Origin of the sequence: Micromonospora sp. NPDC051543 (assembly GCF_044454415.1) — a bacterium.
In the GTDB taxonomy this organism is placed as follows: Bacteria; Actinomycetota; Actinomycetes; order Mycobacteriales; family Micromonosporaceae; genus Micromonospora.
In genome coordinates, this window is sequence record NZ_JBITDT010000001.1 from 1 (window position 1) to 111774 (window position 111774).

Annotated in this window: 113 protein-coding genes, 1 tRNA gene, 1 pseudogene and 1 riboswitch (1 of these 116 only partly in view); of the genes and pseudogenes, 83 read left to right on the forward strand and 32 right to left on the reverse strand. The window is 72.5% G+C overall.

What is annotated here, in order from left to right; all coding sequences use genetic code 11:
* Positions 1-1156: 1156 nt before the first annotated feature.
* Complete coding sequence (locus tag ACIA3K_RS00005; RefSeq protein ID WP_396797950.1) at positions 1157-2425, forward strand: Ig-like domain-containing protein; 1269 nt, start codon at positions 1157-1159, stop codon at positions 2423-2425.
* Between the two features lie 120 nt (positions 2426-2545).
* On the opposite strand, the gene ACIA3K_RS00010 is transcribed toward ACIA3K_RS00005, so the two are convergent.
* Entirely contained in the window at positions 2546-2905 is a 360-nt protein-coding gene (locus tag ACIA3K_RS00010; RefSeq protein WP_396797951.1) for a hypothetical protein, read from the reverse strand.
* Positions 2906-3080: 175 nt separating this feature from the next.
* Between ACIA3K_RS00010 and ACIA3K_RS00015 the strand changes: the two genes are divergently transcribed.
* On the forward strand, positions 3081-3503 hold the full coding sequence (locus ACIA3K_RS00015) for an STAS domain-containing protein (RefSeq protein ID WP_396797953.1): 423 nt from the start codon (positions 3081-3083) through the stop codon (positions 3501-3503).
* Positions 3504-3736: 233 nt separating this feature from the next.
* On the opposite strand, the gene ACIA3K_RS00020 is transcribed toward ACIA3K_RS00015, so the two are convergent.
* Both ACIA3K_RS00020 and ACIA3K_RS00025 read right to left on the reverse strand, forming a co-directional pair.
* Positions 3737-4129 carry an FKBP-type peptidyl-prolyl cis-trans isomerase gene (locus ACIA3K_RS00020; protein ID WP_357118979.1) on the reverse strand — a complete coding sequence of 131 codons (393 nt, stop codon included), beginning with the start codon at positions 4127-4129 and terminating at the stop codon, positions 3737-3739.
* A 195-nt stretch (positions 4130-4324) separates the two neighbouring features.
* Positions 4325-4882 carry a hypothetical protein gene (locus ACIA3K_RS00025; RefSeq protein WP_396797955.1) on the reverse strand — a complete coding sequence of 186 codons (558 nt, stop codon included), beginning with the start codon at positions 4880-4882 and terminating at the stop codon, positions 4325-4327.
* Between the two features lie 236 nt (positions 4883-5118).
* Here ACIA3K_RS00025 and ACIA3K_RS00030 point away from each other — a divergent pair, with 236 nt between their 5' ends.
* Positions 5119-6072 (forward strand): TerC/Alx family metal homeostasis membrane protein, encoded by a 954-nt coding sequence (locus ACIA3K_RS00030; protein ID WP_396797957.1) that lies wholly within the window; start codon positions 5119-5121, stop codon positions 6070-6072.
* Between the two features lie 18 nt (positions 6073-6090).
* Here the strand turns inward: ACIA3K_RS00030 and ACIA3K_RS00035 are convergent, their stop codons facing one another.
* A complete protein-coding gene (locus tag ACIA3K_RS00035) occupies positions 6091-6651 on the reverse strand; it encodes a hypothetical protein (RefSeq protein ID WP_396797959.1) in 561 nt (186 codons plus the stop codon).
* Positions 6648-7718 carry an Asp23/Gls24 family envelope stress response protein gene (locus tag ACIA3K_RS00040; protein WP_396797961.1) on the reverse strand — a complete coding sequence of 357 codons (1071 nt, stop codon included), beginning with the start codon at positions 7716-7718 and terminating at the stop codon, positions 6648-6650. The genes ACIA3K_RS00035 and ACIA3K_RS00040 overlap by 4 nt, the downstream gene beginning before the upstream one ends.
* Before the next feature lie 261 nt (positions 7719-7979).
* On the opposite strand from ACIA3K_RS00040, the gene ACIA3K_RS00045 reads away from it, so the two are divergent.
* The 4 genes from ACIA3K_RS00045 to ACIA3K_RS00060 all read left to right on the forward strand — a co-directional run bounded on the left by ACIA3K_RS00045 (position 7980) and on the right by ACIA3K_RS00060 (position 11174).
* Positions 7980-8234: a hypothetical protein gene (locus tag ACIA3K_RS00045; protein WP_396797963.1), complete on the forward strand. Its 255-nt coding sequence runs from the start codon at positions 7980-7982 to the stop codon at positions 8232-8234.
* Positions 8213-8611 carry a hypothetical protein gene (locus ACIA3K_RS00050; protein ID WP_396797965.1) on the forward strand — a complete coding sequence of 133 codons (399 nt, stop codon included), beginning with the start codon at positions 8213-8215 and terminating at the stop codon, positions 8609-8611. The genes ACIA3K_RS00045 and ACIA3K_RS00050 overlap by 22 nt, the downstream gene beginning before the upstream one ends.
* Positions 8612-8716: 105 nt before the next feature.
* A complete protein-coding gene (locus ACIA3K_RS00055) occupies positions 8717-9583 on the forward strand; it encodes a hypothetical protein (RefSeq protein ID WP_396797967.1) in 867 nt (288 codons plus the stop codon).
* A gap of 292 nt (positions 9584-9875) precedes the next feature.
* On the forward strand, positions 9876-11174 hold the full coding sequence (locus tag ACIA3K_RS00060) for a hypothetical protein (RefSeq protein WP_396797969.1): 1299 nt from the start codon (positions 9876-9878) through the stop codon (positions 11172-11174).
* 110 nt (positions 11175-11284) lie between these two features.
* On the opposite strand, the gene ACIA3K_RS00065 is transcribed toward ACIA3K_RS00060, so the two are convergent.
* Together ACIA3K_RS00065 and ACIA3K_RS00070 are read right to left on the reverse strand one after the other, a co-directional pair.
* Entirely contained in the window at positions 11285-11632 is a 348-nt protein-coding gene (locus ACIA3K_RS00065) for an Lsr2 family protein (protein ID WP_396797971.1), read from the reverse strand.
* Positions 11633-11787: 155 nt separating this feature from the next.
* Positions 11788-12396 (reverse strand): response regulator, encoded by a 609-nt coding sequence (locus ACIA3K_RS00070; protein WP_396797972.1) that lies wholly within the window; start codon positions 12394-12396, stop codon positions 11788-11790.
* A gap of 98 nt (positions 12397-12494) precedes the next feature.
* Between ACIA3K_RS00070 and ACIA3K_RS00075 the strand changes: the two genes are divergently transcribed.
* From ACIA3K_RS00075 to ACIA3K_RS00095, 5 genes are all read left to right on the forward strand, one after another.
* Positions 12495-13226 (forward strand): sensor histidine kinase, encoded by a 732-nt coding sequence (locus ACIA3K_RS00075; RefSeq protein ID WP_396797973.1) that lies wholly within the window; start codon positions 12495-12497, stop codon positions 13224-13226.
* An 85-nt stretch (positions 13227-13311) separates the two neighbouring features.
* Positions 13312-14181, forward strand: a complete 870-nt coding sequence (locus tag ACIA3K_RS00080; protein ID WP_396797974.1) for a manganese catalase family protein — start codon at positions 13312-13314, stop codon at positions 14179-14181.
* A gap of 84 nt (positions 14182-14265) precedes the next feature.
* The gene (locus ACIA3K_RS00085; protein ID WP_396797976.1) at positions 14266-14547 is read left to right on the forward strand and encodes a hypothetical protein; all 282 of its coding nucleotides are present in this window, start codon (positions 14266-14268) and stop codon (positions 14545-14547) included.
* A 38-nt stretch (positions 14548-14585) separates the two neighbouring features.
* A complete protein-coding gene (gene lon, locus ACIA3K_RS00090; RefSeq protein ID WP_396797977.1) occupies positions 14586-16916 on the forward strand; it encodes an endopeptidase La in 2331 nt (776 codons plus the stop codon).
* Between the two features lie 132 nt (positions 16917-17048).
* Entirely contained in the window at positions 17049-17453 is a 405-nt protein-coding gene (locus ACIA3K_RS00095) for a DoxX family protein (protein WP_396797979.1), read from the forward strand.
* Positions 17454-17501: 48 nt separating this feature from the next.
* Here ACIA3K_RS00095 and ACIA3K_RS00100 read toward each other — a convergent pair whose 3' ends face one another.
* On the reverse strand, positions 17502-19223 hold the full coding sequence (locus ACIA3K_RS00100; protein ID WP_396797981.1) for a DEAD/DEAH box helicase: 1722 nt from the start codon (positions 19221-19223) through the stop codon (positions 17502-17504).
* A 71-nt stretch (positions 19224-19294) separates the two neighbouring features.
* Positions 19295-20194: a hypothetical protein gene (locus tag ACIA3K_RS00105; RefSeq protein WP_396797982.1), complete on the reverse strand. Its 900-nt coding sequence runs from the start codon at positions 20192-20194 to the stop codon at positions 19295-19297.
* A 132-nt stretch (positions 20195-20326) separates the two neighbouring features.
* Between ACIA3K_RS00105 and ACIA3K_RS00110 the strand changes: the two genes are divergently transcribed.
* From ACIA3K_RS00110 to ACIA3K_RS00155, 10 genes are all read left to right on the forward strand, one after another.
* Entirely contained in the window at positions 20327-21481 is a 1155-nt protein-coding gene (locus ACIA3K_RS00110; protein WP_396797984.1) for a histidine kinase, read from the forward strand.
* Positions 21478-22083, forward strand: coding sequence for a DNA-binding response regulator (locus ACIA3K_RS00115; protein ID WP_396797986.1), 606 nt, complete (start codon positions 21478-21480; stop codon positions 22081-22083). The genes ACIA3K_RS00110 and ACIA3K_RS00115 overlap by 4 nt, the downstream gene beginning before the upstream one ends.
* A gap of 76 nt (positions 22084-22159) precedes the next feature.
* Positions 22160-22669 (forward strand): 2'-5' RNA ligase family protein, encoded by a 510-nt coding sequence (locus tag ACIA3K_RS00120; protein ID WP_396797988.1) that lies wholly within the window; start codon positions 22160-22162, stop codon positions 22667-22669.
* A gap of 130 nt (positions 22670-22799) precedes the next feature.
* On the forward strand, positions 22800-23543 hold the full coding sequence (locus ACIA3K_RS00125; RefSeq protein ID WP_396797989.1) for an ArsR/SmtB family transcription factor: 744 nt from the start codon (positions 22800-22802) through the stop codon (positions 23541-23543).
* A gap of 106 nt (positions 23544-23649) precedes the next feature.
* Positions 23650-24675 (forward strand): cytochrome P450, encoded by a 1026-nt coding sequence (locus ACIA3K_RS00130; protein WP_396797990.1) that lies wholly within the window; start codon positions 23650-23652, stop codon positions 24673-24675.
* The gene (locus ACIA3K_RS00135; RefSeq protein ID WP_396797992.1) at positions 24672-25469 is read left to right on the forward strand and encodes an isocitrate lyase/phosphoenolpyruvate mutase family protein; all 798 of its coding nucleotides are present in this window, start codon (positions 24672-24674) and stop codon (positions 25467-25469) included. Before ACIA3K_RS00130 ends, ACIA3K_RS00135 begins: the two co-directional genes overlap by 4 nt.
* Before the next feature lie 139 nt (positions 25470-25608).
* Positions 25609-26568, forward strand: a complete 960-nt coding sequence (locus tag ACIA3K_RS00140) for a DUF5715 family protein (protein ID WP_396797994.1) — start codon at positions 25609-25611, stop codon at positions 26566-26568.
* A gap of 4 nt (positions 26569-26572) precedes the next feature.
* The gene (locus tag ACIA3K_RS00145) at positions 26573-28174 is read left to right on the forward strand and encodes an asparagine synthetase B family protein (protein WP_396797996.1); all 1602 of its coding nucleotides are present in this window, start codon (positions 26573-26575) and stop codon (positions 28172-28174) included.
* A gap of 54 nt (positions 28175-28228) precedes the next feature.
* Positions 28229-29056, forward strand: a complete 828-nt coding sequence (locus ACIA3K_RS00150; protein WP_396797997.1) for a MerR family transcriptional regulator — start codon at positions 28229-28231, stop codon at positions 29054-29056.
* Positions 29057-29145: 89 nt separating this feature from the next.
* Positions 29146-29622: a DUF1203 domain-containing protein gene (locus tag ACIA3K_RS00155; RefSeq protein ID WP_396797999.1), complete on the forward strand. Its 477-nt coding sequence runs from the start codon at positions 29146-29148 to the stop codon at positions 29620-29622.
* Positions 29623-29628: 6 nt separating this feature from the next.
* Here the strand turns inward: ACIA3K_RS00155 and ACIA3K_RS00160 are convergent, their stop codons facing one another.
* Together ACIA3K_RS00160 and ACIA3K_RS00165 are read right to left on the reverse strand one after the other, a co-directional pair.
* Positions 29629-30855, reverse strand: coding sequence for an SLC13 family permease (locus ACIA3K_RS00160; RefSeq protein ID WP_396798000.1), 1227 nt, complete (start codon positions 30853-30855; stop codon positions 29629-29631).
* A 125-nt stretch (positions 30856-30980) separates the two neighbouring features.
* Positions 30981-32429, reverse strand: coding sequence for an LVIVD repeat-containing protein (locus ACIA3K_RS00165; RefSeq protein WP_396798002.1), 1449 nt, complete (start codon positions 32427-32429; stop codon positions 30981-30983).
* A gap of 140 nt (positions 32430-32569) precedes the next feature.
* Here ACIA3K_RS00165 and ACIA3K_RS00170 point away from each other — a divergent pair, with 140 nt between their 5' ends.
* From ACIA3K_RS00170 to ACIA3K_RS00185, 4 genes are all read left to right on the forward strand, one after another.
* Positions 32570-33271, forward strand: coding sequence for a DUF305 domain-containing protein (locus tag ACIA3K_RS00170; RefSeq protein ID WP_396798004.1), 702 nt, complete (start codon positions 32570-32572; stop codon positions 33269-33271).
* Between the two features lie 22 nt (positions 33272-33293).
* Positions 33294-34499 carry a sensor histidine kinase gene (locus ACIA3K_RS00175; protein ID WP_396798006.1) on the forward strand — a complete coding sequence of 402 codons (1206 nt, stop codon included), beginning with the start codon at positions 33294-33296 and terminating at the stop codon, positions 34497-34499.
* Positions 34496-35161 carry a response regulator transcription factor gene (locus ACIA3K_RS00180; protein WP_357397441.1) on the forward strand — a complete coding sequence of 222 codons (666 nt, stop codon included), beginning with the start codon at positions 34496-34498 and terminating at the stop codon, positions 35159-35161. Before ACIA3K_RS00175 ends, ACIA3K_RS00180 begins: the two co-directional genes overlap by 4 nt.
* Positions 35162-35308: 147 nt before the next feature.
* The gene (locus tag ACIA3K_RS00185) at positions 35309-37792 is read left to right on the forward strand and encodes an ABC transporter permease (protein ID WP_396798007.1); all 2484 of its coding nucleotides are present in this window, start codon (positions 35309-35311) and stop codon (positions 37790-37792) included.
* Positions 37793-37894: 102 nt separating this feature from the next.
* On the opposite strand, the gene ACIA3K_RS00190 is transcribed toward ACIA3K_RS00185, so the two are convergent.
* Both ACIA3K_RS00190 and ACIA3K_RS00195 read right to left on the reverse strand, forming a co-directional pair.
* Complete coding sequence (locus tag ACIA3K_RS00190; RefSeq protein WP_396798009.1) at positions 37895-39157, reverse strand: nucleotide sugar dehydrogenase; 1263 nt, start codon at positions 39155-39157, stop codon at positions 37895-37897.
* A 101-nt stretch (positions 39158-39258) separates the two neighbouring features.
* Positions 39259-40629 (reverse strand): serine/threonine-protein kinase, encoded by a 1371-nt coding sequence (locus ACIA3K_RS00195; RefSeq protein WP_396798010.1) that lies wholly within the window; start codon positions 40627-40629, stop codon positions 39259-39261.
* A 516-nt stretch (positions 40630-41145) separates the two neighbouring features.
* Between ACIA3K_RS00195 and ACIA3K_RS00200 the strand changes: the two genes are divergently transcribed.
* The 10 genes from ACIA3K_RS00200 (at position 41146) to ACIA3K_RS00245 (ending at position 49135) form a co-directional block, all read left to right on the forward strand.
* The gene (locus ACIA3K_RS00200) at positions 41146-41856 is read left to right on the forward strand and encodes an RNA polymerase sigma factor (RefSeq protein WP_396798011.1); all 711 of its coding nucleotides are present in this window, start codon (positions 41146-41148) and stop codon (positions 41854-41856) included.
* Positions 41857-41872: 16 nt separating this feature from the next.
* Positions 41873-42700, forward strand: coding sequence for a hypothetical protein (locus ACIA3K_RS00205; protein WP_396798012.1), 828 nt, complete (start codon positions 41873-41875; stop codon positions 42698-42700).
* Positions 42701-42882: 182 nt separating this feature from the next.
* Complete coding sequence (egtA, locus tag ACIA3K_RS00210) at positions 42883-44118, forward strand: ergothioneine biosynthesis glutamate--cysteine ligase EgtA (protein WP_396798014.1); 1236 nt, start codon at positions 42883-42885, stop codon at positions 44116-44118.
* A 156-nt stretch (positions 44119-44274) separates the two neighbouring features.
* The gene (gene egtB / locus ACIA3K_RS00215) at positions 44275-45612 is read left to right on the forward strand and encodes an ergothioneine biosynthesis protein EgtB (protein WP_396798015.1); all 1338 of its coding nucleotides are present in this window, start codon (positions 44275-44277) and stop codon (positions 45610-45612) included.
* Positions 45613-45640: 28 nt separating this feature from the next.
* On the forward strand, positions 45641-46387 hold the full coding sequence (gene egtC, locus ACIA3K_RS00220) for an ergothioneine biosynthesis protein EgtC (RefSeq protein ID WP_396798016.1): 747 nt from the start codon (positions 45641-45643) through the stop codon (positions 46385-46387).
* A 55-nt stretch (positions 46388-46442) separates the two neighbouring features.
* Complete coding sequence (egtD, locus tag ACIA3K_RS00225) at positions 46443-47408, forward strand: L-histidine N(alpha)-methyltransferase (protein WP_396798018.1); 966 nt, start codon at positions 46443-46445, stop codon at positions 47406-47408.
* Between the two features lie 215 nt (positions 47409-47623).
* Complete coding sequence (locus tag ACIA3K_RS00230) at positions 47624-48211, forward strand: TMEM165/GDT1 family protein (RefSeq protein ID WP_396798019.1); 588 nt, start codon at positions 47624-47626, stop codon at positions 48209-48211.
* Between the two features lie 39 nt (positions 48212-48250).
* A complete protein-coding gene (locus ACIA3K_RS00235; RefSeq protein ID WP_396798020.1) occupies positions 48251-48613 on the forward strand; it encodes a DUF1622 domain-containing protein in 363 nt (120 codons plus the stop codon).
* Positions 48610-48933 carry a hypothetical protein gene (locus ACIA3K_RS00240; RefSeq protein ID WP_396798021.1) on the forward strand — a complete coding sequence of 108 codons (324 nt, stop codon included), beginning with the start codon at positions 48610-48612 and terminating at the stop codon, positions 48931-48933. The genes ACIA3K_RS00235 and ACIA3K_RS00240 overlap by 4 nt, the downstream gene beginning before the upstream one ends.
* 4 nt (positions 48934-48937) lie before the next feature.
* The gene (locus tag ACIA3K_RS00245) at positions 48938-49135 is read left to right on the forward strand and encodes a hypothetical protein (protein ID WP_396798023.1); all 198 of its coding nucleotides are present in this window, start codon (positions 48938-48940) and stop codon (positions 49133-49135) included.
* A gap of 21 nt (positions 49136-49156) precedes the next feature.
* Here ACIA3K_RS00245 and nhaA read toward each other — a convergent pair whose 3' ends face one another.
* Complete coding sequence (gene nhaA / locus ACIA3K_RS00250; protein WP_396798024.1) at positions 49157-50506, reverse strand: Na+/H+ antiporter NhaA; 1350 nt, start codon at positions 50504-50506, stop codon at positions 49157-49159.
* 353 nt (positions 50507-50859) lie between these two features.
* Here nhaA and ACIA3K_RS00255 point away from each other — a divergent pair, with 353 nt between their 5' ends.
* Entirely contained in the window at positions 50860-52320 is a 1461-nt protein-coding gene (locus ACIA3K_RS00255; RefSeq protein ID WP_396798025.1) for a polysaccharide biosynthesis tyrosine autokinase, read from the forward strand.
* On the opposite strand, the gene ACIA3K_RS00260 is transcribed toward ACIA3K_RS00255, so the two are convergent.
* On the reverse strand, positions 52301-52855 hold the full coding sequence (locus ACIA3K_RS00260) for a low molecular weight phosphatase family protein (RefSeq protein ID WP_396798027.1): 555 nt from the start codon (positions 52853-52855) through the stop codon (positions 52301-52303). The two genes, ACIA3K_RS00255 and ACIA3K_RS00260, sit on opposite strands and share 20 nt — an antisense overlap.
* A gap of 165 nt (positions 52856-53020) precedes the next feature.
* Between ACIA3K_RS00260 and ACIA3K_RS00265 the strand changes: the two genes are divergently transcribed.
* The 4 genes from ACIA3K_RS00265 (at position 53021) to ACIA3K_RS00280 (ending at position 58308) form a co-directional block, all read left to right on the forward strand.
* Positions 53021-54268: a glycosyltransferase family 4 protein gene (locus ACIA3K_RS00265; protein WP_396798028.1), complete on the forward strand. Its 1248-nt coding sequence runs from the start codon at positions 53021-53023 to the stop codon at positions 54266-54268.
* Between the two features lie 97 nt (positions 54269-54365).
* Positions 54366-56150, forward strand: a complete 1785-nt coding sequence (locus ACIA3K_RS00270; protein WP_396798029.1) for a DUF4012 domain-containing protein — start codon at positions 54366-54368, stop codon at positions 56148-56150.
* Between the two features lie 13 nt (positions 56151-56163).
* Positions 56164-56793 (forward strand): hypothetical protein, encoded by a 630-nt coding sequence (locus ACIA3K_RS00275; RefSeq protein ID WP_396798031.1) that lies wholly within the window; start codon positions 56164-56166, stop codon positions 56791-56793.
* A gap of 948 nt (positions 56794-57741) precedes the next feature.
* Positions 57742-58308 (forward strand): hypothetical protein, encoded by a 567-nt coding sequence (locus tag ACIA3K_RS00280; RefSeq protein WP_396798033.1) that lies wholly within the window; start codon positions 57742-57744, stop codon positions 58306-58308.
* A 51-nt stretch (positions 58309-58359) separates the two neighbouring features.
* Here the strand turns inward: ACIA3K_RS00280 and ACIA3K_RS00285 are convergent, their stop codons facing one another.
* Both ACIA3K_RS00285 and ACIA3K_RS00290 read right to left on the reverse strand, forming a co-directional pair.
* On the reverse strand, positions 58360-59793 hold the full coding sequence (locus tag ACIA3K_RS00285; RefSeq protein ID WP_396798034.1) for an MFS transporter: 1434 nt from the start codon (positions 59791-59793) through the stop codon (positions 58360-58362).
* A gap of 72 nt (positions 59794-59865) precedes the next feature.
* Entirely contained in the window at positions 59866-60102 is a 237-nt protein-coding gene (locus ACIA3K_RS00290; protein ID WP_396798035.1) for a hypothetical protein, read from the reverse strand.
* Between the two features lie 121 nt (positions 60103-60223).
* Between ACIA3K_RS00290 and ACIA3K_RS00295 the strand changes: the two genes are divergently transcribed.
* Both ACIA3K_RS00295 and ACIA3K_RS00300 read left to right on the forward strand, forming a co-directional pair.
* Positions 60224-61360: a geranylgeranyl reductase family protein gene (locus ACIA3K_RS00295; RefSeq protein ID WP_396798036.1), complete on the forward strand. Its 1137-nt coding sequence runs from the start codon at positions 60224-60226 to the stop codon at positions 61358-61360.
* 256 nt (positions 61361-61616) lie between these two features.
* Positions 61617-61790 (forward strand): hypothetical protein, encoded by a 174-nt coding sequence (locus ACIA3K_RS00300; protein ID WP_396798038.1) that lies wholly within the window; start codon positions 61617-61619, stop codon positions 61788-61790.
* Positions 61791-61845: 55 nt separating this feature from the next.
* On the opposite strand, the gene ACIA3K_RS00305 is transcribed toward ACIA3K_RS00300, so the two are convergent.
* Complete coding sequence (locus tag ACIA3K_RS00305) at positions 61846-63636, reverse strand: bifunctional metallophosphatase/5'-nucleotidase (RefSeq protein WP_396798039.1); 1791 nt, start codon at positions 63634-63636, stop codon at positions 61846-61848.
* Positions 63637-63782: 146 nt separating this feature from the next.
* Between ACIA3K_RS00305 and ACIA3K_RS00310 the strand changes: the two genes are divergently transcribed.
* Positions 63783-64685: an SDR family oxidoreductase gene (locus ACIA3K_RS00310; RefSeq protein ID WP_396798040.1), complete on the forward strand. Its 903-nt coding sequence runs from the start codon at positions 63783-63785 to the stop codon at positions 64683-64685.
* 16 nt (positions 64686-64701) lie between these two features.
* Here the strand turns inward: ACIA3K_RS00310 and ACIA3K_RS00315 are convergent, their stop codons facing one another.
* The gene (locus tag ACIA3K_RS00315; RefSeq protein ID WP_396798042.1) at positions 64702-65361 is read right to left on the reverse strand and encodes a nucleotidyl transferase AbiEii/AbiGii toxin family protein; all 660 of its coding nucleotides are present in this window, start codon (positions 65359-65361) and stop codon (positions 64702-64704) included.
* Positions 65358-65699 carry a hypothetical protein gene (locus tag ACIA3K_RS00320; RefSeq protein ID WP_396798044.1) on the reverse strand — a complete coding sequence of 114 codons (342 nt, stop codon included), beginning with the start codon at positions 65697-65699 and terminating at the stop codon, positions 65358-65360. The genes ACIA3K_RS00315 and ACIA3K_RS00320 overlap by 4 nt, the downstream gene beginning before the upstream one ends.
* Before the next feature lie 134 nt (positions 65700-65833).
* Between ACIA3K_RS00320 and ACIA3K_RS00325 the strand changes: the two genes are divergently transcribed.
* The 11 genes from ACIA3K_RS00325 to ACIA3K_RS00375 all read left to right on the forward strand — a co-directional run bounded on the left by ACIA3K_RS00325 (position 65834) and on the right by ACIA3K_RS00375 (position 78243).
* A complete protein-coding gene (locus ACIA3K_RS00325; protein WP_396798046.1) occupies positions 65834-66826 on the forward strand; it encodes an RNA polymerase subunit sigma-70 in 993 nt (330 codons plus the stop codon).
* Entirely contained in the window at positions 66823-67254 is a 432-nt protein-coding gene (locus ACIA3K_RS00330; protein WP_396798047.1) for a DUF6069 family protein, read from the forward strand. The genes ACIA3K_RS00325 and ACIA3K_RS00330 overlap by 4 nt, the downstream gene beginning before the upstream one ends.
* 61 nt (positions 67255-67315) lie before the next feature.
* Positions 67316-70588, forward strand: coding sequence for a formate dehydrogenase (gene fdh / locus ACIA3K_RS00335; RefSeq protein WP_396798049.1), 3273 nt, complete (start codon positions 67316-67318; stop codon positions 70586-70588).
* Entirely contained in the window at positions 70581-71540 is a 960-nt protein-coding gene (locus ACIA3K_RS00340; RefSeq protein ID WP_396798777.1) for a 4Fe-4S dicluster domain-containing protein, read from the forward strand. The genes fdh and ACIA3K_RS00340 overlap by 8 nt, the downstream gene beginning before the upstream one ends.
* A gap of 185 nt (positions 71541-71725) precedes the next feature.
* On the forward strand, positions 71726-72727 hold the full coding sequence (gene nrfD, locus ACIA3K_RS00345) for an NrfD/PsrC family molybdoenzyme membrane anchor subunit (protein WP_396798778.1): 1002 nt from the start codon (positions 71726-71728) through the stop codon (positions 72725-72727).
* Between the two features lie 34 nt (positions 72728-72761).
* Positions 72762-72857 (forward strand) — tRNA-Sec (locus tag ACIA3K_RS00350).
* Between the two features lie 20 nt (positions 72858-72877).
* Positions 72878-74182 carry an L-seryl-tRNA(Sec) selenium transferase gene (gene selA, locus ACIA3K_RS00355; protein WP_396798051.1) on the forward strand — a complete coding sequence of 435 codons (1305 nt, stop codon included), beginning with the start codon at positions 72878-72880 and terminating at the stop codon, positions 74180-74182.
* 2 nt (positions 74183-74184) lie between these two features.
* Positions 74185-75939 carry a selenocysteine-specific translation elongation factor gene (gene selB / locus ACIA3K_RS00360; protein ID WP_396798052.1) on the forward strand — a complete coding sequence of 585 codons (1755 nt, stop codon included), beginning with the start codon at positions 74185-74187 and terminating at the stop codon, positions 75937-75939.
* A 492-nt stretch (positions 75940-76431) separates the two neighbouring features.
* Positions 76432-76629 carry a hypothetical protein gene (locus ACIA3K_RS00365; RefSeq protein WP_145781709.1) on the forward strand — a complete coding sequence of 66 codons (198 nt, stop codon included), beginning with the start codon at positions 76432-76434 and terminating at the stop codon, positions 76627-76629.
* Positions 76630-76707: 78 nt separating this feature from the next.
* Positions 76708-77985, forward strand: coding sequence for a hemolysin family protein (locus tag ACIA3K_RS00370; protein WP_396798053.1), 1278 nt, complete (start codon positions 76708-76710; stop codon positions 77983-77985).
* A 72-nt stretch (positions 77986-78057) separates the two neighbouring features.
* Positions 78058-78243, forward strand: a complete 186-nt coding sequence (locus ACIA3K_RS00375) for a hypothetical protein (RefSeq protein WP_355244916.1) — start codon at positions 78058-78060, stop codon at positions 78241-78243.
* Positions 78244-78248: 5 nt separating this feature from the next.
* Here ACIA3K_RS00375 and ACIA3K_RS00380 read toward each other — a convergent pair whose 3' ends face one another.
* On the reverse strand, positions 78249-78899 hold the full coding sequence (locus ACIA3K_RS00380) for a hypothetical protein (protein WP_357118794.1): 651 nt from the start codon (positions 78897-78899) through the stop codon (positions 78249-78251).
* A gap of 132 nt (positions 78900-79031) precedes the next feature.
* Between ACIA3K_RS00380 and ACIA3K_RS00385 the strand changes: the two genes are divergently transcribed.
* On the forward strand, positions 79032-79238 hold the full coding sequence (locus ACIA3K_RS00385; protein WP_355051033.1) for a hypothetical protein: 207 nt from the start codon (positions 79032-79034) through the stop codon (positions 79236-79238).
* On the opposite strand, the gene ACIA3K_RS00390 is transcribed toward ACIA3K_RS00385, so the two are convergent.
* From ACIA3K_RS00390 to ACIA3K_RS00400, 3 genes are all read right to left on the reverse strand, one after another.
* Entirely contained in the window at positions 79235-79711 is a 477-nt protein-coding gene (locus ACIA3K_RS00390; RefSeq protein WP_396798055.1) for a hypothetical protein, read from the reverse strand. The genes ACIA3K_RS00385 and ACIA3K_RS00390 overlap by 4 nt on opposite strands.
* The gene (locus ACIA3K_RS00395) at positions 79708-79920 is read right to left on the reverse strand and encodes a phosphatidylethanolamine-binding protein (RefSeq protein WP_088948250.1); all 213 of its coding nucleotides are present in this window, start codon (positions 79918-79920) and stop codon (positions 79708-79710) included. Before ACIA3K_RS00395 ends, ACIA3K_RS00390 begins: the two co-directional genes overlap by 4 nt.
* 73 nt (positions 79921-79993) lie before the next feature.
* Positions 79994-80875, reverse strand: a complete 882-nt coding sequence (locus ACIA3K_RS00400; protein ID WP_396798057.1) for a universal stress protein — start codon at positions 80873-80875, stop codon at positions 79994-79996.
* A 112-nt stretch (positions 80876-80987) separates the two neighbouring features.
* On the opposite strand from ACIA3K_RS00400, the gene ACIA3K_RS00405 reads away from it, so the two are divergent.
* The 15 genes and pseudogenes from ACIA3K_RS00405 to ACIA3K_RS00475 all read left to right on the forward strand — a co-directional run bounded on the left by ACIA3K_RS00405 (position 80988) and on the right by ACIA3K_RS00475 (position 92618).
* A complete protein-coding gene (locus tag ACIA3K_RS00405) occupies positions 80988-81734 on the forward strand; it encodes an SAM-dependent methyltransferase (RefSeq protein WP_396798058.1) in 747 nt (248 codons plus the stop codon).
* A gap of 75 nt (positions 81735-81809) precedes the next feature.
* Positions 81810-82988 carry a PP2C family protein-serine/threonine phosphatase gene (locus tag ACIA3K_RS00410; protein WP_396798060.1) on the forward strand — a complete coding sequence of 393 codons (1179 nt, stop codon included), beginning with the start codon at positions 81810-81812 and terminating at the stop codon, positions 82986-82988.
* Between the two features lie 56 nt (positions 82989-83044).
* Entirely contained in the window at positions 83045-83512 is a 468-nt protein-coding gene (locus ACIA3K_RS00415) for a MarR family winged helix-turn-helix transcriptional regulator (RefSeq protein WP_396798780.1), read from the forward strand.
* A 281-nt stretch (positions 83513-83793) separates the two neighbouring features.
* Positions 83794-84426, forward strand: coding sequence for a CDP-alcohol phosphatidyltransferase family protein (locus ACIA3K_RS00420; RefSeq protein WP_396798061.1), 633 nt, complete (start codon positions 83794-83796; stop codon positions 84424-84426).
* Entirely contained in the window at positions 84423-85358 is a 936-nt protein-coding gene (locus tag ACIA3K_RS00425; protein ID WP_396798062.1) for a DUF881 domain-containing protein, read from the forward strand. Before ACIA3K_RS00420 ends, ACIA3K_RS00425 begins: the two co-directional genes overlap by 4 nt.
* On the forward strand, positions 85355-85687 hold the full coding sequence (locus ACIA3K_RS00430) for a small basic family protein (RefSeq protein ID WP_355051040.1): 333 nt from the start codon (positions 85355-85357) through the stop codon (positions 85685-85687). Before ACIA3K_RS00425 ends, ACIA3K_RS00430 begins: the two co-directional genes overlap by 4 nt.
* An 11-nt stretch (positions 85688-85698) precedes the next feature.
* Positions 85699-86713, forward strand: a pseudogene (locus tag ACIA3K_RS00435) (DUF881 domain-containing protein).
* Between the two features lie 58 nt (positions 86714-86771).
* Positions 86772-87152, forward strand: coding sequence for a glycine cleavage system protein GcvH (gene gcvH / locus ACIA3K_RS00440; RefSeq protein WP_355051255.1), 381 nt, complete (start codon positions 86772-86774; stop codon positions 87150-87152).
* A 217-nt stretch (positions 87153-87369) separates the two neighbouring features.
* Entirely contained in the window at positions 87370-87822 is a 453-nt protein-coding gene (locus ACIA3K_RS00445; RefSeq protein ID WP_007071101.1) for an FHA domain-containing protein, read from the forward strand.
* A gap of 50 nt (positions 87823-87872) precedes the next feature.
* Positions 87873-88574 (forward strand): MerR family transcriptional regulator, encoded by a 702-nt coding sequence (locus tag ACIA3K_RS00450; RefSeq protein WP_355051256.1) that lies wholly within the window; start codon positions 87873-87875, stop codon positions 88572-88574.
* A 181-nt stretch (positions 88575-88755) separates the two neighbouring features.
* Positions 88756-89220 carry a bifunctional nuclease family protein gene (locus tag ACIA3K_RS00455; RefSeq protein WP_007460347.1) on the forward strand — a complete coding sequence of 155 codons (465 nt, stop codon included), beginning with the start codon at positions 88756-88758 and terminating at the stop codon, positions 89218-89220.
* Between the two features lie 192 nt (positions 89221-89412).
* Entirely contained in the window at positions 89413-89994 is a 582-nt protein-coding gene (locus tag ACIA3K_RS00460; protein ID WP_396798065.1) for a MerR family transcriptional regulator, read from the forward strand.
* A 364-nt stretch (positions 89995-90358) separates the two neighbouring features.
* Positions 90359-90757 (forward strand): group 1 truncated hemoglobin, encoded by a 399-nt coding sequence (locus tag ACIA3K_RS00465; protein ID WP_355051043.1) that lies wholly within the window; start codon positions 90359-90361, stop codon positions 90755-90757.
* A 2-nt stretch (positions 90758-90759) separates the two neighbouring features.
* Positions 90760-91926: a globin domain-containing protein gene (locus ACIA3K_RS00470; RefSeq protein ID WP_396798069.1), complete on the forward strand. Its 1167-nt coding sequence runs from the start codon at positions 90760-90762 to the stop codon at positions 91924-91926.
* Positions 91923-92618 carry a DivIVA domain-containing protein gene (locus tag ACIA3K_RS00475; RefSeq protein ID WP_396798071.1) on the forward strand — a complete coding sequence of 232 codons (696 nt, stop codon included), beginning with the start codon at positions 91923-91925 and terminating at the stop codon, positions 92616-92618. Before ACIA3K_RS00470 ends, ACIA3K_RS00475 begins: the two co-directional genes overlap by 4 nt.
* A 50-nt stretch (positions 92619-92668) precedes the next feature.
* Here ACIA3K_RS00475 and ACIA3K_RS00480 read toward each other — a convergent pair whose 3' ends face one another.
* Positions 92669-93325 (reverse strand): NAD(P)H-binding protein, encoded by a 657-nt coding sequence (locus ACIA3K_RS00480; protein ID WP_396798073.1) that lies wholly within the window; start codon positions 93323-93325, stop codon positions 92669-92671.
* 102 nt (positions 93326-93427) lie between these two features.
* Between ACIA3K_RS00480 and ACIA3K_RS00485 the strand changes: the two genes are divergently transcribed.
* From ACIA3K_RS00485 to gcvP, 3 genes are all read left to right on the forward strand, one after another.
* Positions 93428-94483, forward strand: coding sequence for a MerR family transcriptional regulator (locus ACIA3K_RS00485; protein WP_396798075.1), 1056 nt, complete (start codon positions 93428-93430; stop codon positions 94481-94483).
* Between the two features lie 44 nt (positions 94484-94527).
* Entirely contained in the window at positions 94528-95373 is an 846-nt protein-coding gene (locus tag ACIA3K_RS00490) for an NAD-dependent protein deacetylase (RefSeq protein ID WP_396798077.1), read from the forward strand.
* Between the two features lie 63 nt (positions 95374-95436).
* A riboswitch (glycine riboswitch) is annotated at positions 95437-95533 on the forward strand.
* Positions 95534-95607: 74 nt separating this feature from the next.
* Positions 95608-98430 (forward strand): aminomethyl-transferring glycine dehydrogenase, encoded by a 2823-nt coding sequence (gcvP, locus tag ACIA3K_RS00495; RefSeq protein WP_396798079.1) that lies wholly within the window; start codon positions 95608-95610, stop codon positions 98428-98430.
* Between the two features lie 92 nt (positions 98431-98522).
* On the opposite strand, the gene ACIA3K_RS00500 is transcribed toward gcvP, so the two are convergent.
* Positions 98523-98723, reverse strand: a complete 201-nt coding sequence (locus ACIA3K_RS00500) for a DUF5999 family protein (RefSeq protein ID WP_234586185.1) — start codon at positions 98721-98723, stop codon at positions 98523-98525.
* A gap of 123 nt (positions 98724-98846) precedes the next feature.
* Here ACIA3K_RS00500 and ACIA3K_RS00505 point away from each other — a divergent pair, with 123 nt between their 5' ends.
* Positions 98847-100034, forward strand: coding sequence for a chorismate-binding protein (locus tag ACIA3K_RS00505; RefSeq protein ID WP_396798081.1), 1188 nt, complete (start codon positions 98847-98849; stop codon positions 100032-100034).
* Between the two features lie 28 nt (positions 100035-100062).
* Positions 100063-100572, forward strand: coding sequence for a peptide deformylase (def, locus tag ACIA3K_RS00510; protein ID WP_396798083.1), 510 nt, complete (start codon positions 100063-100065; stop codon positions 100570-100572).
* A 10-nt stretch (positions 100573-100582) separates the two neighbouring features.
* Here the strand turns inward: def and ACIA3K_RS00515 are convergent, their stop codons facing one another.
* Complete coding sequence (locus tag ACIA3K_RS00515) at positions 100583-101356, reverse strand: anion permease (RefSeq protein ID WP_396798085.1); 774 nt, start codon at positions 101354-101356, stop codon at positions 100583-100585.
* A 183-nt stretch (positions 101357-101539) separates the two neighbouring features.
* Between ACIA3K_RS00515 and ACIA3K_RS00520 the strand changes: the two genes are divergently transcribed.
* Entirely contained in the window at positions 101540-102319 is a 780-nt protein-coding gene (locus tag ACIA3K_RS00520) for an endonuclease/exonuclease/phosphatase family protein (protein WP_355051053.1), read from the forward strand.
* 16 nt (positions 102320-102335) lie between these two features.
* Here ACIA3K_RS00520 and ACIA3K_RS00525 read toward each other — a convergent pair whose 3' ends face one another.
* Positions 102336-103346, reverse strand: a complete 1011-nt coding sequence (locus ACIA3K_RS00525) for a tyrosine-type recombinase/integrase (protein ID WP_396798086.1) — start codon at positions 103344-103346, stop codon at positions 102336-102338.
* 411 nt (positions 103347-103757) lie between these two features.
* On the opposite strand from ACIA3K_RS00525, the gene ACIA3K_RS00530 reads away from it, so the two are divergent.
* On the forward strand, positions 103758-104597 hold the full coding sequence (locus tag ACIA3K_RS00530) for a hypothetical protein (RefSeq protein ID WP_396798087.1): 840 nt from the start codon (positions 103758-103760) through the stop codon (positions 104595-104597).
* Positions 104598-104680: 83 nt separating this feature from the next.
* Here the strand turns inward: ACIA3K_RS00530 and ACIA3K_RS00535 are convergent, their stop codons facing one another.
* Both ACIA3K_RS00535 and ACIA3K_RS00540 read right to left on the reverse strand, forming a co-directional pair.
* Complete coding sequence (locus ACIA3K_RS00535) at positions 104681-105271, reverse strand: DinB family protein (RefSeq protein WP_396798088.1); 591 nt, start codon at positions 105269-105271, stop codon at positions 104681-104683.
* A 5-nt stretch (positions 105272-105276) separates the two neighbouring features.
* On the reverse strand, positions 105277-106080 hold the full coding sequence (locus ACIA3K_RS00540; RefSeq protein WP_396798089.1) for an alpha/beta fold hydrolase: 804 nt from the start codon (positions 106078-106080) through the stop codon (positions 105277-105279).
* 155 nt (positions 106081-106235) lie between these two features.
* Here ACIA3K_RS00540 and zwf point away from each other — a divergent pair, with 155 nt between their 5' ends.
* From zwf to ACIA3K_RS00555, 3 genes are all read left to right on the forward strand, one after another.
* Entirely contained in the window at positions 106236-107615 is a 1380-nt protein-coding gene (gene zwf / locus ACIA3K_RS00545; protein ID WP_396798090.1) for a glucose-6-phosphate dehydrogenase, read from the forward strand.
* A 128-nt stretch (positions 107616-107743) separates the two neighbouring features.
* Positions 107744-109153: an OFA family MFS transporter gene (locus ACIA3K_RS00550; RefSeq protein ID WP_396798091.1), complete on the forward strand. Its 1410-nt coding sequence runs from the start codon at positions 107744-107746 to the stop codon at positions 109151-109153.
* Positions 109150-109275 carry a hypothetical protein gene (locus tag ACIA3K_RS00555; RefSeq protein WP_357118713.1) on the forward strand — a complete coding sequence of 42 codons (126 nt, stop codon included), beginning with the start codon at positions 109150-109152 and terminating at the stop codon, positions 109273-109275. The genes ACIA3K_RS00550 and ACIA3K_RS00555 overlap by 4 nt, the downstream gene beginning before the upstream one ends.
* A 36-nt stretch (positions 109276-109311) precedes the next feature.
* Here ACIA3K_RS00555 and ACIA3K_RS00560 read toward each other — a convergent pair whose 3' ends face one another.
* Positions 109312-110040 carry an SDR family oxidoreductase gene (locus ACIA3K_RS00560; protein ID WP_396798093.1) on the reverse strand — a complete coding sequence of 243 codons (729 nt, stop codon included), beginning with the start codon at positions 110038-110040 and terminating at the stop codon, positions 109312-109314.
* Between the two features lie 171 nt (positions 110041-110211).
* Here ACIA3K_RS00560 and ACIA3K_RS00565 point away from each other — a divergent pair, with 171 nt between their 5' ends.
* Both ACIA3K_RS00565 and ACIA3K_RS00570 read left to right on the forward strand, forming a co-directional pair.
* Complete coding sequence (locus ACIA3K_RS00565) at positions 110212-110673, forward strand: peroxiredoxin (protein ID WP_396798094.1); 462 nt, start codon at positions 110212-110214, stop codon at positions 110671-110673.
* Between the two features lie 73 nt (positions 110674-110746).
* Positions 110747-111430: a hypothetical protein gene (locus tag ACIA3K_RS00570; RefSeq protein WP_396798095.1), complete on the forward strand. Its 684-nt coding sequence runs from the start codon at positions 110747-110749 to the stop codon at positions 111428-111430.
* Positions 111431-111464: 34 nt separating this feature from the next.
* On the opposite strand, the gene ACIA3K_RS00575 is transcribed toward ACIA3K_RS00570, so the two are convergent.
* Positions 111465-111774, reverse strand: partial view of a MarR family winged helix-turn-helix transcriptional regulator gene (locus ACIA3K_RS00575; protein WP_396798096.1) — the 3' portion only. It continues 143 nt past the right edge of the window; 310 of the gene's 453 nt are visible here — the last part of the coding sequence; its start codon lies beyond the right edge, outside the window; its stop codon occupies positions 111465-111467.

Genomic DNA, 111774 nt, shown 5'->3' on the forward strand with positions numbered 1-111774 from the left:
GCGCGCCCCGCGCGCGCCCCGCCCGCGCCCCGCCCGCCCCTGCCCGCGCCCCGCCCGCCCCCGCCCGCGCCCCGCCCGCCCCCGCCCGCGCCCCGCCCGCCCCCGCCCGCGCCCCGCCCGCCCCTGCCCGCGCCGATCTTGCACTTTCTGCGGCGACACACCGGGCATCCACCCTTATAACGGCAACCGAAAGTGCAAGATCGGCGCGGAGGTCCCGGCGTTGTGTCCACCCCGGGCCGCTGTCGCGCGCCTGTCCCTGGTTGGTCTTGTGTTGCGGCCTGCGCTTGCCTCTGGGTTGGGCGCCTGTCGCCATGTGGAGGCGGGGTGGGCTGAATGTTGGTCGGCGACGTGATCGCGCTCGATCCAGGATGTAGGGGCCTCGTTGACGTCTCGAAGCCCCTACATCCTGGATCGAGCGCGATCTTGAGCTGTTCGGGGTGGCCCGTCGTCCCTCGCGCTGGCTTTACCGCTCCTCGTGGGTTGCGGGCCTGCCAAGATCCGCGCAACATCGGGGATCTTGCTGCCTCCCGCACCCCGGAGGCAGCAACATCGGGGAAGTTGTGCGGATCTTGCCCAGCCCAGCCCAGCCCAGCCCAGCCCAGCCCAGCCCGCCCTGGCCCGGCCCGCCCTGGCCCGGCCCGACCTGGCCCGGCCCTACCTGGCCCGGCCCGCCCTGGCCCGGCCCGCCCTGGCCCGGCCCGGCCCAGCTCACCCCAGCTCACCCCAGCCCAGCCCAGCCGAGCCCGGCACACCTCACCCCAGCCCAGCCAGGCCCGGGCCGGCACGCCTCACCCCGCACAGGCCCGGCCCGGCCCAGCTCACCCCAGCCCAGCCAGGCCAGGCCTGGCCCAGCCCGGCCCGACCTGGCCCAGCCCCGCCCAGCCTGGCCGGTCCTGTGCTTGCTGCGTCAGTGGTGCACCTAGGGCGATAGGTGTGGGAGTGGCGGCGGCTAGGTCGGACGGGACGTTGTGGGTCGGCGGGCATGCGGGCGGTCGGAGACCACCCACAACCGTCAGTGGTGCGCTTTCTCGGCAAGTGGCTCAGTGGCGGAAAATGCGTCGATAAATGCGCTCGCGATTATCTCCGAATGCCCTGAATGCTCCTGTCGAGGCGGCCAGAATATGAGCGAGGGAAGCCGAAAACGGGGGGACTGAACATGACGTCTAGGCGGCGATTGACGCTGTTGGCGGTAACTGTCGCGGCCGCACCGCTCGTGTTGGGCGGGTGCACCATCGGTCGGGACCCGGCGGCCGGGCCGGCCAAGCGGCACGCCGCGCCGCCGGAACTCACCGTCACGCCGGGCGACAAGACCCGCGAGATCCCGGTCAGCGCCGAGGTCGGCACGGTGGTCAAGGGCGGACGGGTCACCGCCGTCCGACTCACCGACGACAAGGGCGCGCAGGTCAAGGCGGAGCCGCGTGAGGATGGCTCGGGTTGGGTTCCGAGCGCGCCGCTGCAACCCAAGCGCACGTACACCGCGGAGGTGACGGCCACCGGCGACTCGGGTGCGACGACCACGCGGACCACCACGTTCACCACGATGGCCACGTCCACGAAGCCGCAGGTGACCAGCACGCTCTATTTCGTCGGCAACCGGACGTACGGTACTGCCATGCCGGTAACGGTGGCGTTCGACCCGGCAATTCCGAAAGAGGCCAGGGCGGATGTGCAGCGCCGGTTGTTCGTGAAGACGAATCCGCCGCAGCCGGGCACCTGGTCGTGGCTGGACGACGGGAGTCAGGTCTATTACCGGGCACCCGATTTCTGGCGACCGGGGACGACGATCAGCGTCCGGGCCGGCCTTCAGGGCCTGCCGATCGGTAATAAGTTGATGGGGGACGCCGAGCGGACCGCGACCTCGAAGATCGGCAAGCAGGTCTCCTTGGAGATCGACAACGCCACGAAGCAGATGTCGGTGCTGCGCGACGGCAAGCTGATCCGCCGGATCCCGGTCAGCCTGGGCAAGCCGAGCACGCCGAGTTCCAGCGGCAAGATGGTGATCATGGAGAAGCACGAGCGGACGACCTTCGACACCCGGGGTGAGCCGAACGGCGGCTACGTGGTCGACGTCGACGACGCCCAGCGGCTCACCTGGGGCGGCGAGTTCATCCACTCGGCGCCCTGGTCGGAGGGCGATCAGGGCTCCACCAACGTCTCGCACGGCTGCGCGAACGTCTCCGCCACCGCCGCCGACTGGCTGATGGGGGTGACCCAGGTCGGCGACCTGGTCACCGTCAAGGGCACCGAGGTCGAGTTGCAGCCCGGCAACGGCTGGACGGCGTGGAACGTGAGCTGGGACGAGTTCGTCAAGGGCAGCGCGCTACCGGTGCCTCCGGGGCTCAAGCCCGCGCCGGTCGCCCCGGCGCACCCGGGCGCGGTCGCCGGTGGGTCGCCCGCACCGGCGCCCTCGGTCAGCGGCCGCTGACACCCGCCCTCCGGGCCGGTCCACCCACGCGGTGGGCCGGCCCGCTCGCTTCGCGGGGGGCGGGACTCCCGTCGTCGGGGCCGGCCGCCGCCCGGCGGCGTGGGGCGCGGGCCAGGCTCGTCACCCCAGGGGTACGCGGGCCACGCCGGATCCGGTCAGGCTGCCCAACCACAGGTGGTCGCCGTGCTGTCGTACCCCGGTGATCATTGAGTAGTGCCCGGCCGGGCCGTGCAGCGTACGACGGACCGTGCCCTCGCCGTCGACGAGCGCGACCAGCCCGTAGCGGCGGGGCTGGGGCTGCATGGCGTCGGGCAGCAGCGCGGCGAGCTGGCGCAGCCGGGGGTGCGGCAGCAGCCGTTCGGCGATGGGCACGCGGGGGCTGGGCAGGGCGATCCAGTACGTGCCGTCGCCCACGGCGCAGAGATTGTCCGGGTACGCGGGCAGGTCGGCGAGCACCCGCACCCCGCCGCCCAGTTCCAACGCCGATGTGGGTCGTACCGGATCCGGCGCGCCACCTGGCCGTTCGGCCGACCCCGAGGCCCCTGACCTCCACCCTCGGACGGATGGGGGGAGGCCTGGGGGATGACCCTGGACGTACCCGGAATCACTCCCCGGACGGGCGAAACTGTCGGTGGTGGGGGCTAGATTTCAGGGCATGGAAGAGCGCAGCGACCGGATCGACGTGCAGGTCAGCGTGGGTGACCAGGTGGTCCAGGTGCGGGTGACCGGTGAGGTCGACATCGCCACCGTGGCCGCGTTCCGGTCCGCGCTGTGGTCCGCGCCGGCGCGTCCGGTCGTCCAGCTCGATCTGTCCGGGCTCCGGTTGCTCTCCGCCGCCGGGGTGCGGGCGCTGCTGGCCGCGCATCTGCGTGTCCGGGCGCGGGGCGGCGAGCTGGTCGTGGTCGATCCGACGCCGGTGGTGGCCCGCGTGTTGCGCGCCACCGGCCTGCACCGGGTGGTGCCGATCCTCGAGCCCGCCCGGGTGGTCGAGGCCGCCCGTCGTGAGATGCCGGCCGACCTGGTCGTTCCCGTCCGCCGTCCGCCGGCCGCGCCCGGTGACCTGGTGTTGGCGGCCTGACCCTGACGTGGCGGGGGCCCGGGGGCCGCTGCGATGCCGAGGTGCGGGGCCCGCTGGCTGGACAATGCCGCGATCGAGGGCCGGGGACGCTGCGGGGCCGTCTGACTGGCCAGCCGCGGTCGAGGGCGGGGGACCCTGAGGTGCTGCGGAGCGACGCTGACCTTCTGTCGCCCGGGTCTGACGTGCGCAGGGGCCGCCCGGCGTCGAGCCGGACGACCCCCGCGACCTGTCGATCAGCGCACGCCGAGCAGGTCGACGATGAAGATCAGCGTCTCGCCCGGCTTGATGACGCCAGCGGCGCCCCGGTCGCCGTACCCTAGGTGCGGCGGGATGGTGAGACGCCGCCGGCCGCCGACGCGCATGCCGGCCACGCCCTGGTCCCAGCCGGCGATGACCTGACCGCCGCCGAGCGGGAACTCGAACGCCTCGCCCCGGTTCCACGACGAGTCGAACTCGCCGCCGGTGGAGTGCGACACGCCGACGTAGTGGACGCTCACCAACTGGCCGGGCTCGGCCTGCGGGCCGTCGCCGACGGTGATGTCCTCGATCACGAGGTCGGCCGGCGGCGCACCCTCGATCGGACCCACCTCGGGCTTGCCCGATCGGGCGCCTGCTGCCTGGTTCATGCGGGATCTCCTGCCGTGTTGCGGTGATGTGTCCGGTCACCGTCGATCCTGCCGGATCGCCGACGGCCGATGTACGCCACACCCGCGAACCGACGCTGGTGATCGACACCGGTTCGCCACGGGCCCACGCGCGTCACGGACGTGCCCGCACGTTCGCGGGCGTCACCCCGAGGGTGACGCCCGCGTCGGAGAGGCTCACCGGAGCCAGGGCGCCTGCCGGACGATCGGCAGCTTCGCCCACACCTTCCCGAGGCCCCAGGTGTCGCCGGCGTCGACCAGCGCCAGGACGGCCAGCACCGCGGCGTAGATCAGGTGGTCGTCCATGAAGAGGTTGTTCTCCGGGGGCAGGACGGCGGTCCACATCAGGACCAGCAGCAGTCCGCCGGCCACGGCCGCGACCCGCATGCCGACACCGAGCAGGAGCGCGACGCCGATCCCGGCGAGGCCGATCATGAACAGCCAGTCCGCCCAGGCGGCGCCGGCGATGTTCGTGTAGATGTCCTTGAACGGCCCGGCGACCCCGAAGGTGAGGAAACCCTTGGTGGGGCTGCCCCCGTTGATCCAGGCGTTCTTCGACCCGGTCTCGTGGCCGAGGCCGAACAGCTTGTCGAGGAATGCCCAGAGGAAGATCCAGCCGAGCGCCATCCGGGTGCCCGCCAGGACGTACCGGGCGGCCTTTGCTCGGGTGGTGTCGGTCGCCGCAGCGGGGGTCCCGGCGGTGGTCCGGTCGATCGTCGCGGTCATGGTGTCCACGTCCCTTCTCAGCCTCGCACCGCGCTTCCCGGTGGCACCTCCAGTGGACGCCCTCGGCCCCTCGGGGCGGCAGGGCCGACCGGACCGCACCGGCCCGGGACCTTGGACCCCTGACGGCTGGGCCTGGTGGCACCGCGCTGGGTGTCGACTTCGCCGGAGCGACGGCGGCGGGTGAGCCGCTCGCCTAGGCTCGGGAGCGCCGGCCGGCGGGGGCAGCGGGCGGTGCGCCGTGGTCGATGCGGGGGGCGCCGGTGGCAGAGGCGACGGTCACGGTGCCGCTGTGGGCCTGGGCGGCGGTCGGCGGTGTGCTCGCCGTGCTGCTGACGATCGACGTGGTGGCGCACCGGGACAACCACGTCATCGAGCTGCGCGAGGCGTTGCTCTGGAGCGCCATCTGGATCGGCGCGGGCCTTGTCTTCGGGTTGGTGGTCTGGTGGGCGCTCGGCGGCGACCCGGCCATCGCGTACTTCTCCGGCTATCTGCTGGAAAAAGCTCTCTCGGTGGACAACGTCTTCGTCTTCGCCCTGCTCTTCGGCTATTTCCGGGTGCCGGCGGGCTACCAGCACAAGGTGCTGTTCTGGGGTGTCGTCGGCGCGCTCGCCTTTCGCCTGGTCTTCGTCCTCGCCGGGGCCGAGCTGCTGGCCCGGCTCGCCTGGGCCGGGTTCGTGCTCGGCGCGTTCCTGATCTGGACCGGCTGGCGGCTGGCCGTACGGGGGGAACCGGACGTCGACCCGGACCGTGTCCTCGCCGTCCGGCTGTTCCGTCGGGTCGTGCCGACCGACGCCAGCTACCACGGTGACCGCTTCACCGCCCGGGTCGGCGGGCGTCGGGTGGCGACGTTGCTGCTCGTGGCGCTGGTCGCGATCGAGGCCACCGACGTGGTGTTCGCCGTCGACTCGGTGGCGGCGATCCTCGCCATCACCACCAACACGTTCCTCGTGTGGACGGCCGTCGCGTTCGCCGTCCTCGGGCTGCGCAGCCTCTACTTCTGCCTCGCGGGCCTGCTGCGGCACTTCGGTCACCTGCGGTACGGGTTGGCGCTGCTGCTGGCGTTCGCGGGGGTGAAGCTGATTCTCGCCGAGACGCCGGTGGGCAGGCTGCCGGTCTGGCTGACGCTCGCCGTGGTGCTGCTGACCCTGGCGGTCTCCATCTCGTCGAGCGTCGTGGCCGGCCGTCGGGCCGCGCGCTGACCCGTACGGACGCTCGGCTCACGGCCGGTCCGGCTCGATCCGGGCCGTCACGTCGAGGTGCGCGGGTGCGCAGCCGGCCGTCGTGGCGAAACGGCGAACGGCGGCGTGGACGTGCTCGCGGACCCGCGCGGCGGGGGCGTCACCGGTCAGGTCCACCTGGACCCACACGTCGGGTCGCGGTGGCGCGCCGGTGAGCACGACCCGGGCGCGGCGTACCCCGGCCGCCCGGACCAGGTCGCGTTCCAGGGCACGTACGAGCACCTCGGTGGCCAACCGGGTGCGACCGGGACGGTTCCCGGCGTGGCTCAGCATGCCCCGCAGGGGCCGGTCGGGTCGGCGTACCGTCCGGTGCAGCAGGCGCTGGCCGGCGACGGCGGTCAGCAGCCCGGCCACCGCGGCGGCCAGGGTGCTCCAGGGCGTCGCCAGCCGCCACGCGTGGACCAGGCCGCCGCCGAGCAGGACCGGGTCGGGGCCGCCGCCCGACAGCGCGCCGGCGCCGATCGCCAGCGCGGTCGCCCCACCGGCCACCAGCAGCAGCGCGACGACCGTCCACAGCAGGCGGTGTGCGGCGTCGGTCATGCCGGTCCCCGGGAGGGCAGCAGTCGGATCTCGACCCGGTCGACGCGTGGCCGGGCGAGCCGGCGCAGCTCCTGGCGCACGGCGAATTCGACCTCGGCGCGCGCTGCGGGGTCGCCGGTGGCGTGCAGCCGGGGTCGCCACCGGTCACCGTGGCGTCGGACGCGCGCTCTTGTCCGGCGTACGCCCGGCACGGTGTCCACCGCCTCGGTCAGTCGACGTTCCACACACCGTCGGCGCAGGTGCCAGCCGTCGCGTTCGTCGACCCGCAGGCGGACCGGCGTCCACCGGCGCAGTTGGGCGGCCAGGACGACGAGGCCCAGTAGGACGGCGGCGCCGGCCGCCACCCGGACGCCCGGATCGGCCCAGCGGGTGCTGGTCAGCGGCTCGTACCAGCCCGGGCGGACGAGCAGCGGCGTCGGAACGTCGAGCGTCACCAGCAGCGCCTGCGCGGCCAGCAGGGCGCCGCCGGCCAGCAGGGCCACACCGAGCAGGAGTGAGGCCACCCGGTTGACGGTCGCCATGGTCAGCTCTCCCCGCCTGGTCGGGGGGCGGGGAGTGGCCTCGTCCGAGCCGGGCACCACGAGATCCCGCACCGTGATCGTCACCGCGACGACCCTGTGGCCGGTGTCGGCGTACACCCGGTCGGCGACCGCGCGCCGGACCGCGTCGGCGACGACGGGCACGCTGTGTCCGTACCCGGTGATGAGGTCGAGGTCGAGGCCCACGGTCCGGTCGTCCACGCGGACGGTGATCGGGCGGACGTCGCGGATGCCCGGTACCCGGCCGGCGGCGGCGACGGCGCTCCGACCGATCTGCGCTGCCGCGCCCGTGTCGCGGCGCGGTGGTTCGACGCCCGGCGGCGCGCCGCCGGCCGGCGTGGCACGGGTGGAGGTGGGCCGCTCGGGAAGCCGGTGGTGTCGTTCCGCCCGGTCCGTGGTCGGTCGACGGCGGATGGTCGGCTCGCCGGCCGGTCGCGGGTGCCGGGGCCGGCGCGGGTGCTCTCCTTCGCGTCGGCGGGGACGCGGCCCGCTCGGGGCGAGGGCGCCGAACCGCAGCTGTCGCGACATGCTCCGACCTCCCAGCCGATCCGCCTTCGGGCGACCTCGCTGGATACACCCCGGTAGGTCGACTGGAACGCGACAGCGGTGTGATACAGGTCACAGTCGGTTGGCGGGCTGGCTGGGGCGGCGCCCCTGCCGCGCCCGTACAACGTTGTAACGCATGCCGTCGGGTGGTCCGCCGTCGCGGCGACCGAGCAGGGACCCGTCTTGACGGCCGGCGTGTACGCCCAGGCGTACGACGACCACGGCGCGACGTGACGTAGCGACATGGAGTCCGTCCGCGTGCTGACACCGGGCGAGGAGCGGCAGGCGCCGTACGTCTGCGTGGTGCGCGACCAGCTCTGGGGCATCTCCCCGGTCATCGACGCGGCGGCGCCCCGACACCTGACGCTGCTCGTCCGCAGCGGCGCGGAGGCCCGTTGCGTGCGGGGGCGCGGCATCTGGGACGGCCCGGTCGACGCCACCGCCGTGGCCGGGCTCGTCGCACGCGGCAGGAGATCGTGGCGTACGCGCAACGGTTGACCGCTGCTGGCATCACGCCCATCGTCGCGCTCGCCTGGAGCCACGGCCGCTACACCGGGCCGGGGGCGACCTGCCGGGACGAACGTGCGGTCTGCGCCAAGCCGACGCCAGACGCGGCCTACGCCGTCGACTTCTGGCAGAGCGTCGGTCGCACCCTCTCCAGCGAGACGGTGGTGTACGACCTGTTCGCCGCCCCGTACCCGGACCGGTTGACCGGGGATGCGGCGCTGGCCTGGACGTGTTGGCGCGAGGGTGACGAGGCGTGCGCGGCGCTCGGCTATCCGGCTGTCGGCATGCGGCAGTTGCTGGGCGCGGTCCGCTGGTTCGCTCCCGGTGTGCTGCTCGCAAGCGGCCTGGACGGTGCCGGCTGCCGTTAGGGCGCGGCGCGGCGCGGCGGCGGCCGGGCGGGCCGCGCCACCGGAACGGGTGATCGACCGCCTAGACTCGGCGCGGTTCGACCGACCGGCGGATGGATCAGGCAGATGACGAGCACCGACGAGCGCGGCTGGCTGCGGGCGTTGCCCGCCGATGGTGGACGCGACGCGCTGTTCAGCCGCGCCGGCCAGCGGGTGTACGGGACGCGTCGGCTCAGCGAACTGGTGCAGGGGCGTCCACCGGGTGTCACCGGCAGCCAGTGGGGCTCGGCCAGCCGGACGGCGTTCGACCTCGTTGTGTGTGGGCCCGAAACGGGACAACCGGTGGTCGCCGTGACGATCGGACCCGTCCCGCTGCCCGGGTCGGCCGAGCAGCGCGCCGAGCGGCTCGCCGACGCCGTGGGCGCGGCCGTCGGCCTGCCCGTCCTGCGCATCGGTTCGCCGACGCTGCGGGCCGCCGAGCACGGCCGGCGTCTGATCGAGTACGTGCTCGACGCGCGCGCCTACGCGGCGGGCGGCACCGGGGACGAGCCCGCCCCGGTGGGGTTCCGCGACATCCTCGGTCGGATGCCGGACGGGCGGACCGGCCCGGTGAACGACCTGGGCGCGTTGGCGCGGGCGGCGGCCGTCGAGGCGTACGTGGCCGGGCAGCTCGCCGACCCGATCGTGCGCGGGCTGCACGTGCGCTGGGCCGAGGGCCCGGCGCAGGGGTGGAGCTGGGTCCAACCGCGCCTGGACGGCTGCCTCGTCGAGCGGGTGTCGATCACCGCGCAGCGCTTCTCCTGCGGTGTCGACGAGGCCCGTCTGGCCGAGGACCTCGCGACCGTCGCAATCGGTGAGCGGCTGCGCGTCGCCCGGTCGGAGGACCCGGATCTGCTCGCGCGCGCGGACCTCACCGCCGAGATCGCCGCGCTGAGCCGCCGCCGCGACGAACTGGTGGGCGGTTTCGCCTTCGATCACCTCTGCGTGGACTGACCCGCGACTCTCCGCTGCGCAAGACCGCTCGGCCCCCGATCCGTTCGGGTGCCGAGCATTTTTCTGTGAGGTGGTTGAACCTTCCCTGTCGCCGTCCCGTACTCCTGCGCGAATGAAGAGGATCTCCCCAACCGCGTCGACCGGGCGCGGGCGACGGTGCGGAAAGGGCATCGTCGGCTGTCGACACGTTACCGGGTAGGTCGCGGTGGCCGCCACCGTGGCGTGCCATCTCACATCCGTCGGTCCGCCGAGGGCAGGAATCCACTACCGGATCGAGAAGGAGAGCAATTCGATGCGCAGGTCCACTCGGGCGCGCCGGTCACCCGGCATCGCGCGGAGCAAGCGTCTGCTGGCCGTTGTCGGCACGCTGGTGGTCTTCGGTGGAGTAGTCGCCGTGACCCAGATTTCGTCGGCCCAGGACCGGCGGACGAACAAGCCTCGGCCCGCCGCCGGGCAATGCGTGGAACCGAGCCCCGGCTCGACCGCGCCGAGCGGCACCTCGACCAGCCGTACGTGGCAGAACGGTCGGTGGGTGCGCAACCACTGGGGTGACGGTCAGGAGTCGGTCGCGGAGTGCGAGGACGGTAAGGACGGCACGGTCGGCACCGGCTCGGCCATCGCCTGTCCGGATGTCCTGTCCAAGCTGCCGCAGGTGCCGGAGCGGGCGCGCGCCGAGGTCGACCGTAACCTCGCGCAGCTGCAGACCCAGATCGCCGAGGCCGACCGCCGGCTCGCCGCCGAGGGCAACAAGGGTCAGGCGTTCATCAACAACGCGATTCTGCGGCCGTTGGCCGACAAGCGTAAGGCGGTTCTGGACCGCATCACGACCGCCATCGACCGGGTCGGGCCCCGCCCCCAGGGCCTGGCGCAACTCGCCCAGTGCCAGGTGCAGCCGACCGGTAACAACAACGGTGGCGGCAACAATGGCGGGAACACCGGCGGCGGTACCAACAACGGTGGGAACACCGGCGGTGGCAACAACGGTGGTGGCAACAACGGTGGCAACAACGGCGGTGGCAACAACGGCGGCAACGCCCCCGGCGCTGGCCTCGGTGTGCTGGCCAACAACTGCGACGAGAGCAAGTTGGAGCCGCACAACGGTTTCCAGCTCGGCAACCGTTGTGTGAGCACCGAGTTCGGTGAGGTCGGCGCCGCCGCCAACAACCCGTCGCTGCTGATCACCCAGTTCCCGCAGCAGGTCGGCCGCAACCAGCCCTTCACCCTGCGGGTCAGCACCAAGAACCTGGTCCGGGACCGGTTCCTGGCGGCCGGCCAGGGTGGCTACTACGTGGAGAGCTCGCTGCTCAACGACCAGGGCCTGGTCCGGGGTCACTTCCACACCGCCTGCCGGATGCTGGACAGCCTGACCGCGCCGCCCGAGCCGCAGGAGGTGCCGGCGTTCTTCGTCGCCACCGAGGACGGCCGAGGTGGCGCCCAGGCGGACGAGGTGACCATCCAGATCCCGGGTCTGCCGGAGTCGGGCACCGCGCAGTGCTCGGTCTGGGCCGGTGACGGCTCGCACCGGCTGCCCATGATGGAGCGGGCGAACCAGACCCCGGCGTTCGACTCGATCCGCGTCACCGTCAACTGACCGGTCGATGAGTGGCCGGCCACCCGGGTGGACAGCACCCCGGGTGGCCGGCCACGCACACAGCGACGGGGTCCCGCCGTTTTGGCGGGACCCCGTCGCTGTGCCGCGTGTCAGCGGTTCTTGTACGCCTCGACGACCTCGACCGGGATCCGGCCCCGCTCGGAAATCTTGTAGCCGTTCTTGACGGCCCATTCCCGGATCGCCCGGTTTTGTTCGCGGTCCATTCCCGCGCCGGTGGGTCGCCCCGGCCGCCGAACTGTCCGCGTGTTCTCCGCCGGGCCTCGGCCGATCCGCCGGCCCGCATTGATGTATGGGTCCAGCGCCTTACGCAGGACACCCGCATTCTCGTCCGAGACGTCGATGGTGTACGCGACACCGTCGAGACTGAACTCGACCGTCCGATCGGCCTTCCCGCCGTCGAGGTCGTCGGTCAGCACCGTGATTACTTTTCTCGCCATTGCCGATTACTCCCTGTGTGTGGCGGGATGTTTCCAAAGTCTGACCTATCACCCGGGGAATCCGCAACAATGTGCGCGCCATTCATTTCGGCGCGTCGCGATTCACTGGGGCACAAAACAGCGAACGGGCCGTAATCGCAGGTCCCGGTGCGGCGTCAATCGCTGAGCAGGCCGGCGTGGCCGGCGACCGCCGCCGCCTCCGCCCGGTTGGAGACCCGCAGCTTGCGCAGCAGAGAGGCGGTCATTCGTTTCACCGTCCGTTCCGACACGTGCAGTTCCTCGGCGATGTCGACGGTGCTGCGCCCGGTCGCGATCGCCCGCAGCAGTCGGCGCTCCTCGGCGTCGAGGTCCACGGACGCCGCCCGGGCGGGTCCGAGCAGGGCGCGCAGCAGTTCCGCCGGCAGAACGGCCCAGCCGTCGAGGATGGCCAGCAGCGGGGGTAGCAGCTCCTCCGGTTCGCTGGTCTTCGGCAGGAACCCCTCCGCGCCGGCCCGCAACGCCTCCAGTGCGGGCGCTGGGTCGGTCGAGCCGGACATGGCGACCACCCGTACGCGGGGGGTGGTCCGCCGGATGGCGGCCACCGCCCGGACGCCGCCGGGTGGTGGCATGTGTAGGTCGACCAGCGCGAGGTCGGGATGGCAACGACTGATCATGCTGGCCGCCGCGGCGGCGTCCCCGGTCGAGCCGACCACCTCGGCGCGGCCGTCGGTGGTCACCGGAAGCAGCAGCTCCAGGCCACGGACGAACAGGGGGTGATCGTCCACGACAGCGAGTCTGAGGTTGGGGGCGTCCGGCATGTCTCAACCGTTCCCCAGCGGGTACCGATCATGCGGGTATGCACCGATCGGGGGGAGTCGGATGGATGCGCGCACGCCAGGGTTGGCAGGGCCTGTTGCGAGGATTGCGACGTACCGGGTCCGGACCGGGCATCCCACCGTCCCCGGCCGTCGACGCGGACCTGCTGTTGCGGGTGTTGTGTCACGAGTTCCGTACCCCGGTCAGCGCGCTGACATCGTTGACCCGGGCGCTGGCCGATGACCACCGGCCGCTGACCGGCGCGGACCGGCGGGCGGTCATCGCGCTGGCCCGCGACCAGGCCGTCCACCTGCAGGGCCTGCTGCGCGACGCGACGGCCGGCGCCGGGGTGCTGACGCCGGTGGCCGAACCGGAGGCGACCGTGCCCCTGGCCGGCCTCCTGCGTGAGGCGGCCGCGCTCGTGCCGCCGGGCCGGCGTCGGGTCCGCGCCACCCGACGGGCGGCCTCCTGGCCGGTACCGGCCGGTCGCACCCGGCAGGTGCTGGGAAACCTGGTGGAGAACGCGCTGCGGCACGGGCCGGCCAACGGGCACGTCGGGCTCTACGCCGCGCTGCGCGGCCCGGGCCTGAGCATCGTGGTCACCAACGAGGGGCGGGTGGACGACGGGCTGCTGGTGGCGCTGCGCCGTCCGGCCCCCGTGGTCGGGATGTCCGGGCTGGGGCTGTGGATCGTACGGCACCTGGTGGCCACCGACGGGGGAGCGCTGCGGGCGCACCGGTTGCGCCCGCGTGGCGTGGCGCTGGAGGTGCTGCTGCCGGCGGTCGGTCCGCTGCGCTGACCCGCGCGGGACACGGGTTGGCCCGGCCGGGTCAGGGGGACGGGAATGGTCCTTGGCGCCAGCAACCCGGTACCGAGGAGGTCGCATGTTCAGCCATGTCAAGGACCTGCAGTTCGAGGCCAAGCCGGACGCTCCGGATGCCGCGTTCGCCCGCCGTCTGCAGGAGGTGCTGGGCGGCAAGTGGGGCGAGATGACCGTGGCCAACCAGTACCTCTTCCAGGGCTGGAACTGCCGGCTCCCCGGCAAGTACAAGGACCTGCTGCTGGACGTCGGCACCGAGGAGGTCGGACACGTCGAAATGATCGTCACGATGATCAGCCGGTTGCTGGACAACGCGCCGCTGGCGCTGTCGGAGGCCATCGCGGACAACCCCGGGGGCGGGGCGGTCTACGCCGCGTCGAACCCGGCGCACTTCATCCACGGCGGGGGCGGGGCGCTGCCCGTCGACGCCAGCGGGGTGCCCTGGAACGGCTCGTACGTCACCGCGAGCGGCAACCTCCTGGCCGATTTCCAGCTCAACGTCACCGCCGAGGCGCAGGGGCGGTTGCAGGTCGCCCGGCTGTTCAACATGACCGACGACCCCGGGGTCAAGCAGATGCTGCGCTTCCTGCTGGCCCGCGACACCATGCACCAGAACATGTGGTTGGCGGCCATCGAGCAGCTCAAGGAGGACGGCCTGGAGGACATGCCGGTGCCGGACGCCTTCCCGGACTCGGGGGAGTTCACCGACGAGTTCGGCTACACCTACCTGGGCTTCTCCTCGGGCACCGACGCCGCCCAGGGCCGTTGGGCGTCCGGGCCCGCGCCGGACGGCAAGGGCGAGTTCCGGTACGACGACAACCCGCGCGCGAACGCCCCGGAGCCGGTGCTGCCGCCCGGTGACCCGCGGTTGTACGGCACCAACCCGGGCCTGGCCGGCGGTGTCGTGAACACCGTCAAGAGCAAGCTCACCTGAGTCCGTCGCCGTCGGGTCGCGCGCCATCGCGCGGGCGACCCGACGGCCGACCGGACCGATCCGTCGACGAAGGAGGAGAACCGGATGTCTGTCGTCGCGCCCGCCCGCGAGTCCGCGGCGGTCCCGCTGTCGCGTACCCGGGTGAAGTTGGTCGTCTGCACGGTGCTGACGGCGCTCGCCGTGGGGGTCGGGCTGCCCGCCCGGATGGTCCTCGCGCTGGCGCTGACCAGCCTGGCCATCCCCGTCGCCGTGGCGCTGGCCGGAGGCGGCCGGGCGGTGCGGGAGCTGCTGCTGCCGGGTCGCCGCCGGACCCCGGACAGTGGCCTGGGTCACACACCGGAACAAGGGGAACGCTTTGTTACTTGAGTGAGACACGCTCAACTCAACGCGATAGCAGGTGTTCGATGGCAACTCTTCCGGTTCTGCCCCTGACCGACGCCGTGCTGCTGCCCGGCATGGTCATCCCGGTGACCCTCGACCCGACCACCCAGGCCGCCATCGACGCGGCGCGGGCAACCGGCGACCGCAAGCTGCTGGCCGTCCCGCGGATCGACGGCGAGTACGGCCCGATCGGCGTGGTCGCCACCATCGAAAAGGTCGGCCGGCTCCCCGACGGTGAGCCCGCCGCCGTCGTCCGTGGCCTGTCCCGCGCGCGCATCGGCTCCGGCGTGCCCGGTCCCGGCGCGGCGCTCTGGGTCGAGGCGACCGAACTCGACGAACCCGCTCCCGCCGGCCGCGCACGTGAACTCGCCCGCGAGTACCGCGCCCTGGTGACCTCCGTGCTCCAGCAGCGGGGCGCCTGGCAGGTCATCGACGCCGTGGAGCGGATGACCGACCTCTCCGAGCTGGCCGACTCGGCGGGCTACGCCCCGTGGTTGACCCTGGAGCAGAAGACCGAGCTGCTCGCCGCGCCGGACGTCACCGCCCGGCTGGAGCTGCTGGTCGGCTGGGTGAAGGACTACCTGGCCGAGCAGGAGGTCACCGAGCAGATCAACAGCGACGTCCGCGAGGGCCTGGAGAAGTCGCAGCGGGAGTTCCTGCTGCGCCAGCAGCTCGCCGCGATCCGCAAGGAGCTGGGCGAGGACGAGCCGGACGGCTCCGCCGACTACCGCTCCCGGGTGGAGAGCGCCGAACTGCCGGACAAGGTCCGCGAGGCGGCCCTGCGCGAGGTCGGCAAGCTCGAGCGGGCCAGTGACGCCTCCCCGGAGGCGGGCTGGATCCGTACCTGGCTGGACACCGTGCTCGAGATGCCGTGGAGCACGCGTACCCAGGACAACACCGACCTGGCCGCGGCCCGGGAGGTGCTCGACGCCGACCACGCCGGTCTGTCCGACGTGAAGGACCGCATCCTGGAGTACCTGGCCGTGCGCAACCGGCGTGCCGAGCGCAACCTCGGTGTGGTCGGCGGACGCGGCTCCGGCGCGGTCCTCGCCCTCGCCGGCCCTCCCGGGGTCGGCAAGACCAGCCTCGGCGAGTCCGTGGCGCGGGCCCTCGGGCGTAACTTCGTCCGGGTGTCGCTCGGCGGCGTCCGCGACGAGGCGGAGATCCGCGGTCACCGGCGCACCTACGTGGGCGCGCTGCCCGGCCGGATCGTCCGGGCCCTGCGCGAAGCCGGCTCGATGAACCCGGTCGTGCTCCTCGACGAGGTGGACAAGCTGGCCGCCGGCTACGCCGGTGACCCGGCCGCCGCCCTGCTGGAGGTGCTCGACCCGGCCCAGAACCACACCTTCCGGGACCACTACCTGGAGGTCGACCTGGACCTGTCCGACGTGCTCTTCCTCGCCACCGCCAACGTGGTGGAGTCCATCCCCGGCCCGCTGCTGGACCGGATGGAGCTGGTCATGCTGGACGGGTACACCGAGGACGAGAAGGTCTCCATCGCCCGCGACCACCTGCTGCCCCGGCAGCGGGAGCGGGCCGGGCTGACCGACGACGAGGTGACCGTCGCCGACGAGGCGCTCGCGCTGATCGCGGGGGAGTACACCCGCGAGGCCGGTGTCCGGCAGCTCGAACGGGCCCTGGCCAAGATCCTGCGCAAGGTGACGGTGACGCTGGCGACCGACCCGTCGCCGGTACGCGTCGACACCGACAACCTCAGCGGCTATCTGGGGCGGCCGAAGTTCACCCCGGAGTCGGCCGAGCGTACGGCGGTTCCCGGTGTCGCCACCGGGCTCGCGGTGACCGGCGCCGGCGGCGACGTCCTCTTCATCGAGGCGACGAGCATGGAGGGCGAGCCGGGACTGACCCTGACCGGTCAGCTCGGTGACGTGATGAAGGAGTCGGCGCAGATCGCGCTGTCGTACCTGCGCTCCAACGGGCGACGGCTCGGCATCGACCCGAACGCCCTGGCCGGGCGGCGAATCCACGTCCACTTCCCGGCGGGCGCGGTGCCCAAGGACGGCCCCAGCGCCGGCATCACCATGGTGACGGCCCTGGCGTCGCTGGTCACCGGCCGCCCGGTCCGTCCCGAGTTCGGGATGACCGGTGAGGTGACCCTCTCCGGTCGGGTGCTGCCGATCGGCGGGGTGAAGCAGAAACTGCTCGCCGCGCACCGGGCCGGCCTCACCGAGGTGATCATCCCGGCGCGCAACGAGCCGGACCTGGACGACCTGCCGGCCGAGGTGCGCGAGGCGCTGACCGTGCACACCCTGGCCGACGTGGCCGACGTGCTCGCTCTGGCGCTGCGCCCGGCCGACGTCCCGGCGCTGGACGGGCCGGCGCTCTTCACGGTCTGACGCTCCACCACGATGACCCCCGCCGTCCGTCGACGGCGGGGGTCATCGGCGTCCGCGCATCGAGGGCTAGTGTTCCGCCCGAAGCGTCGACCACCTCTCCGCCGCGAGGCGGTGCCCCCGGAGGTAACCCCCGTGAACCTGGTGCTCTGGATCATCCAGATCCTTCTCGCCGTCGTCTTCGCCGGCGCCGGCCTGGCCAAGCTGACCCAACCCAAGGACAAGCTGCGCGACCTCATGCGGTGGGTGGACCCGGTCCCGCCGTCGCAGGTCAAGGCCCTCGGCGCGGTCGAGGTGGCGGCCGCCCTCGGGCTCGTGCTGCCCGCGCTCACCGGCATCGCCACCGTGCTCACGCCGCTGGCCGCCGTCGGGCTGGTCATCGTCATGATCGGCGGCATCCTCGTGCACCTGCGCGACCGGAAGAAGCGCGACACGGCCCCCGAGCGTCGGCTGGAGATCCAGGGCGCCATCACCTGCGCGGTGCTGCTCGTCCTCGCCGCCGTGGTGGCGTGGGGACGCTTCGGCCCGTACTCCCTCTGAAAGGCCCGTCGGCGACCGCCGTACCCAGGCGGTCGCCGACGGCTCAGCTCAGCGCTCGTCGCGTCCGCGGTCGCGGCGCACGGTCGCCTTGCGGCCCTTGATCGTGCTCTGGCGCAACCCGGAGATCACCTCGTCGGCGACGCCCTGCGGCACCTCGACCAGGGAGAACCGGTCCGCGATCTCGATCGAGCCGATGTCCCGGCCACGGATGCCGGTCTCGCCGGTGATGGCGCCGACCAGGTCCTGGGGGCGTACGCCCGCCCGCCGACCCAGGCCGACGAAGACCTGGACGGTGTTGCCGCCGCCGACGCGCGGCCGGCTGGCACCGCGCCGATCGCCGCCCCGCCCGCCGAACTCCGCGCGACCCTCGCGCGGGGCGCGGACCGGAACCTGCGGAATCTCCTCCTCATCGTCGGAGCCCGGCGACGTCACCTCGTGGGCCAGCTTCACGGCGGCGAGGGCGACCTCCATCAGGTCGAACTCGTCGGTCAGCGTCTCCACGATCACCCGGTACGGGTCGAGGTCGTCCTCCAGCAGGCTCTCCCGCAGCGCCGCCTGCGTCAGCTCCAGCCGGCGGGTCCGCATGTCCGCCACGGTCGGGATCTTGTCGATGGTGATCCGCTGGCCGGTCACCCGCTCGATGGTCTTGAGCATCCGGTGCTCGCGCGGCTCGGCGAGGGTGATCGCCACGCCCTCGCGTCCGGCCCGGCCCACCCGACCGATGCGGTGCACGTACGATTCGGGAGCCGACGGCACGTCGTAGTTGACCACGTGGGTCAGCTGTTCGACGTCCAGCCCACGGGCCGCCACGTCGGTCGCCACCAGCAGATCCGCCGTGCCGGCCCGCAGCCGGCCCATCACCCGGTCCCGCTGTTCCTGGCTCATCCCGCCGTGCAGCGCCTCGGAGCGGTAACCCCGGCCGTTCATCGTCTCGGTGAGCCGGTCCACCTCCTCACGGCTGCGGCAGAACACGATCGCCGCCGTGGGCGACTCCACGTCGAGGACCCGGCCCAGCGCGGCCGGCTTGTGCGCGCGGGTCACGATGTACGCGCTCTGCCGGACCCGGGGCGCCTCGCCCGCCACCGGCTGCTCCCGGCCGATCTCGATGCGCACCGGCTCGGTCAGGTGCTGGCGCGCCATCCCGTCGATCCGCGACGGCATGGTGGCCGAGAAGAGGACCGTCTGCCGCTCGGCGGGCGCGTGCTCCAGGATCGCCTCGATGTCCTCGGCGAAGCCCATGTCGAGCATCTCGTCGGCCTCGTCCAGCACCACGGTGGCCAGGCCGCTCAGGCGCAGGGTGCCCCGGGCGATGTGGTCCAGCGCGCGCCCGGGGGTGGCCACGACCACGTCGACGCCGCTGTCCAGCGCCCGCAACTGTCGGCCGATCGGCTGCCCGCCGTAGATCGGCAGCACCCGCGCGCCCAGGTCCTTGCCGTACCGGTGGAACGCCTCGGACACCTGCACCGCCAGTTCCCGGGTCGGCACCAGCACCAGCGCCACCGGGTCCCCGCCGTCGCGGTGGGCCGGCATCCGGTGCAGCAGCGGCAGCGCGAACGCCGCCGTCTTGCCGGTGCCGGTCGCGGCCTGACCCAGCAGGTCCCGACCCTCGATCAGCGGTGGGATGGCCTCCCGCTGGATGGGGGTCGGCTCCTCGTAGCCGAGGGCGGACAACGCGCCCAGCAGTTCGTCGCGCAGCCCCAGGTCCGTGAACGCGGTCACGTCGGGCTCGCTGGCGGTCGGTGCGTCGTGCTGTGCAGGTGCGGAACTCATGTGCCAAGCCTTTCATCACCCCGTCGGGGCCGCTGCGCCGACCGGCACAACACCGCCCGGCGGCCCGTGCGTCAGGCGCCCGTGGTGAGGATTGCCAGGATCATGATGCCGGCCAGTACGACGTCCAGGACCCCGCAGAACTCCGCGTAGCCGCGCGGCACCACCCGGCCGCCGCGGTGGCGCGCCACGTCCCAGCCGGCGTGCGCCAGCCACCCCAACGCCACCAGCCACGCCGCCGTCCGTCCACCGGCCAGGATGCCGACCAGCGTCAGGGCGCCCCAGACGGCGAGACCGCCGAGTTCGGTGGCGAGCACACCCGGCCCGCGCAGCGTGCGCCGGAACAGGCCGATCAGCAGATAGCCGCCGGGCAGCACCAGCATCGTCCACGGGCTGAGCACGACCGGGTCGAGCCACATGTCCGCGGTCAGCAGCAGCGCCAGCCAGGCCGGCCAGCGACGGGCCAGAGCCACCACGGCCGGGTGTCGACGGATCACCGCCGGCGACTCGTGCCGATGCCGCACCGCCACCAGCACCATCGCCGGCACCATCAGCAGGTGCCCGCCGAGCAGCAGACCGTCGGCGTCGAGCAGGCCGGCCCGGTACGGCACGAACAGCAGCAGGAACGGGACGTACATCGCGGCGGCCATCTCGCCGACCCCACGCCAGTGGTGCGCCCGGTAGCGCATCCACACCGTCATCCCGACGGTCATGGTGGTGGCCATCACCAGCGCGGCGCCCTCCGGGCGGGCCAGTGCGCCGCTCGCGCCCAGAGCGGCGCCGGCCAGCTCGACCAGCGGCCCGAGCAGCAGCATCCCGGCGATCATCGCCAGCGCCATCTCGCCGAGATGCCACCACCACCCCCGCGTCGCGCCGGTCGCCGCCGCGACCGGGGGCGCCGGCTGGTCACTCGGCAGCGGCGCGGTCAGGGGTACGACGGGTGCGGTGTCTGCGAACATCCGTGTCTTCTGCATGCCTCGACCCTGCCGGTCGGGGACGCGTGCGGGGCAGCTGCGTCCGTCACCGGAAAACAGTGTGGGCCGCACGGTTGGACCGTGACGAATCGCAGGGGTGGACCGTGCGGGCAGCGGTCCTAGGATCGACGCGTGTTGAGTGAGGCGGGGACTCCCCGGGCGGACCGCCGACTGCGCCGGGCCCGTCAGGCGACGCTGCTGTCGCTCGTCACCGGCGTCTGGGCGAGTCTCCTGTTGCCCGCGGTCGGTCTGTTTCGTGAGCCCGAGCCGGTCCGTGCGGCGCTCGGCGCGGTCGGCGTACTCGCCTTCCTGATCGCCCAGACCGCCGTGCTGTACGCGGCCGTGACACCGTGGCTCGACCCGCGCTGGCGTCGCCGCTTTGACCTGGCTCTGGCCGGGGCGGCGGTGCTGACCGTCCCGCTGGTGGGGCCGGTGGCGGCCGGCGCCTGGCCGACGTGGGCCTGGCTCGGGGCGGCGCTGATCGGTATGGCGCCGCTGCTCGTCCGGCCCCGGGCCGCGTTGGCGGTGGCAGCCGCCGTCCTGCTGGTGTCGGTGGCCGTCGCCGAATGGACCGGCGGTTCCGTCGCGCGCCACCTGGCGGTGACCGGTGGGGTCGGGGCGGGCATCGCCGCCCTCAACGGCTTCCAGGTCTGGTTCTGGGATCTGCTGGTGGACGCACGGCAGGGCCACGCGGCGCAGGGCCGGCTGGCCGCCGCCGAGGAGCGGCTGCGCTTCGCCCGCGACGTGCACGACCTGCTGGGGCACAGCCTCACGGTGATCGCGCTGAAGGCCGAGCTCGCCGCGCGGCTCGCCCCGGTCGATCCGGAGCGGGCCGGTCGGGAGGCCGCCGAGGTGCAGCGGCTCGCCGCGTCCGCGCTCGCCGAGGTGCGCGAGAGCGTGCACGGCTACCGCGCGGTCGACCTCGGTGAGCAGGTGGCCGCCGTGGCGGAGGTGCTCCGGTCCTGCGGAGTGCGCTGCACGGTGCCGTCGTCTCCCGTGGACCTGCCGCAGCCGGCGGCGACGGAACTGGCGGCGGTGCTGCGCGAGGCGGGCACCAACGTGCTGCGACACAGCCGCGCCGACTGGTGCCGGATCCACATCGATCGGGAGGGGAACGTGGCGAGGATGACGGTCACCAACGACGGAGCCGGCGGAACCGACCCGGACGCGCACAGCCACGGCCTGCGCGGCCTGGCCGACCGGCTCGCCGCCGCCGGGGGCGAGCTGCGGGTACGCCGCCAGGACGCGGTGTTCACGCTTGAGGCCACCGTGCCGGTGCCGTCGTGATCCGCGTCCTGCTGGCCGACGACGAGGACCTCGTCCGCGTCGCGGTCGGCGCGCTGCTCGGCCTGGAGCCGGACATCGAGGTGGTGGCACACGCCGCCGACGGCCCGACGGCCGTCACCGCGACGATCGCGCACCGCCCGGACGTCGCCGTCGTGGACCTGGAGATGCCCGGCCTGGATGGCATCGCGGTCGCCGCCGAACTGACCCGAGCGCGGCCCGAGTGCGCGGTGGTGGTCCTCACCGGGCACGGCCGGCCGGGTCACCTGCGCCAGGCGCTGGCCGCCGGCGCCCGTGGCTTCCTGCCCAAGGGCTCGCCCGGCGGCGCGCTCGCCGACGTGATCCGCCGGGTGCACGCCGGCGGCCGGTACGTCGACCCGTCGCTGGCCGCCGACGCGTTGACGCTGCCGGCGTGCCCGCTGACACCCCGCGAACTGGAGACGCTGCGGCTGGCCGAATTCGGGGCGCCGGTCGCCGTGATCGCCCGCCGGGTGCACCTGTCCACCGGCACCGTGCGCAACCACCTCTCCGCGGCCGTGCAGAAGCTCGGCGCGGCCGATCGGGCCGAGGCGGTCCGCGCCGCCCGGGACAACGGTTGGCTGTGAGCCGCGCCGGGTTCGGCGGCGCGCCCGGTCGTCCATAGCGTCGGGGTGGTCGACGCGTTCGGGCTAGCGTGTCTGCGTGCGTACGGTGGAACTGGTGTGTTCGCCCGGGTTGGACGCCGCGATCCGTACGGCCTGGACGCGGTTGGCGGCCGCCGGACTGCCGAGCCTGGCCCGCAACATCCACCCCACGAACCGGCCCCACCTGACCCTGGCGGCCGTGGACGGGTTCCCGTCCGGCGTCGAGCAGCAGTTGGCCGACCTGTTCGACGCCGCGCTGCCGCTGCCGGTGACCCTCGACCGGGTCGTGGTCCTGGACGGCAGCGCCCCGCTGGTCTGGCTCGTCCGGCCCACGCCGGCGTTGACCGCGTTGCACGCCGCCGTCTGGGACGTCCTCGACCGGGCCGACGGACACCGTCCCTGGCACGCCCCGGGCGAGTGGGTGCCGCACCTCAGCCTGGCGCTGCGGTTCCGTGACGCGGACCTGCGGATGGCCCGCGCCGTGACCGGCGGTCAGCGTCCAACCGGCGCGTTCGACGCTGCGCGCAGCTACAACGGCGAGAACCGCACGGTCACCACCCTGCGCTAGCGGCCCCGTTCCGCCCCCGATCGGTGGCTGCTGAGCGGTACGACACGCCGAGGGCCGTACTGCTGAACAGCCACCGATCGCGGGCGGCCATCCCGTGTGCGGCCCGATGGTGCCTTCCTAGACTGGGTCGATGAGTATCGGCACCGACGCTCGGGGAATGGCCGAGCTGGCCGCCCTGCTGGCCGACGGCACCCGCGCGGGGATCTGCGTGGCGCTGCTCGACGGCCGCGCCTGGACGGCCGGGGAACTGGCACGGCGGGCAGGCGTCGCCCCGTCGACAGCCAGCGACCACCTCACCCGCCTGGTCCGGGGTGGGCTGCTCGTCGAGGAACGGCAGGGCCGGCACCGCTACCTGCGCCTGGCCGGCCCGTCGGTGGCCCGGCTCATCGAGGACCTCGCCGGGCACGCGCCGGCCCCGCCCGCGCCGACCACGTCACTGCGCGCGGCGAACGCCACCGCCGCCCTGGCGTACGCCCGGACCTGCTACGACCACCTCGCCGGCCGACTGGGCGTGCTGCTGTACGACGCGCTGGTGGCCGAAGGCCGCCTCGACCGGTCCAGCGGGTTGGCGCTGACGCCCGGCGGGTGGGCCTGGGCGGCCGGACTGGGCGTACCGGTGGACGTGCTGCGCGCCGCCCGCCGACCGGTGGTCCGCGACTGCCTGGACTGGACCGAACGCCGCCCGCACCTCGCCGGCGCGCTCGGCGCGGCACTTCGCCACCGCTTCACCGACCTGGGCTGGATCACTCAGGGCGCCGGCCGGGCGGTACGCCTCACCCCGGTTGGCCGCCCGGCCCTGGCCGAGAGCCTGGGCGTGCCCGTGAGCACCCTCATCCCCGGCGCGCCCCCGGTGCCCTCCAGCGGCCGAGCCTGAGCCCTCGGTCCGCCGCGCCGCGCTGCTGGCTCTTCGAGCACCAGGTGCAGCCGCCGGAAGGGACTGTTCGGCGGGGGGCGAACCGTTGGGGTCCTACGGTCGAGCGGTGATCGACACCTGGCCCGACATCGCGCCCAGTGCGGGAACGCCGGCGTGCGGCCCGCCCACCTTCGAGCCGGGCAGCGGGTGGTGCGTCACCCGGCACGCCGACGTCCGGGCGGCACTGACCGATCCGGCGTACCAGGTGCCGGCCGTCGACAGCGGTCCGCCCGGCACGCTTGCCTGGCTGCGCGCCTCGGTGAGCAGGTTCAGCCCGCCGCAGCGGCACGCCCGGCGCCGCGCGATCGGGGTACGCGCGTTGGCCGGGCTGGACCCGGACGACCTGCGCCACGAGGCGGCCCGGTTGACCGTCGCTCTCGTCGACCGGGCCGGTGACCACCTTGACGTGATGCGGGACCTGGCCCGGCCGGTGCCACTGCGGGTGCTGGCCGACCGCCTCGGTCTCGCCGATCCGGCAGCCGCCGCGACGGCGGTCGCCGTCGTCGCCACGGCGTACCACCCGGGGGTGGACCCGGCACAGACCGCGCGGGCCGACCGGGCGGTCGCGGCCCTGCTGGCGCGCTGCCCGCCGGCCCCGCTGGAGGTTCGAGCCAACCTGATCGGTCTGCTGGTCCAGTCGTGCGACGCGACTGCCGGCCTGATCGGCGTCGCCGCCCACCACCTGCTGCGTCCGGCCGTCCCGATCACGGCGGGGACCGCCGACCTGCTGGTCGAGGTGCTGCGCCTCGATCCGCCGGTCCGGGCCACCCGACGGGTCACCGTCGACGCGGTACGACTGGGCGGACGCGACCTGCCGGCCGGCAGCCCGGTGCTGCTGCGCTTCGACGCGGCCAACCGTGACCCGCTGGCGTTCGGCGAGCCGGAGTCGTTCCGGCCCGACCGGCCCGGCGGCGGTCTGCTCACCTTCGGCGCGGGAGAGCGCGGCTGCCCCGGTGACCGGCATGCCCTCGCGCTGGCCAGCGGGGTTCTCGACGTCCTGCGGGAACGCTGCCGGCGCACCCCGACTCCGCTGCGCCACGAGCCGCACCCGACCCTGCGCATTCCGACCACGGTGGAGGTGAGCGTCCGATGATCGAGCGTCGTGCCGCGTTCCATGCCCTGCACCACACCGGCCGTCCCCTGCTGTTGCCCAACGCCTGGGACCACGCCTCGGCGGCGGCGCTCGCCGCGCGTGGCCATCCGGCGGTCGGCACCACCAGCCTCGGGGTCGCCGCGACCGCGGGCCTTCCCGACGGCGCGGCGGCCACCGCCGAGGAGACCCTGGCCCTGGCCCGTCGGCTGGCCCGGTTGCCGGTGCTGCTCAGCGTCGACGTCGAGGCCGGGTTCAGCGACGACCCGGCCCAGGTCGCCGGGTACGTGGCGGAGTTGGCCGCCCTCGGTGTGGTCGGGATCAACCTGGAGGACGGGTGCTCCGACGGCACCCTTGCCGATCCCGAGTGCGTCGCGGAGAAGATCGCGGCGGTGAAGGCGGCGGTGCCGGACCTGTTCGTGAACGCGCGCACCGACGCGTGGTGGCTCAACGTGCCCGACCCGCTGCCGCAGGCCCTCGGTCGAGCCCACGCCTACCGGACGGCCGGCGCGGACGGCATCTTCGTGCCAGGCGTCGTCGACGAGGCGACGCTGCGCCTGCTCACCGAGCGGCTCGACGCGCCGGTGAACGCGCTGTACCAGCCGGGCGGGCCCGGGCTGACCGAGTTCGGCCGCGCCGGGGTGGCCCGGGTCAGCACCGGCTCCCTGCTGTTCCGGGCCGCGCTGGGTGCCGCGATCGCGGCCGCCGACGCGGTCCGTGCTGGAGGTGGCGCCGCACCGGCGGAACTGCCGTCGTACGCCGAGGTGCAGGACCTGGTACCGGCGGACGGCGACTGACGGTCCCGCCGGCCTTCGATGGTCGTCGCGTCCGTTCGGGGGTAAATCGGAGGATCGTTCGGTCTGCACCCGCTCTTGGTGATTACGGTGTTTTTCAGGGCGATCCACCCAGTGCCGTGACCGGAGAAGGGACCCCGTCATGCGAGTGCCCAGCCGAAGTCCGGGACAGCAGCCCGCGTCGCCCACCGCCCCACCCCGCCGCCGACCCTCCGGCACCGCCCGTCGCCCGTCGCCTGCCGCCACCCCCGACCTCGCCGCCTACCGGGCGGCCGTGGCCGACCTGCTCGTCGAGGTGGGGGCCCTGGCCGACGCCACCAGCACCCGGGCACGTCAGGTGCTCGTCGACGAGCGGCTCCGCGAACCGGCCCTGGCGGCCGTGCTCGACGCCACCCCGCAGGGCCTGCTCGGCGCGCGCGAGACGCTGCTGCTGGAGATGGCCCGCTACCAGCCGAACGAGCGCACCTCGGCACGCGACCTCACCGCGCTGGTCCGGATCTACCTGCTCTCCCGCATCGACGTGCTGTGGTGGCAGGACGCCCCCGTGTTCCATACCGACGACCAGGTCAACGGCAGCGCGGAACTGGTCGACCTGGAGTGGCTGCGCCGCCGGGACCTGCTGCGCTTTCGCTACCAGGAGCAACCCGCGACCGTGCTGGGCCGGGCCGCGCGCGGACTACGACGGCGGCTGCGCCCCGACGTGACCCCGCGCACCGCCGGTCTGCTGTTCCGCCGCGCCCGCCGGGAGGTGGTGGCGCTGCTCAACGAACTGGGCCGGGAGTTCGCCGCCGCCGCGCCCGCGGGCACCCCGCCGCTGTGGGTGACGAGCCTGGTCCGTAGCACCGAGCACCAGTACCGGCTGCGCCGCCTGGGTTACGCGGCGATGCTGCCCAGCGGCCACTGCCTCGGCTACTCGGTCGATGTCGAGCTGGCCTGGTTCACGCGGTTCGGCGCGCGCGACGCCCTCGCGGAGCTGCTGCTGGCCCGCCAGGAGGCCGGCGACCTGAACGTGATCGACGAGGGGCAGGCCTGGCACCTGTGCCTCGCGCCCACCGCCCGGCATCGCCTGCGCCGGGCGTACGAGGCCGAGATGGGGGTCTGAGACCGTGTGCGGCATCGCGCTCAGCCTCGGCCCCGAGGCCGACCCGGCGACGTTCCGACGGATGCTCGCCCTCCTCGCCCCGCGCGGCGAGGTCACCGAGACCCGCTGTGAGACGGGACTGCTCGCCGGCACCCGCCGGCTTCGGGTCGTCGACCGCGAACGGGCCGTGCAGCCCTGGACGTCGACCGACGAGCGGTGGCTGCTCTGCTTCAACGGCGAGATCTTCAACCACGGTGAGCTGCGCGCCCAGCTCACCCGCCTCGGGCAGGTGTTCCGCACCGACAGCGACACCGAGGTGCTGTTGGCGGCGTTCCAGCAGTGGGGCGAGTCGGCGGTGACCCGCCTGCGCGGCGAGTACGCCTTCGCGGTCGTCGAACGCGCGACTGGCCGGGCGTACCTGGCCCGCGACCCGCTCGGGGTGAAACCGCTGTACTGGTCCCGGCGGCCGGGCTGCCTGCACCTCGCCTCCGAGGTCAAGGCGCTCGTCGGGCATCACGCTCCGGTCAGCGAGGTGCCTCCCGGGCACCACGGTTGGGCGGAGCCGGACGGGTCCGTGCGACTGCGCCCGTACGTCGACCTGCTCACCATCGGCGAGGGCCTGCCGGTCATCGACGACCCGAACGAGGCCACCCTGCTCGTCCGGGCCGCCCTGACCGACGCCATCCGGATGCGGGTGGATACCGACCTGACCGTCGGCGTCGTCCTCTCCGGCGGGCTGGACAGCTCGTTGACGCTGCGGCAGGTACGCGACATCCACCCGGACTGCGTGGCGGTGACGGTCGGCGTGCCCGACAGCCCCGACGTCGCGTACGCCCGTCGGCTCGCCGCCGACCTCGACGTGCCGCACGTCGTGGTCGAGCTGCGCCCGCGTGACATCCGGCTGGCCGACGTCCGGGAGGCCATCCGGATCTGCGAGCTGACCGAGTACGGCGACATCATCAACGCCGTCGTGTCGGTGCCGATCTTCCGGCGGCTGCGCGACCTGGGCGTCAAGGTGGTGCTCACCGGCGACGGCTCCGACGAGCTGTTCGGCGGGTACCCGATGTACCGCCAGGTCGACCCGATCGCGTCCCGCCGGCTGTTCCTGCACCGGATCCGCAACCTCTGCCGTACCGAGTTGCAGCGCGTCGACCGGGCCGCCATGGCTCACGGGGTGGAGGCGCGGGTGCCGTTCCTCGACCTGAGCGTGGTGGAGCTGGCGATGCGTCTGCCCCTGAACCTGAAGGTGCGCGACGGCCAGGAGAAGTGGATCGTGCGGCGGGCGTTCGCCGACGTGCTGCCCGACTACGTCGTGCGGCGGCCGAAGCACCCCATGTCGTACTCCTCCGGTCTGCACGAGCGGGTGCGGCTCTACAAGCCGCTCTTCGCCCGGATGCACCGGTCGTTCGGCTACGACCTGCTGGAGCCGGTCCGTCGCGACTTCGACACCGTGCTCAGCGGGTGCGGCAACGACCTGGACCGGGCCATCGCCGACGGGATGAACCGGCCCGACTACACGGTCCTGGAGCACGCCCGTGACCTGGTCGGGGCGGCGAAGTGGAACGCCGCGCCGATGGTCCGCCGGCTGGTGGGACCTCGTCCGCCCCGCCGCTCACCGGTGAGCTGATCCCCGCCCGACGCTTGACTCTGACACCGTGTCAGGGACCAGCGTGAGGGGATCATGTTCACCATCGGAGACTTCGCTCGACTGGGCCGTGTGTCGGTGCGGATGCTGCGTCACTACGACAGCATCGGCCTGCTTCACCCGGCCAGCGTCGATCCGCACACCGGCTACCGCTCCTACCGGGCCGAGCAGTTGCGTCGGCTCAACCGGGTGATCGCCCTCAAGGACCTGGGGCTCACCCTGGAGCAGGTGCGGGCGATTCTGGACGAGACCGTCGACACCGCCGAGCTGCGCGGCATGCTGCGGCTGCGTCGCAGCGAGCTGGCCAGCCGGCTGGCCGCCGACACGGCTCGGCTCGCGGCGGTCGAGGCGAGGCTCCGGATGATCGAATCGGAGGGTCGGATGACCAAGCAGGACGTCGTACTCAAGCAGATCGCGCCGGTGCGCGTGGCGGAGCTGACCGCCGTCGCGCCCAGCTACGAGAGTCAGCACATCGGTCCGGTGATCCAGCCGCTCTACCCGGAGCTGTTCCGCCGGCTCGACGCCGCCGGGATCATCCCGTCCGGGCCGGCCATCGCCTGGTACGAGCCGGCCGAGGGCGAGGGCGAGGCGGTGGTGGTGCACGCCGGGGTGAGCGTCGGCGGTGATGTCACGGCCGTTCCCGACGTGACGGTGCGGGACCTGCCGGCGGTGGGGACGGCCGCGACGATCGTGCACCACGGCTCGATGGACGACGCCGACCGGAGCGTCCAGGCGCTCGCCCGGTGGATCGAGGACAACGGGTACCGCCCGGACGGGTTCGCCCGCGAGGTGTACCTGGAGTATCGCCAGGACTCCCCGGAAGGCGGCGTGACCGAGCTTCAGCTCGCCGTCGACCGCGCCTGACGGCGCTCGCCACCGCACCGGCGGCTGGTCCCGAGCGCCAGGTCCGATCACCGCCAGCACCCGTGCCGGCACCGGGGCAGGCTGGACGCATGACGACCACCGCCACGTTCCTCATCCACGCCGTGCCGCCCGCGGCGCTGGAGCTGGTCCGCCGGACCGGCCGAGACGCCGCCGGCCATCGCGTCGAAGGGCGCCTGGCCGGCGGCGGGGAGCCGCTGCGGTGTTGCCTGCGCGACGCCGAGGCGGGGGAGGCGGTGCTGCTCTTCGGCTACGCCCCGCCGATCGAGGCCGCCGCGTACCGGGAGATCGGGCCGGTCTTCGCGCACGCCGCCGCCTGCCCCGGCCCGGAGCACGGCGGCGGCCACCCGCCGGGCTGGCGGGGACGGGCCCAGGTCCTGCGGGCGTACGACCGGCAGGGACGGATCTGCGGCGGCCGGCTGCACGACGGGACGGACCCGGAGGCGGTGATCGCGGAGCTGTTCGCCGACCCGCAGGTCCACCAACTGCACAGCCGCAACGTGATCTACGGCTGCTTCATGTTCGTGGTGCAGCGGGCCGCCGGGTGACGGCCCTCAGCTCACCAGGAGCAGCGCGCCGACCGCCGCCAGCGTGCCGACGACGGCGAGCAGGGTGCTGGTCAGCACGAACCGTCGCACCGGCACCGTCACCCCGGCCGCCCGGCACCGCTCGAACCACAGCAGGGTGGCCAGCGACGCCCAGGGCGCGGCCAGCGGGCCGACGTTCGTGCCGATCAGCAGGGCCAGCAGGCGGGTGTGGTCGACGGTCGGTAGCACCGACTCACCGGCCAGGTACGCCGGCAGGTTGTTGACCGCGTTCGCCAGCAGCGCACCCGTGCCGCCGGCACGCAGCGCGCCGACCGCCCCGCCGTCGGCGCCGACCAGGCCGGCGACCAGGTCGTCGAGCCCGTGCCGGCCGAGGGTCTGCACCACCAGGAACAGGCCGACGACGAAGAGCAGCAGTCGTACGGGCACCAGGTGAACGCGCAGCGTCGCGGGGGAGCGGACCACGAAGCCGACCAGCACCAGCGCGAGGGCGACGGTGGAGGCGAGCCCGATCTCCACCCCGGCGAGGATGCCGGCGACGAAGAGCAGGCAGCCGGCGAGGGCGGTGCGGTGCAGCACCGGGTCGGCCGGCACGTGCGGGGCCGGCGGGACGAAGCGTCCGCCGTCCGGCCGTTCCCGCCGCCACCAGGCGTACCAGAGCAGCGCCATGGTGGCCGTCACGGCGGCGAGCTGCGGCAGCGCCATGCGCTCGGCGTACGCCAGGGGGCTGAGGCCGACCCGGTCGGCGGCCAGCAGGTTCGTCAGGTTCGACACTGGGAGCAGCAAGCTGGCGGTGTTCGCCAGCCAGACCGTGGTGACCGCGAGCGGTCCGGCGGGGACGCGCAGGCTGCGGGCCAGGGCGAGCAGCACCGGGGTGAGCAGCACGGCGGTGGTGTCGAGGTTGAGCACGAGGGTGGTCACCGTGGCCAGGCCGCCGCAGAGCAGGAACAGCGCCGCCCAGCGGCCCCGGGAGGCGATGGCCAGCCGACTGGCGAGCACGTCGAAGACGCCCGCGACGGCGGTCAGCTCGGCCAGCACGATGACGGTGCCGAGGAAGAGCAGCAGCGGCAGGATGCGGTGCAGGGTGCCCGTGGTCTCGGCGCGGGGGAGCAGCCCGGTCAGCGCGCAGAGCGCGCCGGCCATCGCGAGGACGACGGCCACCACGTCGAGCGGGTGGGGACGCCAGCGCGCGGTCGGCTCGGGCGGGGCCGGCGGCGCGCCGGCGGCAGACTTCACAGGTGACCACGTTGACACAGCGCCCGCTCAGGCGCTCGGCAACCCCGGCCCGGGTGACCAGGCCCACCTGACGTGGCCGGGCCCGGCCCCTCGAGGAGAGGCCGGGCCCGGTTCGCGCGTCGGTTCTACCAGCTCAGGTAGCCGGGCTGGGTCTGCACGTTCAACTCCTTGAACCGGGTCAGGTTCGCCGACCAGGTCCGCCAGTCGTTCAGCTCCAGGACGTCCAGACCCTTCTGGATGTCGTTGGAGTAGATGTTGCCGTTGTAGTAGTACGTCGACCAGGCGCCGCCGGTGATGGCCTGGGTGTCGGAGAGCGGGCCCCGCTCCCAGTAGGCGATCTCCTTGGGGTGGCGCGAGTCGGTGAAGTCCCAGACCGAGATGCCGCCCTGGTACCACGCCTGCACCATGATGTCCCGCCCGAGCACCGGGATCAGCGAGCCGTTGTGCGCCACGCAGTTCTCGGTGTCGCCGTTGGTCCGGGGGATCTTGTAGTAGCTGCGGAACTCCAGCTTCCGGGCGTTACCGCGGCCGGTGATGTCGTAGACGGCATCCGCCCCGCGGTCGGGACCGACGGTCTCGTTGCAGGTGGCCGCGCCGCCGCCGCCCAGCTCGTCGGTGAAGACGACCTTGGTGCCGGCGTTGTTGAAGGTGGCCGAGTGCCAGAACGCGAAGTTCACCGTGTCCCGGACCTGGGTGATCACCTTGGGCGCTTCGCGGTTCTTGATGTCGAGCAGGACGCCGTCACCCATGCAGGCGCCGGCGGCCAGGTCCTTCGCCGGGTACGCGGTGATGTCGTGGCATCCGGTGGTCGCCGAGCCGGTCTCGCTGCCCGGGAAACCGCCGTCCGGGAAGAGGTTCGGCGTCGAGATGACGGCCGCCTGGGTCGGCTTCTTCACCGGCACCTTGACGATGGAGATGGAGTCGTGCGGCGGCTGGCAGTCGGGGAACTCGGCCCGCGGGCTGTACGACGAGACGTACAGGTAGACGTTCTTGCGGTCCTTGCCCGGCACCAGCGTGTGGGTGTGCGACCCGCAGGCGGTCTCGACGGACTTGATGTAGCGCGGGTTGGCCTTGTCGCTGATGTCGAAGACCTTGATGCCCTCCCACGACTCCTTCACCGACGCCGGCTGCGCGACGCTCGCACACGAGTCGTCGCTGCGCGACGAGTCGGTGGAGACGAACAGCAGGTTGCCGTAGACGGAGATGTCGTTCTGCGAGCCCGGGCAGTTGACCTGCGCGGTGATCGTGGGCGCGCTGGGCCGGGAGATGTCGTAGATGACGAACCCGTTGTAGTTGCCGGCGAAGGCGTACTTGCCCTGGAACGCCATGTCGCTGTTGAGCGCGGCCGTCGTGTCGAACGGCGCCTGCTTGGGGAGGTTGGCGATCTGCCGCAGGTTGGGGCTGCTGCGGATCTCGTCGACGCCCGGGATGTCGCTGGCGGCGGCCGGTGCGGCCGGTGCTGCCTCCTGCGCGCTGCTCGGTGTCGCCAGGGCGACGCTGGTCAGCAGCAGGCCGGTCGCGGCCAGGCTGATGATGCGGAGTTGTCGGAGCCGTGCAGTGGCCAACTTGATCATTGGCGGCGCCCTTCGAAAGGGGGGATGACGTTGTCGGTACCTTACCGAGCCTCGGAGATCATCGATGTGACCCGGGTCACATCTACGTCGACTCGTCAATGGATAGGATCGCTGCGACCTCGACCTGAGGGGAGTGCGGCATGACTGTCCGACGTGGTCGGTTACTCGCCGTCGTCATAGCGGCGGCCATCGTCCTGGTGTTGGTGGTGCTGGCCGTCCGCGCCGCCGGTGATCCCGGCCGGCCGGCCGCCGCGCCCGCCTCGGCGTCAGCCGCGCCGACGACGACCGGCCCGACCGGTCCACCACCGCCGCCGGTGCTCGTGCCCGGCCGCCCCGGAGAGCCGGCCGTCGCCCGGTCCGCGCACGAGCTGCGCGACGACAGCCCACCCCGCTACAACGGCCTGGACACCGTCTACGTCCAGATGATGATCCCGCACCACGAGCAGGCGCTGGAGATGAGCACACTGGCGACGGACCACGCGGCCGATCCCCGGATCCGCGCGTACGCCGACCGGATCCGCGCCGGCCAGGGCCCCGAGATCAAGGTCCTGCGCGGCTGGCTCTCCACCCGTGGGCTGCCCGAGACGGCGCCCGGCCACGACCACGCCGGCATGCGCGGCATGCAGTCCCCCGACGCGATGCGGCGACTGGCCGCCGCCCGGGGCGTCGAGTTCGACCGGCTCTTCATCACGATGATGACCGACCACCATCAGGGCGCCGTGACCATGGCCACCGACCTGCTGTCGGTCGGGGCCGACGCGACCCTCAACGAGCTGGCCACCTCACTCGCCACCGAGCAGGCCATCGAGATCAACCGCCTGCGCGAGCTGACGCCGCCCTGACCGTCGACGACCCGTACGCTGGGTGACCGTGAGACGCACGCTGTTCGGCCGCCCCCTGCGCGGCGTCGCCTTCGACGTGGCCGTCACCGGCGTGGTGGCGTTCGTCGGTCTCGCCTCGGCGGTGTCCCAACCCGGCGGCTGGGCCGCCGCCGGCGTCGGCCTGGGCATGGCGGTGGCGCTGCTGTTGCGCCGCACCCACCCGAGCGCGGTGACCGTCGTCGTGGCGGCGCTCGCCCTGGTCCAGGTGATCGCCGGCTGGGGTCCGCTCGCCTTCGACGTCGCCGTCCTGATCGCGCTCTACAGCGTCGTGAAGTACGGCCGGCGGCTGCGCGACGGCGTGCTGGCCGGCGCGGTCGCGGCCGTGGGCGTGCTGCTCGCCGCCGCGCAGACCCCCGGCGTCATCATGTGGTGGGTGACCGCGCTGTGGTATGCGCTGGTCACCGGCGCGGTCTGGCTCGTCGCGCTGAACGTGCGGACCCGCCGCCTGTACGTGCTGAGCCTCGAGGAGCGCGCCACCACCCTCGAACGCGAGCGGGAGGCCGAGTCCCGGGCGGCGGTCGCCGAGGAGCGCACCCGCATCGCCCGCGAGCTGCACGACGTGGTGGCGCACAGCATGGCGGTGATGATCGTCCAGGCCGACGGCGCCCGCTTCATGCTCGACCGTGACCCCGAGCAGGCGCGCGCCGCCGTGAAGGTGGTCGCCGACACCGGCCGCTCCGCTCTGGAGGAGATGCGGCGGCTCGTCGGGGTCCTGCGCGACGCGGGCCCCGCCGGCGCGGACGTCGTGGCCGCCGACCCGGAGCACCGCCGGTTGGCGCTGGCCGAGCTGCCCGACCTGCTGGCCCGCTTCCGCGACGCCGGACTGCGTGTCCGGGACGCCGTCAGCGGCGAGCCACCGGCCCTGCCGCCGGGCCTGGAGCTGACCGTCTACCGCGTGGTGCAGGAGGCGCTGACCAACGCGCTCAAGCACGCCGGCGTCGGCGCCACCGCCGACCTGCGGATGACCTACTCCGCCGACGCCGTCGAGGTCCGGGTCGTCGACGACGGTCGAGGCCGCCCGGTCGTCAGTCCGGCGCCGCCCGGCGGTCACGGTCTGCTCGGTATGCGCGAGCGCGTGGCGGTGTACGACGGCAGCCTCACCGCCGGCCCCCGGCCGACCGGGGGATGGCAGGTGCGGGTACGGCTCCCACTACCGTCGGAGCCCTCAGCGGAGGTGATCGCGGCATGACGGTCCGGGTGGTGATCGTGGACGACCAGGCGCTGGTGCGCGCCGGATTCAGGATGGTGCTGGACTCGCAGCCCGACCTGACGGTGGTCGGGGAGGCCATCGACGGCGCCGACGCCCTGCGCGTGCTGGCCCGCACCGAGGCGGACGTGGTGGTGATGGACATCCGGATGCCGACCATGGACGGGGTGGAGGCCACCCGCCGGATCTGCGCCGACCGGCCGTCGGGTCCCCCCCGGGTGCTGGTGTTGACCACCTTCGACACCGAGGCCGACGCGTTCGCCGCGCTGCGGGCCGGCGCGAGCGGTTTCCTGCTCAAGAACGTCCCGCCGGAGGAGCTGCTGGATGCCATCCGCGTGGTCGCGCGGGGCGACTCGGTGGTCGCCCCGTCGATCACGCGGCGGCTGCTGGACCGCTTCGCCGGCCAGCTCGGCGTCACCCCGACCGCCGACCCCCGGCTGGCCCAGCTCACCGAGCGGGAGCGGGAGGTTCTGTTGCTGGTCGCGCAGGGACTGTCCAATGCCGAGATCGCCGCCAAGGCGCACGTCGCCGAGGCGACGGTGAAGACCCACGTCGGGCGGATCCTGGCGAAGCTGCACCTGCGCGACCGGGTGCAGGCGGTCGTGCTGGCGTACGAGAGCGGCCTGGTCACACCCGGGCGCTGACCCGCCGTACGACCGTGGTCGTACAGCCGGCGTGTCCATGCGCCACCTGCGGCGTACGCGGTTCGAGAGCCCAGGTGGAGATCGATCCGACTCGACCGGCCATAGCGTCGGAGGGGTCCGATCCGCGCCGGCACCGGGAGCCCGCACATGATCCGCCTGACCCTGCGTACGCTGCGCGCCGAGGCGCTGCGCATGCTGCTGTCCGCGCTCGCCGTCGTGCTGGGTGTCGCCTTCGTCGCCGGCACGCTGATCGTCGTGGACGGGATGCGCGCGGGCGCGTACCAGCGGGCCGGCGCCTTCGACCGGCACACCGACCTCGGCGTCTACCCCGACGGCCACCTGCCGCTTCCGGCGAGGCTCGTCGACGACGTGCGTACGGTCGACGGGGTGGCCGCCGCGGCCGGTGAGCTGCTCGGCGCCGGTGGACTCCTCGGCGCGGACGGGCGACCGGTGCTCGGCTACGCCGTGCTCGCCGCCATCCCCACCGAGACGGCCCTGCGCTCGTACGACGTGGTCTCCGGTCGCCTGCCCGACCGCGCGGGCGAGGTGGTGCTCGACGCGCCGACCGTGGCGAAGGAGGGCTTCACCCTCGGCGCTGAAGTCCTCGTCGGCGGGACCGGCGGGGCGGCCCGTCCGTACACCCTGGTCGGCACGGTCGACGTGGCGGGCAGCGTCCGCGACGTCGGCGGCCCGTTCATCGGCCTGGTCGGCGCGGACGCGCTCGCGGTCACCGGTGGGCGTGGCTACGACCGGATCGTGGTGGCGGCCCGGCCGGGAACGGCCCAGGCGGAGTTGGCCGACCGGCTGCGCGCCGCGGTCGGGAGCGCTGACGTCGACGTGAAGGGACGCCAGCAGATCCTCGACGAGGCTGTCGAGGACGCCGTCCGCAATCTGAACCAATTTCTGATGCTGCTGCTCATCTTCGTCGGGGTCGCGGTGGTGGTGGCCGGCTTCGTGATCGCCAACACCTTCGCGATCGTGCTGGCGCAGCGCACCCGCCGCACCGCGCTGCTGCGCCTGGTGGGCGCGACCCGGGGGCAGGTCTTCCGGGCGGCGCTGCTGGAGTCGGCGCTGCTCGGCCTCCTCGCCTCCGCTCTCGGCGTGGTGCTCGGGGTGGCTCTCGCCGGCGGACTCCGGCTGCTGATGTCCCGACTGGACGTGCCGCTCTCGGGCGGGTTGACCGTCGCCGGCTCGACCGTGCTGACCAGCCTGCTGCTCGGTACCGGGCTCACCGTCGCCGCCGCCCTGCTGCCGGCCTGGCGGGGTACCCGGGTCGCCCCGGTGGCGGCGCTGACCGACGCCGCCGTGCAGCCCGCCCGGGGAGCGGGTCGGGCGCGGCTGGGCCTCGGCGCGGTGGTGCTGGGCACCGGAGTCGCGGCGCTGGCCGGCGCGGCCGACGCCGGTCAGGTGCTCCTCGTGGCCGTGGGCGGTGTGCTGGCCTTCTTCGGCATCGTGCTGTTCGGCCCGGTGCTCGTCCCGGCGCTGGTCCGGCTGATCGGCTGGCCGGCCCGCCGGGTGTTCGGTATGACCGTCGGGCTGGCGGTGGCGAACGCGGTTCGTAACCCGCGTCGGATCGCCGCGACGGCGACCGCCCTGGTCATCGGGATCGGGTTGGTGTCGGCGTTCGTGGTGGGCGCGCGCAGCACCAAGGACGGCATCGAACGCAGCGTCGACGCCGAGATCGGGACGGACTTCGTGGTCAGCGGCATCGGCCAGAATCTGCCCGCCGCGCTCGCCGGTGAGCTGGCCGCCCGCCCCGAGCTGGGCGTGGTGCACGAGCAGCGCAGCGTCGTGACCGGCGACATCGAGGTCCGGGCCGCCCATCCGGCGCTGGTCGGCCGGACATTGTCCGGCGTGGTGGCCGGCGACGTCGACCGACTCGGGCCGGGGCAGGTGCTGGTGCACCAGGAGTTGGCGCGGGCGCACGGCTGGCAGGTCGGTTCCGTCGTCACGATCGAGGCGCGGGCGTTCCGGGTGGCCGCGGTGGTCGCCGACGACACGCCGGCCATGGTCTCCAGCGCCGCGCCCGAGGGACACGTCATCGAGCTCGACGACCGGGACTTCGCGGTGCTCTTTCCCCGCGAACGGGGTTTCCTGGCCGAGATCGACCCGGCCGACGGCGTGAGCGCCGAGCGGGCCCGCGCCGCGATCGAGGCCGTGCTCGCCCGCTATCCGACGGCGAACCTCATGGACCAGGGCGCGTACAAGAAGATGCTCACCGGCACGGTGGACATGCTGTTGGCCTCCGTCACCGCGCTGCTCGGCCTGGCCGTCGTGATCGCCCTCGTCGGCGTGGCCAACACGCTGAGCCTGTCGGTGGTCGAGCGGACCCGGGAGAACGGCGTCCTGCGGGCGGTCGGGCTGTCCCGCGGCCGGATGCGGGCCATGCTCGCGGTCGAGGCGATCCTCATGACGCTCGTCGGCGCGATCCTCGGCATCGGGCTGGGCACCGGCGTCAGTGCCGCCGGGATGGCGCTGCTGGCCCGCCTCGGCGGGGACTTCCACGTGGTGCTGCCACTCGGCCAGCTCGGGTCGATCCTCGGCGTGGCGGTGCTGGCCGCTCTGCTCGCCTCGGTGCTTCCGGCCCGCCGGGCACTGTCGCGGCCCGTCGTCGAGGCGCTCGCCGACTAGGCCTTGTGTCGTCCACGGGTGGCCGATGCGACATCCGCCGGCCGGTCCCGCCGTCTTCCCCGGCGGCGGGACCGGCCAGCGGTGCCGGGTCCGGGGCGCGCCCTACAGGCGCTCGACCACCTCACCGGAGCACCGGTTGCGGGTGTCGAAGACGTAGCGGGCGTGCCGGACCACCAGGTCGTAGTCGAAGCAGTCGTGGTCGGTGACCACCACGACCGCGTCCGCGGCCCGTACCTCCCGCTCGGTGAGCCCGACGACCGCGACCCCGGCGGGGATCTGGTGGGCCTCCGCGTACGGCTCGACCGCGTGCACCTCGGCGCCGAGTGCCTGCAGACGGCGGGCCACGTCGACGGCGGGGGAGTCCCGCATGTCACCGGTGTTCCGCTTGTACGCGAGCCCGAGCAGCAGCAGTCGCGCGCCGCTGACCGCCCGGCCGGTGCGGTTGAGCCCTGCCATGATCCGCTGGGTGACGTGCTCGGGCATCTCGTGGTTGATGTCGTTGGCCAGCTCGATGAACCGGAACTGCCGGCCGAGGCGTCGCTTGACCTGCCAGGACAGGTAACACGGATCGATCGGCAGGCAGTGCCCGCCGACGCCCGGGCCGGGTCGGAACGGCAGGAACCCGAAGGGCTTGGTCGCGGCGGCGTCGATCGCCTGCCAGACGTCGATGTCGAGGTGGTGCGAGAGCATCGTGAGCTCGTTGATCAGCGCGATGTTGACCTGGCGGAACGTGTTCTCGATCAGCTTGGTCAACTCGGCCACCCGGGTGGAGTCGACCGCGACGGTGCGCTCCACCAGCCGCTGGTAGAACCCCTGCACCCGGTCCAGCGACGCCGCGTCGATCCCGGAGACCACCTTCGGGGTGTTCTCCAGTCGCCACGTCGGGTTGCCCGGGTCGATCCGCTCGGGGCTGTAGCCGAGGTGGAAGTCGCCGGGGCTGGTCAGCCCGCTGGCCGACTCCAACAGCGGCCGAAGCAGCTCCTCGGTGGTGCCGGGGTAGGTGGTCGACTCCAGGATGACCGTGCAGCCCGGCCGCACGTACGGGCCGACGCGGATACCGGCCTGCTCGACGAAGCTCAGGTCCGGGGTGCCGTCGCGCAGCGGGGTGGGCACGGTGATGACGCAGACGTCGAAACCTTCGGCGTCGGTGTAGTCGGTGCTGGGGCGGTACCGGCCGCTACCCAGCGCCCGGCCCAGCCGGTCGGTGGGGATGTCCTCGACGAACGACTCACCCGACACGAGCCGCTTCACCCGGTCGGCGTCGACGTCCAGGCCGACGACGTCCAGGCCCGCCTCGACGGCGCGCATGGCCAGCGGCAGTCCGACGTACCCCTGGCCGATCACGACCAGCTTCTCAGCGCTCACCCGGGCTCCCGCAGACGGTGGAAATGACCTGCGGAGAGCCTAGAGCGGTTTTCGGCGACGTAAGTCCGGTTTGGGGATATCGGTGCTGGTGGGACTGCTGGTCAGCCGCCTACCTCCCCGGAGCCGGTCGACGGATCGGTGGAGGGGCTCGGGTCGGTCGCCGGTGAGTTGCTCGGCGACGACGACGGCTTCGGCGGGTCGCTGGGCGGCGGCGTGGTGGGCGCGCTCGGCGTCGGCGACGGCGGCGTGGACGACTGGCTGGGCTGGACGCTCGGCGTGGCGCTGACCGACGCGGACGTCGTGGTGTCCGGGACGGTCGGCCGGTTCGGCCGGCCCGGGTCGTTGGTCATCTGCTCGTTCGCCGCCGGCAACTCGGCCTGCTCGGTCGGCCCCTGCGTCGGCGCGACCGTCGGCAGCTTGACGGCCGGCTCGTTGCCGGTGTTGCGCGCCGCGCCCAGGGCCGCGCCGAGGCCGACCAGGGCGACCAGCATGGCCAGCGCCGCACCGACCAGCGGCCCGCGGCGTCGCGGGCGTCCCTCGTCGGTCGTGCCCGCCACCGCCGCGCCGACCGGCACGTCGGTGCGGGTGCCCGGACCCGCCTCGCGCAGCGGCACCGACGACGCCAGCGCCGTCGGTGGTTCTCCGCCGGTCACCGCGGTACGCGCCGCCTCCGCCATCGCCGAGCCGCTCGTGAAGCGGTCCAGCGGGTCCTTCGCGAGGGCCCGCGACACCAGGGCGCGGACCGCCTCCGGAATGTCGTGCGGCAGCTCCGGGGGCTCGTCGTCGAGGTGCCGGACGGCGACCTGGAGGGGGTTGTCACCGGTGAACGGCGGGCCGCCGGTGAGGCAGCAGTACGCGACCGCCCCGAGGGCGTAGATGTCGGTGGCGCCGCTGACCGGCCGGCCGGCGGCCTGCTCGGGCGCCATGTAGAGGGCGGTGCCGGGCACCGCGTTGGTGCTGGTGATGCTGGTCACGTTGGTGGAGCGGGCGACGCCGAAGTCGACCAGGACGACCGTGCCGTCCTCCTGCACCAGGAGGTTGCTGGGCTTGACGTCGCGGTGCACGATGCCGCCCCGGTGCGCCGCGCCCAGCGCGTGCCCCGCCTGGGCGACGATCGACATCGTCTCGGCCACGTCGAGGCGACCGGCGGCCTCGATCCGCTTGGACAGCGGTTCGCCCTCGACGAACTCCATGACCAGATAGTCGGCCCGGCCGCCGTCGGGCAGGTCGTCCTCCCCGCAGTCGTACACCTGCACGATGCCGGGGTGCCGCAACGCCGCCATGATCCGCGCCTCGGCACGGAAGCGGGCGATGAAGTCCGGGTCGGAGACCAGCGCCGGCAGCAGGACCTTGACCGCGACCTGTCGGCCGAGGACGAGGTCGGAGGCACGCCAGACGTCGCCCATGCCGCCCGTGGCGACACGTTCGTCCAGGCGGTACCGACCGCTGAGCACGACCTCCGATGACAACACAGCATTACCGTACCCAGAGTGGCGGCCAACGGCTCGCTGCGGTGGACCCGGTGCGGGGCCGTACCCGTCGGTCCGCCCGGGGCGACCTTCGGCGGTCGGGCCGGTGTGTGACGCTTCGATGACGCCATGTCACAAAAGCCGACACATTTCGGCGTACGCCAGCCTGGGCGGCGCCGAGGACGCTCACCTGAGCCGGGGAGCGCCCGAGGGGCGTCGTCCGTTACGGCGGCACGCCGTTCGGACGGCTTGATAATTGTCACTCTTCTGTAATGCGATCCCAACTTGTCGCATGAAAGGTCCCCTCCTACCGTTAGCCCGGCTCGGGCCGCCGACGGGCAGCCCGTTCCGGGGCATTCGCCGGGTGTGGACACCCCGGCCGGCGCCCGGACGCGGGCTTGATCGAAATCGGCGGGGGGCGGTGCGGGTGCGGGAGCGGGTGGGGCCGACGGTTCACCGTGCGCGCACGACGCCGACGCGTGTCGTGCCGAGTCGCTCCGGGCGGCTCGTGGGCCGCCGATGACGGGCGAACTGTCCGAGGCGGTCACCGCCGCGCAGTCCGGGGACGAGGACGCCTTCCGCTTCCTGTACCGCAGCCTCCAGCCGGGGCTGCTGCGGTACCTGACCGCCCTGGTCGGCGCCGACGCCGAGGACGTCGCGTCGGAGACCTGGTTACAGATCTCCCGAGACCTGCCCACCTTCACCGGCGGCGAGTTCCGCGCCTGGACGGTCACCATCGCCCGCAACCGCGCGATGGACCACCTGCGGCGGCTGCGGCGACGACCGTCGCTGCCGGTACCGGTGCAGGCGCTCACCGAGCTGGCCGGCGACGGCGACACCGCCGAGCGGGCCGACGAGACGATCAGCACCGAGGCCGCGCTGGCGCTGATCGCCACGCTGCCACCCCGCGAGGCCGAGGCGGTGCTGCTGCGGGCCGTGATCGGGCTCGACGCGGAGTCCGCCGGCCGGGTGCTCGGCCGCCGGGCCGGCGCCGTCCGGACCGCCGCGCACCGCGGTCTGCGGCGACTCGCCACCCTGCTGGACCGGCAGGCCGTACCGACGCCGTCGGTCGATGGCGACGCCACCGGCCCGCTGCTCGCGCCCGACACGTTGAGCGCGCCGGCTGACGGCGTCCCACCGGCGGTCGGCGCCGAGGTGGTTCCGCCCCCTCGTCGCCGGATCGGGCGTTCCCGGCAGCAGACCTCACACGCCGAGCAGGCGGAGGGCTGACGTGAAGGGATTCCGGATGAACCTGCACCGGCCGGACCGGCGTGCCGGCCGTGCCGAGACTGAACGGCTGCTCGACACCGCCCGCATCGACGCCGCCTCCGCCCTCCCGCGGGACATCGCCGACCCGGGTGCGGCGAACGTCCGGCAGTCCGGGGCTTCGCCGGACTCCGGGACCGAGCCGCTGGCCCGGCTGCTCGCCGCTGCCGCTGGCCCGGCCCGGCCGACGGAGATGGCGGGCGAGGAGGCCGCGCTGTCCGCGTTCCGGGCCGCCCGCGCCGTCCCGACGCCCGCCGTGGCCCGACGACCACGCCGTCTGCGGCTCACGACCGGCGCGGTGGCGTGGATCGGCGCGCTGGCGGCCACGGCAACCGCTGGCGTCGCATTCGCCGCGGCCGGGTTCGAGACGGCACCCGAACCGCCGCCGCCGGCACCGAGTAGCGCGCCGCCCACTGCCAGCGCGCACGGGACCACCGGGTCCGTCGCGCCGACCGGATCCACACCGCCCGGCCGCCCCTCGCTGTCCGGCTCGCCGTCGATCGGACCGTCGCCGAACTCTCAGGTGCACGGCTTGTGCCAGGCCTGGCAGGCCAAGAAACCCGAGCAGCGGGAGAAGGCGCTGCGAACGCCGGCCTTCGAGCGGTTGGTGACGGCCGCCGGCGGGATCGGCGCGGTCGAGGAGTACTGCCAACGGCTGGTGCCCGAGAAGAAGTCCCCACTGCCACCGACGGCGTCCCCGTCCGAGCCGCCGCCGCCGTCGCCGCCTGCGGAGCCGTCCGCCCGGGCGACGCCACCCGGTCAGGCCAAGCTCAAGCCCTCGCACCCGGCCGGCCCGGCCCGCGGCTGAGCGTACGGGCGCGCGGTTCGTTCTGCCCTGCACCGGGAAACGCGTCTGTTAGACAGGGATTGGTGGTCCTCCCGTCGACGCTCGGAAAGGGGAGTGTCGGTGGCCGGGTCTACGGTGGCACCCGTGTTCCGGAGCTGACGCACGGCGCACGCGGTCGTCGCACGACGAGGGAGGCTGCATCGATGGTGACGTCGCCGGAGCTGGACCAGAGCGAGATCCTGCGCGAGTCCGCCGCGGCGGGCCGACACCTCGCGCGCATCTGCTTCAAGACCGGCCCTCCCACGTACACCGGCGTCGAACTGGAATGGACCGTGCACGACGCCGCCGACCCCACCCGAGGAGTCGACCCGGCGCGGCTGCGGACGGCGCTGGGGCGGCACAGCCCCGTCACGCTGGATCCGGCGAGCCCCGCCGAGCCGCTGCGACACGGGGGCACGGTGACCCTCGAACCGGGCGGCCAACTGGAGATCTCCACCCCGCCGCGCACCTCGGCCGGCGCGTTGATCCAGGCCACCGAGGCCGACATCGCCCAGGTCACCGGCCTGCTGGCCGCCGCCGGGCTGACGCTGGGGCGCAGCGGCATCGACCCGCACCGTCGGCCTCGCCCGGTGTTGGACACTCCCCGCTACCGCGCCATGCGCCGTGTGTTCGACCGGCGCGGCCCGGCCGGCCGGACGATGATGTACAGCACCGCCGGCCTGCAGGTGTGCCTCGACATCGGCGAGCCGGACCAGGTCGCCCCGCGCTGGGCGGCGGCGCACGCCGTCGGCCCGCCGTTGCTCGCGGCGTTCGCCTCGGCGAGTCGGCACGCCGGGCGGCGCACCGGTTGGGCATCCGCGCGGATGGCCGCCTGGCTGGCGATCGATCCGGCGCGTACCAGCCCGGTGTGGGCTCCTGAGCGCGCGGACGACGACCCGCCGGCCGCGTGGGCACGCTACGTGCTCGCCGCGCCGCTGCTGTGCCTGCGCCGGCCCGGCCCGGACTGGGCCCCGCCACCGGGTGTCACCTTCGGCGACTGGCTGGACGGCGCGCTGCCCGACCCGCCCACCACCGACGACCTCGACTACCACGTCAGCACCCTCTTCCCGCCGGTGCGCCCACGCGGCTATTTGGAGCTGCGGTATCTGGACGCCCAGCCCGACCGGGACTGGCGGCTACCGCTGGCGGTGCTGAGCGCGCTGTTCAGCGACGCGGGCACCGTCCGCGCGGCGTACACGATCGGCGCCCCGGTGGCGCACCGCTGGTCGGCCGCCGCCCGGCGGGGCCTCGCCGACCCGGCGCTGGCCGCCGCGGCGGCAGCGCTGCTCGACCTGGCGCTGACCGCCCTGCCGCGCCTGGGCCTGCCGGCCGGCACCGACGACGACATCCACGAGGGCCTACGGCGGCGACTGGCCGCCATCGGTAGGGCCGACCGGTGAGCGCGAGAGCGAGCTTCGAACGAAAGGTGCGACGGGTGAGCGCGAGGAGTGAGCCGGGTCTGCGAGCCCCGCAGTCGCGAACGAAAGGTGCGACGGGTGAGCGCGAGGAGTGAGCCGGGTCTGCGAGCCCCGCAGTCGCGAACGAAAGGTGCGACGGTGAGCGCGAGTACGACGGAGCATGCCGACGGTGAGCTGTTGCGGGGACGGATCGCACAGGAGTTGGCGCGCGCCCGCTCCCGCACGGCCCTGCTGACCGAGGCGGTCGACGACGCCGATCTGATGCGCCAGCACTCTCCGCTGATGTCGCCGTTGGTCTGGGACCTGGCGCACGTCGGCAACCAGGAGGAGCTGTGGCTGGTGCGCGACGTGGGCGGTCGTGAGCCGGTCCGCCGCGACATCGACGACCTGTACGACGCGTTCAAGCAGCCCCGCCGGGACCGCCCACGGCTGCCGCTGTTGCCACCGGCGGAGGCGCGCGCCTACGTGGGCACGGTCCGCGACAAGGTGTACGACCTGCTCGACGCGGTGCGCTTCACCGACCGGCCGTTGGTCGCCGACGGGTTCGCCTTCGGCATGATCGTGCAGCACGAGCAGCAGCACGACGAGACGATGCTCGCGACCCACCAGCTGCGCGCGGGCGCGGCGGTCCTGCACGCCCCGCCGCCGCCCGAGCCGGCCGTCCGGGTCGGCGGGGAGGTGCTGGTGCCGGCCGGAAAGTTCACGATGGGCACCGACACCGATCCCTGGGCCCTGGACAACGAACGGCCCGCACACCAGGTCCACCTGCCGGCGTACATCATCGACGCCGCACCGGTCACCAACGGCGCGTACGAGGAGTTCATCGCCGACGGCGGCTACTCCGACCGGCGGTGGTGGAGCGCGGCGGGCTGGGAACACCGGGTGCGCGAGCGACTCGTCGCGCCGCTGCACTGGCGTCGCGACGGTGACGGCTGGGCGTATCGGCGGTTCGGCCGCTGGGACCCCGTACGCCCCGACGAGCCGGTGGTGCACGTGTGTTTCCACGAGGCGCAGGCGTACGCGACGTGGGCCGGTAAGCGTCTGCCGACCGAGGCGGAGTGGGAGAAGGCGGCGCGATGGGACCCGGCGACGGGGCGGTCGCGCCGCTACCCGTGGGGCGACGACGACCCGACCGAGGCGCACGCCAATCTCGACCAACGTCACCTGCGGCCGGCGCCGGTGGGCGCGTACCCGGCCGGCGCCTCGCCGCTCGGTGTGCACCAGCTCATCGGGGACGTCTGGGAGTGGACGTCGACCCCGTTCACCGGTCATCCCGGCTTCGTCGCGTTCCCGTACCGCGAGTACTCCGAGGTGTTCTTCGGCGACGACCACCGGGTGCTGCGCGGTGGCTCGTTCGGCACGGACCGGTCGGCGTGCCGGGGGACGTTCCGCAACTGGGACTATCCGATCCGACGGCAGATCTTCAGTGGCTTCCGCTGCGCCCGCGACGCCCGTGCGGACGAGTCGCCGCGGTGAGGCGCCCGACGCGACGCGGGGTGCGCTGATGTGCCGTCACCTGGTCTACCTCGGCCCGCCGGTCACGTTGGCCGCGTTGCTGTTCGAGCCGGCGTACGCGCTGGTCCGTCAGTCCTGGGCGCCGCGTGACATGCGCGGCGGCGGCACGATCAACGCCGACGGGTTCGGCGTCGGCTGGTATCCGGACGACGGTCCTCCCGTGCGGTACCGGCGTGACCAGCCGATCTGGAGCGACCCGACCATCGCCGAGTTGGCGGCGGTGACACGTGCCGGCGCGGTGCTCGCCGCGGTCCGGTCGGCCACCGTGGGGATGGCGGTCATCGACGGCGCGGCCGCGCCGTTCGCGGAGGGCCGCTGGATGTTCAGTCACAACGGTGTGATCCGGGGCTGGCCCGACTCGATGGTGCCGCTCGCCGCCGGGCTGCCGGTGCGGGACCTGCTGACCCTGGACGCGGCCACCGACTCGGCGTTGCTGTGGGCGCTGGTACGGCATCGGCTGCGCGCGGGCGACGACCCGGCGGAGGCGGTCGGCCGGACGGTGGTCGAGGTCGCCGCCGCCGCGCCGGGGTCGCGGCTGAATCTGCTGCTCACCGACGGACGGCGGGCGGTGGCCACCGCGGTCGGTCACGCGCTGTCGGTGCGCGTGGGCGCGGACTCGGTGGTGGTGGCGTCCGAGCCGCACGACGACGACGCCGGGTGGCGGCCGGTGCCGCAGCAGCGCCTGGTCACCGCCACGGCGGACGAGGTGCGGGTGTGCGGGCTGCCGGCCGGGTGAGCGTTGCCGGCCGGGCTACGCGAGGTGTCTGACGACCACGAAAGGGGCGGGGGCGATGAGTGCGGAACCGTTGGAGATCTACCTTGAGCCGCAGGACCTGGAGCGTGGTCTGCGGGCGGACGTCCGGGCGGGGTTGACCGCCGAGGCGAAGTGGCTGCCGCCGAAGTGGTTCTACGACTCGCGGGGCAGCGAGCTGTTCGAGGAGATCACCCGGCTGCCCGAGTACTACCCGACCCGGGCCGAGCGGGCGGTGCTCGCCGCGCACGCCGACGACGTGGCGGCGCTGACCGGCGCGAAGACCCTGATCGAGCTGGGCTCCGGCTCGTCGGAGAAGACCCGGCTGCTGCTGGACGCGTTCACCCGCCGGGGAGGGCTGGGCACGTTCGTCCCGCTCGACGTCTCGGTCAGCGCCCTGCTCGGGTCGACGGCGCAGATCGCCGCCGACTATCCGGGGCTGCGGGTCCGGGGGATCGTGGGCGACTTCACCCGCCAGCTCGACCGGCTGCCGACCGGCGGGCGACGGCTGGTGGTGTTCCTGGGCGGCACGATCGGCAACCTGTTGCCGGCCGAGCGGGCCGGGTTCCTGACCGCGATGCGCGCCGCGCTGGAGGTCGGCGACTGGCTGCTGCTCGGCACCGATCTGGTGAAGGACCCGTCGGTGATCGTGCCCGCGTATGACGACGCGGCCGGCGTCACGGCCGAGTTCAACCGCAACGTGCTGTATGTGGTCAACCGGGAGTTGGGGGCCGACTTCGATCCGGAGGCGTTCGCGCATGTTGCCCGGTGGGACCCGGAGCGAGAGTGGATCGAGATGCGTCTGCGGGCGACGCGGCCGATGCGGGTCCGGGTGCTGGATCTCTCGGTGGCGTTCGACGAGGGGGAGGAGCTGCGGACGGAGGTGTCGGCAAAGTTCCGCCCGGAGGGGGTGGCCGCCGAACTGGGCGCGGCGGGCTTCGCGGCGTCGCACTTCTGGACCGACCCGGGCGGGCTGTTCGGGGTGACGCTGGCGCGGGCGCGGTGAGCCTGTTCACCCGCGCCGTCCGGCTCGCTCGCTGATCGGTTAGGCTGATCGCGCGAAGGGGAGTAGCCCCCAATGTCGTGGTCGACATACTGGTGCGTTCCGCATCCGGCCACGCGGCCCCGGTCTCCGGGGCGGGCGAGACCTTCGACTCAGGCTGTCACAGCCGGGTCGAGGGCGCCCCCGCACCTCCTCCCGGTCTGAACGGGAAGGATGTCATGGAGGGATTCCTCGCCGCGCTGGTCATCAGCTTCGGCGTCATCTTCGTCGCCGAGCTGGGAGACAAGTCCCAGTTGATGGCGCTGACGTTCGCCACGCGGTTCAAGCCGCTTCCGGTGCTGATCGGCATCACCGTCGCCACGGCGGTGGTGCACCTGGCGTCCGTCGCCATCGGCTCGGGTCTCGGCGCCGTACTGCCCACCGAATGGATCTCGCTGGTGGCCGGTGTGGCCTTCCTCGGCTTCGGCGCGTGGACGCTGCGCGGTGACAAGCTCACCGAGGAGGAGAAGCGTAAGGCCGAGAAGACCAGCAAGACCGCGATCGTGGCGGTGTCGGTGGCGTTCTTCCTGGCCGAGCTGGGCGACAAGACGATGCTCGCGACGATCACCCTGGCCACCAAGTACGGCTGGTTCGGCACCTGGCTCGGCTCCACGGTGGGCATGGTGGCCGCGGACGCGCTGGCCATCCTGGTCGGCCGGATGCTCGGCCGCCGGCTGCCGGAGAAGACCATCAGGTACGGCGCCGCGGTGCTGTTCGCCATCAGTGGCCTCTGGCTGATCCTGGAGGCCGTGAACGAGCTGACCTGAGCGCCGACTAGCCGCCCCGGTGGCGGGTAACGCCTGCGGGTGGAGCCGGCGGAGCTGCTGCGCCACGGCGACGAGGTGCTGGTCGCCGTGGTGGAGGTGGCCGGCGCCCTGGTGATCGTCGTGGGCGCGCTCTGGGCGGCGGTGCGGTTCGTGGCCGAGGGGCTGCGGCACCGCACCGCCGCCGTCTTCACCCCGATCCGCCTCTCGCTGGGCCGGTTCCTGACGCTCGGCCTGGAGTTCCAACTCGCGGCCGACGTGTTGCGGACCGCGGTGTCGCCGTCGTTCACGCAGATCGGCCAGTTGGCGGCGATCGCCACGATCCGGACGGCGCTGAACTACTTCCTGGGCCGGGAGATCCGGCAGGAGCAACGGCAGGTCACCGACGGGCGGCAGGGGACGTGATCGGCGGGCTGGTCGAGGCGGTGACCGCGCTGGCCCTGGTCACCGGGGTCGTCACGGCGGCGTGCACCGGCGACGTGCGGGTCGCCGTACGCGTGCTGTTGGACCTTCTGACGGCGGCCGGTCTGCTGCGTCTCGCTGGCGATCCGGCGTGGGGTGGCCTGGCCTCCACGGCCGCGATCGTCGCGCTGCGGCAACTGCTCGCGGCGGCCCTGAGTCTCCCGCCGCCGTGGTCCCGGCGACAATTCCCAGCGCGCTGCGGGGGCGACGATCACCGCCTACCGTGGGCGGTACCAGAGAAACCGGGAAAAGCGGGAGGATAACCACATGAGCCGGCACGACGAACCGAACGAGTACGGGTACGCCGGCGGCGCCACCGCTCCCGAGCCGCAGCCCGGCGGCAAGCCCGACGAGCAGGACCTCGCGGAGGAGGTGGCGGTGCCCGCCGACGACCTCACCGCCCCCACGACCGACGCCCTCGCCGACGAGACCGAGGAGCGGGCTCCGCGCGACCGCCACCGCTGAGCACGGCGGGTCGCGGGCCGGTCAGTCCCGTCCGGGCCGCTGGTAGACGTCGGGCACCCCGTCGCCGTCGGCGTCGAGGCGCTCCTTCTCGGCCACCTGCCGGTACGCGGCGTTGCGGCGGGCGAGCACGGCGGCGGCGAGCGCCGCGGAGATCACCGACCCGGTGAGGACCGCCGCCTTGACCCGCTCGTCGGCCGTGCTGCCCGCGCCGAACGCCAGGTCGCCGATGAGCAGCGAGACGGTGAACCCGACCCCGGCCAACAGGGCGATGCCGAACAGGTCGGGCCAGGTGATGTCCTCGTCCAACTCGGCGCGCGTGAACCGGGCCAGCAGGTAGGTCGAGCCGAAGATTCCGATACTCTTGCCGAACACCAGGCCGGCCACCACGGCGATCACCAGCGGATCGGTCAGCAGGGCCCCGAGATCGGTGCCACGGAGTGTCACGCCGGCCGCGAAGAGGGCGAAGACCGGCACGGCGAAGCCGGCGGACACGGGTCGCCACCGGTGTTCCAGGTGCGCGGCGAGCCCGCCCGCGTCCGCGCCACCCGACTCCGCCCGCTCGGCCGTCGCAGCGGTGCCGCCCGGGGCGCGGGTCAGCACCGGCACGGTGAAGCCGAGCAGCACGCCGGCGACCGTGGCGTGCACACCCGAGGCGTGCACCAGCGCCCAGGTGGCGACCGCGAGCGGAACGAGGGCCCACCACCAGGTCCGGCCCCGCCGCACCAGCCACGCGAAGAGCCCGATCGGGGCGAGCGCGGCGAACAGCGGCAGCGGGTGGAAGTCGGCGGTGTAGAAGACCGCGATGATGGTGATCGCGAACAGGTCGTCGACCACGGCCAGGGTGAGCAGGAAGGCGCGCAGGCCCTGGGGCAGGTGTGAGCTGACCACCGCGAGGACGGCCAGCGCGAAGGCGATGTCGGTGGCGGTCGGAATGGCCCAGCCCCGCAGTCCCTCGCCGCCGGTGCCGAGGAGCACGGCCACGTAGATCAACGCGGGCAGCGCCATTCCACCCAGGGCGGCCACCACCGGCAGCGCCGCGCGGCGCGGGTCGCGCAGGTCGCCGGCGACGAACTCACGCTTGAGTTCCAGGCCCACCACGAAGAAGAAGATGGCGAGCAGGCCGTCGGCGGCCCAGCTGGCGAGGCTCAGGTCGAGGTGCCACCGCTCGCCGCCCGGCCAGGGCACCCAGGCCCCGAGCCGGACGTACGCCTCGCTCCACGGCGAGTTCGCCCAGACCAGCGCAAGGACGGCGCCGAGCAGCAGCAGGGCGCCGCCGACCGTTTCGGTGCGCAGCACGTCGGCCACGTGCCGGGCCTCCGGCCAGGACGACCGCGCGAAGAGCCGGTCGCGGTGGGGGGTGCGGCCGGTCATTGAGGAGATCACCTTCTGGTGTCGGGACGGCAGGGATCCAATCGCCGACCAGACTTCCCGGCACACCGCTGTCGACCCTATCCGGTCGGCCGTACGCCGTGCTCGTGCGGGACGCGACGCGGCGATCGAGATCGGCGCGGGGAATCGGTCGCCGACTTTTCCGGGCGTCGCCGCTGCCGAATGGCCCTTTGTCGGGTTGGTCATGCGGGGCGACGCGATTACGGACGCCGAAAATGCATAACTCCGGACATAAGTCCTATGAGGGGCTTTAATGGTTTCACGAGTTGACAGACGACCTTGGGGGTTTTCGTGAAGTTCTTTGGCGTAACCGGACCGGTCCGGAGGCAAGCCTGATGGACCTGCTTCGCCAATTGCGCCACGTGCGTCGGCACTGGTGGGTCGTACTACTCACGATCATGGTGGCCCTGGGCGTCTCGGCGTTCCTGACCGTACGGGCCCAGCCCCGGTACGTCGCCTCGGTGACCTTCTTCGTCACCACCCCCAACCAGGGCGTCTCCGATGCCTACCAGGGCGGGCTGTTCCTCCAGCAGCGCGTCAAGTCGTACGCCGACCTGCTCAGCAGCGACCGCCTGGCACAGAGTGTCGCGGCCGAGACGCCGGTCGGGCTCACGGCGGACGAGGTGCAGCGCCGGGTGACCACCTCCACCGAGACGGGCACCGTCCTGCTGCGCGCCTCGGTCACCGACACCGACCAGGCCCGTGCCCTGCGGTTGAGTGAGACCCTCGCCGCGAAGTTCGTCGAACTCGTTCAGAAGGTCGAGACGCCACCCGAGGGCAAGTCGCCCATCAAGATCGAGGTGGTCAGCGGTCCACGGGTCAGCGCGAGCCCCGTCTCGCCGAAGCCGCTGCGTAACCTCGTCCTCGGCGGTCTGCTCGGCCTCGTCCTCGGCGTCGGCCTGGCGATCCTGCGCGGCGTCGCCGACGTCCGCCTGCGCGACGCCGCCGGTCTGCAACGCGCCACCGGAAGCCCGCTGCTCGGCGAGATCCCGTTCGAGGGCGCCGCCCGCACGTCCCCGCTGATCGTCGGCGACGCCGCCACGTCGGCCCGTGCCGAGGCGGTCCGCAAGCTGCGGACCAACCTGCGCTTCGTGGACGTGCACGAGCCGGCCCGGGTCATCGCCGTGACCAGCGCGTTGCAGGGCGAGGGCAAGACGACGATGTCGTGCAACCTGGCCATCGCGCTGGCTGAGGCGGGCTGGCGTGTGCTGCTGGTCGACGCCGACCTGCGACGCCCGAAGGTCGACGACTACCTGGGCCTGGACGCCGGCGTCGGCCTCACCGACGTGTTGGTCGGCGACGTCCAGGTCGGTGACGTGGTGCAGCGGTGGGGCGACAAGTCCCTGCTGGTGCTGCCCAGTGGCTCCGCGCCGCCCAACCCGAGCGAGTTGCTCGGCTCCAAGGCGATGGCGGACCTCCTGCTCGCGTTGCGCGAGTCCGCGGACATCGTGATCATCGACACCGCGCCGCTGCTCGCGGTGACCGACGGCGTCGTGGTGGCCGTCCAGGCCGACGGCGCGCTGCTGGTGAGCCAGCAGGGTCGTACGTCGCGCACCCAGGTGGCCGCGGCGGCCCGCGCGCTGCATTCGGTCTCGGTGCGGCTGCTCGGATGCGTGCTCAACATGGCGAAGGTGGCCAAGGCCGAGGCGTACCAGTACGAGGCCTACCGGGTGGTCGCCTCGACCGCCACGCCGTCGGTCCCGACCGACCGGGCCCCGGCCGCCCGGCACAGTGAGGACGCCGGGGTCAACGGTGTCAGCGACCGTACCCAGGAACTCACCCGGCTGCCCCGATGAGCGCGGCGAGGGGTCGTAGCGAGCGTTCGATCTCCTCGGCGCAGCGACGGAAGTCGGCGACGGTGCCGCCGATCGGGTCCCGAAGGTCGTCCGCGTCCGGGGCGGCGGGTTGCAGCCGCCCCCGGGCGCTGGCGGCGGCGGCGATGGCGGCCCCCAGCGGATCGTCGGTCGATCCAACGGGCGGCTCGGCCGCCGCCGCGAGCCGACCGAACTGGCGAAGGGTGAACGTCCGGTGCAGCGCGCCGGGCGCGAGCGAGGTGCACACCGACCGCTGCCGCCGTGTGGCGGTCAGCACGAGCGTCGCATCGGTCAGCTGTTCGGCCCGCAGCGTACGGCTGCTGAACGTCGTCGGGTCGCCGCCCTCCCCGGTCACGACCTCCGCCGCGTACGGGTGCATGGCCATCCCGTCCATCGCGTCGGTGCCGGCGCTGGACACCAGCACGGAACGGTCGGCCAACAGCCGTCGGGCCAGGTGCTCGGCCATCGGCGAGCGACACAGGTTGGCGTGGCAGACGAACAGCACGCGGTCGGCCATCGGGAGCCCTCTCGTGGATGCGGACACGGGTCGCCACACCGTGCGGGTGGTGCGTCGACGCCGCTGGGCGCGCGGGGAGGGGTTGCCAGCATCCTACGCGGGTCGCCCTGTCGGACGCGGTGCCGCGCCGGCCGAGCCCGATCCGCGCCCACCGGCGGTGTCGCCGTGAAGATCGGCATCCTGTCGTACCACTTCCCGCCCGAGCCGGCGTTCATCCCCGGCAGCCTCGCCGAGGAGTTGGCCGCGCGCGGGCACGAGGTCCGCGTCCTCACCGGATTCCCCGACTACCCGGGCGGGCACGTCTATCCAGGGTGGCGGCAGCGGTGGCACCACGAGACGCACAGCGACCGGCTGTCCGTCCGCCGGGTGCCGCGGGTCTCCGGCGGGGCCACCAGCACCCGGGCGCGGATGGCCAGCTACCTGTCGTTCGCCGGGAGCGCATCGCTGGCGGCCCGCCGGTTCCTGGGTGACGTGGACGCGCTCTACGTCTTTCAACTGCCGGCCACCACGTTCGCCACCGCCGCCGTCCTGCGGCTCCTCGCGAGGGTGCCGACCGTGCTGCACGTGCAGGACGTCTGGGCTCGCGACGGCGTCGACGCGTCCGGCGGCGGCCGCTGGTTGGCGCGGATGGACGCCGCGATGACCCGCGTCTACCGGTCGGCCGCGCGGGTCGCCGTGGCCGCGCCGTCGATGCGCGACCTGGTGGTCGCGGCCGGCGCCGATCCCGGCCGGGTCCGTCTGGTCCTCAACTGGACGGACGAGCGCATCTTCTACCCGGCGACACCCGGCGCGGCGGCCCGGCAGATGGTCCGCCGGGATCGTCGGTGCGTGGTCATGCACGCCGGGACCATCGGACCCCGCCAGGGGCTGGAGACGGCGGTACGGGCCGCGGCGGCGCTGGACCGGACGATGGACCTGGTCCTGGTCGGCTCGGGCGCGGACGAGCGGCGGGTGCGGGGGCTCGCCGCCGACCTCAAGGCGGAGAACGTCCGCTTCCTCGAACGGCGGTCACCTGTCGACATGCCCGAGCTGTACGCCGCCGCCGACTACCAGTTGATCATGCTGCGCGACCTGCCCGAGCTTCGCGGCATGGTGCCGGGCAAGCTGCAGGCCGCGCTGTCGTGCGCCGCGCCGGTCGTCGCGTCGGCCGGCGGGGACACCGTCGAACTGGTCGAACGCGCCCGAGCCGGGCTGTCCTGCCCACCCGAGGACTGGGCCGCGTTGGCCGACCGGTTCTGGCTGGCCGCCACCATCCCGCCGCCCGCGCGCACCGAGATGGGCCGCCGGGGGCGGCAGACGTACCTGCGGGAGATGTCGCTGCCGGCCGGCGTCGACCGGATCGAAGGGTTGCTGCACGAGGCCGCCGGCCGCCTCCCGCAGGGAGCGACGGCGGCGCGAGGAAACCTCGCGTAAAGGACCAGAAATGCCATAACGGTACGAGAGTCCTCGTAACGTGCTAAGAACGTCAGGGAATTCGACAGACTGTCCGATTCCTGGATCGGAGTGTGGTGTGACGGAGAGCGAACGACCGCGTCGACGACGAAGCCGGTCCCGGCGTCGCCGGCGCGCGCGACTGCGTCGGGCCCTGCTCGGCGTGCTCGTGGTCGGATCGCTGGTGCTGGCCGCAGGTGGGTGGATCGGTTTTCGCGGTTGGCAGGCGAGGGCGCACCTGATCAATGCCGCCGGCCTGGCCCGGGAGCTGAGCGCCCAGGTCGTCGGCGGGGACACCGACCGTGCCCTGCGCACCCTCTCCGCGCTGCAGGAGCAGTCCGGCGCGGCCCGGGCGGCCACGTCCGATCCGAGTTGGAGGCTCGGTCGGCACACCCCGGCGGCCGGCGACGATCTCGATGCGGTCCGGCTGATCGCCATCGCCATCGACGACCTGGCCCGGCAGGCGTTCCCCAGCCTGCTCCGGACGGACCTGACCAGCCTCGTGCCGGCCAGCGGCCGGCTGGACCTGGCCCGGCTCACGTCGGTCTCCGGCGAACTGACCCGGGTCAACGACTCGGTGCAGGGCACCCGTCGGGACCTGGCCGCCGTGCCGGCCGACCAGCTGGTCAGCCAGGTCCGCCAGGCGCTGACCGACCTCCGCGGCGAGATCGACCGGCTGGCCAGCCTCACCGCCGCGGCCGACCAGGGCGCTCGGCTGCTGCCGCCGCTGCTCGGCGCCAGCGGCTCTCGGCGCTACCTGCTCGTCTCGCAGAACCTGGCCGAGTTGCGCGCGACCGGCGGCATGTTCGGCGCGTACGCGATGATCGAGGCCGAGGGTGGGCGGGTCCGGATGGGCACGCAGGGCAGCAGCGCGTCCCTCGGCCGGTTCACCCCGGCGCTGAAGCTGCCCGCCGAGACCCGGGCGATCTGGACCGACCTGCCCGGCATCTACCCCGCCGACGTGAACCTGACCCCGCACTTCCCGACCGCCGCCTCCCTGTACCGGGAGATGTACCGGCGCAAGACCGGTACCACCGTCGACGGTGTGCTCGCCGTGGATCCGGTGGTGCTGTCCTACCTGCTCAAGGCGACCGGCCCGGTGCTGGTACCCGGCGGGGTGCCGCTCGCCAGCGACAAGGCCGTGCAGACCCTGCTCAACGAGACCTATCAGCGGCTGGACACCACGCAGCAGGACGCCTACTTCGCGTCCTCGGCCGCTGCGGTGTTTGACGCCTTCTTCAAGAAGAATGTCAACCCTAGGGTGTTGTTGTCCGCATTTGACCGTGCTATCACGGAACGCCGGATATTGTTCTGGAGTGCTCACCCGGAAGAACAACGGACGGTCGGCAACAGCCGGATGGCCGGGACGCTCCCGGAACAGGACACCGTGCCAACTGTCGGCGTGTTCCTCAACGACGGCAGCGGCGCGAAGCTCGGCTACTACCTGCGGCCGACGGCGAGCCTCACGGTCGGCGAATGCCGGCCCGACGGCCGCCGCGAGCTCCGACTGCGGGTGACTCTGCGCTCGACGGCGCCGAAGTCAGGGCTCAGCAAGTCGATCCTTGGCCTCGGTATGGCTGGCGACCCGTACACCGCGCGAACGCTGGTGTCGATCTTCAGCCCGGCGGGCGGCTCCGTGCTCGACGCCCGGCTCGACGGGGCCGAGACGGCACTGGGCAGCGGCACCGAACGCCGCCGCCAGGTGGCGACGGCCAACGTCGACATCGGCCCCGGCGTCGAGAGGGCGCTGGAGGTCACCGTCTTGACGGCCAAGACCGGCGTCGGGCAGGCCGAGCTGTGGCTGACCCCCACCGCCAGCCCCTGGACCACCCAAGTTCATTCCGCACGAAGCTGTGACCAGTAGGAGGGAACCAATCATGCGGCTATCCCGCATCATCATGGCGCTCACGGTCGGTCTGGCCGTGGTGGCCGTGCCGACGGCAGCGGGGGCGGCACCGGCTCAGCCGTCGCCCAGCACGTCCGCCGGCGCGACCCAGCCGCCGCCGTACGCGCCGCAGCCGCCAGCCCTGACCGTCAACCGGCCGACGATCTTCCTGGGCGAGACGGTCGTGCTGACCGGCGCGAATTTCGGCCCCAACGAGACCGTCGACATCTCGGTGACGGTCACCCCCATCGCTGCCCCGGCCGCCGGCAACGCGCCGGCCCGCCGCAGCGACGGCACCACCGTGGCCATGGCGCCGGTGGCGTACCAGGCGAGCGCGCCGCTCAACTTCACGGCGTACACCGACGCCCAGGGGCGCTTCACCAAGAGCTACAAGCCGTCGGTGACCGGTCTGCTGACCTTCACCGCCACGGGCCGCGAGTCCGGCCGGACCGCGAGCACCGAGCTGCGGGTGCTGCACCGCAAGCAGCCGTTGCCCGTCACCGGTGACAGCATCGGTACGCCCATGAAGCTCGGTGGCGGTCTCGTCGGCGCCGGCGCGATCATGCTGCTGCTGACCCTGGCCTGGCGTCGCCGCCAGCGCTTCGGCGGAGCCGCGCACTAACCGGCACCACAAGCGGGGCAGTGCCCCGGACGTACCCCGAACTGGCGCCCGTCGGATTGTCCCGACGGGCGCCAGTTCACGTCGCGGGACGGTGTCGCGTTTCGCCCGGTCCATACCGCCTCGGCCTGATCGACTCCGGGTCGCCAGTCGCGGGGTTGTCGACACCGCGTGGCGTTTGTTGGGCGACGGGATACGACTCCACGTCGGCGACCCGGAGTCGATCACCAATCTGAGCGCCCCCTGGCCATGATCGACACGAGTTCGCCGATATCGCGGTGTCATCCGGCCCCGGACACCCCGACTTCGGCGACGTCGAGCCGATCACCGCTCGGTTGCGCCCCGCCGATCGCGCCGGCCGACGGTATGTCCGGCTGTGGGGGTCTTCACGGGGTGACCGGGTGTGCCTCGGTGGGCGGGGAGTCGTTGGCGCGCCGGGGCGTCGTGGCCCCCCGGCGATCGCAGGAGCGTCACCGCCTGCCGCCCGTCAGGTCGGGCCCCATCACCGCGCGTCCTTTGCTCTGCTTCAACCCAGGAGACACCCGGTGTCCGATTATCGGACGGCAGGTGTTTCCTCGGTTGAAGCAGAGCAAAGGCGGGTCACCACCCCCCCCGGCCCCGGGGAATGACCCCGAGCCCCGGGTCGTTACACCTGGTCCCGGTGCGACGAGCACCCCTGATCACAGGGCCGCCGCCTGCGGGGAATGGCCCCGGACCGCAGGTCGTTACACGCGGTCCCGGCGCGGCAACCCCGGATCCCCCGCGGATCCTCAGCCCCCGGGAATGGCCCCGGCCGGCAGGTCGTTACACACGGACCGGCCGCCACGAGCCCCCCGGCTCGCAGGCCCCCCAGACTTTTGAGCGCCCGGACGAGGTGCTGACACCCCGCGTCACCGATCCCCCCTGAACGGCTGGTGTGGGTGTTTCCTACCCCCGAAGGAGCAACCCCTGATGAACACGATCTTCCGTAAGAGCATGCTGTCTGTTGCTGGTCTCGCGTTCGCCGGTGGCGTCTTCGCCGGCCCCATCGCCGCCCACGCCGCCACCCCGGCCGTGGACGCCAAGCCCGCCACCGCAGCGGTGCAGACCACCGCACCGAAGCCGCAGGGCGACCAGTCCCACATCACCCTCAACGGTGAGCATAGCGCCAACGTCAAGGCCATCATCGCCGCCACCAAGAAGGCGGGTCTGCCCGAGCGGGCCGCGGTCATCTCGATCGCGACGAGCCTGCAGGAGTCCAAGCTGGAGAACCTGGGCCACCTCGGCGACGCCAACGACCACGACTCGCTGGGCCTGTTCCAGCAGCGCCCCACCTCCGGTTGGGGCACGCCGGAGCAGATCACCGACCCGGAGTACTCCACGACCGCGTTCCTCAAGGGCCTGCGCCAGGTCGACGGCTGGCAGGACATGCCCCTGACCGACGCCGCGCAGACCGTGCAGGTCTCCGCCTACCCCGACGCCTACGCCCAGTGGGAGCAGCAGGCCACCGACCTCGTCGCCCACAACTGGAACAGCTAAGAGACCACCGATGGCCGGCACCCGACAACGGGTGCCGGCCATCGCCGTACCTCAGTGGTGGTGATTGCGGAAGATGTCGATCAACGCCGCCACCAGCGCGAGCGCGATGATGCCCGTGGCGAGCAGCAACGACTTCTCGAAAGCTCCCGTCCAGTCGCCGTGACTGTCGGTCAGCGAGGAGAAGAACATCGAGCCGACCGCGGCGATGCCGGCGGCGGCGCCGATCCGCTGGCCGGTCTGGAGCATGCCCGCACCGCTGCCCGCCTGGGGGACGGGTACCTGGGCGAGGGTGAGCGTCTGGTTGGGGGCGATGACGAGGCCGCTGCCGATGCCGGCGACGAGCAGCGGACCGGCGGTGACCCAGGGCGCCGGGGCGTGCGGCGCGAGGTGCAGGGCGAGCACGGTGGCGGCCAGCCCGATGACCACGGCGAGCAGGCCGATGGCGACCAGGGGGCGGCCGAACCGGTTGACGATGCGTCCTCCGAGAGCGGATGCGGCGGCGGACCCGAGCGCGAACGGCGTGATGGCGAGACCGGCGACGAGCGCGCTGTAGCCGAGCCCGTTCTGCAGGAACAGCGTGAAGATGAAGAAGATCGCGGTGAACCCGCCGAAGTAGATGAGCGCGATGAGCGACCCGAGCGTGTACGACTGGAAGGTGAACAGGCGCAGGTCGAACAGCGGTTCGCGGTGTCGCGCGTACCACCGTTCCCAGAGGCCGAAGGCGACCAGCACCGCGAGGCCGGCCGGGATGAGCGCCCACTTCCACGGCGTACGCCACTGCTGCTCCTGCACGAGGGGCAGCAGGATCAGCACCACGCCGACGCCGAGCAGCAGCACACCGACCGGGTCGAGTCGACGGCGACCGGGTTGCCCGTCGGGCCGACCGGGCAGCAGCCGCCAGCCCAGGATCACCGCGACGATGCCGACCGGCACGTTGACGAAGAAGACCCACCGCCATCCGTGCTCCTCACCGCCGAGGGCGATGAGCAGGCCGCCGAGCAGTGGCCCGACGGCGGTGGAGATACCGATGGTCGCGCCGAGCAGCCCGAACGGGCGGGCCCGCTCCGGCCCCCGGAACAACTGCTGGATCAGCCCGATGACCTGTGGGTTGATGACGCCGGCGGCGGCGCCCTGGAGCAGCCGGGCGGCGACCAGCCAGGTGGGTGAGGTCGCCAGGCCGGCGAGCGCGCTGGTCAGGGTGAACAACGCGATCCCGAAGACGAACGCGTTACGCCGACCTCGGAAGTCTCCGAAGCGGCCCGCCGGTACGAGCACCAGACCGAAGGTGAGCGCGTACCCCGAGAGGACCCACTGCAGGTCGCTCGGCGAGGCGTTCAGCGCGCGGTCGATCGATGGCACCGCGACGTTGACGATGCTCACGTCGAGCAGCGTCATGAACGCGGCGACGAGCCCGACACCGACGGCCTGCCAGCGTCGGCGGTTCTCGGCCGCGTCGACCGGCTGCGGCTCGCGCGCCGCGTTCATCGAGCCCTCCGTTGACGGTCGATCACGCATTCCTGACCGCTACCCCGACCAGCGGGGGCCAACCGTCGCGGGTCACGCCATCTGACGGGCGCAGAACCGGGGGCCGAAGTCGAGGCCGGCCATCGGCGAGTCCTCGCGGTGCAGCAGGCCCTTCTCGGTGAGCTGGTGCAGCGGAGTGTGTACCTGCTCCTCGGTGAGCCCGGATACTTCGGCGATCAGATCCGGATAGGGCACCTGTCCGCGTGCTTCGAGAGTGGTGACCCCCTCGTACACCCGCTGCTCGATCTCCGACAGCTCCATCCGCTGCATGATCTCCTCCTTCGACCACCCGCCGGACGCGGACGGTTGCGCCGCGTCGTTTACCCCCTGCCCGACCGAAGATGCCCACCCGTTCGGGCGGTGAAGGGGGAGCACGCCCTACGCTGCGATGGTGATCGTCTGGGATCTGGTCGTTGTCGGCGCGGGCCCCGCCGGGCTCTCCGCGGCACACGCCGCGGCCCGCGCGGGCGTTCGTACCCTGGTTGTCGAGCGGGCCACGCACCCGCGCTACAAGACCTGCGGGGGTGGCCTCATCGGCACCTCCCTGGCCGCCGTACGGGAACGGATCGAGGTGCCGGCGCACGACCGGGTCGACCGGGTGACGTTCACCCGCGACGGCCGGCGGGAGTTCACCCGCCGCAACGGCAGCCCGGTGGTGACCATGGTGCGTCGGGAGGAGTTCGACGACCACCTGCGCGCGGCGGCGGTCGCCGCCGGCGCGCAGCTGCGTGAGCAGGTCGCGGTCCGCGCCATCGAGCAGGACCCCGAGGGGGTACGCCTGCGACTGGCCGACGGTACGACGCTGACGGCCCGCACGGTGATCGGCGCGGACGGCTCGTCGGGGGTGACCGCCCGGCACGTCGGGGTGCACTACCGCCAGGTGGATCTGGGGCTGGAGCTGGAGATCCCGGTGCCGCCCGCCGAGCAGGAGCGTTGGCGTGGGCGGCTGTTGCTGGACTGGGGGGCGATGCCGGGCTCGTACGCCTGGGTGTTCCCGAAGGGCGACCGGCTGACGGTCGGCGTCATCGCGGGCCGGGGCGCGGGGGAGGGGACACGTGCCTACCTGCGGCAGTTCGTCGACCGGTTGGGTCTGGCCGGGCTGCCGGCGGCGCACGATTCGGGTCACCTGACCCGGTGTCGCGAGGAGGACTCGCCGTTGCGCAACGGCCGGGTGCTCGTCGTGGGGGATGCGGCCGGGCTGTTGGAGCCGTGGAGCCGCGAGGGCATCAGCTTCGCCCTGCGCTCCGGCGAGCTGGCCGGGGCGGCGGTCGCCGCCGGGGATCTGGCCGGGTACGAGCGGGAGGTCGCCGAGCGCCTGACGCCGGAGATGCGGGCGGGGTTCCGGTTGCTGGACCTGTTCACCCGCCGCCCGAACGTGTTCCACGGGCTGCTGGCGACCCCGCCGGGCTGGCGGATGTTCGTGCGCTTCTGTCAGGGGCAGGCGAGCTTCGACGACATGCTGCGCCGCCGACCGATCCGGGCAGCCCTGGCGGTCCTGGACCGCCTACCAACCCCACGCCGCCCCTAAGCGCCCCCGCCCCCCGCCCCGCCTCACCCGCCCTCACTCCGCGCCGATCTTGCGGCTTCTGCGGCGACAATCCACCCGAAGCTGAACACCTCGGCAACCGTTAGTGCAAGATCGGCGAAGGCTGTGCGCTATGGGCCAGGATCCTAGGACGCTCTACGGGGTGTGTCGGTCCACCCAGCGTCGACCAGCTGTCGGCCAACGGACCGATGCGCCGAGCACCCGTTGTCGGACAATGACAGGGGAGTAGGGGGTGTCGATGGCCGAGCAACCGTTCACCGACGACGAGTACGCGTACCTGCGCCACATCCGGTTCGGGGAGTTGCCACCCGCGGTCCGTCCGGAGGACCAGGTCGCGCTGACCGAGACCGATCCCGGGCGGGACCGGCCGGAGAAGGCCGAGGACCCGGTCCGCTGGAACGTGCAGGGCTGAAAATACGCGGACGGGCCGCAGGTGTCGTCACCCACGGCCCGCCGTCACGCCACGGTCAGAAGACCGGCACACCTTCGCGGACGAGACGCCAGTTGGGCTGGAAGAAGTCGTCCGGGTTGATGGTCCCCTCGGCCTGGGCCCAGTCGATGAGCAGCTGGCGGATCTCCTGCTGCGCGTTGTAGACCTGGGTCTTCACGATGCCGGGGAAGTTGCCGCCGCCGCTGCGCCGGTAGTTGTTCACCGCCACCACGAACTGCGCGTCGTCCGCGACCGCGGTGTCGGTGCCGGGCAGCACCAGTCGGGTGATGCGCTGACCCACCGGCTTGGAGATGTCGATGTCGTAGTCCAGGCCGGAGATCACGTCGTAGTTGTAGTCCGGCACGGCCGGGTCGCTGATCTGCTCCGGGTCGACCGGAGCGCCCGGCGCGAGGGTGCGGAAGAACTTCGCCGAGTACTCCAGGTACGCGCGTACCTCGGCGCCGCTGAGCACGACGGCTTCGAGGGTGTTGTCGTACACGTACAGGCCGGCCACATCGCGGATCTTGACTTCTCCGGCGGGGAAGACGGCGGTACGGCTGAACGGCGCCGCGATCGACAGCACCGGCAGGTCCGCGTACGCGGTGCCGGTCAGCGCCGCGCCGACCACCTCGGTCTGTACGTGGTTGATGAAGTCGAGGATCGGGGTGTCCTTGTAGCGGGACTCCGCCGCCGACAACTCCACGGTGGACGTGGCGACCACCTGGTTGACGTACGCCACGGTCTTGGCGTGCTGGGCCCGGACGGCCGCGAGCACCTTCGGGTCCTCGACGACCGTGTTGGTGTTCAGCATGGTGGCGGCCTTCTTGGTGATCGTCCACCGGCCACGCTCGCGGGTGAGGCTGAAGTCCATCCGGGTGAGCCGCTGGCCCCACTTCGAGGGTTCGGAGAGCAGCACCTGGGTGCCGGTCCGCTCGTTGGTGACGAACCGCTCGACGACCTCGTTGTGGGCGTGCCCGAAGAGGATCGCGTCGATCCCGGGCACCTGCTGGGCGATCAGCGCCACCGGGTTCTCGTTGGGCAGCTCGGGGCCGTAGCTGGAGGTGCCGCTGTCGCCGCCGTGGGCGGAGATCAGCACGATGTCAGCGCCGCGGGCCCGCATGATCGGCACCCACTTGGCGGCGGTCGCGATCATGTCGTCGAAGCGCAGTTTGCCCTCGACGTTGCCCCGGTCCCAGATGGCGACGCCCGGGTTGGTCAGGCCGAGGATGCCGACCCGCAGGGTCGGCGCGGCGAAGCCCAGGGAGACCTTCTTGATGACGTACGGCAGGAAGGCCGGCTTGCCCGTCTTCGCGTTGACCGCGTTCGCGGCCAGGGCGGGGAAGCCGAGCTGGCGGATCCACAGGTCCAGCAGCGGCAGGCCGTAGTTGAACTCGTGGTTGCCCAGGGTCACGGCGTCGTAGTCGATGACGTTCATCGCCCGTGCCATCGGGTGCTTCTCGCCGGTGGCCGTGATGGGTTCCTGCTTGGCGTAGTACGTCGCCAGGGGAGTGCCCTGGATGGTGTCGCCGGCGTCGAGCACGAGCGTGGCCCTGCCGCGCCGCTCGCGGCGGATCTGGTTGATCAGGGTGGCCAGCTTCGCGACGCCGACGTCGTTGTGCTTGCTGTCGTCGTACTCGGCGTCCCGGTAGTAGTCCCAGTTGTAGACGTTGCCGTGCGTGTCCGACGTGCCCAAGAGCGTGAGGTCCCAGGTGCGCGACCGGGCGGGGCCCGCCGCCTGGGCGGGGGCGGCGGCGATCAGCGGGGCGGTCGCCGCGGCGGCGGCGACCGCGAGCACCTGGCGACGCGACGGACCGGATCCAGAGGTCATGACGTGCCCTTCGATGGGGGTTGACGCGCCTCGTGAGCGCCTCGCGCACCATAACGAGCCCCTGTCACTCCCGCCACGTCAGCCCCGGTTTCCGCAGTACGACGCCGGGTAGGGCGGTACCGGAAACCCAGCGCGAGGAGATCCCGGTGAACCAGGACCAGCACACGCAGCAGGACCCGACCAGCCAGTACGGCCAGCAGTCCGGTCAGCCCGGCCAGCAGCAGTCGCCGCCGGGCTCGACGGCGGGGATGACGCCGAGGCCGGACCACGGGGAGGAGTCGTACCGGGGCAGCGGCAAGCTCGACGGCAAGCGGGCGTTGATCACCGGCGGTGACTCGGGGATCGGCCGGGCCGTGGCGCTCGCGTTCGCGCGGGAGGGCGCCGACGTGCTCATCGCGTACCTCGGCGAGGAGGAGGACGCCGACGCCCGCGAGACGGTCCGGCTCGTCGAGGAGGCCGGTCGCAAGGGGATCGCGGTACGCGGCGACATCCGCGACGAGGCGCACTGCCAGGAGCTCGTCGACCGGACGGTGCGCGACCTGGGCGGCATCGACGTCCTGGTGAACAACGCGGCCTACCAGATGTCGCAGGACAAGGGCATCCTCGGCATCAGCACCGAGCAGTTCGACCGGGTCCTCAAGACCAACCTGTACGCGATGTTCTGGCTCTGCAAGTTCGCCATCCCGCACCTGTCCGAGGGGTCGGCGATCATCAACACGGCGTCGATCCAGGCGTTCGACCCGTCGCCGCAGTTGCTGGACTACGCCACCACCAAGGCGGGGATCGCCAACTTCACCAAGGCACTGGCGGCCGATCTGGCGGAGCAGGGCATCCGGGTGAACGCGGTGGCGCCCGGCCCGGTCTGGACGCCGTTGATCCCGGCCACCATGCCGAAGGAGAAGGTCGAGCAGTTCGGCACGGACACCCCGGAGGGCCGGCCCGGGCAGCCGGCGGAGCTGGCCCCGGCGTACGTCTTCTTCGCCTCGCAGGAGTCCAGCTACGTCACGGGCGAGATCCTGGGGGTCACCGGCGGCCGACCGACGAAGTGACGCCGAGGAACCGGTCTCAGCGGGGCCAGGCGGCGAAGCGTCGGCGTACCCGGGCGACGTCGTCCGGGCTCAGGCCGTAGCGGCCGAAACGGGTTTCGGACAGCCGGTCGAGGTAGCGCCCGGCGGCGCGGACGTCGTCCGGGTCGAGCGCGGGGTCGACCTGCCGGGCCAGCACCAGCAGCTGCGTCACGTCGTAGTGCTCGAGCGCCGCCGCGACGTCGATGAAGTCGCGGACCTCCCGCCGGTTGACCAGTGCGGCGATCTTGTTGGCGACCAGGTCGCGGACGTCCATCACCGGGCCGAGGTCCATCACCACGGGGCTCTGCTGTCGATCGAGTCGAGCCAGGCTGAGTCGGATCTGCCGTCCGTCGCGGCTCACCACGAAGTCCTTCATGTCCCGGCCGTACCCGTCGAACAGGTCGGCCAGGTCGCTGTCCGGGTCGGCGTCGCTGACGATGAACCCGGCGCGCTCCAGCGCGGCGCGTACCCCGGCGGAGGCCGCGGCGGCGGCGCCCTCCACGTCGGCGAAGAGGTCCACGTCCTCGGTGGGCCGGGCCACCAGGCCGTGCGCGGCCCAGGCCACTCCGCCGCCGAGCACGAACCGGTACGGCCCGGCGGCGGTCAACGCCACCCGGGCCACCTCCCGGTAGAAGTCGTGCAGGTGTGGTGCGATCACGCCGCGCGCAGGCCGCGGTGCCGGCTCTCCCAGGCCAGGCGGACGCCCCGGGGCAGGTTGAGCAGCCGCCACACCCGCCGCAGCGTGCGGCCGTTGATGAGGGTGCGCAGGTCGTCGGCGCTGGCCGTCTCGCGCAGCACGTTCTCGTACATCCAGAGCAGCTGGTCGGGGTCGCCGAGGTCGAAGGTGCGCTCGGCGTTCCACATCAACCGCACCGGCAGTTCGACGACGCCCCGGGTGGGGCCGGCCAGCTCGGTGAGCGTGCGCGCCACGACGGCCGGGCGACCCGGGCGGGCCAGGAAGGCCACGCCGGTCGCGGGGGGCGAGACGGCCTGCATGGTGTCAGGGTAACGCCCGTCGGTGCGGGTGTCGCCAAGGTACGTCCGGACGCGCGGTCGGGCGGGGTGATGAGTTCTCGTGCCCGGACCCGTCATAGGTGTGACGGGACACGACGAGACGGGAGCAGGACGTGATGGGTACGGACACGCGGAGCGAGGGCGCGGGCGCTCTGGCCGGGGCCGACGAGAGCACCTTCGCGGGGTTGGCGCAGCGGCACCGGCGGGAGTTGCACGTGCACTGCTACCGGATGCTCGGGTCGTTCGAGGACGCCGAGGACACCGTGCAGGAGACGTTCCTGCGGGCCTGGCGGCGGCGGGAGACGTTCGAGGGCCGGTCGACGGTGCGGGCCTGGTTGTACCGGATCGCCACGAACGCCTGCCTGGACCTGTTGGCCAGGTGCCGCCCGGAGCCGGCCCGGGGTGGTGAGGTGCGGTGGTTGCAGCCGTACCCGGACCGGCTGCTCGACGAGCTGCCGGCGGGCGACGCGGACGAGCCGGAGGCGGTCGCTGTCGCGCGGGAGACGATCGAGTTGGCGTACGTGGTGGCGGTGCAGCACCTCGCGCCGCGTCCCCGGGCCGTGTTGATCCTGCGGGACGTGCTCGGCTGGCCCGCGAAGGACGTCGCTGAGCTGCTCGGGGACTCGGTGAACTCGGTGAACAGCGCGCTGCAACGGGCCCGGGCCGGCATGCGGGAGCACCTGCCCGCCGAGCGGCAGGACTGGACCGGCGGTGAGCAGGACGCCGGGACGCGCGAGCTGGTGCGGCACTTCACCGAGGCGAGCGTGGCCACGGACATCGGCCGGCTCACCACGATGTTGCGCGCGGACGTGCGCTGTTCGATGCCGCCGACGCCGGGTCTGCGGGTGGGTCGGGACGCGGTGGTGAACGACTGGATCGCGGACGGTTTCGAGGGGATGACGGGCCTGCGCGGCGTCGCCACCTCGGTGAACCGGCAGCCCGCCGTCGCGTTCTACCACTGGCGGGAGGCCGAGGGCGCGTACCTGCCGTTGACTCTCGACGTCCTGCGTGTCTCCGGTGGAGCGATCACCGAGATCGTCACCTTCCACGCCGACCAGTTCCCGCGGCAGGGGCTGCCGGAGCGACTCGCGGCGGGGGGTGCGCGGTGACCGTCTCGGCCCCGACTCGTCACCCGCACCGACTCCTCGGCCTCGCGGGCGTCGGGCTGGCCGCGACCGCGGCGGCGATGGTGACCACGACCCTCGCCGCCGCGCTCGCCGGGGCCGCCGGTGTCGAGTTCGAGGTTCCCGACGGCGGCGAGACGATCCCGTTGGCGGGGTTCGCCGTGATGACCGGTGTCTTCTCGGTGGTGGGTGTCGTCATCGCCGTCGCCCTCGGCCGGTGGAGCGCGCGTCCGGCTGAGGGGTTCCTGTGGACGGCGGTGGTGCTGACCGCGATCTCGCTGGTTCCGCCCTTCGTGTGCGGGGCGACGCCGGCCACCGTTGGCGCGCTCGTCGTGCTGCACCTCGTAGCCGCGGCGGTGATGATCCCGGCGCTGACGTGGCGCCTGGGCCGGCTGGGCTGTTCCCCCGATTAGCGAAGACTCCTCATCTGACCTATGTTCGGGGGGTCGCGCGCACGCGAGGGAGGTGTCGGGGATGGGTCTGCGGACGTTCATCGAGGGTTGGCCGGTGTATCGCCAGCTCACCGGCACGGACCCGTTGGGCCGGGGCGCCGCCGCGAAGTCAGCGCGGTCGGCCGCTCTGACGGCGCGTACCGAGACCGCCGATTCGGTGGCGCGGTCGGTGTGTCCGTACTGCGCGGTGGGGTGCGGTCAGCGGGTCTTCGTCGCCGACGGCCAGGTCACGCAGATCGAGGGTGATCCGGACAGTCCGATCTCGCGGGGCCGCCTGTGTCCCAAGGGCGCGGCGAGCAAGAGCCTGGTGACGAGTCCGCTGCGGCAGATGACGGTCCGCTACCGCCGGCCGTACTCCACCCAGTGGGAAGACCTCGACCTCGACACGGCCGTCGACATGATCGCCGATCGGATCCTCGCGGCGCGCGCGGAGACCTGGGAGGACCGCGACGCCGAGGGCCGGCCGCTCAACCGGACGCTGGGGATCTCCAGTCTGGGTGGGGCGACGCTGGACAACGAGGAGAACTACCTCATCAAGAAGTTGTTCACCGCGATGGGGGCGTTGCAGATCGAGAATCAGGCGCGTATTTGACACTCCGCCACCGTCCCCGGTCTGGGGGCCAGCTTCGGTCGTGGCGGTGCGACGGACTTCCAGCAGGACATCGCCAACGCTGACGTCATCGTCATCCAGGGCTCCAACATGGCCGAGGCGCATCCGGTCGGGTTCCAGTGGGTGATGGAGGCCAAGCGGCGGGGAGCGAAGGTGTTCCACGTCGACCCGCGGTTCACCCGGACCAGCGCGCTGGCGGACGCGTACCTGCCGATCCGGGCCGGGACCGACATCGCGCTGCTGGGTGGGGTGATCCGTTACATCCTCGACAACGAGCTGGACTTCCGTGAGTACGTCCTCGCCTACACCAACGCGGCGACGATCGTCAGCGACCGGTTCAGCGACACCGAGGACGGCGACGGGTTCTTCTCCGGCTTCGATGCCGAGACCGGCAGCTACGTGCAGGACAGCTGGCAGTACGAGGGGCACGAGGACTCCTCGGGCAGCGGACACACCGCGAAGGAGCGGGACACCGCCGCCGGGTTGGAGCACGAGTCGCACGGCGCGGAGGTGGGCGGGCAGACCCAGCGGGACGAGACGTTGCAGCACCCCCGCTGCGTCTACCAGATCCTCAAGCGGCACTACGCCCGCTACACCCCCGAGATGGTCGAGCGGGTCTGCGGCATTCCCCAGGACAAGTTCCTGGAACTGGCGCGGGAGTGGACGGAGAACTCCGGCCGGGAACGCACCGGCATGCTCATCTACTCGGTGGGCTGGACGCAGCACAGCGTCGGCGTGCAGTACATCCGCGCCGGGGCCATCATCCAGCTGCTCCTGGGCAACATGGGTCGGCCCGGGGGCGGGGTCATGGCGTTGCGCGGGCACGCCAGCATCCAGGGCTCGACCGACATCCCGACCCTGTTCAACCTGCTGCCCGGCTACCTGCCCATGCCCCATCACGCCGACCACCCCACCTTCGACGAGTGGGTGGACAGCATCCGGCACCCCGGGCAGAAGGGCTTCTGGGGCAACGCCCGGTCGTTCGCGACCAGCCTGCTCAAGGCGTACTGGGGGGACGCCGCGACGCCGGAGAACGACTTCGGCTACGGCTACCTGCCCCGGATGACCGGCGACCACGGCACCTACCAGCAGGTCCTCAACATGATCGACGGGAGGATCAAGGGGTACTTCCTGCTCGGCCAGAACCCGGCCGTCGGGTCCGCGCACGGCCGAGCCCAACGTCTCGGCATGGCGAACCTCGACTGGCTGGTCGTGCGGGACCTGTTCATGATCGAGAGCGCGACCTTCTGGAAGAACGGCCCCGAGGTGGCCACCGGCGAGATCGTGCCCGAGGAGTGCCGCACCGAGGTGTTCTTCCTCCCCGCCGCGTCGCATGTGGAGAAGGAGGGCACCTTCACGCAGACGCAGCGGCTGTTGCAGTGGCGGGAGAAGGCCGTCGAGCCGCCGGGCGACGCCCGCTCCGAGCTGTGGTTCTTCTACCACCTGGGCCGCAGGCTGCGGGAGAAGCTGGCCGGCTCGTCGTTGCCGCGCGACCGGGCGCTGCTCGACCTCACCTGGGACTACCCCACGCACGGTCCGCACGCGGAGCCCAGCGCCGAGTCGGTGCTGCGCGAGATCAACGGGTACGACGTGACGACCGGCCAGCCGCTGTCCAGTTTCGCCGAGGCCCGCGACGACGGCTCCACGGCCGTCGGCTGCTGGATCTACACGGGCGTGTACGCCGACGGCGTCAACCAGGCCGCCCGCCGCAAGTCCCGGCATGAGCAGGACTGGGTGGCCGCCGAGTGGGGCTGGGCGTGGCCGGCGAACCGGCGCATCCTCTACAACCGCGCCTCGGCCGACCCGGACGGCAACCCGTGGAGCGAACGCAAGCGGTACATCTGGTGGGACCCGGAGAAATCCGAGTGGACCGGCCACGACGTGCCGGACTTCGAGAAGACCAAGCCGCCGTCGTACCGGCCGCCGGCCGGCGCGTCCGGCCCGGAGGGGATCGCCGGTGACGACCCGTTCGTCATGCAGGGCGACGGCAAGGGTTGGCTGTACGCGCCCAGCGGCGTCCTGGACGGCCCGCTGCCCACCCACTACGAGCCGGTCGAGTCGCCGGTGCGCAACCCGCTCTACCGCCAGCAGGCCAACCCGACCCGCAAGTCGTACGCGCACTCGGTGAACTCGGTGAACCCGAGCCCGCCGCAGGAGCACAGTCAGGTCTTCCCGTACATCTTCACGGTCAGCCGGCTCACCGAGCACCACACCGCCGGTGGGATGAGCCGGACGGTACGGCCCCTCGCCGAGTTGCAGCCGGAGATGTTCGTCGAGGTGTCGCCGGAGTTGGCCGCCGAAACCGGGTTGGCGCACCTCGGGTGGGCGCACCTGGTCAGCGGTCGGGCGGTGATCGAGGCGAAGGTGCTGGTCACCGACCGGCTCACTCCGTTGCGGGTGGACGGTCGGGTCATCCATCAGGTGTGGCTGCCGTACCACTTCGGGTTCGAGGGTCTGGTCACCGGCGACTCGGCCAACGACCTGTTCGGCATCACCCTCGACCCCAACGTCCTCATCCAGGAGAGCAAGATCGGTACCTGCGACGTACGGCCCGGCCGTCGGCCCACCGGGGCCGCGCTGCTCGACCTGGTCGCCGACTACCAGCGGCGGGCCGGGATCACCCCGGGTGGGCACGCGCCGGCCGTCACCACCGACCAGGACGGGAAGGGCAGCGGTGATTCCTGACCCGAACAGCCTCTACGGACCGCTCGATCCGGCGTCGGACGCGGGTTACGTGGACGCGCCGCAGCGGATGGGGTTCTTCACCGATACGAGTGTGTGTATCGGGTGTAAGGCGTGTGAGGTGGCGTGCAAGGAGTGGAACGACGTTCCGGGAAGTGGTCTGGATCTGTTGGGGATGTCGTACGACAACACGGGTGCGTTGACGGCGAACTCGTGGCGGCATGTGGCGTTCGTGGAGCAGCCCCGCCCGGCGGGGCCGACCGACACCGGCCCGACCGACACCGGCCCGACCGACACCGGCCCGACCGACACCGGCGCGCAGCCGCAGTTCCTGGGTATGCCGGGTGCGCGGCCGCCGGGGCGGGACAGCGGTGTGGAGAGTCGGAGTGATTTTCGGTGGTTGATGATGTCGGATGTGTGTAAGCACTGCACGCATGCGGCTTGTTTGGACGTCTGTCCGACGGGGTCGTTGTTCCGGACGGAGTTCGGGTCGGTGGTGGTGCAGGAGGACATCTGTAATGGGTGTGGGTACTGCATTTCGGCGTGTCCGTATGGGGTGATCGATCAGCGTCGGGGTGATGGTCGGGCGTGGAAGTGCACGTTGTGTTATGACCGGTTGGGTGTGGGGATGACGCCGGCGTGTGCGCAGGCGTGTCCGACGGAGTCGATTCAGTACGGGCCGCTTGAGGAGTTGCGGGAGCGGGCGGCGGCGCGGGTGGCGACGTTGCACGGTCGGGGCGTGCCGGAGGCCCGCTTGTACGGGCATGATCCGGGCGATGGTGTGGGTGGTGACGGGGCGTTCTTCCTGCTGCTCGACGAGCCGGAGGTGTACGGGTTGCCGCCGGACCCGGTGGTGACCACCCGGGACCTACCGGCCATGTGGAAGCGCGCCGGTCTTGCCGCCCTGACGATGGCCGCCGTCACGGTGGGCGCGTTCCTGGGTAGGCGACCGTGACCGAAGCGACGCCACCCGTGGGCGACCGGTTCCGCCGGTTCCGCGACCGACTGGCCGCCGCGAGCCTCGACCTACCGTCCCAGAGGCAGGCGGACGACGGCACCGATGTGGCCGTGCCGGCCCGCGCCGACGAGGATCGGACGCCGCAGACCCACGAGGATCGGACGCCGCGACCCCGGGAGAACGTGGCGCGGCGTTCCCGGCGTGGTCGTCGCGGTGGCGGCGAGGAGCTGCGGGTCCCCGAGGCCGAGTTCACCTCCTACTACGGCCGCCCCATCCTCAAGGCCCCGGTGTGGAAGTGGGACATCGCCGCGTACCTGTTCACCGGCGGTCTGGCCGCCGGCTCGTCGCTGCTGGCCGCCGGTGGTCAACTCACCCGCCGCCCGGTGCTGCGTCGCGCCGGCCGGGTCACCGCGCTGGGGGCCGTCAGCGCCAGCGCGGTCTTCCTCATCCGGGACCTGGGCCGGCCGGAGCGGTTCCACCACATGCTGCGGGTGGCGAAGCTGACCTCGCCCATGTCGGTGGGCACCTGGATCCTCAGCGCGTTCGGGCCGGCCGCCGGGGTGGCGGCGATCGCCGAGACCGCCGACTGGCTGCCCCGGCGCGGCCCGCTCGGGTTGGTCGGTCGGGCGCTGCCGCCGGCCGGGCACGCCGCCGGGCTGGTCGCCGCCGTCACCGCGCCCGCCCTGGCCACGTACACCGGGGTCCTGCTCGCCGACACGGCGGTGCCGTCGTGGCATGAGGCGTACCCCGAGCTGCCGGTCATCTTCGCGGGCAGCGCGCTGGCCAGCGGCGCGGGCGTGGGTCTGCTCGCCGCGCCGCCGTCGCAGGCCGGGCCGGCCCGCCGGATGGCGGTGGCCGGCGCGGCCCTGGAGTTGTACGGCGCGCACCGTGTGGAGACGCGTCTCGGGCTGCTCAGCGAGCCCTACCGGTCGGGTCGGCCGGGCCGGCTGTTGCGCGCCGGTCGGCTGCTGACGATCGCCGGGGCGGCCGGGGCGCTGCTGGGCCGGCGCAGTCGCGCCGTCGGGGCGTTGTCCGGGGCCGCGCTGCTGGGCGCGTCGGTCGCCACGCGGTTCGGCATCTTCTACGGCGGCGTCGCGTCCGCCCGCGACCCCCGCTACACCGTCGTGCCGCAACGCGAGCGGGTGAACGCCCGGCGGACCGAGGTGGATCCGGCGACTGACTGAGCGGTCGCACCAGCGTTGTGATCGAATGTGCGACGGAGGCGTTCAGGCGGCTGGTGCCCCTCCCGGTCTTCAAAACCGGTGTGGTCCGGGACCCGGGCCAGGCGGGTTCGATTCCCGTCCGTCTCCGCCAACGGCGGCAGGAGTGACGTGATGCGTGACGGCAGCGAGGACCCGCGACGTCGGGTGCCCCGCACCGACACCCTCCTCGCCGACCCGCAGCTGGCGGCGGCCATCGCGACCCTCGGGCGCGAGCGGGTCAAGGCCGCCGTCGTGCAGGCGCAGACGCGGGCCCGCCGTGGTGAGATCGCCCCCGACGAGGTGCGGGACGCCTCCGTCGCCGGGTTGCCCGCGCCGGGTCCCCGCGCGGTGCTCAACGCCACCGGCGTCGTGCTGCACACCAACCTGGGCCGGGCGGCGCTGTCGCCGGCAGCCGTCGCGGCGGTCGTCGCGGCCGCCGGGCACACCGACGTCGAGCTGGACCTGCACACCGGGCGGCGGGCCCGCCGGGGCCGCGACGCCCTCGACGCGCTCGCCGCCGCCGTGCCCGACGCCGACGCCGTGCACGTGGTCAACAACGGCGCCGCCGCGCTGGTGCTGGCGGCCGAGGCGTTGGCCGCCGGCCGGGAGATCGTGGTCAGCCGCGGCGAGCTCGTCGAGATCGGCGACGGCTTCCGCCTACCGGACCTGCTGGAGAGCACCGGCGCGCGACTGCGCGAGGTGGGCACCACCAACCGCACGACGCTCGACGACTACGCCGCCGCCGTCGGCCCGCAGACCGGGTTCGTGCTGAAGGTCCACCCGTCGAACTTCCAGGTCACCGGCTTCACCTCGGCCGTGCCGGTGCGCCAACTGGCCACCCTCGACGTGCCGGTGGTCGCCGACATCGGCTCCGGGCTGCTCGCACCGGATCCGTTGCTGCCCGACGAGCCGGACGCGGCCAGCACCCTGCGCGCCGGCGCGGCCCTGGTCACGGCGAGCGGCGACAAACTGCTCGGCGGCCCGCAGGCCGGCCTGCTGCTCGGCGACGCGGCGCTCGTCGAACGACTGCGCCGCCACCCGCTGGCCCGCGCGCTGCGCGTCGACAAGCTCACCCTGGCGGCGTTGGCCGCCACCCTGCACCGGCCGGACACTCCGACGCGGACCGCGTTGCACGCCGATCCGGCCGTCCTGCGCCGCCGGGTGGAGCTGCTGCGCGACCGGCTCGGCGCGGACGGACGCAAGGCGGAGGTCGTGGAGGCGGTCGCCGTCGTCGGCGGTGGCGGCGCTCCCGGTGTCGAGCTGGAATCGTGGGCGCTGAGCCTGCCCGAGCGGTACGCCGTGCCGCTGCGCACCGGAGACCAGCCGGTGCTGGGTCGGGTGGTGCGGGGCCGGCTCCTGCTCGACCTGCGGAGCGTGCCCGTCGACGCCGACGACACGGTCCTGGCCGCCGTGCTGCGGGTACCCGGGGACGACTGAGCATGTTCGTCGTCGCCACCGCCGGGCACGTCGACCACGGCAAGTCGACCCTGGTCCGGGCGTTGACCGGGATGGAACCCGACCGGTGGGCCGAGGAACGCCGTCGGGGCATGACCATCGACCTGGGGTTCGCCTGGACGACGTTGCCGTCCGGCGGCACGATCGCCTTCGTCGACGTACCCGGGCACGAGCGGTTCGTGCCGAACATGCTCGCGGGGGTCGGCCCGGTGCCGGCCGCGCTGATCGTGGTCGCCGCCGACGAGGGGTGGATGCCGCAGTCCGCGGAGCACCTGGCCGCGCTCGACGCGCTCGGCGTCGGGTACGGCCTGCTGGTGGTGACCCGCGCGGACCTCGCCGACCCGGGGCCGGCGACGGAGCACGCCCGGGCCGAGATCGCGGCGAGCAGCCTCGGCGCGGTGGAGACGGTGGCGGTCAGCGGATTGACCGGCGCCGGGCTGCCGCAGTTGCGGGCCGCGCTGGACCGGCTCGTCGCGCGGCTGCCCGACCCCGTCGCGGACGCGCCGGTGCGTCTCTGGGTGGACCGCAGCTTCACCGTGCGGGGCAGCGGCACCGTCGTCACCGGAACGCTGGGCGCCGGCCGGCTGCGGGTCGGGGACACCCTGGAACTGGCCGGCGTCGACGAGCCGGTCCGGGTCCGTGGCCTGCACTGCCTGGGCGAGGCCCGACCGGAGGCGTCGGCCGTGGCCCGGGTGGCGGTCAACCTGCGGGGTACGCCCCGCGACCGGCTCGGCCGTGGCGACGCGCTGCTCACCCCGGGACGTTTCCACCGCACCGACCTCGTCGACGTGCGGCTCACCGGCGACCCCGCCGCCGACCTGCCGGCCACCCTCACCCTGCACGTCGGGTCGGCGGCCGTGCCGGTGCGGGTCCGGCCGCTCGGCGTGGACACCGTCCGCCTCCGGTTGGCCCGCCCGCTGCCGTTGCTGGTCGGCGACCGGGCGCTACTGCGTGACCCCGGCCGTCATCACGTTGCCGGTGGCGTACGGGTCCTCGACGTCGCGCCGCCGCCGCTGTCCCGCCGGGGCGCGGCGGCCGCCCGCGCGGCGGTCCTCGCCGAGCTGGACGGTCGTCCCGACCTGGCCGGCGAGCTGCGCCGCCGTCGCCTGGTCCGGGCCGGTGCGCTGCGGCGCATGGGGGTGCCGGTGCAGGCCACACCGGTGGCCGGTGACTGGCTGGCCGACCCGGGGCACTGGCGGCAGCTCGGCGACCAGGTGACCGAGGAGGTCACCCGCTACGCCCGGGAGCACCCGTTGGAGGCGGGCATGCCGGTGGACGCGCTGCGGCAGCGTCTCGCCCTGCCCGACCGGGCGCTGGTCGAGGCGCTGGTGCGTCCGCCGCTGCGGGTGCACGGTGGCCGGATCGGCACGGCCGCCGTCGACACCCTGCCCGAGCCGGTGGCGCGGGCCGTGCAGCGGGTTCGCGCCGAGTACGCCGACCGGCCGTTCCGCGCCCCGGAGGCGGACCTCCTCGTCGAACTGGGCCTGGGACCCCGGGAGATCGGCGCGGCGGTACGCGCCGGCGCGCTGCTGCGGCTGGCCGACACCGTGGTGCTGCTGCCCGACGCGCTCGACGCGGCGGTCACCGTCCTCGCCCGCCTGCCCCAGCCGTTCACCCTGTCGGCGGCCCGGCAGGCGCTGGACACCACCCGACGGGTGGCGGTGCCGCTGCTGGAACTGCTGGACCGGCGTGGCGCCACCCGCCGGCTGCCCGACGACGCGCGGGTCGTCGTCACCTGATGACCTGTGTCGCGACTGTTGGTGACGCCACAAAGGCAGGAGTCGGTCGTTACCCTGCGTGTCGCCGGTGGATCACAGCCCGCCGACCTGCACCTCCTCTTCACTGCCTTTGCTCTGCTTCAACAGAGGAAACAGGCACGTAGGGTCACCTTGGTGGGTCCTGGGTGTGAGACGCGCTCAGCAAGTTTTCCCAGCCTGAGGCTGGTGTTTCCTCCGCTTCAGCAGAGCAAAGGGGCCGCAGAGGGGGTTGAGGGCCGGCTGGAGACAGACGCTGCGTAGCCGAGCGACGTTCGGCGCGGATCATGACAATGGGTGACGTTGGAGGCGCACGCGCCGGGTGGCCGGCGAGGTGCCCGGCGAGGATGGATGACGATGTGCGGCCCGGGCCAGGGGCTGACGGGATTGCGTCCGGTGGCGTGGCCTGTGCTCGGTGCCGTGGTGGTGCCGGGCTAACCGGCCCCCAAACCGTCGGCGGTCACCTACGGTGACGCCATGGACCCTTCGGCGGTCTGGCGGGACCGGCAGCACCAGTGGCGGATCGAGGCGTACCGCGCCCCGGACCTGCGGTTCGCCATCTACGCGACGAACGGGCCCACCGAGTCGGTGCCGCTGTGGCTGTTCGGCATGACGGCGCTGGCCCGGTGGTTGATGACGCACTCCATCTCGCTGGACGACCTGGAGGTCGACTGAGCGCCGACAGCCGCAAACCGGGCCCGTGGCCGGCCGCGCTGCGGTTGAGTGACGGAAGGCGGTCGATGGGGGTGCGTGGTGGGCGGTCAGCTGGGGCAGTTGGCGCTGGTCGCCGTCCTGGTGCTGGTCAACGCCGCGCTGTCCGGCAGCGAGATGGCGCTGGTGACGCTGCGCGAGGGGCAGTTGCGACGGTTGGGTCGGCGCAGCCGGGCCGGCGAGCGGCTGGTACGGCTGTCCCGGGACCCGAACCGCTATCTGGCCACCATTCAGCTCGGCATCACCCTGGCCGGGTTCCTCGCCTCGGCGGCGGCTGCCGTGTCCCTCGCCCAGCCGCTGGTCAGCCCGTTGGGTTTCCTGGGCGCGGCGGCCCGTCCGGCCGCGGTGCTGCTCGTGACGGTGGCCCTCACCTTCGTCACGCTGGTGGTGGGCGAGTTGGCGCCGAAGCGCCTCGCCATGCAGCGCGCCGAACGGTGGGCGCTGCTCAGCGCCGGCCCACTGGACCTGCTCGCCCGGGTGTCTCGCCCGGCGGTGTGGCTGCTCAGCTCGACGACCGACGTGGTGGTCCGGCTGGCCGGCGGGAACCCACGGGCCAGCCGTGAGGAGACCACCGAGGAGGAGCTGCGGGAGATGCTGGCCACCCAGCGGGGACTGTCGGCGCAGCAGCGGGAGATCCTGACCGGCGCGTTCGACATCGCCGGTCGGACGCTGCGGGAGATCCTGGTGGCCCGGCGGGAGGTGACCACGTTGCCGGACGACCTGCCGGCCCACGAGGGGGTTCGTCTGCTCGGCGTCGCCGGCCGGTCCCGTGCTCCGGTCACCGGCCCGGGCGGCCTCGACGAGGTGGTCGGCGTCGTGCACATCCGCGACCTGGTCCGGGCCGAGGCCGGCACGGTGGGGGAGCGGGCCCGGCCGCCACTGCTGCTGCCGGTCACCCTGCCGGTCGCCGACGCGCTGCGCTGCCTGCGCCAGGAACACCAGCAGATGGCCCTCGTCGTGGACGAGCGCGGCGGCATCGACGGCATCGTCACGCTGGAGGACCTGCTGGCGGAGGTCGTCGGCGAGCTGTACGACGAGACCGACCGCGACGTGCATGGTGTGGTCCGGGAGTCGGACGGGTCGCTGCTGGTGCCCGGTGACTTTCCCCTGCACGATCTGCCCGACGTGGGGGTGCGGCTGAGCTTCCCGCTGTCCCGGGAGTACACGACGATCGCGGGGTTGGTGCTGTCCCGGTTGCGGCACCTGCCGGGGTCTCCCGGGGAGACCGTGCGGTTGCCCGGGTTGACGATCGAAGTGGTGGAGGTCGCCGACCGGGCGGTGCGGCGGGTACGGCTGCGTGGCTTCGTCACCGAGCGATGAGTTGGCACCCAAAAGAGGGACAAACCGCGCTAAACGACACCGGGCGGTCGGGGTGCGCCTACGGTGCGGTACGTGAAGGACCGAGGGTTACGTACGTTCGTCACCGTCCTCGCCGGCCTCGCGGTGATCTATTTCGGCAGCACCGGCCGCAGCCCCGAGGAGGGCCGTGGCATCTCCGGCGGCGTCATCGTCCTGGCGCTGCTCGCCGCGCTGCTGGTGTGGCACCTGACCCGGCCGGGGGACAAGACCGTCAAGTGAGCGACTCAGCCGGCGGCGACGCGGGCGACCTCACCGGCGGACTCCTCGCCGAGCGCCACCCGTACCAGCGCCGAGGCGAGCCGACCGAACTCCGGCTCGTCGACCAGGGAGGCCAGCCGGTCCGGTGAGCCGGGCAGGCCCAACCGCTTCGCGCCGGCGAGGGCCCGACGGTCGGCGTACGGGCGCACGTCGGACCAGACCGTCTGCGCCTCGCGCAGGTAGATGTCCGCGCCGGTGGGCCCGATGCCGGGGAACTCGGTGAGCCGGCGACGCAGCCCCGCCGGGTCGCCCTGGGCGTCGCGGTGCAGTCGACGCAGGTCGCCGTGCCACCGGTCCAGACACAGTCGGGCGCCGGTGCCCAGCATGGTGGCGGTGCGTTCGTCGTAGCGGCGGTAGTGACCACGCCCCAGCGCGTCGACCCGCTGCTGCCAGCTCGCCGCCTCCATCGCCTGCGGTGTGCGGTAGCCGGCCGCGAACAGCTCCCGCGCGGCGTCCACCGCGACGCACGCCCGGATGCGGGTGCTCAGCAGGGTGGCCAGCACGAGCAGCTGGTACAGCGGACCGGGGCGGTCGGCGAGCCGGATGCCAGCCTCCTCGGCGTACGTGTCGCCCCGCCGGTCCAGCAGGACCCGCACCACCGCTCGATCGTCGCCCACACCACGGGGTACCCACCGCACGCCCGGCTAGCCCTCCCGACGCCCGCCAGGACCGGAATGTGGCCGGATCCGACGGGTATGCGGCCGGTGGAGGCGGTCGATGCCGCCCGCCGTACCGGGAGGGAGACGCTCGTGGTGAATCCGCAGCAGGAGGAGTTCCGGCGTAACGCCAAGGGAGCGACCAGCCAGGACAGCAAGGGGCCCGGACCGTCGGGTCATCCGCTCAACCGTGGCTCGTCGCGCGGCGACGCCGGCCGGCCGGTCCCCAAGGGACAGGTGTCGCCGTACGGCCCGGCGGGTGAGCCGGTCGCCGAGGACGACAGCGACACCCGCTCCTAACGACCGTTACCTGACGGCCGTCGCAACCTGTTCCAGGTGGCGGCGGCCGTCAGCCCGTACGCCACGTGCGGAATGATGTCCGAGATCCAGTCCGAGCGCCGCCAGGTACGGGGATCGCTGATGCCCAGCACCGTGATGGACCCGTCGGTCATCGCCATGACGCCGGCGCCGAGCACACCGGTGGCCATCGGCAACGGCTGCCGGCGGCCCCCGGCGTAGAGCGCGAACGCCATGCCGGCGGCGATGCCCAGCCCGTAACCGATCAGGGGCCCGAGCCCCGAGCGGCGGGTGGCCGCCCGGGGCTCCGGTCCCAGGTCCACGTGCGCGAGATGGGCCAGCTTGTCGACGGTCTGCTCCGGCGTGCTGCTCGCCGGCCGCGCTCGCAGCGCGATGTCGAGGTAGCCGACCACGTTCAGCGCGGTGCTGCCGACCGCGCCGGCGATCGCGCCGTCGGCCAGGTCGACGCCCCTCACTTCGGGTCGCCCGGTTCGCGTTCGCTCTTGGGACCGTACGTGCGCTCACCACGCACGACGCCCCGTTGGCCGCGATCCTCCTGCAGGATCCGGTTGGCGACCTGGTTGGCCTTGCCGTCCGGTACCCGACGTCCGGAGTCGTCGATCGCGTTGCGCAGGCGCGCCCGCTGCTTGTCGTACGCGTTGCTGCCCGGCCGTGGTCCTGGCATCTGCTGCCTCCTTCGTCGCCGTTGGCGTACGGCGGCCGTCTACCCGTTGGGCGGCGGACCAACCCCGGGGCGTTCAGTGAGGGCCGCGCACCACCTCGACCGGGCAGCGCGCGTGGTGCAGCGCCGACTGGCTCACCGACCCCAGCAGCAACCCGGTCACCTCGCCGCGCCCCTGCCCCCCGACGACCAGCAGTTGCGCGTCACCGGACGCCTCGGCGAGCACGGCGCTGGCGCGTCCCCGGATCGCCCGGCACGTCAGGCGCAACCCCGGATGACGGTCCGTCAGCCCGTCCAGCCAGCCGCCGAGCAGCCGCTCCTGCTCGCCGTGCAACCGTGCCTCGTCGTACACCAGGGGTTGCAGGTCGCCGGGACCGCTGCTGCCGGGATGCCGGTAGGCGTGCACCGCGCGCAGCGGCACGCCCCGCGCCACCGCGGCCTCGGCGGCGACGTCGGCGGCGAGCAGCGACGCCGGTGAGCCGTCCAGCCCCACCACCACCGGACCGTCGGGGCGTTGCTCGCCGCGGGCGACCAGCACCGGGCAGTCGGCGTACGCGCTGACCTGCACCGCCACCGAGCCGACGACGAGCGCGGAGAAGCCGCCCAGTCCCCGGTCGCCGAGCACGATGAGCGCGGCGGTCGGGGACTCGCCCACCAGCACCGCCGCGGCCTCCCCGTCGATGATCTCCCCGGAGACCGTCAGCCCGGGTGTGGTCGCCTCGGCCTCGGCCACGGCTGCGGCGACCAGCTCCTGTGCCCGCTCGCGCAGGCCGGCGCCCGGCGGCGCGTCGGGCGGAGGCGCCACCGGCACTCGTAGCAGCGGCCAGATGAAACCGTGCACCACCCGCAGCGGCCAGTGCCGGCGGACCGCCTCGGCGGCGGCCAGGCGCACGGCGCGCAGGGATGGCTGTGAGCCGTCCACGCCGACCACCACCGCCGCGCTGTCCGCCGCGTTCACCGCCTCACCCCCGCCGGGCCAGTATCGCGGGCGTGGCGGCGCGGCGGAGCGATACCGCCGCTCGGGCACCGGTCGGTACGCTGGCGACGACCCGAGGGGAGGAGCGTCGTCGATGGGTGAACCGGACGAGCCGAGCACCGCTCGCATGATCGACCACTGGCTCGGTGGGGAGCACCACTTCGGCGTCGACGTGGCCGCCGCGACCGCCTTCGAGCAGGCGTACGGGCCGTGCGCGCCGGTCTTCGCGGAGCTGCGGGCGTTTCTCGGCCGGGCGGTCCGGGCGATCGTCGAGCAGGGCGTGGACGGGTTCCTGGTCTTCGGGGCGGGGGTGCCCACGATGGGCAACGTGCACGAGGTCGCCCCCGAGGCCACCGTGCTCTACACCGACGTCGACCCGGTGACCATCCGGCTGGGCCAGCGGATCCTCGCCGGCAGCGACCGGGCGGGCTACGGCTATGGCGACGCCACCGACATCGGTACCATCGACCCGGCCCAGCTGCACCGCTTCGTACCCGGGTGGGGGCGACGGCCGGTGGGGGTGGTCTTCCTCGGGCTCGCCGCGTTCCTCGACGACGACACGCTGACGCGCACGCTCGACGAGCTGTACGCGGCGGCGGCGCCGGGCAGCCTGCTGGCCGTGGACTTCGACACCGAGGAGCTGGCCGCCCACCCGCAGGCGTTGGCGATGATGGGGCCGGCGTTCCGGATGCGACCTCCGACGGCGTTCGCGCCGCTGCTGGGCCGGTGGACGCCGACGCCGGACGGAATCGTCCCGGTCAGCCGCTGGCGGCCCCCCGGTGTGCCGGTCGACGTGCCGGACGCCTTCTACGGCGTCCTGGCGACGCGCGGCACCAACTGACCCGCGACGACGGGTTGTCCGGGGCTCTCCGTATGATGCTTGCCCTGTAGCAAGTTTTTGGAGGGACAACCAAGCATGGTGGACGCGCCGGACGGGGTGTCGCGCGCGCTGCGCGAAGCCGCGCCCGACCAGTTGGCGGAGGCGGCGGACCGGGCGATCCGGGCGGCGTTGGGTGCGGTGCGCACCGACGTGTTCGTCGCGGACTACCGGATCAGCGGGCTCTGGCCCGTGCTGGACCCGGACCTGCCGGCGGCCGGAGCCCTGGCCCGGCACACCGTGGCGCAGCGCTGCTTCTCCAGCCAGCAGCCGGTGCGCGACGGTCTCGAGGACGGCGCCTGCCGGCTCTACCTGCCCCTGACGGTGTGGGGGGAGCGCCTCGGCGTGCTGCTCATCGAGCTGCCGACCGTGCCCGGCCCGGCGGTCACCGGCCGTGCCACCGACATCGCCGGTGACCTGGCGGTGGCGATGCGGGCCGCGGACCGGGAGACCGACCGGTACCGCCGGGCCCGTCGCCGGGAGCGGCTCAGCATGGCCGCCGAGATGCAGTGGGACCTGCTACCCGGGCGCAGCGTGGCACACCGCTGCTTCCACCTGGCCGGGCAGTTGGAACCGGCGTACACCGTCGGGGGAGACCACTTCGACTGGTCGTTGGACGGGGAACGGCTCACGTTGACGGTGCTCAACGGCGAGGGCAACGGCCTGGCCGCGTCGCTGCTGACGGCGGTCACCGTCAACGCCATGCGCAACGCCCGCCGCTCCGACGGCGGCCTCGTGGAGCAGGCGGAGCTGGCCTCGGACACGGTCTACTACCAGCACCGGGGCCGTCGACACGTGGCCACGTTGCTGCTGGAGCTGGACATCGCCACCGGGCGGGTACGGGCGGTCGACGCCGGTTCGCCGCACCTGCTGCGGATGCGCGGCGCGACCGTCGAGCCGATGACGCTGGATCAGCAGTTGCCGCTGGGCATGTTCGCCGAGACCCGCTACGAGGTGCAGGAGTTCCAGCTCGCGCCGGGTGACCGGGTCTTCGTGGTCAGCGACGGGGTGTGGGCTGCCGAGCCGGCGGGGCGGGAGCCGTACGGGCAGCGGATGATGGCTCGTTCGCTGCGCGCCACTCGGTTGCAGCCGGCGACCGAGGCGGTTGGTACGGTGATGCGCGAACTACACGCATACCACGCGGATTCCGATTTGCGCGACGACGCTGTCGTCGTCTGCCTCGACTGGCATGGTCCGCGTGGGCGGGATGGCGGATGAGAGTCGCCGCCACCGTCCCGGGCGGGCACCAGCGCGACGACGGCAGGGGACATCGGGTGGAGCGACCGGCGGATCTCGCCGCGGCGATCAACGCGGCCGCAGAGACGTTGATCGCCGTGCTCGACTCGGCGGCGTCGCGGCATCAGGTGCCACCGACGCAGTTGCGGGTGCTGATGCTGATCAGTGGCCGTCCCGAGACCAACGTCAACGGGCTTGCGGAGCTGCTGGACGTGGTGCCCTCCTCGGCCAGCCGACTGTGCGACCGGTTGGAGGCGACCGGCCTGTTGCGTCGCGTGGCGGATCCGCGGGATCGGCGGGAGGTGCGGTTGGTGCCCACCGCCGCCGCGTTGACGCTGTTGCGGGAGTTGGCGGAGCGACGGCAGCGCGCGGTGCAGGCCGTGTTGGACAGGATGCCAGCCCGGACGCAGCACGACCTCTTGGCGTCCCTGTTGGCGTTCGGCCGAGCGGCGACGCAGACGGTGCCGGAGCAGCAGACCGAACCGGCAGCGGTCCAGACGGCCTGACGTCTTCCACTAGTATCCTAGGACGCCTAAGCGGTGGTGATCCACACCACACCGCCACACCACCGCGCCGACGCCGCACAGCGGCCGGGCCGCCGACGAGAGCCCGATATAGTGGCAGCGCACTCAACCGGCCCGCGATCTCGGTGATCGCGGGCCGTATCAGGGCAGAGGTCCCGTCCCGGGGCCGCAGGGGAGCCGGTGGTTGCCGGCCCGACAGCGCGTACGACCTCCGCCGCGCCCGATCTCGGCCTGGCGTCGGGGCGTGCCGTGAAGGAGGTTCGGTGTCGCGTCGGCCGGCTCAGGCAGAGCACCCGCGGGACACCGGCGAGCAGGCGCCCGGCGACCAGGTGCTCACCCTGCCCAACCTGATCAGCTTCGGGCGGCTGCTGGGCGTACCCCTGTTCCTCTATCTCTTCCTGGTGGCCCGGGCGGACGTCGCGGCGGTCGTGGTGCTGGCCATCGGCGGCACCACCGACTGGGTCGACGGTTGGATCGCCCGCCGACTGCGGCAGGTGAGCCGGCTCGGTGAGCTGCTCGACCCACTTGCCGACCGGCTCTACATCCTCGCCACGCTGCTGGCCTTCACCGCCCGCGAGGTGGTGCCGTGGCAGTTCACGGCGGCGCTACTGGCCCGGGAGCTGCTGCTGCTCGGCTCGCTGGCGGTGCTGCGCCGCTTCGGGTACGGGCCGCCGCCGGTGCACTACGTGGGCAAGACCGCCACGTTCCTGCTGCTCGCGGCGTTCCCGGTGCTCCTGCTGGCCACCGAGTGGAGCGCGGCGGCGACGGCCACGGCCGCGATCGGCTGGGGGTTGGCCTGGTGGGGGCTGGTGCTCTACTGGGTGGCCGGCGCGATGTACGTGGTGCAGGCGTCGCGGTTGGTACGCGGGGCGCGTGACCGGGGAGCGGCCGCGTGAGCGCGACGCCGCCGCCGCGGCCCCGCCCGGATCGGGTGTACGCGCCGGACTTTCTCACCGAGTTGTTCCGCAACCCGCTGGACCCGGGGTACGCGGACGCGGCCGCCGCGCGTCGGCGGGGGTCGTCTGCGGACGCGCCCCGGGGCTGGGCGGCGCGGTCGGTCGGCCTGGTCGTGGTGGTGGTGCTGGGTTTCCTGTTCGCGGTGGCGTACCGCCAGACGATGGCGGACGAGCCGGGGCGCGCCCAGGCGCGTTCGGGGCTGGTGGCGCAGATCAAGGAGCGGGAGAGCCAGACCGACCGGTTGTCGGCGCGCGCGGACCAGTTGCGTGAGGAGGTCAGCCGACAGCGGGACGCGGCGTTGAGCGGTTCGGCCGCGGCGCGTCTGCGGGACCTGGAGGCGAGCACGGGGCTGGGCCGGGTGCGGGGTGACGGTGTGGTGGTGCGCCTGGCGGACGCTCCGGGGAACGCGGACGCGGTGACCGGTGCGGGCGCGGGGCCACCGCGGGTGTTGTACAGCGACCTGCAGGGTGTGGCGAACGCGTTGTGGAGCGCCGGCGCGGAGGCGGTCGCGATCAACGGCCAGCGGTTGACGTCGACGTCGACGATCCGTTCGGCGGGTGAGGCGATCCTGGTGGATTTCCGGCCGGTGACGGGGCCGTACGAGGTGTCGGCGACGGGTCCGGGGTCGATGCGGCGCACGTTCGAGGACAGTCGGAACGCGGCGCTGATGCGGGAGGTCGCGCAGAAGACCGGGTTGTCGTTCGGTGTGCGGGAGGCGGAGGACCTCACCCTGCCGGCGGCTCCGGAGCCGCAGCTACGCTACGCCAAGCCGTCGGTCAGTCCGAGCCCTTCGGGGGCGGGTGGCCGGTCTGGCAGTCCTGGGTCGTCGGGTTCGCCGGGGACCGCTAGTCCTTCCGGAGGTGGCGGATGATCGCGGTGCTGGCGTTGCTCGCCGGTGTGGTGCTCGGGGTGTGGCTTGATCCCACGGTGCCGTCGGCGTTGCAGCCGTACCTGCCGATCGCGGTGGTTGCCGCGTTGGACGCGGTGTTCGGTGGGGTGCGGGCGAAGTTGGACCGCATCTTCGACGACAAGCAGTTCGTGGTGTCGTTCATCTCGAACGTGCTGGTGGCGGGCCTGATCGTGTATCTGGGTGACCAGTTGGGCGTGGGTGGGCAGTTGTCTACCGGTGTGGTGGTCGTGCTCGGTGTGCGGATCTTCGGAAATGTGGCGGCGATCCGCCGGCACCTGTTCCGGGCGTAGGTTTGACAGCGATGAGCGACGAGCAGGATGAGACGGGGACGGGTTGGCCGCAGCCGGCGGTGCCGGGGCGGCAGGGTGGGCCGGCGGGTGAGCCGGATCCGCGGCCGGACGCGCCGGATCCGGACGAGTTGAGTCCGTTGGCGCCGCGCGAGCCGGTGTCGGAGCCGCGGCCGGACGACGCGGAGCCGGAGGTGACGCCGGTCGATGACGGGGCGACGGTGGACCTGCGCGCGGTGTCGCGGGTGGGGGAGCCGGCGGTGTCGTCGGACCAGCCGGACGAGCCGGACGAGCGGGACGTGCCGCCGGCCGCGCCTGCGGTGAGCGGTCGGTCGCGGTGGAGCGCGGCCGGGGTGATGATCGCGGTGTTGTTGGCGTTGCTGGGCTTCACGCTGGTCGTGCAGTTGAAGACGACGTCGACGGATCCGACGTTGGGGGCGACGCGTCAGGAGGACCTGGTGCGGATCCTGTCGGACCTGGACGCGCGCGAGAGTCGCCTGCAGCAGGACATCCGGGCGTTGGAGGACAGTCAGCGGCAGTTGGCCTCGGGTGAGCAGGGTCGGCAGGCGGCGTTGGACGAGGCGACGCGTCGGGCGGACGAGCTGGGGATTCTGGCGGGGACGTTGCCGGCGGTGGGCCCGGGGTTGACGGTGCAGTTCTCCAGTGGCGCGAAGCCGATCACGGCGAACCGGGTGTTGGACGCGGTGCAGGAGTTGCGGGGCGCGGGCGCGGAGGCGATGCAGATCTCCGGCGGTGACCGGGCGACGGTGCGGGTGATCGCGTCGACGTACTTCCTGGATGGGGAGAACGGGTCGTTGATGGTGGAGGGGCGTCGGTTGACGGGTCCGTACACGATCACGGTGATCGGTGATCCGGCGACGATGCGTACGGCGTTGAACATTCCTGGTGGGGTGGTGGCGTCGGTCCGGGGTGACGGCGGTAACGTGACGTTTGGGGAGCGTGAGGTTGCCGAGGTTTCGGCGCTGCACGTGCCGACCAAGTAGGAAACACGCCCGTCCGGTCTCCTGACCGGCGCGGCCGCGCCGGGCCCGGGTGGTCCGGGGCACGATGGATGAGGACGCGTCTGGTGATTCCCGAGGATCTGCGATACACCGCCGAGCATGAGTGGGTGGCGGGTGACGGCACCGGTTCGATCCGGGTCGGCATCACGCACTTCGCGCAGGACGCGCTGGGTGACATCGTGTACGTGCAGTTGCCGGAGGCGGGTGCGGTCGTGGCGGCCGGTGACTCGTTGGGTGAGATCGAGTCGACCAAGAGCGTGTCGGAGATCTACGCGCCGGTCGCGGGTACGGTGGCCGCGCGGAACGAGGCGCTGGGTGACACTCCTGAGCTGATCAACACGGATCCGTACGGTGAGGGTTGGTTGGTGGAGATCACGCCGACTGATCCGACGGCGACCGACGGGTTGCTCACGGCGGGCGCGTATCAGAAGATCACCGAAGGCTGAGTGTGCTTGATCCGGCGTGCGGGATGTCTGCGCGCGTCCGGTTGCCCTGCATTTCGGCGCTGGCTAGGCTCGCCCAGTCGACCGAGAAGAACCCATTAGTTGTGCGTTGCGGAATTGCCTTCCCGGGCACGGGGAGCCAGCCGCCGGGTGTTGGAGTGCCCGGCGGCCAGACCCGCCATTACCCGACGCCGACCGAACAGATCCGTGAGGTGGTCCCATGACGCGCCCAGACGACGAGTTCCCCCCGCTCGACGTCACTTCGACGCTCAATCTCGGCTCGCTCGACGAAGTGCTGGAGGGGCCGGACACCGATGTGGTGCCGAGCCGGATGTCCGGTTCGTTGCCGCCGGGTATGGCGCTGCTGGTGGTTCGTCGCGGCCCGAATGCGGGTGCCCGGTTCCTGTTGGACCACGACGTGACGACCAGTGGCCGGCATCCGGACAGTGACATCTTCCTCGATGACGTGACGGTGTCGCGTCGGCACGCGGAGTTCCACCGTGATGGTGGGACGTTCACGGTGCGGGACGTGGGTAGCCTGAATGGCACGTACGTGAATCGTGAGCGGGTCGAGGCGGCCACGTTGAGCAATGGTGACGAGGTTCAGATCGGTAAGTTCCGGGTGGTGTTCATCGCCGGTCCGCGCCCGGAGGAGGAGGCCGGCCGGGGGTGAACGAGCCTGCGGCCTCCACGCCACCCGGGGCGGCCCGGTCCCAGCCGCTGATGAGCATCGGTGAGGTGCTGGGTCAGTTGCGGGTGGATTTCCCGGACACCACGATTTCGAAGTTGCGGTTCCTTGAGGCCGAGGGGCTGGTTGAACCGCAGCGGACGGCGTCGGGTTACCGGAAGTACAGCTGGGACGATGTGGCGCGGTTGCGGTTCGTGTTGACCGCGCAGCGGGACAGGTACCTGCCGTTGCGGGTGATCCGTGAGCAGTTGGCCGAGTGGGATTCGTCCGGTGAGCAGCCGGAGCGGTCGCGGCCGGCGTTGGTGGCGGTGGGGCCCGATGGTGCGGTTCCGGGTCGGGAGTCGGCGGAGCCGGCCGAGTCGTCGCAGGTGCGGCTCGGCCGGGCTGAGTTGGTGGCCCGCAGTGGGATCGACGAGTCGACGCTTGTGGAGTTGGAGCGGCTCGGTGTGCTGGTGTCGGATCCGCCGGGGTGGTACGACGCGGATGCGTTGATCATCGCGTCGGCGGTGGCGGGTCTGGCGGCGTACGGGTTGGAGCCGCGGCATCTGCGGGGTTATCGGACTGCGGCCGATCGTGAGGTCGGGTTGTTCGCGCAGTTGGTGGCGCCGTTGGCGCGGCAGAGTGATCCGGCGGCACGGGCGCGGGCGGCGGAGACGGCGCGGGAGTTGGTGGCGTTGTCGGAGCAGTTGCACGCGGCGTTGGTGCGGGTGGGGTTGCGGTCGACGTTGGGTCGGTGAGGTGCCCGGCAGGTGCGGCGGAGCGGAAAGATCTCTTCGGGGAAGCGTGCCGTAGGCTTGCCGGGGTAACCCCTTTCTGGCGCGGACGTGGTGCTGTAGCGCATGGGACGGCCGTGTTGCGGTCCGTGTACCGTGCAGGGAAGGGCGCGGTGCGTAGGTTGACGACGACACGGAGGCGGCGGTGCGCGAGCTGAGCGTGGTCGGAGTTCGGGTGGAGCTGCCCAGCAACCAGCCGATCGTCCTGCTCAGGGAGGTCGAGGGCGACCGCTATCTGCCGATCTGGATCGGTGCGGTCGAGGCCACGGCTATCGCTTATGAGCAGCAGGGGGTCAAGCCGGCCCGTCCGTTGACGCATGATCTTCTGCGGGATGTGTTGGCGGCGTTGCAGGCGCCGTTGCAGGCGGTGGAGATCACCGAGCTCAAGGAGAACGTGTTCTACGCCGACCTGTTGATCGGTGACGGGGTGCGGGTGTCGGCGCGTCCGAGCGATTCGATCGCGTTGGCGTTGCGGGTTGGTGCGCCGATTCGTTGTGCCGAGCAGGTCCTCAGCGAGGCGGGGATCGTTATCCCTGACGAGCAGGAGGATGAGGTGGAGAAGTTCCGCGAGTTCCTGGAGCAGGTGCGTCCGGAGGACTTCGCGGGCTGAGCGGTTCGGGTCCCCGGCCGGTGTCACGGTGGATGACGCCGGCGCGTGCTTGGTGATCTTTCCCGGTGGCTGCGCGGCGTGTCGCGCCGGTTCCTCCGCGGTAACCCCTGAAGGTGGCGTTAGGGTTGCCGTGTCGAGGGGTGCGCGTCGCAGGAAACGATGCGTCGCCGCACTGACGGGGAGGTTGTCCGCATGCACGAGCCGCAGGATCCCGATCCGGGTACGCAGGTGAACGAGCCGGGCGCGACGCCTGAGGGTGACGGCTCGGTGGGCTACCGAGGTGTGACGGCGTGCCACGCGGTGGGCATCAGCTATCGGCAGTTGGATTACTGGGCTCGGACGACGTTGGTGGTGCCGAGCGTCCGGGACGCGTCGGGTTCGGGGACCCAGCGGTTGTACTCGTTCCGCGATCTGGTGGTGTTGAAGGTCGTGAAGCGGTTGTTGGATGCGGGGGTGTCCCTGCAGAACATCCGTAAGGCGATCGAGGCGCTGCGGTCGCGTGGTGTGGAGGATCTGGCGGGTATCACGCTGATCTCTGACGGGACGACGGTGTATGAGTGCCGGTCCCCGGAGGAGGTGGTCGACCTGTTGCAGGGTGGGCAGGGCGTGTTCGGGATCGCGATCGGTGGGGCCTTCAAGGAGATCCAGGGGTCGTTGTCGCATCTGCCGGCGGAGCCGGCGGCGAGCGGCCCGGCGGAGCCGGTGGTGGGGTCCTCGTCGGATCCGGTGGGCGACGAGTTGGCGGCGCGGCGGGCGCGGCGGCGCGCGGGTTGAGTAGCGCTGTGCGTCTGTCGGTGCGCGGTCCGTTGGTGTGGGTGACTTTTTTGGACGCGCCCGTCTGGTGACTGTGGGTCAGTGCGGTCGACGTCGGGTGGCCGTTCCCCGGTCGATGAATCCACGGTGGATACTGTCTGTGGTTCTCCCGTTGCGCTGGGTGGAATCTTGGGTGGACGGTGGTGACGGTGTGTGTCCGCCAGTTGTCGGGAATCGGATAGGGGGGCCCTGACCGGAGGTTGCGGGCACGCTATGGTCCGTCACGGTCCCCGCCGTGGTGCCCCGTGGCACGCGGGTGTCGCGTCGGTGGCCGTAGCCCCTGCGCGTCACCGCGCGCGACCTTTCACCCCCGGAAGGAACGACCGTGACGGTTACGGAAGAGACCGCTGCCGCCTCGCACTACGACCGCATCGGCGGCGCGAGTTCGGTGAAGGCGGCCGTCGAACTGTTCTACGACAAGGTCCTCGCCGATCCCGAGCTGGCGGGCTACTTCGCCACTGTGGACATGGCGACGCAGCGTCGACACCTGGCGTTGATGTTGGCGGTGGTGTTGGGCGGCCCGAACGAGTACGCGGGTCGCGGTTTGGCCGAGGCGCACCAGCCGCTGGGCATCCCGGCGGAGCACTACGCGAAGGTGGGCGTGCACCTGATCACGACGCTGACGGAGTTGGGTGTGCCGGCCGACGTCCTGGACCACGTGCGCGTGGTGCTGGGGCAGGTGCAGGACCAGGTGGTGTCCACCGGAGAGCGTCCGGGCGTCTGAGCGTGGACGCGGCCCGACTCAAGCAGAGTTGGTCCCTCGTCGCCGCGCACGGCGACGAGGTTCCGCTCTACTTCTATTCGACGTTGTTCCTGGCGCATCCCGAGACGCGCCAGATGTTCCCGACGAACATGGCGGGGCAGCGGGATCGCCTCGTCACCGCGTTGGGGCACATCGTGTCGCATGTGGACCAGATCGATCGGCTGGTGGGTTTCCTGCAGGACCTCGGCGCGGACCACCGCAAGTTCGCGGTGCGCGCGGAGCACTACCCGGCGGTCGGTGAGGCGCTGCTGGCGACGTTGCAGCATTTCCTGGCCGAGCAGTGGACCGACGAGCTGGCTCAGGACTGGGCGGGCGCGTACGGGTTGATCGCGCAGGTGATGACGGAGGCGGCGCAGGCCGCCGAGGCGGTGAACCCGCCGTGGTGGGTGGCGGAGATCGTGGCCCACGAGCGGCGGGCGTTCGACGTCGCGGTGGTGACGGTGCGTCCGCAGTACCTGTTGCCGTTCACTCCGGGTCAGTCGATCGGGGTGTCGCATCCGGCGGTGCGGTCGTGGCGGTACTACTCGCCGGCGAACGCGCCGCGCGCGGACGGCACGTTGGAGTTGCATGTGCGGGCCGCTCCGGGTGGCGCGGTGTCGTCGCGGCTGGTGTACGGCTCGGCGGTGGGTGACCGCGTCAATCTGGCCGCGCCGGTGGGGGAGCGGTTGGCGTTGTGGTCGGCGGGCTCGGGTGACCTGTTGTTGTTGACCTCGGGCACGGGTTGGGCGCCGATGAAGGCGTTGGTGGAGCAGATCGCCGCGGAGGGTGCCCGTCGTCGGGTGGACCTGTATGTGGGTGCCCGTTCGCGCAGCGAGTTCTACGACAGTGACGCGATCGACAAGATGGCGTCGTCGTTCCCGTGGTTGACGGTGACGTACGTGGTGGGCGCGGACGTGAACCGGCCGGGTGAGTTCGTGCAGGCGGTGGACCGGGCGTTGGCCGATGGTGACTGGCGTTCGCGGCACGTGTACGTGTGCGGGTCCGACGAGATGGTGTCGCACGCGGCGCAGACGTTGGCGCGGGCGGGCTATCACGAGGGTCAGGTGCATCACGAGGGTCTGGGCAAGCAGTGGTACGGCCCGGCGTGGCGTACGGCGGTCCAGCAGTCGAGTTCAGGGGGTGACCAATGAGCGCGAGCCCGATCAGCCGGTACGACGGGATTCAGGTGTCCGGCGGTGTGCAGGTGCGGATGACCTCCGACCGGGTTCGGCGGTGGGAGTTCGGTACGGCGCCGTTCGCGCGCCGGGGCTATGACCACGCGGACGTGGACCGGTTCCGGGTGCAGATCGCCGACGAGTTGGATCTGTTGGCGACGCAGATCGCGCATCTGCGGGCGGAGAACGAGCGGCTGACCGATCGGGTGGAGTTGCACCGCCACGGGGTGATCCCGAGCACTCCGGCGGCGGCGAAGGTGCCGGCGGCCAAGGAGGTGAACCTGCTGTCGGCGGCGCAGCGGGAGGCCGAGCAGATCATCGCGCAGGCGCACGACTACGCGCGGCGGGTCGCCGAGTACGCCCGGGTGCAGTACGAGAGTTACATGCGGGCGGCGGCGGAGGAGGCGAAGCAGGAGGCCGAGCGTGCGGTGGCGGAGTACCGCAGTTCGGCCGGGTCGAGCTTCGACGATTCGGTGGCGACCCGGGAGGCGTTGCGGATCTTCGGCGAGATGATGGTGTCGCACATGCAGGCGGCGGCGCGGCACCTGGACGACGGCAGTGAGCAGTTGGTGCGCACGATGGACCGGATCGCGAAGGAGACGCCGGGGGCGCCTTTCGTGGGTGGCGCGGCGGGGCAGACGGCGTTGCCGCGTCACCACCAGCGCTGAACACCTGGCGGGTGGGGCTCTACGCGTAGGGCCCCACCCCCGGTCGAGGTTCAGGTGGTGGCGGCGTGGATCGCGTCGGCGATCGGGGTGGGTCCGTCGACGAGTTCCAGGGTCGCCCCGGCGGTGCGGGGTTCGTCCAGGAGCGCGGCGAGGACGAGGGCGACGTCGGCGCGGCTGATGACGCCCCGACCGGCGTGCGGGGTGAGGGTGACGTGCCCGGTGGGTTCGTCGTCGGTGAGGCGGCCGGGGCGCAGGACCGTCCAGGCCAGGTCGCGGCCGCGCAGGTCGTCCTCGGCGGCGCGTTTGGCCCGCAGGTAGGCGGCCCACACGTCGTCGGTGCCGGCGGCGGGTGGCCGGTCCACTCCCATCGAGGAGACCAGCAGGTAGCGGTGGACCCCGGCGCGGGTGGCGGCGTCGGCGAGCAGCGCGGCGGCGGCCCGGTCGACGGTGTCCTTGCGGGCGGCGCCGCTGCCGGGACCGGCACCGGCGGCGAAGATGACCGCGTCGGCGTCGTGCAGGTGCGCGGCTACCTCCCCGACGTCGGCGTGTTCCAGGTCGCACAGGACCGGGGTGGCGCCTGCGGCGCGCAGGTCGTCGACGTGCTCGGGGTTGCGGATCAGGCCGACGGCGGTGTCACCGCGCTCGGTGAGGTGCCGCTGCACGAGCAGGGCGATCTTGCCGTGGCCTCCGGCGATGACGACACGCATGTGCCCAACCTACCGGCACCCGCCGGGCTTGACCTTGACCGGTGGGCAACCCCCAGGGTGGTGTGCGCCGGTCACGGTGACCGGCGCGAGGAGGAACCCGACGTGGGGTTGCTGACGATCGGGGCGTTCGCCCGGGCGGCGGGTCTGACGCCGAAGGCGTTACGCCTGTACGGCCGGGTGGGGGTGCTGGTGCCGGCGGCGGTGGACGCGGAGTCCGGGTACCGGCTCTACGACCCGCGGCAGGTGCCGCTGGCCCGGCTGGTGGCCCAGTTGCGTCGTATCGGCATGCCGCTGGCGCAGATCCGCACCGTGTGTGCTCTGGAGCCGGCGGCGGCGGCCGAGGTGGTCACCGCGTACTGGCGGCAGGTGTCGGTCGACACCGCTGCCCGCGCGCGGCTCGCCGCCCTCCTCGTGCGGGACCTGTCCGAGGGGAGCGCCACCATGTCGTCGATGAATGTTCGTTACGCCACCGGCTGTGAGACCGGGATCGCCCGCGACAGCAACGAGGACGCCGCGTACGCCAACGAGCGGCTGCTCGCCGTCGCCGACGGCGTGCGGGGGCCCGGCGGCGCTGCCGCCAGCACCGCCGCCATCGACGCGCTCGCGTCGGTGGACCTCACCGACGCGTCGGCGGTGGAGATGGTGGCGGTGCTGGCCGGCGCGGTCACCGACGCCGACCGGGCCGTGCGGAGGCTGGCGACCGACGAGCACCAGCCGGCGACGACGCTGACCGCGCTGCTGCGCAGCGGCACCCACCTGGTGTTGGCGCACGTCGGGGACACCCGGGCGTACCTGCTGCGCGACGGTGAGCTGTCGGTGTTGACCCAGGACCACACGTGGGTGCGGGCGCAGGTGGATCAGGGCAGGCTCGATCCCGCCGAGGCGGGCGCGCACCCCCAGCGGGCGTTGCTGGTGCGCGCGCTCGGCGGCGGTCGGCAGGTGGAGGCCGATCTGGCGTTGCGGGTGGCGCTGCCCGGTGACCGGTACCTGTTGTGCTCGGACGGGCTGTGGGCGGTCGTCGACCGCGCCGCCCTGGCTTCGATGTTGGGAGCGGGAGCCGACCCGGAGCGCACGGTGCGGGAGCTGATGGCCGCCGCGCGCGCCGCGGGCGCGCCCGACAATGTCGCCTGTGTCGTCGCCGACGTCGTCGCGGCGTAGGCGGGTGCTCGGCATCGGGGGGTGCGCTGAGGCAGCATGAAGGGGTGACGACGAGTGTGCAGGAGCTGGCCGCGCTGGTGGCCGGCGGTCAGGTGGTCGTGCTCAGCGGGGCGGGCCTGTCCACCGAGTCGGGTATCCCGGACTATCGGGGGCCCAGCGGGGTGGCCCGCCGGCACACCCCGATGACGTTCCAGGCGTTCACCCGGGACGCGGTGGCGCGGCGGCGGTACTGGGCGCGTAGCCACCTGGGGTGGCGGTTGATCGCGCGGGCGACGCCGAACGCGGGGCACCGGGCGGTGGCGCGGTTGCAGGACGCCGGCCTGGTCGACGCGGTGATCACGCAGAACGTGGACGGGTTGCACGGCGCGGCGGGCAGCGACCGGGTGGTGGAGCTGCACGGGCGTCTGGATGAGGTGACGTGCCTGGACTGCGGCAACCTGACCTCGCGCGAGGACGTGGACCGGCGGCTGCGCGAGGCGAACCCGGACTTCGTGGCCCGGGTCGCCGCGGTCAACCCGGACGGTGATGTGGATCTCCCGGACGAGCAGGTGGCGGGGTTCCGGCCGGTGGACTGCGGGATCTGCGGGACGGGGATGCTGAAACCGGACGTGGTGTTCTTCGGCGAGACGGTGCCGCCGCAGCGGGTGGCGCGGTGCTTCGCGCTGGTGGGGCAGGCCCGGGCGGTGGTGGTGCTGGGGTCGTCGTTGACGGTCATGTCGGGTCGCCGGTTCGTGATCCGGGCCGCGAAGCAGGGCATTCCGGTAGCGATCGTCAACCAGGGGCCGACCCGGGGTGACGGGTACGCCACGGTGCGCGTCGACGCGCCGCTGGGGGAGGTGCTGCCGGTGCTCGCCGAGCGGGTGACCGGCGCGTCGGCGGTGCCGGTGTGACAGCCCCCGCCGGGTAGGACATCTGCTGGAAACACCGGCGCTGGTAGCGTTGACCATGCCGGTACCACCCACGTGGGAGAGACCGCCTCGACAGCAGGGGCGGCGCCGAAGGGGCAAATCCTCCCCGGAACCTCTCAGGCAAAAGGACCTCGTGGGCAGGCACTGTGGAGCGCTCCTGCAGGGGTGTGACAGAGGGGGAGGCCGACCCGTCGACCTCGCCCGGGAGCGCCCCTGATGTCCGTAGAGCAGTTCGCCACCCGTCACATCGGCCCCGGCCCCGACGACGAGCGCCGCATGTTGGAGGTCGTCGGGCACGACTCCATCGACGAGCTGATGGACGCCGCGATCCCCGAGGTGATCCGCTGGCACGGCACCCTCGACCTGCCGGACGCGGCCACCGAGGCCGAGGCCCTCGCCGAGCTGCGGGCCCTGGCGGCCCGCAACACCGTCGCCGTCTCCATGATCGGCCTGGGCTACCACGGCACGCACACCCCGGCGGTGATCCGCCGCAACGTGCTGGAGGACCCGGCCTGGTACACGGCGTACACGCCGTACCAGCCGGAGATCAGCCAGGGCCGGCTGGAGGCGCTGCTGAACTTCCAGACGATGGTCACCGACCTGGCCGGCCTGGCCACCGCGAACGCCTCCATGCTCGACGAGGGCACCGCCGCGGCGGAGGCCATGACCCTCGCGCGCCGCGCGTCCAAGAGCAAGAGCCGGGTGTACGTCGTCGACGCCGACGCCCTGCCGCAGACCATCGCGGTGATCACCAGCCGGGCGGTGCCGCTCGGCATCGACGTGCGGGTCGTCGACGTCGCGCGGGACGAGTTGCCGGCGGAGTTCTTCGGCCTGCACCTGCAGTACCCGGGGGCGTCCGGCGCGGTCCGTGACCACGCCGCCCTGGTGCAGGCGGCGCACGCCGTCGGCGCCCTCGTGACGGTCGCGGCGGACCTGCTGGCGTTGACGCTGCTGCGGGCGCCGGGGGAGATCGGCGCGGACATCGCCGCCGGCACCACCCAGCGGTTCGGCGTACCCATGGGCTTCGGTGGGCCGCACGCCGGCTACCTGGCGGTGCGCGCGGGCCTGGAGCGGATGCTGCCGGGGCGCCTGGTCGGGGTGTCCCGCGACGCGGACGGCAACCCGGCGTACCGGCTGGCGTTGCAGACCCGCGAGCAGCACATCCGGCGGGAGAAGGCCACCAGCAACATCTGCACCGCGCAGGTGCTGCTCGCGGTGATGGCCGGCATGTACGCCGTCTACCACGGCCCGGACGGGCTGCGGGACATCGCGGCGCGTACCCACGCCATGGCGGCGCGGCTCGCGGCCGGGCTGCGCGCCGGCGGCGTGGACGTCGCGGACGTCGCGTTCTTCGACACCGTCACCGCGACGGTGCCCGGCGGCGCGGCGCGGGTCGTCGCGGCCGCCGCCGAGCGGGGCGTCAACCTGCGCCTGGTCGACGCCGACCGGGTCGGGATGTCCTGCGACGAGACGACCACCGACGCGCACCTGCGGCAGGTGTGGGAGGCGTTCGGCGTTGCCGCGTTCGACGGCGACGTCGACGCGGCCCTGCCGGTCGACCTGGCGCGGACGACCGACTTCCTGACCCACCCGGTGTTCCGCAGCCACCACTCGGAGACGGCGATGCTGCGCTACCTGCGGCGGCTGTCGGACTTCGACTACGCCCTGGACCGGGGCATGATCCCGCTCGGGTCGTGCACGATGAAGCTGAACGCGACCACCGAGATGGAGCCGGTGAGCTGGGCGGAGTTCGCGCACATCCACCCGTTCGCGCCGGACGACCAGACCGTCGGGTACCGGGAGATGATCGGCCAGTTGGAGTCGTGGCTGGCCGAGGTGACCGGCTACGACGCGGTGAGCGTGCAGCCCAACGCCGGATCGCAGGGTGAGCTGGCCGGGCTGCTGGCCATCCGCTCGTACCACGCGTCGCGGGGCCAGGCGCACCGCGACGTGTGCCTCATCCCGTCGTCGGCGCACGGCACGAACGCCGCCAGCGCCGTGATGGCCGGCATGCGGGTGGTCGTGGTGGCCTGCGACGACGACGGCAACGTCGACCTCGTCGACCTCGACGCCAAGATCGACAAGCACCGCGACGCGCTCGCCGCGATCATGGTGACGTACCCGTCGACGCACGGCGTGTACGAGACGGGCATCGCGTCGCTGTGCGCGAAGGTCCACGACGCCGGCGGGCAGGTGTACGTCGACGGGGCGAACCTCAACGCCCTCGTCGGGTACGCCAAGCCGGGCAAGTTCGGCGCGGACGTGTCGCACCTCAACCTGCACAAGACGTTCTGCATCCCGCACGGCGGCGGCGGCCCCGGCGTCGGCCCGGTGGCGGTCCGCGCGCACCTCGCGCCGTTCCTGCCCGGCGACCCGCTGGGCGCGCACGACGACGCCACCCCGGCGATCTCGGCGGCCAGGTACGGGTCCGCGGGGATCCTGCCGATCCCGTGGGCGTACCTGCGGATGATGGGCGCCGAGGGGCTGACCCGGGCCACCGGCGTGGCGGTCCTCGCCGCGAACTACGTGGCGGCGCGGCTGCGCGAGCACTACCCGGTGCTGTACGCCGGCAACAAGGGCCTGGTCGCGCACGAGTGCATCCTCGACCTGCGGCCGTTGACGAAGGCGACCGGCGTGAGCGTGGACGACGTGGCGAAGCGCCTGGTCGACTACGGCTTCCACGCGCCGACGATGTCGTTCCCGGTGGCCGGGACGCTGATGGTGGAGCCGACCGAGAGTGAGGACCTCGCCGAGCTGGACCGGTTCTGCGACGCGATGATCGCGATCCGCGCCGAGATCGAGCAGGTCGGCTCGGGGCAGTGGCCGGCGGGGGACAACCCGCTGGCGAACGCGCCGCACACCGCGGCGATGGTCAGCGGCGACGAGTGGCCGCACCCGTACCCGCGGTCGGTGGGCGCGTACCCGGCCGGGGTGGACCGGGCCGGGAAGTACTGGCCGCCGGTACGGCGGATCGACGGCGCGTACGGCGACCGGAACCTGGTCTGCTCGTGCCCGTCGCCGGAGGCGTTCGAGGACTGACGGCGGGCACGCCGGGGCGGGCGGTATCGGCCCGTCCCGGCAGCCGCTGTGCGGTTGGACAGCGACTCGGTGCGGTGACGCTGGGTGGTCGTTCAGGCCACGAGGGCGTGGCGGGCGGGGCCGCGGTGCGGTGCGATGCTGCTGCCGTCGGGGAGCAGCTCACCGGTGTCCTCGAAGACGATCACGCCGTTGCAGAGCAGGCTCCAGCCCTGCTCAGGGAAGCAGGCGAGGACCCGGGCGGCTTCCCGGTCGGTGGCTTCAGCTAAGGGGCAGGTCGGTTGGTGCTGGCACATCGGGTTCTCCGGACTGTGGGGGCACTGTGTCATGGTTCACATGACCAGTGACGCACAGTACCAAGCGAAAGTGTCCAGCATCGACCAGGTGTCGCCTTGGCTTACCGGAAATCCACTGAACGGATGAGGAAGATCGGACCATACGGCGTGGAAACGCTCCCACAGGTGCTGGTCGATGCGCCCGCGGCACCCGCCGGATGCCGCGACAGCCTCGTCGAACGCGCCCGACTCCAGTGGCACCTCGCCGACGGCGGCGACCCCGCCGTCCTCGCCGAGGAGTTCCTGGCCGCACACGGCCTGGACCTGCGCGACCTCAACCGACCCGCCGCACACGGCCCGGTCCTCTGCGGCGCCGCGCTCTACCTGTCCGCCGCCGCCGGGGCACAACTGGCCGGCGTACCCACCACCGCGCCCGAACCCGCGCCCACCCTGCCCGACCTCGCCGTCGTCATCTACGACCACGGACCCACCCGAGCACCCGCCGCCCCCGACGACCCGCCCTGGTGGCTCGGCCCATGGACCGAGAGCTGGACACCCGCCCAACACGCCGCCGCCGTCGACACCGTCCGCGCCGCCATCGGCCGCGGCGACATCTACCAGACCAACCTCGTCGGACACGCCGCCGCCCCCTACAGCGGCGACCCACTGCCCGCCCTACGCCGCCTCGGCGCCCTCCCCGGCGCCCGCTACGGCGGCGTCCTCACCGGCGACGGCTGGGCCATCGGCTGCGCCTCCCCGGAAACCCTCGTCGAAGTCCACGACGGCCAGATCATCACCCGACCCATCAAAGGCACCCGCCCCGCCACCGCCACCGGCCGCGCCGAACTGCTCACCAGCGCCAAGGAACGCGCCGAACACATCATGATCGTCGACCTGGAACGCAACGACCTCGCCCGCATCGCCCGCACCGGCACCGTCACCGTCGACGAACTGTTCACCGTGCGCCGCTGGTGCGACCTGTGGCAAGCCGAATCCACCGTCCGCGCGCACGCCGCCCACGGCCTCGGCCTCGCCGACCTGCTCCGCGCCACCTGCCCCGGCGGCTCCGTCACCGGCGCCCCGAAACTCGCCGCCCTCACCCACATCGCCGCCGCCGAACCCGTCGGCCGCGGCGCCAGCATGGGCGCCCTCGGCTGGATCGCCCCCGGCCGCATCGACCTCGGCCTGACCATCCGCACCGCCGCCGCCGACGGCCACGCCCTGCACACCTGGGCCGGCGGCGGCATCACCTGGGACAGCGACCCCACCGCCGAGGTCGCCGAAGCCGCCGCCAAGACCGCACCCGTACGCGCCACCCTGGCCGGACGCTGACACCACCACCGGCGATACGCTGACCCCCATGACCATGCGGCCCATCCGGATCATCGGCGACCCCGTCCTGCGCACCGAAGCCGAGCCGGTCACCACCTTCGACGCCGAACTGCGCGCCCTGGTCACCGACCTGATGGACACCCTGCTCGGCGAACCCGGCCGCGCCGGCGTCGCCGCACCCCAGATCGGCGTCAGCGCCCAGGTCTTCGTCTACGACGCCGACGGCCACCGAGGCCACCTCATCAACCCCACCCTCGAGCTGTCCGACGAACTCCAGGACGACGACGAAGGCTGCCTCTCCATCCCCGGGCTGTACTTCCCGACCGTGCGCGCCCTGCACGCCACCGCCCACGGCGTCGACCAGAACGGCGAACCGCTGACCATCACCGGCACCGGATTCCTCGCCCGCGCCCTGCAACACGAGACCGACCACCTGCGCGGCACCCTCTACGTCGACACCCTGCGCGGCGACATCCGCCGCCGGGCCCTGCGCGAGATCCGCGCCGGCCGCTTCGACTCACCCAGCCGCCGCAGCTGAACCCGCGCCCCTACCGGGCCGCCCACTGGTCGTAACCCAGCTTCGCCACCAACGCCAACACCACCACCAGCAACACCACCCGCACGAACCCCGACCCGCGACGCAACGCCATCCGCGCACCCACCACCGCGCCCGCGATGTTGCACACCGCCATCGCCGCACCCAACCACCACCACACGTGCCCGGTCACCGCGAACACCACCAACGCACCCAGATTCGTACCCGCGTTGACGACCTTCGCCATCGCCGACCCGTGCACGAAATCCGCACCCACCAACGTCGTGAACGCCAGCACCAGAAACGTGCCCGTCCCCGGCCCGATCAACCCGTCGTACAGGGCGATGCCCACCCCGGCCACACCGATCGCCGCCGCCACCCGCACCCGCGTCCGCCGCGCCGGCACAGCCACCACCCCCAACCGGGGACGCAGCAACACGAACACGGCCACCGCCACCAGAACCACCAACACCACCGGCCGGTACGCCGCCGCCGGCACCGCCCCAGCCAACGCCGCGCCCACCCCCGCGCTGAGCACCGCCACACCCGCCGCCGGCCCCGCCACCCGCCAGTCCACCTTCGTGCGCCGCGCGTACGTCGCCGCCGCCGTCGCCGTACCGAAGATCGCCGCCAACTTGTTCGTGCCCAACGCGGTCGCCACCGGCACACCCGGAGCCGCCACCAACAACGCCGGCAGCAGCAACAACCCGCCACCACCGACCACGGCATCCACCCACCCGGCCATCGCCGCGGCGGCCAGCAGAGTACTCAGCGATACGGCATCCACGGCCCGCAAGTCTGCCCGCCCGACACGGGCCACCAGCCCGCCAAGTGGCGCGACTCACCGCTCACCGGCCCCGCCTACGCCGCAACCACACCCCCCACGCACCAACCGCCACGAACACCAGCATCGAACACAGCAACAGCCTCACCACACGGCAACCCTGCCACGGGCACGTAAGGTGCAGGAGTGCGCCTGGCCACCTTCAACCTGCTGCACGGACGATCCCTCACCGACGGCCTCGTCGACCCCGACCGACTCGCCGCCGCCGTACGCGCCCTCGACGCCGACGTCCTCGCCCTCCAGGAAGTCGACCGCGACCAACACCGCAGCGGCAACCTCGACCTCACCGCCATCGCCGCCCGGGCCCTCGACGCGCCACACCACCGCTTCGCGGCCGCCGTCGTCGGCACCCCCGGCGAACGGTTCCGCCCCCTGCGCCACGACGACGACGGCCACGGCGAACCCTGCTACGGCATCGGCCTCATCAGCCGCCACCCCGTGCGCAGCTGGCACATCACCCGACTCAAACCCGCGCCCGTACGCTCACCCATCTACGCCCCCGGCCCCGGCGGCGGCCTCATCCTCCTCGACGACGAACCCCGCGTCGTCCTCGCCGCCATCCTGGACACCCCCCACGGCCCCCTCACCGTCGCCGCGACCCACCTGTCCTTCGTACCCGGCTGGAACGCCCGCCAACTCCGCCAGACCGTGCGCGCCCTACGCGCCCTACCCGGCCCCCGCGTCCTGCTCGGCGACCTCAACCTCCCCGCCGGCCCGGCCCGCCTCGTGTCCCGCTGGCAGCCACTCGGCCGCCGCCCCACCTACCCCTCCGGCCAACCCCGCGTCCAACTCGACCACATCCTCGCCGACCGGCACGCCCTCGACGCGCTCCCACCCGTACGGGCCGTCACCACGCCGACGTCCACCATCTCCGACCACCGACCCCTGCTCGTCGACCTCGGCTAGACCCCTGAGCCCAGGCTCAGCGCGGCCCGTCACCCTCCGCCGACACCAGAGCCGCCAACACCCGATGGGTACGACTAGCCCGGATCGCCTCGCGCTGCTGCCCGGCCGTCACCTCGATGTACGTCTGCGACGACGCCAACGAGGCGTGCCCCAACAACCGCATGATCTCCGCCGCGCCCGCGCCGTCCTCCGCCAACCGCGTCGCGAACGTGTGCCGCAACGCGTGCAACCGCGCCCCCTTCGGCACCCGGTCGCCGATACCCGCCCGCCGGTAACACGACTCGACCAGATACTGCAGACCACCACGGCGTAACGGCTCACCCCGCCGGTCCACCAGCAACGCCGAGTCGGGGCGTACCGACCGCGACCCGAAACGCCGCGCCCGACTCGCCAGATAGTCCACCAGCACCCGGTCCAGATCCGCCTCGATCGGCACCACCCGGGGCCGCCCGCCCTTGCCCGCCACCTCCACACGCCGCTCACCCGGACGCCCCCCCAGCGACCCCACCCGCAACGCCAGCAACTCCGACAGGCGCAGCCCGGCGCACAGCGCCACCGCCAACACCGCCACGTCCCGCTCCGGCCACGGGTCCCGCTGCCGCCCGTCGTCCCGCGCCACCGACGCCAGCAGCACCTCGGGCGTGTCCGCGCCGCGCAGCGGCTTCGGCTCGGGCAGGACGGCCCGGGGCCGATCGACCGCCGGCATCGGGTTGCCGGCCACCACACCGTCGGTCACCAGGAAGGTGAAGAAGCTGTTCCAGGTGGACCAGGCGCGGTGCACCGAGGCGGGGGCGCGGGGCGCGGCGAACCGGGCGAACGCCGCCCGCAGCACCCGAGGGGACAGGTCGGTGATCGTCAGCTCGTCGAGGGGGAGGGGAGTGGCATCACCATCGGCGACCAGGGCGGCGACGGCGTACAGGTCACGCCGGTAGGCCGCCAGGGTGTGGGGGGAGGGCTTGCGGGTGGCCCGAGCGGTCAGGAACTCCTCGATCAGCACCTTGAGCGATTCGTCCTGTTTGTCATGCATAAGACATATTATGCATGATTCTCGTGTTGCCCGAAAGGGAGGGGAGAGGGGGAGCAAAGGCGTCGCGGGTTGCCGATCAGGGGTTACCCAGGTCCAGGACGCGAGCCGAGACGACGATGGCGGCGGCGCAGCTCGCCCATGCGTGCTCGATCCAGGATGGAGTGGTCTCGGTACGCGGTGGAGGCCACTACTTCATGGTTCGAGCACGATCATGACGTTGCGGGATCGCCGGGCTGGGCCGCCCACCCGGTGCGGCGGGCGCGGCTGGTCGGGGGTGGGCCTTCCGCACCTCACTTTACATAATGTGCATTATCGAAAGTGTTGCGGCACCCGGAGATCGACCCGGTGGGCTAGCGTGTCGTCGATCTACTGGGGAGATTCCCCGCAGCCTTGTCGGAAAGAAGCGATCACTTGTCACTGTGGAAGAAGACCGCCGTCGTCGCGGTCTCGGCGCTTACGGCGCTCACCGCCTCCGCCTGCGGCGTGGCGACCGGTTCGTCGGGCTCGTCCGACGCGCCGAAGCAGACCAGCGTCCTTGAGCTGCTGGCCAGCGACCTCAAGGGGTCGTTGCAGAAGACGATCGACGCCACCGACAAGAGCGACTCGGTGACGCTGACGATGACGGGAACGACCGGCGGCCAGAAGATCTCCATGCAGGGTGTCCTGGATCTGGGTGACCCGGTCAAGGCCGAGATGACGATGGCGGACCCGAGCGAGGGTCCGACCACCGTCCGGTTGATCGGGACCGCGTTCTACGTCGAGGTGCCCGCCAAGGACCGCTCGAGCATGGGCGGTAAGCGCTGGCTGAAGATGGACATGGGCAGCATCGGCCAGCAGGCCGGGATGGACTTCAGCAAGCAGTTCGAGGACATCGACCCGACCAAGCAGGTCAAGACGCTGCTCGCGTCGCAGGGCGTGACGGTCGTCGGTGAGGAGACGGTGAACGGGGCGCGGACGGTCCACTACACCGTCACCACTCCGGTGGCGACGCAGCTGGCGCAGGTCGACGCCAAGCTGCGGGACGCTGTCGAGAAGCAGTTCACCGCCGCGGGCGTCAAGGAGGTCAAGGTCGACCTCTGGGTCGACGAGCAGTACCGGCCGCGTCGTGCGGCCACGGTCATGGGTGCGATGGGCGACTTCGTGGTCGACTACACCGACTACGGCAAGGCGGTCACCATCGAGACGCCTCCGCCGGCGGAGACCACCGACTTCGCCGAGATGTTGCAGGGGCTGAAGGGCACCGACAACTGATTCCAGGCGGTGTGACTGCCCTGCCGGTGCCCGATAGCACCGGCAGGGCAGTGTCGTTTCCGCGGCCTTCTCCCCCAGCTCGGTCAGTCGAACTGGTCGGCCAGCTTGCGCAGCTTGTCGACGTACGCCGGCCAGTCGTAGTCGTCGACGATGCTGGTGCCGTCCTGCCGCCACCCGATGGCCCCGTCGTGCTGCTCGCGCATGATGTCCAGGTGACCGGCGTGCCGGGCGAGGTCGCCGCTCACGTGCATGATGATCCGGGCCAGCGTCACGTCCTGGCGGCCGGGTTGCCACCAGGAGACCTGCCCCGGCGCGTCGAGCGGTAGTTGGTCGATCGTCTCGTCGGCGAAGGCGCCGACGCGGCGGTACAGGTCGATGAGGCCGTCCTTGGTCTCGTTCTCGTACGCGTACCAGTCCGCCTGCGGGTCGTCGTCGAACGCGCTGAGCGGGACCAACTCCCGTGGTGTGGGGAACTCGCGGCCGAAGGTGGGTCCGAAGTAGGCGGCCTCGACGTTGAGGCAGTGCTTGACGACGCCGAGCATGTTGTTGCCGGTGGCGGTGCGGGGCGTTCTGGCCTCGCGTTCGCTGATGCCGTCGAGTTTCCAGATGAGGTCGTCGCGGTTCCTGCGAAGGTAGTAGTGCATCGCGGCCTTGGTGTCGCCCAGGTCAGCCATGGCGGTCATTGTCGCGTACCGGCCTCAGGTTGTGGGTTCCGGCGGAGCCAGGCGTGGGTGTGGGCGCGGAGCAGGGTTGGTTGTTCGAAGGGCAGGTAGTGCCCGGCCTGGTCGACGGTGGTGTAGGTGCCTCGGGGGTAGCGGCGCATGGCGTGGAACTGGTCGGTGAAGCCGACGATGCCGTCCTGACGGCCGGTGAGGACGCTGACGGGCCCGTCGAAGGGGGTGTCGGCGGTCTCGTCGGGGAGCGCGTACCCGGGGCCTGTCCGCAGTTCCTGCTGGAAGGCTTGGTCGCCGGGGCCACCCGTGTCGAGGGCGCGCAGGACGGTGGCGACGACGGTCGGGGTGCGGTGGCCCAGCGCGGTGTCGAGGTGTGGGCGCAGGTCGGTGGGCGCGTCGTCGAGCCAGCCGGTGGGTCCTGGCGGCGGGCGGTGCTCGGGCAGGGTGCGGCTGGCTGGCGCGATGGTGATGCCGGGGCAGACGAGGAGGAGGCCGCGGACGAGGTCGGGGCGTTGGCGGGCGACGCCGGCGGCGAGGTAGGCGCCGTAGGAGGCGCCGGCCAGTAGGGCCGGTCCGTTGATGTGGTGGTCGAGCCAGGCGCAGATGGTGGTGAGCAGCGCCTGGGAGGTGGGCGGGCAGGTGGGTGGGGTGTCGCCGTGGCCGGGCAGGTCCAGGTACGTCTCCCGGAGGCCGGTGTGGGCGAGGGCGGGGTGGAAGGCGGCGGCGGTGGCGGCGCGGGTCATGCCGAACATGGGCAGGCACACCACGTCGGGGCCGGTCTCCGGTGAGCGGTCGGCGGCCAGGGTCATTCTGGTCCTTCCTGGGGTTCGCGGTGCGCTGTGGGGTCATCTTCCGTCGTGGCGCTGTCGCCGACCTCACGTGGGCCGCTCGCGGGGAATTCCTCCGGTGGTACGCGCCGTTGTCCGTTCGGAAGATCAGGTCCACATGATCGGATGGAAGTGTCATGCGCGTGCGTTCAGACGCGGTTGTGCTGTTCGGTGTGACAGGTGATCTTGTCTCGAAGAAGCTGTTTCCGGCGCTGTACGAGTTGACGCGGCGGGGGCGTCTCGACGTTCCGGTGATCGGGGTGGCCCGCTCCCCCTGGGATGACGAGCAGTTGGTGGCGACCGCCCGTAAGTCGGTGGCGGAGGCTTCCGACGAGGTGGATGACGAGACGTTCGACGCGTTGGCGGCCAACCTGTCGATGATCTCCGGGGACTACGCGGATCCGGCGACGTACGAGCGGCTGGCGGAGCGTCTGGGTGACGCGCAGCGGCCGATCTTCTATCTGGCGATTCCGCCCATGGTGTTCGGTTCGGTGGTGCGGGGCCTGGCGGCGGTCGGGTTGGCCGACCGTGGCCGGGTGATCGTGGAAAAGCCGTTCGGGCGTGACCTGGCGTCGTCCGAGGAGTTGGATCGGACGTTGGGGGCGGCCTTCGACGCGAGTCGGGTGTTCCGGATCGACCACTACCTCGGCAAGGAGGCGGTGGAGGGTTTGTACGCGTTCCGGTTCGCCAACCGGCTGTTCGAGCCGTTGTGGAACCGTGAGCACGTCGACAACGTGCAGGTGACCCTCGCGGAGGGTTTCGGTACGCAGGGTCGGGCTGGTTTCTACGACACGGTGGGTGCGACGCGGGACGTGTTGCAGAACCACATCTTGCAGGTCGTGGCGTTGATCGCGATGGACGCGCCGGCTGGTGACGACGTGGATTCGTTCCGCGAGGCGGAGGCGGCGGTGTTGCGGCAGATCGCGCCGTTGTCGCCGGAGTCGACGGTGCGGGGGCAGTACGCGGGTTACCGCGACGAGCCGGGTGTCGCGCCGGATTCGAACACGGAGACGTTCGTGGCGACGCGGTTGACGGTTGATTCGCCCCGGTGGGCGGGTGTGCCGTTCTATCTGCGGACGGGCAAGTCGTTGGCGGGGACGGCGACGGAGGTGGTGGTCGAGTTCAAGCGGCCGCAGCGGTCGTTGATCCCCGCCGAGGGTGGGGCGGAGGCGCCGGCGAACCTGTTGCGGTTCCGGTTGGGCCGTGGGGACGGCATCACGATGTCGATCCAGGCGAAGAGTCCGGGCGCGGAGGTGGCGAGTCGGCCGGTGGATCTGTCGGTGGACTTCGGCGCGGCGTTGGGTCGGCGTCAGGAGGCGTACGAGCGGTTGCTCGACGACGCGATGGACGGGCAGCATCTGCGGTTCGCGCGGGCGGAGACGATTCGGCAGGAGTGGCGGATCGTGGAGCCGATCCTGGATCTGGCGGAGCCGGTGCGTTCGTACGACAGGGGTGGTTGGGGTCCGGCGGACGCGGATGCGTTGGCGGGTGGCTGGCATGCGCCGGAGCTGGGGTAGTCGTCGCGTGGGCTGAGTGACCGCTCAGCTCACGGGAGGGACCGTCCGGCGATGGTGAGGTTTGCCGGTTGGGTGCGGGGTGGGCACGTTGTGGGGACGTTTCGTCCGCCTCGGAGAGGAAGCAGCGCATGCTGTCCGCACTCGATCGTCGGCATACCGTCGCGCCGCCCGGCTACAGCCGGTGGCTCATTCCCCCGGCGGCGTTGGCCATCCACCTCTGTATCGGCCAGGTCTACGCCACGAGCGTCTACAAGAATTCGTTGATCGCCCATTTCGACACGGGTCAGACCGCGATCGGGGTGATCTTCAGTATCGCGATCGTGATGCTGGGGTTGTCCGCCGCGGTGGCCGGGACGTGGGTGGAGGCGAACGGGCCGCGTAAGGCGATGTTCGTGTCGGCCTGCTTCTGGGCGGCGGGTTTCCTGGTGGGGTCGCTGGGCATCGCCACGAAGCAGTTGTGGCTGCTGTACCTGGGGTACGGCCTGCTCGGCGGCATCGGTCTGGGTATCGGGTACATCTCCCCCGTGTCCACGCTGATCAAGTGGTTCCCGGATCGGCCGGGTCTGGCGACCGGTTTGGCGATCATGGGGTTCGGTGGTGGGGCGATGGTGGCCTCTCCCCTGTCGCGGCAGTTGCTGTCGTTCTACGACCCGGGTTACGACCCGTCCAACGCGGGTTCGACGGCGTCGGGCAGCGCGCTGGTGTGGTTGTTCGTGACGTTGGGCCTGGGCTACTTCGTGATCATGATGTTCGGGGTGGCGAACGTGCGGGTGCCGGCCGAGGATTGGCGTCCGGCGGGCTTCGATCCCGCGTCGGTGGCGGCGAAGCCGCTGGTCACCACGGCGAACGTGTCGGCCGCGAACGCGGTGAAGACGCGGTCGTTCTGGTTGTTGTGGGTGGTGTTGTTCTGCAACGTGACGGCCGGTATCGGCATCCTGGAGCAGGCCAGCCCGATGATCCAGGACTTCTTCCGGGAGAACGGGACGTCGGCGGTGTCGGTGGCGGCGGCCGGCGGGTTCGTGGGTCTGCTGTCGTTGTTCAACATGGCGGGCCGGTTCGTGTGGTCGTCGACGTCGGATGTCATCGGCCGTAAGCCGATCTACCTGGTGTATCTCGGCGTGGGCATGGCGATGTACGCGCTGCTGGCGCTGTTCGGGCACACGGCGACGGCGTTGTTCGTGCTGTTCGCGTGCGTGATCCTGTCGTTCTACGGTGGCGGGTTCGCGACCGTGCCGGCGTACCTGCGGGACCTGTTCGGCACGTACCAGGTGGGGGCGATCCACGGCCGGTTGTTGACGGCCTGGTCGGCGGCGGGTGTCGCGGGTCCGTTGATCGTGAACGGGTTCCTCGACGCGCAGGGCAAGCCGGGCACGTTGACGGCGGCGGCGTACCGGCCGGCGCTGCTCACGATGGTGGGTGTCCTCGCGGTGGGCTTCGTGGCGAACCTGCTGGTGCGACCGGTGCCGCAGCGCTATCACGAGCCGGTGGAGCAGGACGTGGACGAGGTCACGGCGGCGCAAAGGACTGGTACGCGATGAGCGACGACGGTCGGAGCGGGCAGCAGGCCCGGTTGTGGATTTCCTGGCTGGTGGTGGCGGTGCTGCTCGGCTACGGGGTCGTGCAGACGGTGATCACGGCGGCGAAGCTGTTCACCCATTGAGAGCGGTGGGCCGGGGCGCGTGTCGCGCGCCTCGGCTCACAGGGCGCCGGAGACCCGCAGCACGGCGCCGGCGGTGTAGGAGGCGTCCGGGCTGAGCAGCCAGGCGATGGCGGCGGCGATCTCGTCGGGTTCGCCGGAGCGGCCCATCGGGATACGGCCGGCGGCGCTGTCGGCGCGGTCGGGTACGCCGGAGTCGGTGTGGATGTCGGTGCGTACGAGGCCGGGGGCGACGCCGTTGACGCGGATGCCGCGCGGGGCGAGTTCCTTGGCCAGGCCGACGGTGAGGGTGTCGGTGGCGGCCTTGACGGCGGCGTAGTGCACGTACTCCCCCGGGCTGCCGAGGGTCGCGGCGGCGGAGGAGACGTTGACGATGGCGCCGCCTTCGGTGAGGCGGCGGGCGGCCTGCTGGGCGCAGAGGACGTACCCGATGAGGTTGACGTCGACGACGCGGCGCAGGTCGTCCACGCGCAGCTCGGTGAACGGGCCGATGAGGCTGGTGACGCCCGCGTTGTTGACCAGGCCGGTGAGGGGGCCGAGCTGCGCGGCGGCGTCGAACAGGGCGGTGACCTGGTCGGGGTCGGTGGTGTCGGCGCGCACGGCGATGGCCTGGACGCCGGTGGCGTGCAGGTCGGCCAGGACGGTCGCGGCGGCGGCGTCGTCGCGGCGGTAGCACAGGGCGATGTGGTGGCCGGCCGTGGCGAGGCGACGGGCGGTGGCCGCGCCGATGCCGCGGCCGCCGCCGGTGATGACGGTGACGGGTGCCATGGCGCCTCCGGGTCTGTCGGGCGGGTTGGGCCGACGCTACCGTGACCGGCGCGGATGAGTCGTCGTAAGGAGGGTCACATGCGGCGGGCCCTGGTGCTGGTGGCGCACGAGGCGCTGCGGGTGTGATCGCTTACGCTCACCGCGCGGTCGTTCGGACTACGGAGGTGCGCGGTGGCGGGTGTGGGTGTCGGCGATGTCGTGGACGACTTCGAGCTGCCGGATGAGACGGGCACGCCGCGGCGGCTGTCGGAGTTCCTGGCGTCGGGGCCGGTGGTGCTGTTCTTCTATCCCGGGGCGATGACGCGGGGGTGCACGGCGGAGAGCTGCCACTTCCGGGATCTGGCGGCGGAGTTCACGGCGCTGGGCGCGTCGCGGGTGGGTATCAGCCGCGACGAGGTGGCCAAGCAGGCGGAGTTCTCGAAGATGCACGGCTTCGACTATCCGCTGCTGTCGGATGTGGACGGGACGGTCGCTCAGGCGTTCGGGGTGCGGCGGCGGGTGCCGTTGGGGGCGTTGAGCACGAAGCGGATGACGTTCGTGATCGGTACGGACCGGCGGATCATCGAGGTGATCCACAGCGAGGTCAGCATGAACGACCACGCCGATCGGGCGTTGCGGGCCCTCGGCGGTTGAGCCCCGTGCGGCGGGTGTCGCAGCCGACTGGTATCAAGACAGCAATCAAACAGGTGTACGGAAGAGGGTTGTGATGGATGCCGGCCAGGGTTTGTCCACTGACGAGGTGCGCAGCATCCGGGAGGCGTTGGCGGCCGGCCGTAAGCCGAGGGTGGTGTTCACCGCGTCGGCCGGGCAGATCGCCGGTCAGGTCGGCCAGGTGGTCGAGTTGACCGATCCGAACGTGTCCGACGAGTTCGTCGTGGTGCGGTTCGGTCGTGACGAGTTGCCGTTCTCCCCCGCCGATCTGGCGGTCGCGCCCAAGGGCGCGGGCCGGCGGGTGGTGGAGCCGAAACCGGAGCCGGAGCCGGAGGCGCCCGCGGTGGCCGCGCCGGAGTTCGTGTTGGACACGCCGCGGGTGCCCGCGCAGCGACAGGAGGAGCCGAAGGTGGAGCAGGCCGAGAAGCCGCCGGCGCGGCGGGCGGTGAAGGCCGCGAAGCCCAAGGGGCCCGCAGGCCTCACGGTGACCCTGGCGTACGCGGACGGCGAGTGGACGGTCGCCGCTCAGCAGGGCAGCAAGGCCCTGGCGAAGCCGTACGTGGTGAAGCCGGCCGAGGCGTTGAAGATGGTGGCGCTGGTGGACGTGCCGGGTGTGCAGGAGGCGGTGGAGCAGATCCTGGGCGCCGAGCGGGCCGAGGCGGAGCAGCAGGCGGAGAAGCTGCGCGCGGAGCTGGCCGAGATCGAGGCCCGGTTGGCGGAGTTGCGCGAGGCGAGCTGAGCGTTGCCGTGCGCTGGGCGGGCCCGACCGGCGGTCAGTGGCCGCTGTGGTGTTCGAGCAGTCGGGTGAGCAGGCGGATCAGCTGCGCGCGTTCGGCGCTCGACAGGGGCGCGAGCAGGTCGTCCTGCACGCGGGCGACGGTGTCGGCCATCCGGTGGGCTTCGTGGGCGCCGGCGTCGGTGAGGCTGATGACGTTGCGGCGGCGGTCGGCCGGGTCGGGGGCGCGTACCACGAGTCCCCGGCCGGCCAGGTCGTTGATGGCGGCCACGACGTCGCTGCGGTCGATGCCGCAGCGGCGGCCCAGGTCGGCCTGGCTCGCGGGGCCGTCCTCGGCCAGCGAGGCG

Excerpts from the sequence above, each read along its gene's own strand:
- ACIA3K_RS00280 (WP_396798033.1), top strand. The coding sequence starts at position 57,742 with ATGAACACGATCTTCCGTAAGAGCATGCTGTCTGTTGCTGGTCTCGCG.
- ACIA3K_RS00560 (WP_396798093.1), bottom strand. The coding sequence starts at position 110,040 with ATGGCACCCGTCACCGTCATCACCGGCGGCGGCCGCGGCATCGGCGCG.
- lon (WP_396797977.1), top strand. The coding sequence starts at position 14,586 with ATGGCAACTCTTCCGGTTCTGCCCCTGACCGACGCCGTGCTGCTGCCC.
- ACIA3K_RS00135 (WP_396797992.1), top strand. The coding sequence starts at position 24,672 with ATGATCGAGCGTCGTGCCGCGTTCCATGCCCTGCACCACACCGGCCGT.
- ACIA3K_RS00305 (WP_396798039.1), bottom strand. The coding sequence starts at position 63,636 with ATGACCTCTGGATCCGGTCCGTCGCGTCGCCAGGTGCTCGCGGTCGCC.
- ACIA3K_RS00540 (WP_396798089.1), bottom strand. The coding sequence starts at position 106,080 with ATGACCCTGGCCGCCGACCGCTCACCGGAGACCGGCCCCGACGTGGTG.
- zwf (WP_396798090.1), top strand. The coding sequence starts at position 106,236 with ATGCGCGTGCGTTCAGACGCGGTTGTGCTGTTCGGTGTGACAGGTGAT.
- ACIA3K_RS00085 (WP_396797976.1), top strand. The coding sequence starts at position 14,266 with ATGTCTGTCGTCGCGCCCGCCCGCGAGTCCGCGGCGGTCCCGCTGTCG.
- ACIA3K_RS00185 (WP_396798007.1), top strand. The coding sequence starts at position 35,309 with ATGATCCGCCTGACCCTGCGTACGCTGCGCGCCGAGGCGCTGCGCATG.
- ACIA3K_RS00075 (WP_396797973.1), top strand. The coding sequence starts at position 12,495 with ATGCGCGCACGCCAGGGTTGGCAGGGCCTGTTGCGAGGATTGCGACGT.
- ACIA3K_RS00080 (WP_396797974.1), top strand. The coding sequence starts at position 13,312 with ATGTTCAGCCATGTCAAGGACCTGCAGTTCGAGGCCAAGCCGGACGCT.
- ACIA3K_RS00320 (WP_396798044.1), bottom strand. The coding sequence starts at position 65,699 with ATGCAGGCCGTCTCGCCCCCCGCGACCGGCGTGGCCTTCCTGGCCCGC.
- ACIA3K_RS00060 (WP_396797969.1), top strand. The coding sequence starts at position 9,876 with ATGCGCAGGTCCACTCGGGCGCGCCGGTCACCCGGCATCGCGCGGAGC.
- ACIA3K_RS00405 (WP_396798058.1), top strand. The coding sequence starts at position 80,988 with ATGGGTGAACCGGACGAGCCGAGCACCGCTCGCATGATCGACCACTGG.
- ACIA3K_RS00480 (WP_396798073.1), bottom strand. The coding sequence starts at position 93,325 with ATGCGTGTCGTCATCGCCGGAGGCCACGGCAAGATCGCCCTGCTCGTG.
- ACIA3K_RS00100 (WP_396797981.1), bottom strand. The coding sequence starts at position 19,223 with ATGAGTTCCGCACCTGCACAGCACGACGCACCGACCGCCAGCGAGCCC.
- ACIA3K_RS00065 (WP_396797971.1), bottom strand. The coding sequence starts at position 11,632 with ATGGCGAGAAAAGTAATCACGGTGCTGACCGACGACCTCGACGGCGGG.
- ACIA3K_RS00430 (WP_355051040.1), top strand. The coding sequence starts at position 85,355 with ATGATCGCGGTGCTGGCGTTGCTCGCCGGTGTGGTGCTCGGGGTGTGG.
- ACIA3K_RS00550 (WP_396798091.1), top strand. The coding sequence starts at position 107,744 with ATGCTGTCCGCACTCGATCGTCGGCATACCGTCGCGCCGCCCGGCTAC.
- ACIA3K_RS00015 (WP_396797953.1), top strand. The coding sequence starts at position 3,081 with ATGGAAGAGCGCAGCGACCGGATCGACGTGCAGGTCAGCGTGGGTGAC.
- egtC (WP_396798016.1), top strand. The coding sequence starts at position 45,641 with ATGTGCCGTCACCTGGTCTACCTCGGCCCGCCGGTCACGTTGGCCGCG.
- ACIA3K_RS00395 (WP_088948250.1), bottom strand. The coding sequence starts at position 79,920 with ATGCCAGGACCACGGCCGGGCAGCAACGCGTACGACAAGCAGCGGGCG.
- selB (WP_396798052.1), top strand. The coding sequence starts at position 74,185 with ATGTTCGTCGTCGCCACCGCCGGGCACGTCGACCACGGCAAGTCGACC.
- ACIA3K_RS00505 (WP_396798081.1), top strand. The coding sequence starts at position 98,847 with ATGAGGAAGATCGGACCATACGGCGTGGAAACGCTCCCACAGGTGCTG.
- ACIA3K_RS00140 (WP_396797994.1), top strand. The coding sequence starts at position 25,609 with ATGCGAGTGCCCAGCCGAAGTCCGGGACAGCAGCCCGCGTCGCCCACC.
- ACIA3K_RS00255 (WP_396798025.1), top strand. The coding sequence starts at position 50,860 with ATGGACCTGCTTCGCCAATTGCGCCACGTGCGTCGGCACTGGTGGGTC.
- nhaA (WP_396798024.1), bottom strand. The coding sequence starts at position 50,506 with ATGACCGGCCGCACCCCCCACCGCGACCGGCTCTTCGCGCGGTCGTCC.
- ACIA3K_RS00260 (WP_396798027.1), bottom strand. The coding sequence starts at position 52,855 with ATGGCCGACCGCGTGCTGTTCGTCTGCCACGCCAACCTGTGTCGCTCG.
- ACIA3K_RS00365 (WP_145781709.1), top strand. The coding sequence starts at position 76,432 with ATGGACCCTTCGGCGGTCTGGCGGGACCGGCAGCACCAGTGGCGGATC.
- ACIA3K_RS00535 (WP_396798088.1), bottom strand. The coding sequence starts at position 105,271 with ATGGCTGACCTGGGCGACACCAAGGCCGCGATGCACTACTACCTTCGC.
- ACIA3K_RS00055 (WP_396797967.1), top strand. The coding sequence starts at position 8,717 with ATGACGAGCACCGACGAGCGCGGCTGGCTGCGGGCGTTGCCCGCCGAT.
- ACIA3K_RS00410 (WP_396798060.1), top strand. The coding sequence starts at position 81,810 with ATGGTGGACGCGCCGGACGGGGTGTCGCGCGCGCTGCGCGAAGCCGCG.
- ACIA3K_RS00005 (WP_396797950.1), top strand. The coding sequence starts at position 1,157 with ATGACGTCTAGGCGGCGATTGACGCTGTTGGCGGTAACTGTCGCGGCC.
- ACIA3K_RS00325 (WP_396798046.1), top strand. The coding sequence starts at position 65,834 with ATGGGTACGGACACGCGGAGCGAGGGCGCGGGCGCTCTGGCCGGGGCC.
- ACIA3K_RS00450 (WP_355051256.1), top strand. The coding sequence starts at position 87,873 with ATGAGCATCGGTGAGGTGCTGGGTCAGTTGCGGGTGGATTTCCCGGAC.
- egtD (WP_396798018.1), top strand. The coding sequence starts at position 46,443 with ATGAGTGCGGAACCGTTGGAGATCTACCTTGAGCCGCAGGACCTGGAG.
- ACIA3K_RS00500 (WP_234586185.1), bottom strand. The coding sequence starts at position 98,723 with ATGTGCCAGCACCAACCGACCTGCCCCTTAGCTGAAGCCACCGACCGG.
- ACIA3K_RS00045 (WP_396797963.1), top strand. The coding sequence starts at position 7,980 with ATGGAGTCCGTCCGCGTGCTGACACCGGGCGAGGAGCGGCAGGCGCCG.
- ACIA3K_RS00200 (WP_396798011.1), top strand. The coding sequence starts at position 41,146 with ATGACGGGCGAACTGTCCGAGGCGGTCACCGCCGCGCAGTCCGGGGAC.
- ACIA3K_RS00245 (WP_396798023.1), top strand. The coding sequence starts at position 48,938 with ATGAGCCGGCACGACGAACCGAACGAGTACGGGTACGCCGGCGGCGCC.
- selA (WP_396798051.1), top strand. The coding sequence starts at position 72,878 with ATGCGTGACGGCAGCGAGGACCCGCGACGTCGGGTGCCCCGCACCGAC.
- ACIA3K_RS00020 (WP_357118979.1), bottom strand. The coding sequence starts at position 4,129 with ATGAACCAGGCAGCAGGCGCCCGATCGGGCAAGCCCGAGGTGGGTCCG.
- ACIA3K_RS00285 (WP_396798034.1), bottom strand. The coding sequence starts at position 59,793 with ATGAACGCGGCGCGCGAGCCGCAGCCGGTCGACGCGGCCGAGAACCGC.
- egtA (WP_396798014.1), top strand. The coding sequence starts at position 42,883 with ATGGTGACGTCGCCGGAGCTGGACCAGAGCGAGATCCTGCGCGAGTCC.
- ACIA3K_RS00555 (WP_357118713.1), top strand. The coding sequence starts at position 109,150 with ATGAGCGACGACGGTCGGAGCGGGCAGCAGGCCCGGTTGTGGATTTCC.
- ACIA3K_RS00300 (WP_396798038.1), top strand. The coding sequence starts at position 61,617 with ATGGCCGAGCAACCGTTCACCGACGACGAGTACGCGTACCTGCGCCAC.
- ACIA3K_RS00570 (WP_396798095.1), top strand. The coding sequence starts at position 110,747 with ATGGATGCCGGCCAGGGTTTGTCCACTGACGAGGTGCGCAGCATCCGG.
- ACIA3K_RS00040 (WP_396797961.1), bottom strand. The coding sequence starts at position 7,718 with ATGTCGCGACAGCTGCGGTTCGGCGCCCTCGCCCCGAGCGGGCCGCGT.
- ACIA3K_RS00230 (WP_396798019.1), top strand. The coding sequence starts at position 47,624 with ATGGAGGGATTCCTCGCCGCGCTGGTCATCAGCTTCGGCGTCATCTTC.
- ACIA3K_RS00205 (WP_396798012.1), top strand. The coding sequence starts at position 41,873 with ATGAACCTGCACCGGCCGGACCGGCGTGCCGGCCGTGCCGAGACTGAA.
- ACIA3K_RS00290 (WP_396798035.1), bottom strand. The coding sequence starts at position 60,102 with ATGCAGCGGATGGAGCTGTCGGAGATCGAGCAGCGGGTGTACGAGGGG.
- ACIA3K_RS00170 (WP_396798004.1), top strand. The coding sequence starts at position 32,570 with ATGACTGTCCGACGTGGTCGGTTACTCGCCGTCGTCATAGCGGCGGCC.
- def (WP_396798083.1), top strand. The coding sequence starts at position 100,063 with ATGACCATGCGGCCCATCCGGATCATCGGCGACCCCGTCCTGCGCACC.
- ACIA3K_RS00035 (WP_396797959.1), bottom strand. The coding sequence starts at position 6,651 with ATGACCGACGCCGCACACCGCCTGCTGTGGACGGTCGTCGCGCTGCTG.
- ACIA3K_RS00445 (WP_007071101.1), top strand. The coding sequence starts at position 87,370 with ATGACGCGCCCAGACGACGAGTTCCCCCCGCTCGACGTCACTTCGACG.
- ACIA3K_RS00155 (WP_396797999.1), top strand. The coding sequence starts at position 29,146 with ATGACGACCACCGCCACGTTCCTCATCCACGCCGTGCCGCCCGCGGCG.
- ACIA3K_RS00460 (WP_396798065.1), top strand. The coding sequence starts at position 89,413 with ATGCACGAGCCGCAGGATCCCGATCCGGGTACGCAGGTGAACGAGCCG.
- ACIA3K_RS00125 (WP_396797989.1), top strand. The coding sequence starts at position 22,800 with ATGAGTATCGGCACCGACGCTCGGGGAATGGCCGAGCTGGCCGCCCTG.
- ACIA3K_RS00180 (WP_357397441.1), top strand. The coding sequence starts at position 34,496 with ATGACGGTCCGGGTGGTGATCGTGGACGACCAGGCGCTGGTGCGCGCC.
- ACIA3K_RS00525 (WP_396798086.1), bottom strand. The coding sequence starts at position 103,346 with ATGCATGACAAACAGGACGAATCGCTCAAGGTGCTGATCGAGGAGTTC.
- ACIA3K_RS00275 (WP_396798031.1), top strand. The coding sequence starts at position 56,164 with ATGCGGCTATCCCGCATCATCATGGCGCTCACGGTCGGTCTGGCCGTG.
- ACIA3K_RS00105 (WP_396797982.1), bottom strand. The coding sequence starts at position 20,194 with ATGCAGAAGACACGGATGTTCGCAGACACCGCACCCGTCGTACCCCTG.
- ACIA3K_RS00150 (WP_396797997.1), top strand. The coding sequence starts at position 28,229 with ATGTTCACCATCGGAGACTTCGCTCGACTGGGCCGTGTGTCGGTGCGG.
- ACIA3K_RS00165 (WP_396798002.1), bottom strand. The coding sequence starts at position 32,429 with ATGATCAAGTTGGCCACTGCACGGCTCCGACAACTCCGCATCATCAGC.
- ACIA3K_RS00475 (WP_396798071.1), top strand. The coding sequence starts at position 91,923 with ATGAGCGCGAGCCCGATCAGCCGGTACGACGGGATTCAGGTGTCCGGC.
- ACIA3K_RS00030 (WP_396797957.1), top strand. The coding sequence starts at position 5,119 with ATGCGGGGGGCGCCGGTGGCAGAGGCGACGGTCACGGTGCCGCTGTGG.
- gcvP (WP_396798079.1), top strand. The coding sequence starts at position 95,608 with ATGTCCGTAGAGCAGTTCGCCACCCGTCACATCGGCCCCGGCCCCGAC.